Here is a 111075-nt window from a genome sequence, read left to right as displayed (position 1 = left end):
GCGCGATGGCGCTGAGGGCATTGCCGACGGCGAACAGGGCCATAAAGCCAATCAGCAGCAGCCAGCGCGGCGCGCGTGCGCCCATAACCGCCAGGATCGGCGCCCCCACGACCACGCCGGCGGCATAGGCGCTGATGACGTGGCCGGCGGTCGGCTCATCGACGCCCAGACCTGCCGCGAAGTCGGGCAGGACGCTCATGGCTGCGAACTCGGTGACCCCGATGGCGAAACCGCCCATGGCCAGGGCCAGCAGCACCAGCGCCACCTTGCCGGGGGCGGCCAGCGCCGCCGAGACGACGGCTGGAGAACCCCCGTCGACATCGTCGAGACAGGGGGCGGCGTCGGTGGGGGGCATGAACTATCGCAATGCAACAAATTTTACGCTGCGTCGCAAAATAGGGAGCGAGACCCAAGGCGCAACCTTGGCCGGGCGATCAGCCTCATCACGCTTTGTATGCGGCGGCGGCCCCATTCAGGCCAGGCTGGCGCGAACCCTGGGGTGCGACATCGACAGGCCCAGGGTCTGGGCGGCGTAAAGCTCCAGCAGCAACCGGTCCTGATCATCGGGCAGAGGCAGCCAGCGCGCCGCGATCGGCTCGCGGCGGCCGTGGCGAGGCGGAGGTTCGCTGACGCTGATCCGGAGGACGCCGCCGCCGACAGGTCGGTGCACCCTGGCCGCCAGCGACAGCCGCACCGACGGCGCCAGCATCCGCCGTTCCTCCAGATGCGGCGGGCTGCCGACGTGAATCGGCTCGTCCCCGTGATAAAAGACATAGACCGCGGCGCGGGTCGGCAGCCGCGCGCGGGTAAGCGGGTGCAGCGGCTGCTCCATCAGGCTGCGGAACAGGTCAGGGACCGCCGCCAAGCGCTGGTCGTGATCCTTGAGCGCGAGCGTCACCCGCCGGTGTTTTCGTAGGTGGCGGTGATCGAGGCCTTGGCCAGGGTGTGGAAGTGCAGGTTGAAGCCGAAGACGGCGCCGGAATCGGCGTTGCTTACGTTCAGCCTGTCCGTGTCCACGGCGAAGACAGTGAAGACATAGCGGTGCGGCCCATGACCCGGCGGCGGAGCGGCGCCGCCGAAGCCCGGCTCGCCAAAGTCCGTGCGGCCCTGAACCGCGCCCCTGGGCAGATCGGCGCCCGCGGCCAGTTCGGTCACGTCGGCGGGAATATTCGCCACCGTCCAGTGCCAGAAGCCCGAACCGGTCGGGGCGTCCGGGTCGAAACAGGTGATGGCGAAGCTTTTCGTGCCGGCCGGCACGCCGGACCAGGACAACTGGGGCGAGGTATTGCCCTGCGCCATCACCTGGGCGTCGGGCAGGACGTCGCCGTCGCGAAAATCGGCGGAGGTGAGGGTGAAGGTCATCGGCGGGGCTCCCTTGTTCTTTGGCAGTGAACGGAACGGTCGGGGTTTGACACCGTTGCGTTGCGACAGTCTGTTCCTAAGCTAAGCTTCATCGACGTTCAAAGCGCGGAGAGCCGGATGCTGCAGTCCCTTCTCGACCGAACCTTCCGCACGCGCGCCATCCGGGTGCGGCTACCCGACGGACGCGAGTTGACGGCGGGACCGGGCGAGCCCGAACTCACGGCGGTGATCACGGACGGGAAGGCGGCGCTGGCCATTGCGGCCAATCCCGACCTGGCGATGGGCGAGGCCTTCATGGACGGCGCCTTTCGGGTCGAAGGCGGCGACATCTACGACTTCCTGCAACTGGCCGCCTCGCAGATGGCGCTCCGTCCCCGCGTGCCGAAGCTGGGCCTGCTGGAGCGCATTCGCCGAGGCGCAGAACAGGCCAACGATCGGCGGCATGCGCGTCAGAACGTGCATCATCACTATGACCTGACGGTCGACTTCTATCGGCTGTTTCTGGACGAGGACCTGCAATACTCCTGCGCCTTCTTCGAAGCGCCGGATGCGACGCTGGAGCAGGCCCAGGTCGCCAAGAAGCGCCGTCTGATCGACAAGCTGCTGTTGTCGCCGGGGCAAACGGCGCTGGACATCGGTTGCGGCTGGGGCGGACTGGGCCTGTCGCTGGCTGATCGCGGCGCGCGCGTCACGGGCGTGACCCTGTCCACTGAACAGCACCGTACGGCCAATGATCGGGCCGCCGCGCGCGGCCTGTCGGCGCAGGCGGAGTTCCGGCTTCAGGACTATCGCGACCTGAACCAGACCTTCGACCGCATCGTTTCGGTCGGCATGTTCGAACATGTCGGCGTGCCGAACTACGACGAGTATTTCCAGACCGTCGCACGTCTCCTGGACGACGACGGCGTGGCCGTGATCCACTCCATCGGACGCAAGAATCCGCCGATGCGCACCCAGCCGTGGATTCGGAAATACATCTTCCCCGGCGGCTATATCCCGCCTTTGTCCGAGGTCTTGCCGGCCATCGAGCGGTCGGGCCTGTGGGTCACGGACATGGAGGTGCTGCGGCTGCACTATGCCGAGACGCTGAAGAACTGGCGCGCCCGTTTCCTCGCCCGCCGCGACGAGGCGCTGACCATGTATGACGAGCGCTTCTGCCGGATGTGGGAATACTACCTCGCCTCCAGCGAAGTCGCCTTCCGTGAGTTGGGGCACATGGTCTTCCAGCTGCAGCTGACGAAGAAGCAGACGGCTGTGCCGCTAAGCCGGGATTATCTCTGCGAATGAGCTCCTCCCCCCCCCCCCCCCCCCATGAAATGGGGAGGTGGCGCGGGGGCGAAGCCGGCGTGACGGAGGGGCTTGATTTGCGAGGGGCTGGTCCCTCCACCACTTCGTGGTGAAAACAAAAAAGGCCGCCCCGAAGGGCGGCCTTGATCGTCTGATGTGTTCTCGCCGTCAGGCGACTTCGATCCGGTAGCTTTCGATGACCGTGTTGGCCAGCAGGGTGTCGCACATGCGCTTCACCTCGGCTTCCTTGTCGGCGACGCTGTCGTCGAGGTCGAACTCGATCATCTTGCCGACGCGGGCGTTGGCGACGCCGGTCCAGCCCAGACCCTGCAGGGCGCCTTCGACGGCCTTGCCCTGAACGTCCAGCACGCCGGGTTTCAGGAAGACGTGAATCTTGACCTTGGCCATTAGTGCAGTCCTCCTTGGATCACGGTCGGCATGTCCTTCATGATGCCGAGGCGGCGGGCCACCTCGGTGTAGCTTTCGATCACGTCGCCCAGGTCGCGACGGAAGCGGTCCTTGTCCAGCTTCTCGCCGGTGTTGCTGTCCCACAGGCGGCAGGAGTCCGGGCTGATCTCGTCGGCCAGGATGACGCGGGCGAAGTCGTTTTCCCACACCCGGCCGAACTCGATCTTGAAGTCCACCAGGGTGATGCCGACGGCGCCGAACATGCCGCACAGATAGTCGTTGACGCGGACCGTCATGGCCAGGATGTCGTCCAGTTCCTGGGTCGTGGCCCAGTTGAACGCGGTGATGTGCTCTTCCGTCACCATCGGGTCGTTCAACTCATCCTTCTTGTAATAGAATTCGATGATCGAACGGGGCAGGGGCGTGCCCTCTTCCTGGCCCAGGCGGGTGGCGAGCGAGCCAGCGACGATGTTGCGGCAGACGACTTCCAGCGGAATGATCTCGACTTCGCGGATCAGTTGCTCGCGCAGGTTCAGGCGCTTGATGAAGTGGTTGGTCACGCCGATGCCGTTCAGGCGCGACATGATGAACTCGCTGATGCGGTTGTTGATCACGCCCTTGCCTTCCAGCACGGCCTTCTTCTGGGCGTTGAACGCGGTCGCGTCGTCCTTGAAATACTGGATCAGCGTACCCGGCTCGGGACCCTCGTAAAGGATCTTGGCCTTGCCCTCGTAGAGCTTCTTGCGCTTGGAATTCATGGTCGTGTCCCGGAAGGGAAGAAAACAGACTGTCCTCAAGACGAAAAACGCGCGGCCCGACGGCTATGGGCGGCGCGATCCTGAATCGACGACGGTATATAAGATCGCACGCCCTTTAACCGAAGGGCGTCTGTGACACAAATATCCTCCCGCGACGCGGCGTCGGAACCGCGACCGCAAGTCCGGTTGCGTTCGGACGGAAGGGGGCTATAGACGGGCCATGCGGACCTCGCTTCGTCCGCCACTGGAGTGACGACCGCATGACGACCTTCGACGATCGGGAAAAGGGCTACGAGTCCAAATACGCCCTCGATCAGGAACAAGAGTTCAAGGCCATCGCGCGTCGCAACAAGATGCTGGGCCTGTGGGCGGCCGAGAAGATGGGCCTGTCGCCGGACAGCGCCGACCAATACGCCCAAGCCGTGGTCCGCGCCGATTTCGAGCAGCCGGGCGAGGAAGACGTCTTCCGCAAGGTCGCCGGCGACTTCAAGGGCTCGGGCCTGACCGTGTCCGAAGGCGAGCTGCGCTCCAAGATGGACGAACTGGCCTCGATCGCCCGCGAACAGATCCGCGCCGGCGAATAAGCCTTCGAACGAGAAGCGTCCTTGGCTGAGCTTCTCGTTCAATCAACGCATTGGCAGTTCGCCGCCCCCACCGCCGTGCCTACCACGAGTGAATGGACACTGTGGGGTCTGACGGGCCTGCTGCTGATCGGCGGCGGCGTCTTCGCCTCGCGCCGGTTCCGCGCGACGGCGGTCTGATCTTCGGATCAGCAAGAAACAAGGCCGCTGCCGTTCTCCGGCAGCGGCCTTTTGCATTGAGCAACGCGGATACGGCTACTTCGGCATCAGCACCGTGTCGATGACGTGGACCACGCCGTTCGACTGGCCGACGTCGGCCTGGGTGATGGTCGCTTTCCCGCCCTTGGCGTCGGTGATCTCCCACCTGCCGCCGCCGGCGTCCTTGACCATCAGCTTCTCACCCTCGACGGTGGTCAGGGTGGCCGTGCCGCCGCCCTTCTGGGCCTCGGCGGCGATATCGGCGGCGGTCAGACGGCCGGGCACGACGTGATAGGTCAGGATCTTGGTCAGGGCCGCCTTTTCAGCCGGCTTCATCAGGTTGTCGCGCGTAGCTGCCGGGATCTTGTCGAAGGCGGCGTTGTCCGGCGCGAAGACGGTGAAGGGGCCGGCGCCTTCCAGGGTGCCGGTCAGGCCTGCGGCCTTGAGAGCGCTGACCAGGGTGCTCAGGTTCGGGGCCTTGGAGGCGTTGGCGACGATGGTTTCCGTCGGGCTCATGGCCACGCCGCCGACCATGGGTTCGGTTGAGGCCGGCTCCATCGCCGTCGGTTCCGGGGGCATGGCTTCGACCGGCGCCTGTTCCTTCTTGGGCTGGTTGTTGCAGGCGGCCACCGCCAGCAGGGCGGCGGCGGACACGGTGACGAGGGTGGCGGTGCGGATCATCTTCATGGCGTCTCTCTCCATCGACAGCCGCTCATGGGGCGGCGGCTTCGGGGAGAACTACGGTTCAGGACCGCAAAAGGATGCGTCCTACTTCAAATTATCCGGCGCGGCCCGTGATCGACCGGTCCCAACCGTTCAGGACAGAAAGCGCGCAAGCGTCGACCATTGCCGGCGTTTTTCCTCGAACGGGCGCGCATGGGCGGGGCTGGAGGAGGGCAGGTCGACCAGGGCGGCCGTGATCGCCGACCCCGCCAGAATACGCCGCCCCAACTGCGCCGCCTTGCCGCCGTTGAAGGCGATGGCCTCAAGCTTCGGCAAAGCAGCAGCTAGACCGGGCAGGTCGGCGTGGACCGGCAGGCGAATGGCCGTGTCCAGACTGCCGATCCGCTCGGCCTCGGCCACCGTGTCCCACAGGCCGACGCCGCGTGCCCGGAGTACTGCCAGACGGTCGGCGTAGGCGCGCTGATGCAGGTCCGGCTGATCCAGCAGGTCGCCCATCAGCCGCCAGAAGGCGTTTCGGGGATGGGCGTAATACTGGCCGACCGCCAGCGAGGCCTCGCCAGGCAGGCTGCCGAGGATCAGCAGTCGGGTGTTCGCATCGACAACCGGATCGAAGGCGCGCTTTCGCATGGTCACGCGCCTCCGCTGTTCCGGGGTGGAGGGCTCAGCCCTCGCCGAAGACGCGCTTGAACACCACGTCGACGTTCTTGGTGTGATAGTCGAGGTCGAACAGGGCTTCCAGTTGGTCGGCGGGCAGGGTGACGCGGGCGTCGGCCTTGAGGAAGTCGAGGAAGGCGCCTTCGCCGCGCCAGACCTTCATGGCGTTCTCCTGAACCGCCGCATAGGCGTCTTCGCGCGACACGCCGGCCTGCGTCAGGGCCAGCATGACCCGCTGCGAGTGCACCAGACCGCCCAGGCGGTCGATGTTCTTCTGCATGTTCTCGGGATAGATGTTCAGGCGTTCGATCACGCCCGCCAGACGGTGCAGGGCGAAGTCCAGGTGGACCGTGGCGTCGGGGCCGATGCCGCGCTCGACCGACGAGTGGCTGATGTCGCGCTCGTGCCACAGGGCGACGTTTTCCATGGCCGGGACCACAGCCGAGCGGACCAGACGAGCCAGGCCGGTCAGGTTCTCGGTCAGGATGGGGTTGCGCTTGTGCGGCATGGCCGACGAGCCTTTTTGGCCCTTGCCGAAGAATTCTTCGGCTTCCAGCACCTCGGTGCGCTGCAGGTGACGGATTTCGACGGCCAGGCGCTCGATCGACGAGGCGACGACGCCCAGGGCGGCGAAATAGGCGGCGTGACGGTCGCGCGGGATGACCTGGGTCGAGACGGGCTCGACGGCCAGACCCATCTGGTCGGCGACGTATTGTTCAACGGCCGGATCGACGTTGGCGAAGGTGCCGACGGCGCCCGAGATGGCGCAGGTGGCGATTTCCTCGCGCGCCGTGATCAGGCGGCGCTTGGCGCGCTGGAACTCGGCGTGATAGCCGGCCAGCTTCAGGCCGAAGGTCACGGGCTCGGCGTGAATGCCGTGCGAACGGCCGACGGTCGGGGTGTATTTGTGTTCCTTGGCGCGGACTTCCAGCGCGGCCAAGACGCGGTCGACGCCGCCCAGCAGCAGGTCGGTCGAGCGCGCCAGCTGCACCGCAAAACAGGTGTCCAGCACGTCCGAGGAGGTCATGCCCTGGTGCAGGAAGCGGGCTTCCTCGCCGACGATTTCCGACACATGGGTCAGGAAGGCGATGACGTCATGCTTGGTGGTGCGTTCGATCTCGTCGATGCGGTCGGCATCGAAGACCGCGTCCTTGCCCTTGGCCCAGATGGCGTCGGCGGCGTCCTGCGGGATCACCCCCAGCTCAGCCATCTTGGTGGCGGCGTGGGCCTCGATCTCGAACCAGATCTTGTACTTGGTCTCTTGCGACCAGATGGCGACGGCGTCGGGGCGGGTATAGCGCGTGATCATGGACCGGTCGTGTCGGTCCAGAGGGGCAGGGAGTCAAGGCGGCTAGGACTTTCCAGCTTCAAGAATCCTTCTCCCCTTGCGGGAGAAGGTGGCCCGTCAGGGCCGGATGAGGGGTTGCGCGACGTCGGCAGCACCCATTGCAGGACAGCGTGAGAGACCCCTCATCCGTCAGGCTTCGCCTGCCACCTTCTCCCGCAAGGGGAGAAGGAGGGTTGGTCTTGACTTCCACCCGCCCTGTCCCAGATAGCGGCCTCAGAGGACGACCTCTCCCTTCTAGGGCATGACCGCCGGGACGACCCGGCTCGCCATGCAAGGGAGCCTCGTCATGGCCTGGATTTTCCTTCTTCTCGCCGGCGGCCTCGAAGTCGTCTGGGCCTTTCTGATGAAGGCGTCCGACGGGTTCACCAAGCCCTGGCCCACGGTCGGGACCATCGCCTTCATGGTCGTCAGCTTCGGCCTGCTGTCGATGGCGATGAAGACCCTGCCGCTGGGCACGGCCTACGCCATTTGGACCGGCATCGGCGCGGTGGGCGCCTTCGTCGTCGGCGTCATGGTGCTGGGCGAGGCGCTGACGCCCATGCGCATCGGCGGGGTGGCGCTGATCGTCTCGGGCCTGGTTGTGCTGAAGCTCGCGTCCAGCCATTGATAGGCGACAGCCTGACAGGGAAAGACGGCCATGGAACTGGTGATCGGCGACAAGCTCTATTCCACATGGTCCTTGCGGCCGTGGCTGGTGCTGAAGCGCTGCGGCGCGGACTTCGTCGAGACGGTGGTGCGCCTGAACCGGCCCGACACCGCCGAACAGATCGCCCGTCATTCCCCCGCCGGTCGCGTGCCGGTGCTGAAGGTCGACGGCGAGACCATCTGGGACAGTCTGTCGATCTCGGTCTGGTGCGCCGAACGCTTCCCCGAGGCCCGGCTGTGGCCCGCCGACGCCCATGCGCGCTGGCAGGCCCGGTCGGTGACGTGCGAGATGCATTCCGGCTTCATGGCCTTGCGCACCGAGTGCGGCATGGCGCCCGATCATTCCATGGTCGGTCCCGACCGCTGCCCGGCCCCGACTAGCGAGGCGGTCGCCGCCGACATCCGCCGCCTGGTGCAGATCTTCCGCGAGGCGCGCGCCCGGTTCGGCGCCGACGGGGAATACCTCTATGGCGAATGGTCGATCGCCGACGCCTTCTTCACGCCGGTGGCGGCGCGCTTCCGTCATTTCCAGATCGACCTGGCGGCCCATGGCGACACGGACGGCGTGGCGCGCGCCTATGTCGACGCCCTGCTGGCTCAGCCCGACTTCATCGCCTGGGGCGAGGACGCCGTGGCTAACGCGGCTTAACCTCGGCCGAAAACCGACGATTAACGAGTGATGTTGCAGGCTGTTCTCACGGCGGGAGGCCGTGGGGGACGGGCGATGCGGACGATCAGCAGAAACACGGACTGGGGCCGGACGGCGCGCGGTTATTTCTTCGCGGCCCTGGCCTTCGCCTTCGTCTGGGCCATGCTGCTGTCCAGCGTGGTCTGACGACCTAACGCGTACCGCCGACCGTCGTGGCCTCGGCCACCTGCAGAGGGACGGGCGGCGGCGCGACATAGTCCAGGCGGATCGGCACGGCCTTGGCGCCTGACGCCACGGCGTCCAGCGTGTTCAGCGGCGCGCCTAGCATCCGCTGATAGATCCAGTAGGCCGCCACGACCTTCTCTACGTATTCGCGGGCCTGGGGCACGTCGATCGTCTCGATCAGCAGCAGGGGATCGGCGTCCGGCCCCAGCTTGCGGATCGCCGCCAGCATCGGTCCCGGTCCGGCGTTGTAGGAGGCCACGGCCTTGAGCAGATCGCCCTGGAAGGACTCGATCTGGAACAGGCGGTTCACGTAGTCCTGACCCAGCTTCAGGTTGGTCGCGGGCGTGAACAGCCGCTCGGGATTGCGGACGTAGCCCTGATCCCCGGTCATGTAGGCGGCGGTCGCCGGCATCACCTGCATCATGCCATAGGCGCCGGCCCCGGACCGGGCGCTGGCGTTGAAGTCGGTTTCCTTGCGCGCGATGGCGTAGACCAGCGCCTTTTCGACGGTGAAGCCGCCCTCGGGCGAGAGCTCCGGCATGGGATAGCGGGTCGCGTCGATGCGGCTGGCCTCGGCCTGGGCCGCGCGGTTGGGAGCGACGGTGCGGTAAAGACCGGCCCACAGGCGGCGCGCGCCGTCGTCGCCGGCCGACCGCATGCCGTCGCGCGCGGCCTGTTCGGCGTCGCTGCGGCGGCCCACTTCGTACAGGGCCACCGTGCGGCGCGCCGTCTCGTCGGTCTGGATGAAGGCGTTCAGTTCGCGCGTCTCCACGCCCGTCGGCTCGGGCGTGAAGCCGGCGCGTTGCAGCGTCGCCGTATAGGCGCGCGGCCCCAGGTTCTCGATGACCGGCTCTTCGCCCAACTGGCGCAGGGCGACCTGGCCGTAGAAGGTGGCGGGCCAGCGCGCCGCCTGGCGCAGATATTCGACGACGCGGTCCTGACGGCCCGACTGACCGGCGGCGCGGGCAGTCCAGAAGGCGGCGCCGGCGCGCACCCAGGGATCCTCGGTCGGGTCCTGGCTCACGCGCTCGAAGGCGCGGAAGGCGTTGGAAAATTCGTGCAGCCGCCAGGCGGCCAGACCGGCGCTCCACCAGTCGCCCATCTCGACGCCGGTGCGATAGGCGCCCGCGAGGTCGTCGTTGTTCAGCGCCACGCGCGCGGCCTTGGCCGGATCGGTCACGCCGCCGTCGTTCGAGGCGGCCCCCGTCACGCCGGCCCCCGTCACGCTGGCCCAGGTCCGCTCCAGCAGGTTGCCGGGGCGTTTCGGTTCGGGCGCGCCGTCGGGGATGCGGCGCATGGCCAGCGTATAGACGCGCTGGGCCATGGGCAGGTCGGCATAGGTCTCGAGCCAGGCCGTCAGTTCGTCATAGGTAGCGACGTGGGTGGGGTGGAACAGGCGTTCGAACTCGACCTGACCCAGCAGGACGCGGTCGCGAGCCTGACGCGCCGAGGTGCGGGCCAGCTCCAGATCGCCGCGCCGCAGGGCGTCGAAGGCGGTGGTGTAGCTGAGGCGATCTTCGCTGCTCAGGGCCGTGGGCGTCCGATCCGAATCGTTGGCGATATAGGCGGTCCCGCCGCTGTCAGCCCCTCCGTCAGCCGCCCGCCCGTCATTAGCCAGAGCGGCGGGCGCAACCGTGGCGCAGAGCGCAGCGGCGAGCAGAGGCGCGAGGCTCGCGCGGCGGAAAAGGTACATACGCGGCGGCCCCCTTCGTCGGCGCCGCTCCCGTCTCGACTCGGGATTGTCAGCGCTCTGTGGACTGGTCGACAGCCGCCGACCATGCCTGAATCAGCGGTTGGGCTCAACCTGAGCCGTATCCAGACGCGCCGCCAGCGACAGCATGTCGGCCCAGGCGACCCGTTTCGCCTGCGGCTGTCGCAGCAGGAAGGCGGGGTGCAGGGTGGCGAGAACGGGGGCCGAAACCCCGCCTTCGGCCAGGCGCCATTCGCGCCACTGGCCGCGAATCTTCATCAGACCCTCGTCGGTGTTCAGCACCGATTTCGCCGCCGCCGCTCCGACCAGCAGCACGGCCTTGGGCCGCATCAGGGCGAAGGCGCGCTCCAGGAAGGGGGCGCAAACGGCCTGTTCATGCGGCGTGGGCAGGCGATTGCCGGGCGGCTTCCAGAAGACGGTGTTGGTCATGAAGGCCTGATCCGCCAGACCCGCCGCCGCCAGCATCCGGTCCATCAACTGCCCGGCCTGTCCGACGAAGGGCTCGCCGCGCAAGTCCTCGGTCTCGCCCGGCGCCTCGCCGATCAGCAGGATGGAGCCGCTCGGATTGCCGCGCGCGAACACCGCCTGTTTCGCGCCCATGGCCCTTAACGGGCAGCCCTCGAAGGCGGCCACGGCGTCGGCCAATTCGTCCATCGTCGTCGCGGCCGCAGCCAGACGGCGCGCCTCGTTCACTGCGTCCGCGCCGGACAGAGCGCCATGGATGGCGGTGATCGACGCGGTCGCCCGCTGCACCGTCTGGGCCACGGGCGGCGCCACGAAGACCGTGCGATCGACCGGCGCGTCCAGATAGCAGGCGTCCACCCCCGCATCGCGCCAGAAGGCGAGCAGGGCTTCGGTCGCGGCGGTGTCGAGGGGCTGGGGCGTCATTCCGCGACAGGGATAAGCCTTGACCGCCGCCGCGTCACCTCACGATAAGACGGATAACCACGAAGATAACGAGGATTGAGGGGATCATGGGCGAGCAAGCGATCGAAGGCGGCGCGACGAACGCCTGGCAGGAAGCCGTTATCGACAAGCTGCCGCCGCTGGAGGCCCTGGCCGGCGTCGTGCGCGAGGTCATGGAATATGACGTCGTCATCGTCGGCGGCGGCCCTGCCGGCCTGTCCGCCGCCATCCGCCTGAAGCAGCGCGCCGAGAAGGACGGGAAAGAGATTTCCGTCGCCGTTCTGGAAAAGTCGGCCGAGATCGGCGGCCATATCCTGTCGGGCGCCGTGATCGACCCCAAGGCGCTGAACGAGCTGTTCCCCGACTGGAAGGAACGCGGCGCGCCGCTGGAGACCCTGGTCAAGACGGACAAGTTCCTGGTGCTCGGCCCGCAGGGGCAGGCCTCGCTGCCGATGTTCGCCATGCCGCCCTTCATGCACAACCACGGCTGCTACATCGCCTCCCTGGGCAATGTCGCCCGCTGGCTGGCCGAGCAGGCCGAGGCGCTGGGCGTCGAGGTCTATCCCGGCATGGCCGCCAGCCACGTCGTCTGGGAAGAAGAGACGGGGCGGGTCAAGGGCGTGGTTGCCGGCGTCTTCGGCATCGACCGCGAGGGCAAGCCGACCGGCGACTTCCAGCCGGGTCTGGAACTGCACGGCAAGTACGTCTTCATCGCCGAGGGCGTGCGCGGCTCGCTGGCCAAGACCATCATGGCCCGCCACGACCTGACGGCGAACTCGGACCCGCAGAAGTTCGGCATCGGCCTGAAGGAGCTGTGGCAGGTCCCGGCCGAGAAGCACCAGCCGGGCCTAGTCCAGCACACGACCGGCTGGCCGCTGGACGACAAGACCGGCGGCGGGTCCTTCCTGTACCACTTCGGCGACCGCTACGTGTCGGTCGGGTTCGTGGTGCACCTGAACTATCAGAACCCCTTCCTGTCGCCGTTCGACGAGTTCCAGCAGTTCAAGCATCACCCGGCCATCGCCGAGCATCTGGAGGGCGGCACCCGCGTCTCCTATGGCGCCCGCGCCATCACCGAGGGCGGTTTCCAGTCGGTGCCCAAGCTGGCCTTCCCCGGCGGCGCCCTGATCGGCTGCTCGGCGGGCTTCGTGAACGTGCCCCGCATCAAGGGCAGCCACAACGCCATGAAGACCGGCATGCTGGCCGCCGACGCCGCCTATGAGGCTGTCATCGCGGGCCGCGAGGGCGACGTGCTGGAGGCCTATGAGGCGGCCTACAAGGCGTCCTGGGTCTACAAGGAACTGAAGGTCGTCCGCAACGCCAAGCCCCTGCTGTCCAAGCTGGGCACCATGATGGGCGGGGCGGTCGGCATGTTCGACCTGTGGATCAACCACCTGACGGGGGGCTTCTCGGTCTTCGGCACGATGAGGCACGCCAAGACCGACGCGGCCTCGACCGGTCTGGCCAAGGACTTCAAGCCGATCGTCTATCCCAAACCGGACGGCAAGCTGTCGTTCGACAAGCTGTCCAGCGTCTTCATCTCGAACACCAACCACGCCGAGGACCAGCCGGCCCATCTGAAACTGCTGGACCCGTCCGTGCCGATCAACGTCAACCTGCCCCGGTACGGCGAACCGGCGCGGCTCTACTGCCCGGCGGGAGTCTATGAGGTGCTGTACGACGCGGACGGCCAGTCGAACCCGCGTTTCCAGATCAACGCCCAGAACTGCGTCCACTGCAAAACCTGCGACATCAAGGACCCGTCGCAGAACATCGTCTGGACCACGCCGGAGGGCGGCGGGGGCCCCAACTATCCGAACATGTAAGGGCCAGAGGTTTCAGCCTCTTGCGGGCGGAAGGGAAAGCGTGAAGGGTCGGTTCATGCGCTTCGCCTTCCGCCGTTCCGCCCTGTTCGCCGCCGCCTCGCTGATCGCGTTGGGCTTCGCCGCGCCGTCCCTGGCCCAGGAGGCGCCCAAGACGCCGCCGGCTCAGGACGCGCCGGCCCAGCCCGCGCCGGCAGCCGAGCCGGAACCGACGCCGGAACCGGACGTCGACGTCCCGGCCGATGAAACGACCGAAGAAGCCGCCGAACCGACGGTCGCGCCGATTCCTCCGGTCTGGGCGCCGATCCCGACCGACGCGGCGCAGCACAGCGCCTATGGCCTCTATCTGGCGGGCCGCAACGCCCTGGTTAGCGGCGAGAGCGCGGCGGGCGCCGCCTATCTGGCGCGGGTCGAGGCCCTGACGCCTGAACAGCCGCGCGTGCGCGAACAGGCCTTCACCGCCGCCCTTCTGGCCGGCGACCTCGACGTCGCGGGCCGGATCGCGCCGGAAGGCGAGGGGGTCTCGCCCGTCATCGTCCAGGCCGGACGTCTGGTCTCGGCGGTTCAGACCTTCGTCGGCGGCGACGCCCGCCGCGCGAACGCCCTGTTCAAGGCCGCGCCCATCGGCGCGCCGCATGATCGCGCCGGCCTCTATGTTCAGGTCTGGGTCGCGGCCGCCGCCGGCGATTGGGACCGGGCGCTGGCCGCCCCGCCGACGACGCTGGATCCGATCAGCACCCTGGTGGCGCGCGGCAACCGCGCCCAGCTGTTGGAGCTTCGTCGTCGCTACGACGAGGCCGACGCCGAATGGCGCGACCTGACCAGCCACGCCATCGCTTCGTCCCTGTTCCGGCTGCCCTACGGCGAGTTCCTGGAACGGCGGGGCAAGCGCGACCTGGCTCTGGCCCAATATGACGCCGCCATCACCGCTGGCGCGACCGATCGCGCCACGCGTCGGGCGCGCGAACGCGTCCTGGCCAAGGGACGTCCGCCGGCCGCCCCGACCTGGCGTCAGGGCGCGGCCCTGGCGCTGAAGACCGCCGCCGATCAGGCCGTCGCCCAGGGCGCGCTGGAGTTCGGCGTGGTCTATCTGCGTCTGGCCCTGAACCTGGACCCCGACGACCAGACCCGGCTGATGATCGGCCAGACCTTGCAGCAGGCCGGGCTGGAGCCGGCGGCCCGCGCCGCCCTGTCGCAGGTCACCGAGAAGGATCCTGAGCTCTACGCCGCCGCCCGGGTGCAGAGCGGCCTCAGTCTGGAAAAGGACGACCAGTCCGAGGCCGCGCTGGCCGAACTGAAGCGCGCCGCCGCCGCCCGCCCGAACGAGGCGACCATCGCCTATATGCTGGCCGGTCAACTGGTGCAGATGAAGCGGTACGAAGAGGCGCTGGCCCTGCTGAACGGCCCCTTGCTGAACGCCGCCGATCAGGGGTTCGAGGTCCATTTCCTGCGCGGCGCCGCCTATGAGGCGCTGAACCGCAAGCCCGAGGCCGAGGCCGAACTGTGGGTCGCCCTGCAGCAGCAACCCAACAGTCCGACGGTGCTGAACTACCTCGGCTATCTGTGGGTCGACAACGGTACGCGGGTCGAGCAGGGGGCGGCGATGATCGCCCGCGCCTTCGCCGCCGATCCGTCGGACGGCAACATCCAGGATTCGCTCGGCTGGGCCCAGTATCGCCAGGGCCAGTTCGAGGCGGCGGTCGATACGCTGGAGCGGGCGGTGGCCAAGGAGCCGGCCAACGCCGAGATCAACGACCACCTCGGCGACGCCTACTGGGCCGTGGGCCGCCAGCGCGAGGCGGGTTTCCAGTGGAACCGCGTCCTGACCCTGGACGTCGATGCGGAACGCAAGGCCGAGGTCGAAGCCAAGCTGCGCGACAAGCTGGGCCAGGAACCGACCGGCGACAAGGGCGCGGGCGTCGGCGCAGGGACGGGCGCGGAGAGCTGACGTCGTGACGCTGACCGGGCTTGCGCCCGCCAAGATCAATCTGTTTCTGCATGTCGGGCGCGTGGCGGCCGACGGCTATCACCCGCTGGCCAGTCTGGCGGCCTTCGCCGACGTGGGAGACGTCGTGAGCGTGACGCGCGCCGAGCGCCTGTCGCTGAGCGTGACCGGCCCGTTCGGCGGGGCTCTGGCGGGCGAGGGCGACAATCTGATCCTCAAGGGGCTGCGCGCGCTGGGCGACGCCGCCGGGATCGGCGCGCCCCCGGTCGCCGTGACGCTGGACAAGCAGTTGCCCATCGCGGCGGGGCTGGGCGGCGGTTCGGCCGACGCCGGGACGGCCATCCGCCTGACGGCGCGGCTGCTGGACCTCGATCTGGACGAGGCGGCGCTGGAAGACATCGCGGGCGTGGTGGGGGCGGACGGGCCGATGTGCCTGCGCGCGCGCCCGGCCTGGGCGACGGGCAGGGGAGACGCCCTGACCGACGAGCCGCGCCTGCCGCCGCTGCACGCCGTGCTGCTGAACCCCGGCCTGCCGTCGCCGACGGGGGCCGTCTATCGCGCTTATGACGATGCGCCCCAAGGCGGGGCGGACTGCCCTGAAGCCCCCGCCGACTGGTCGCCCGTCGCCGTGATCGACTGGCTGGGGGCGCTGCGCAACGATCTGGAGGCGCCCGCCCTGCGCGCTGCGCCGGGCATCGGCGAGGCGTTGACGGCCATGCGCGCGGTGCCGGGCTGCCGCCTGACGCGGATGTCGGGATCGGGCGCGACGGTGTTTGGTCTGTTCGACGACGCGGCGGCGGCTGAAGCGGCCGCGGGCGCGCTGCAACGCCCCGGCTGGTGGGTGCGGTCGTGCGTCCTCGCTGGCGGCTAGCTTTTTCGTCGTCCCGGAAAGCGCGCAGCGCTTATCCGGGACCGCAGGAAGCGGCGGCGTCTGTTGCGGTCCCGGCTCTGCGCGGCTGCGCCGCTTGGCCGGGATGACGGAATGGAGGGCTCGCCTCCGGTTGAACTCGACTGCGCCGCCCTCTAGGGTCCGCGCTCAAATTTGCGCTGCGAAAACGAGCCGCCGTGACGACCGAACCACTCGCCTTCCAGGACCTGATCCTGACCCTGCATAAATATTGGGGCGACCAGGGGTGCGCCATTCTGCAGCCCTATGACATCGAGGTCGGGGCCGGCACCCTGCACCCGGCGACGGTGCTGCGCGCGCTCGGCCCCAAGCCGTGGAAGGCCGCCTATGTCCAGCCGTCGCGCCGTCCCGGCGACGGCCGCTATGGCGAGAACCCCAACCGGCTGCAGCACTATTATCAGTATCAGGTCGTCCTGAAGCCGAACCCGGACAACCTGCAGGAGCTGTATCTCGGCTCGCTGGCGGCCATCGGCATCAACCCGAAACTGCACGACATCCGCTTTGTCGAGGACGACTGGGAAAACCCCACCGTCGGGGCCTGGGGCCTGGGCTGGGAGGTCTGGTGCGACGGCATGGAGGTGACGCAGTTCACCTATTTCCAGGGCGTCGGCGGCATCGAGGTCGACGTGGTCTCGGGCGAGCTGACCTACGGGCTGGAGCGTCTGGCCATGTATGTTCAGGGCGTCGACAACGTCTATGACCTGAAGTTCAACAAGGAAGGCCTGACCTACGGCGAGGTCTTCCTCGAGAACGAGCGCCAGCAGTCCGAAGCCAACTTCCACGGCTATGACGTCGCCGCGCTGAAGCGCCGCTTCGAGGACATGGAGCGCGAGGCCGCCCACTTCCTGACCATGAAGGGGCCGCAGGGCCAGCCGCTGGTGCTGGCGGCCTATGACCAGGTGCTGAAGGCCTCGCACCTGTTCAACCTGATGGACGCCCGCGGCGCCATCGCCGTCGCCGAACGCCAGAGCTACATCGGCCGCATCCGCGACCTGTGCAAAGCCTGCGCTCTCGCTCAAGTCGAACACGAACGGGCGACCGCATGACCACTGTCTCTGGAATACTCTCCTTCGATCTGGCCGACACCAATCTGGAACAGCACCCGGGCGAGCCGATCTCGCTCTTCTCCAGCGGCCGCGTGGAAATCGAAGGCCAGGAATCGTGGGCCGAGGTGCGCATCGTGCGCCACGCCAATGATCTGAGCAGCCACCTGACGGCGCAGCCGGGCGGGTGGCGCGGCGTGGTCGTGGTCAGCGAGGAGTGGTTCGGCATCCTGCAGAACGCCTTCCTGACGCCGCAGACCTTCCTGCTGAACATCTCTTTCAGCGGCGAGCCGAGCGCGACTGACGCGCCCCTGGCCCTGCGGGACATCGCCCTAACCCTGATGCGGTCTGCCGCCACGACCGAAGAGTCCGCCGCCTGATGCCCCAGCTTCTCCTCGAAATCTTCTCCGAAGAAATCCCCGCCCGCATGCAGCAGGGCGCCGCGCGCGACCTGGAACGCATGGTCTCCGAGCGTCTGAAGGCGGCGGGCCTGACCTGGGACGCGCTGGACGCCTTTGCTGGGCCGCGCCGTCTGACGCTGGTGATCGACGGCTTGCCGACCGCCGCCGAAGACCGCAACGAAGAGGTCAAGGGACCCAAGACTTCGGCACCCGCTCAGGCGCTGGAAGGCTTCCTGCGCAAGACCGGCCTGACGCAGGACCAACTGACGATGCGCGACGGCGTCTGGTTCGCCGAGATCAGCAGCAAGGGCCGCCAGACGACCGAGGTCTTCGCCGAGGCCGTCGATCAGATCGTCCGCAGCTTCCCCTGGCCCAAGTCGATGCGCTGGGGCACGGGAACCCTGCGCTGGGTGCGCCCGATCAAGCGTATCATCGCCCTGTTTGACGGGGCGGTGGTGCCGTTCGAGATCGACGGCATCCACAGCGGCGACGTGACCGAGGGGCACCGCTTCCTTGGCTCGGGCCAGCCGTTCGCGGTCAAGGACTTCGCCGACTATCGCGCCAAGCTGGAACGCGATTTCGTCCTGATCGACGTGGCCGACCGCAAGCTGCGTATCCTCGACGGGGCCAAGGCCGCCTGCGCCGCGCGCGGTCTGGTGCTGGTCGATGACGACGGCCTGCTGGACGAGGTCGCGGGTCTGGCTGAATGGCCGACGCCGATCCTGGGCGACATGGACCCGCAGTTCCTGTCGCTGCCGCCAGAAGTGGTCCGCCTGTCGATGAAGGTGCACCAGAAGTATTTCGCCGTGCGCGATCCGTCGAAAGACGGCCTGGCCCCGAACTTCCTCGTGGTCTCCAATATCGAGGCGACCGACGGCGGCAAGGCCCTGGCCGCCGGCAACTCCAGAGTCCTGTCGGCCCGTCTGAACGACGCCCGCTTCTTCTGGGACGAGGATCAGAAGGTCGGCTTCGACGCCTGGAACGACAAGCTGAAGGGCGTCACATTCCACGCCAAGCTCGGCACGCTGGCCGAGCGGGTCGAGCGCATTGCGGTGCTGGCGCGCGAGATCGCCCAAGTCATGAAGGACCAAGGCTTCGATATTGAGCCGGAACAGGCTTTCGAGGCTGCGCGCATTTCCAAGGCCGATCTGGCCTCGGGGATGGTGAGCGAATTCCCGGAACTGCAGGGGATCATGGGCGGCTACTACGCCCGTCTGGCCGGCTATCCCGACGCCGTCGCCGACGCCGTGCGCGACCACTACAAGCCGCAGGGTCCGGGCGACACGGTCCCGACCGCCCCGGTCACCGTCGCCGTCGCCATCGCCGAGAAGCTGGACACCCTGGTCGGCTTCTTCGCCATCGACGAAAAACCTACCGGCTCGCGCGATCCCTACGCCCTGCGCCGCGCCGCGCTGGGCGTGATCCGGCTGGTGCTGGAGAACGGGGTTCGGATGTCGTTGTCCGAGCCATTCGCTCGAGGCTACGTGCGCGCACTGATTTCTATGCTCCGCTGGGCAGGCGATACCTTGGGGGAGCAGACCGTTAAACAGATTCAGCGGGCTGGTTTTGAATCCATTCTGAGTCTCGACGGTCATATCCAAAATACGATCATTGAGTTTAATCGCCGCTTAGAAGCGGGGATGTATCCCCCGGCGACTAGCGCCGAACTGCTCTCCTTCTTCGCCGACCGCCTGACCGTCCTGCTGCGTGACCAAGGCCAGCGTCACGATCTCGTGGCTGCCGTCTTTGCTCTGGGCGACGACGATCTGGTGCGGATCGTGCGTCGGGTGGAGGCGCTGGCCGCCTTCCTCGCCACGGACGACGGGGCCAATCTGCTGGCCGGCTACAAGCGGGCCTCCAACATCCTCAAGGCCGAGGAGAAGAAGGGGGCTCTGCCCGAGGGCGCCGTCGCCACCGGCCTGGCCAATCAGCCAGCGGAAGAAACCGCGCTTGCGTTTGCCGCCGCTGCTGCCGCAACGGCGGTGGACGCCGCGCTGGAGACGGAAGACTTCGCCGCCGCCATGACGGCGCTCGCGCTCTTGCGCGGCCCGGTGGACGCCTTCTTCACCGGCGTCATGGTCAACTCCGACGTGGCCGAGGAGCGTGAGAACCGCCTGAAGCTGCTGGGTCAGGTGCGCGGCGTCATGGGCCGGGTCGCGGACTTCGGGCAGATCGCGGGCTAAACTCTGACCCTTCTCCCCTTGCGGGACAAGGTGGCTGGCGCAGCCAGACGGATGAGGGGTTGCGGGACGTCAAAGTCTTGCGGCCCCTTTTTGCGTCGAGAGACCCCTCATCCGGCCCTGACGGGCCACCTTCTCCCGCAAGGGGAGAAGGGCAGGGGTGTGAAACGACACATCCTCACACGCATTGTTACACCCGCGGCCTCGCCTTCGCGCCTGCAGCACGCTAGTCAGGGCCACCGTAAGCGGGACTCAAAGCACCCGCGCGGCAAGACCACGGCTCAGGGACTGCAAGATGACCAAGTGGGTGTACGGCTTTGGCGGCGGATCCGCTGACGGCGATGCGTCGATGAAGAACCTTCTCGGCGGCAAGGGTGCGAACCTGGCCGAGATGTCGTCCCTCGGCCTTCCGGTGCCGCCCGGCTTCACCATCACGACGGAAGCCTGCGTCCATTATTACTCCAACGGCGAAACCTATCCCGCTGAGCTGGCCGAGCAGGCCGCCGCCGGTCTGAAGGCTGTCGAGGGCATTGTCGGCAAGACCTTCGGCGATGCGTCCAACCCTCTGCTGGTCTCGGTGCGCTCGGGCGCGCGGGCCTCGATGCCGGGCATGATGGACACGGTGCTGAACCTGGGTCTGAACGACCAGACGGTCGAGGGTCTGGCTGCGCTGTCGGGCGACCGCCGCTTCGCCTTCGACTCCTACCGCCGCTTCATCACCATGTATTCCAATGTGGTCCTGGGCATCGGCCATGATCAGTTCGAGGAGGTTCTGGACGACCACAAGGATCGTCTGGGCGTCTCGATCGACACGGCCCTGACCGCCGCCGACTGGGAAAAGGTCGTCGGCGACTACAAGATTCTGGTCGAGCGCGAACTGGGGCAACCCTTCCCGCAGGACCCGCATGACCAGCTGTGGGGCGCCGTCTCGGCCGTCTTCGCCAGCTGGATGAACGACCGCGCGAAATTCTATCGTCGGATGCACGACATCCCGGAAAGCTGGGGAACCGCCGTCAACATCCAGTCGATGGTGTTCGGCAACATGGGCGAGACCTCGGCGACGGGCGTGGCCTTCACCCGCAACCCCTCGACCGGCGAAGCCAAGCTGTACGGCGAGTTCCTGATCAACGCCCAGGGCGAGGACGTGGTCGCGGGCATCCGCACGCCGCAGTCGCTTACGAAAGCCGGGCGCGAGGAAATGGGCGAGACGGCCCCCTCGATGGAGGAGGCCATGCCGGCCGTCTTCGCCGAGTTCGTCGACGTGGTCGGGCGGCTGGAAAGCCACTACCGCGACATGCAGGACATCGAGTTCACGGTCGAGCAGGGCCGTCTGTGGATGCTGCAGACCCGCAACGGCAAGCGCACCGCCAAGTCGGCGCTGAAGATCGCCGTCGATCTGGCCTCCGAGGGCGTGATCTCGCAGGAAGAAGCCGTGTCGCGGGTCGAACCCGCTGCGCTGGACCAACTGCTGCACCCGACCCTGGACCCCAACGCCGCCCGCACCGTGGTGGCGGCGGGCCTGCCGGCTTCGCCCGGCGCGGCGACCGGCAAGATCGTCTTCGACGCCGACGAGGCCGAGCGCCTGTCGCAGGTCGGCGACGCCGTCATCCTGGTGCGCGAGGAAACCTCGCCTGAGGACATCCACGGCATGCACGCGGCGCGCGGCATCGTCACGGCGCGCGGCGGCATGACCAGCCACGCGGCCGTGGTGGCGCGCGGCATGGGCCGGCCTTGCGTCTCCGGCGCGGGTGAAATCTCGATCAATGAGAAGGCCGGGACCTTCATGGCGCGCGGCCGCACCTTCAAGGCCGGCGAGATCATCACCATCGACGGCGGCAAGGGCGAGGTGCTGGACGGCGCCGTGGCCATGATCGAGCCGGAACTGACGGGCGACTTCCAGACGCTGATGGCCTGGGCCGACGGCGTGCGTCGCCTGAAGGTCCGCGCCAACGCCGAGACCCCGCTGGACGCCAAGACCGCGCGCGGCTTCGGGGCCGAGGGCATCGGCCTGTCGCGCACCGAGCACATGTTCTTCGACGAGGCCCGCATCGCCGCCGTGCGCGAGATGATCCTGGCCGACGACGAGCAGGGCCGCCGCGTCGCCCTGGCCAAGATCGCGCCCTTCCAGAAGGCCGACTTCGCCGACCTGTTCACCATCATGGCCGGCCTGCCGGTGACGATCCGCCTGCTGGACCCGCCGCTGCACGAGTTCATCCCGCACACGGACGCCGACATCGACGCCCTGGCCGCGGCCTCGGGTCTGGACGCCGCCAAGCTGAAGCGTCGCGCGCGTGAACTGCACGAAACCAACCCCATGCTCGGCCACCGCGGCTGCCGCCTGGGCGTGGCCTATCCCGAGATCTACGAGATGCAGGTCCGCGCCATCCTCGAGGCGGCGCTGGAGGTGAAGAAGGCGTCCGGCGTCGCCCCGATCCCGGAGATCATGCACCCGCTGGTCGCCCTGGGTCTGGAGATGAAATACCTGCGCGAACTGACCGACCGCACGGCCAGGGCTGTGTTCGCGGATGCGGGCGACAGCGTCGAATATCTGGTCGGCACCATGATCGAACTACCGCGCGCGGCGCTTCGCGCCGCCGATCTGGCCGAATACGCCGAGTTCTTCAGCTTCGGCACCAACGATCTGACCCAGACGACCTTCGGCATCAGCCGCGACGACTCCGGCCACTTCCTGCAGGCCTATCTGGACAAGGGCATCTTCGAGACCGATCCCTTCGTCCGTCTGGATCAGGACGGCGTGGGCGACCTGATCCGTATCGCCGCCGAGCGCGGGCGTGCGGTCAAGCCGGACATGAAGATGGGCATCTGCGGCGAACACGGCGGCGACCCGTCGTCGATCGCCTTCTGCGAGAGCGTGGGTCTCGACTACGTCTCGTGCTCGCCCTACCGCGTGCCGATCGCCCGTCTGGCGGCGGCCCAGGCCGCGCTGTCGGCCCGTTCCGGCGAAGAGCGCGAGAAGGACCGCTGAGGCCTGTTTCAGGTCTGAGCGTGCAAGGGCGGTCCTTCGGGGCCGCCTTTTTCGTGCCGGATAAAGGTCGTGATCGACGTAACGACGTATGTGTCTGGTGGCGCACGGTAACGTCTATGTATTCGTCAGTCTATGGAACGTCTCGGCGGAGCGCCCATTTACTCCCTCACTGGATGGGGCCGGTGACCGCAGAAGTCACCACATCTAGTTTTGCTAGGAGTTATAGAAACAATGCGTAACATTCTTCTCGCCGCCGCCGCCATTTCTGTTTTTGCCGCTCCGGCTTTTGCTCAATCGGGACCTGACGCCCGCGGTTACGGCTCGCTGGGCTACACGCATCTTGAAGGCGACTCCGCCACGACCGGCGCCGTGACCGGCCGCCTGGGCGTGAACCTGAACCGCTACCTGGCCGTCGAAACCGAGGCCTCGGTCGGCGTCAAGAACGACGACTTCTCCGTCGCCGGGGTGGACGGCAAGATCAAGCACGAGTGGGACGCCGCCGGCTATGTGGTCGGCAAGTACCCGGTCAGCGACAAGCTCGAGTTGTTCGCTCGTGGCGGTTACGGCCACACCGAACTGAAGCAGGAGTTCCCCGGCGCCAACACCGACGTGGGCGGCGACAGCTGGAACTACGGCGTCGGCGCCAACTACTACCTGGACGGTAAAAACGGCGTCCGCGCCGACTGGACCCGTCGCGACTTCCGCGACAACGGCGGCGAGGCTGACGCCTATTCGGTCAGCTACGTCCGTCGCTTCTAAGGCCTGACGTTCACAGTTTGGCGCTGAATACGACGAAGGCCCGCTCCGGAAGGAGCGGGCCTTTTCGTTCGTTTGAGAGGCTGTCTAGGCCAGACCCGGGGCCAGGGCCCAGCGCAGCGAGTTCTCGCCGAACGGCTTGATGAAGAAGTCGCGGTAGCGTTCGAACACTTCGATGATCTTCATCTTCAGGTCCTGGGTCACGGATTCGCCGCGCTGGCGTTTCAGCGCCGCGACGCAGTTGACCACGATGTCCTGATGGGCTGAACCGCCCATATGTTTCAGCACCGTCGCCACATCATGGGCCAACGGGTCGCTGAGCTTCTCCGCCCACGGTGAAACTGTCTGAGTCATTCGGGCGCCATCCCCCCACGTTCTCGACACCCGTAACGGTTTGCAAAATTTTGCGAACAGTGCAAGCGGCGCCGGAAATAATGATTCCTGTTATGCGGCATTAGGGGCGCTTTTGCACAAAAACCGTGCCTGCCGAATAGCCCGCCCCGAAACTGCAGATCAGCCCGACATCACCGGGCGCGAACCCGTCCTGTTTCAAATGGAAGGCGATGATCGACCCGGCCGACGAGGTGTTGGCGTAGTCGTCGAGAATGATGACGTTCTCTTCGGCCTCGGGCTCGCGGCCCAGCACCTTCTTGCCGATCAACTGGTTCATGTTGATGTTGGCCTGGTGCAGCCACAACCGCTTCAGGCCGTGCGGGTCCAGGTTCAGTTCGGCGGCGTGGTCCAGGATCATCTCCGAGACCATGGGCACCACCTCCTTGAAGACCTTGCGGCCCTGCTGGACGAACATCTTGTCGGTCAGACCGTCGGACGAGACCGGTTCATGCGCGTCGTTCGGCAGGGCGGCGCGGTTCAGGAAGCCGAAATTATTGCGGATATTGTTCGAGAAGCGGGTCTGAAGCCGCGTGCCGACGATGTCCCAGCCGCCCGATCCGGCCTGATTCTCGGCCTCGACGATGACGGCGGTGGCCACGTCGCCGAAGATGAAGTGGCTGTCGCGGTCCTTGAAGTTCAGGTGCGCCGAGCAGATTTCCGGGTTCACCATCAGCACGGCCTTGACCGAGCCCGAGGCGACGAAGTCCGCCGCCGTCTTGATGCCGAAGGTGGCTGAGGAGCAGGCCACGTTCATGTCGAAGGCGAAGCCCTCGATCCCCAGCGCCTGCTGCACCTCGATGGCCATGGCGGGGTAGGGGCGCTGCATGTTGGACGCGGCGCAGATGACGGCGCCGATCTCGCTGACCGGCTTGCCCCAGGCCTTGATGGCGTCCTGCGCCGCCTTCACGGCCATTTCCGCCAGCAGCGACAGTTCGTCGTCGCCGCGTGCGGGCAGGTGCGGCAGCATCCGCTCGGGATCGATGATGCCGCTCTTGTCCATGACGAAGCGCGACTTGATGCCCGAGGCCTTCTCGATGAAGCCTTCCGACGACGGCGTCTTCAGCTCCAGCTCGCCGGCCGCGATGGCCTCGGCGTTCTCGGCGTTCCAGCTGTCGGCCCAGGCGTTGTAGGCGGCGACCAGTTCGGCGTTCGAGACGGACTGCGCCGGCGTGAACAGGCCGGTGGCGGAAATGACGGCATTATGCACTGGAGTGGTTCCCTGACGCTCGGCGCGCGGCGCCTCGCTCCGTGAGGGAACATGGAGTCCCCCGCGCTCGACAAGCGGATAATGTCTGCGCCTCGCGGCGAAGTTCGGGCGACATCGCGACCGGACGAGTCCGTAGCGATAACGAACCTTCTCAATAGGCCGGTGGCGCGCTCCGGTCGAGGCTGGCCTTGATGCCGCGCCACCATCGATTGATCCGCCCGCGCGGCGGAGCGGGCAGGGGATGGTCGCGCGCCGCGATCAGGGCCTCGACCAGGTCCTCGGCCTCGCACGGCCAGCCCTCGGGCGTGACATAGACGGGATAGCCGATCAGGGCGGCGTGGATGACGCTTTGCAGCGAGGCGCGGCGAGTGCGGCGCTCGAACGTCAGCTGATCGTCGGTCAGGCCCCAGCCCGCATAGAAGGGCCGGCCATAGACGCTGACCGGCTTGCCCCGCATCAGGGCTTCGAACCCGGTCAGGGAGGTCAGGGTCGCCAGGCGGTCGCAGGCGTTCAGGCAGTCGATGATGTCCAGGTCGTCGGCCGAGGCGTCGACCTCCTCCATCGCCGCATGATCCAGCAGGCCCGGTCGATTGCCCGCCGTTACGTCTGGGTGGTTGCGATAGATCAGGAAGGCGTCGGGATGATCCGCTCGCGCCGCCTTCACCAGCCCCGAGTTGGTGCGCAGGTCGCCGCAGCCCATCATGATGGACCGGTCGTTCTCGACCTGACCCACGACCAGCAGGATCGGCCTGTCGGTGGGCCAGTGCGCCGGAACGCCCGCGCCTTTCAGATTGTATTTCGACAGGCCCGCCTCGACCACGCGGGCGCGCAAGGCTTCGGCCCGCGCCGTCTGATCCGGCGACGGTTCGTCCGCCTCGATCAGGCTTTCCAGACGGCTGGGCCGGGTCGGGTCGTAGTAGACGCCCTGATCGTCCAGGGCGACGGACAGGGCGCCGAAGAAGTCGGACCCCAGCCCGCGTGAGCGAATGAAGCCGTCCTCCATCCGCACGACCGGGCCCTCGAAGGCGTCGGCGGCGGCGCGGATTTTCGGCGTCTCCTTGCCGGCCCACCAGATCAGCTTGCCGCCCGTCGCCCGCGCGTGGGCGACGGCGGCGGATGAGCGCCAGAAGTAGCGGACGCGGCCCTTGGGCGAATTCAGCAGGCGGCGCACCGGCGGCCGCTTGGCCGGGGCGAAGCCGACGGCGGCCCAGTCGCCCGCCAGCCGGTCGGCCCGGTCGCGAAGCGCAATCAGCCGTTCGAGGGCCTGTTCGGCTTCGCAGCGCTGACCAGTCACCGGGTCGACGTAGCGGGTGTAGGCGATCAGGGCCGCCGCCGCGACCTGCTCCAGATCACGCGCCACGCCGCGCCGCCCGGTCTGGACCGCATCCGTCGTCAGCCCCCAGCCCGAATAGAAGGGCGCGCCGAAGCAACGCACGGGCAGGCCGCGCAACAGGGCCTCGAACCCCAGGGCGGAGGTCACGACATAGACGGCGTCCACGGCCGCCAGCAGGTCGGCGGGCCGCACGTCGGTGTCGATCAGGGTGACGCCTTCCAACTCGCTCGCCGGGATGCAGCCCTGCTTGCGTCCCGCCGCCACCGCCGGGTGGCGTTTGACGATCAACTGGGCGCCCGGCTCCGCGCGCCGCGCGGTCGCCAGCATGTCGGAGAAGCTGGCCTCGCTCGCCAGCCCATAGCCGATGGAGGCGTCACCCGCCGTCTGATCCACGATCAGCACCCGGCGCCCCGGCTTCAGCACGGCGGGGTCCAGGGGGGCACCCATATTGGTCTTGGTTATGCCGGCGGCGACGATGCGGCCGATCAGGCCGCGGGCGCGGGTCCGCAGGGCGGCGTCGCACCAGTCGGGCGCGGTCTCGATCAGCCGCTCCAGTCGGCTGGGCCGCGTGGCGTCGTAATAGACCCCCAGGTCGTCGACGATCAGGCTGAGGCTGGTCGCCCCGCTCTCGCCCAGGCCCACCGAGCGCAGGAAACCGTCTTCCAGCGCCACATAGGGTCTGCCGTTCTTCTCGGCCCAGCGCCGGCCCGCCGCCGCCGTCGGCTTCATGCCCCAGCCCAGCACCGCCTCGGTCTGCGGTCCTGGCAGGGCGGTCGGCGCATAGTCGGGCAGGAAGGCTTTCAGGAACGGGACCTGCAGCACGCCCGGCGCGCAGGCCCAGGCGCGGGTTTTATGGAGCGTCGGCTGCGGTGCGATCATGAGGTGTGTCTAGGGGCAACGCGGGCAGGACGCCACTCTCCAGCTTCCTTCTCCCCTTGCGGGAGAAGGTGGCGGCCGAAGGTCGACGGATGAGGGGTCTCGTGACGTTTGCCGGTGCAGAGAGATGCCAGCACAGGGAGACCCCCTCATCCGACCTCGCTCCGCTCGGCCACCTTCTCCCGCAAGGGGAGAAGGGATTGTCTTAAGAGCCGGCCAGCAAATCCTGCGCCTGAGCCAGATGCAGCCGCTCCACCATCTCGCCTTCGACGCGGATGACCCCCAGCCCCTCGGCTTCGGGGGCGGCGAAGGCGGCGACGACGGTGCGGGCCCATTCGATCTCTTCCGCCGACGCACCGAACGCCGCATGGGCGGCCTCGATCTGCGACGGGTGGACCAGGCTCTTGCCGTCAAAGCCGTAGAGCCGCCCTTGCGCGCATTCGACCGCAAAGCCTGCTTCGTCCTTGATCCGGTTGAACACGCCGTCGACGGCTAGCAACCCGTTGGCCCGAGCATGGGCCACGACCGCCGCCAGCCAAGGCTTCAGCGGTTCGCGATCGGGCGAGGCGCGGGTCTTCAGCGCCTTGGCCAGATCGTTGACGCCCAGCATCAGGCCGGCCAACGCCCCGCCCGCCTCGGCTATGGGTTTCAGATCGACCAGGGCGCGCGGGGTCTCGATCATGGCCCACAGATCGGCGCCGGGGCGCATCCTGTCCGACAGGGCGCGCACGGTCGCGGCGCTCTCGACCTTGGGCGCGACGATCAGATCGACCGGCGCGTCGCGCAGCGCCTTCAGGTCGTCGGCGCCCCAGGGCGTGTCCAACCCGTTGATCCGCACGCCCAGGCGCGGGCCGAAACCGCCTTCGCGCGCCGCCGCGACCGCCGCCGCCCGCGCATCAAGCTTCATCTCGGGCGCGACCGCGTCCTCGAGGTCCAGCACGGCGACGTCACAGGTCAGGCCGCGGGCCTTCTCGATCGCGCGCGGGTTGGAGGCGGGCAGGTAGAGGACGCTGCGCGTCCGCATCAGACGCGGCCCGTGATCGGCAGCAATGCCCCGGTGATGGCCCGCGCCTCGGGCGAGGCCAGGAAGAGGATGGCGGCGGCCAGATCGGCGGGCGCGACCCACTTTTTCGGATCGGCGTCGGGCATGTCGGCGCGGTTGGCCGGGGTGTCGATGATGGAGGGCAGGACGGCGTTGACCGTGACCGAGGTCGCCTTCAACTCGTCGGCCAGGGCTTCGGTCAGCCGATGCACCGCCGACTTGGACGCGGCGTAGGCGCCCATGCCGTGCGCGGCCTTCAGCGCACCATGGGCCCCGACGTTGACGATCCGGCCTTCGTCGGACGCCTTCAGATGGGGCAGGGCGGCGCGGCTGGCGTTTAGGGCGGTGGTCAGGTTCAGGGCGAACATGCGGCCCCATTCGTCGTCGCCGCCCTCGACCGCCTGCCAGACAAAGCCGCCGGCGATGTTCAGCAGGACGTCCAGACGACCGAAATGCGCCGCGACCGCCTCGATGGCCGCTCCTGCCGCCGTCGCGTCGGTCAGGTCGACGCCGCCGACCTCCAGCACGCCTTCGGGCACGGCATGGCCGCTGGCGTGGTCCATGACCGCCACCTTCAGACCCCGCGCCAGCGCGGCCTCGACCACCGCCTTGCCCAGCACGCCATGTCCGCCGGTGATCGCCACGACCCGTTCGCCCATTGTCCCGCTCCCTGATGGTTCGGCGCGGACCATAGCGGGGCCTGTCAGCGGATCAATCGGTCCAGAGGCGCGCCGCGCCGCGCACGCCCGAGGAATCGCCCCATTTCGCCGGAACGATCCGCCCTTCCCAGTGATCGGAGAAGACGTAGCGCCCCACGATCTCGGGCAGGCGGGCGTACAACGCCGCCACGTTGGACATTCCGCCGCCCAGGACGAAGACCTCGGGATCGGCCAGGTTGACGACCATGGCCAGCGCCCGGCCCAGCCGGTCGATATAGCGGTCCAGCGCGGCGCTGGCGCCCGCCTCGTCCCGACGCGCGGCCTCGACGATGACCTGCGCCTTCCAGGCCCGCCCGGTGGTCGCTTCATGATCGCGCTGAAAGCCCGAACCCGACACCCAGGTCTCCAGGCAGCCGTTCAGTCCGCACCAGCAGGCCGGGCCGGGCGCCTCATCGGCCGAGGGCCAGGGCAGAGAGATGTGGCCGATCTCGGCGGCGACGCCGTGTGCCCCCTCGACCAGTTTGCCGTCGATCACCAGTCCGCCGCCGCAGCCGGTGCCCAGGATGACGCCGAAGACGCCGGCTGCGTCCCGGCCCGCGCCGTCTGCGGCCTCGGACAGGGCCAGGCAGTTGGCGTCGTTGGCCAGCCGCACCGGGCGGCCCAGCGTCGCTTCCAGATCCTCGGCGAAGCTGCGGCCGTTCAGATAGGTCGAGTTGGCGTTGCGGATCAGGCCGGTGCGCGGGGAGGGCGAACCCGGAATGGCCAGGCCGACCGAGCGCGCCGGACCCGCCTCGGCCTCGACCCGCGCGATCAGGTCCGCAACCAGGGCCAGGGCGGCGTCATAGGTTCCGGGGTTCGGTTCGCGGATCCGAGCGGCGAAGGCGCCAGCGTCATCCAGCGCCGCCGCCTCGATCTTGGTGCCGCCGAAATCGACGCCGATCCGCATCAACCGGCGAACACCTTGGCCATCAGCCGCTCCAGCGCTGCCGCGTCCACGGCGTCGAAGGCGGCTTTCTCGGTCGCGTCCACGTCCAGCACGGCGATCAGGTCGCCGCTCGCGTCCAGCACCGGCACGACGATCTCGCTGGCCGAGCGGCTGTCGCAGGCGATGTGGCCGGGGAAGGCGTGGACGTCCTCGACCACCTGGGTCTGGCGGTCGCGCGCCGCCGCGCCGCAGACGCCGCGCCCGAAGGGGATGCGCAGGCAGCCCAGCGTGCCCTGATAGGGGCCGACCACCAGTTCCTGCGGCTTGGCCTCGTCCACGACGTAGAAGCCGGTCCAGAAGAAGACAGGGAAGGCGTCCGCCAGCATCGACGCCACGGTCGCCATCCGCGCCGTCCGGTTCGGCTCGCCGTCCAGCACCGCCAGAATCTCGGCCTCGACCTCGGCATAGCGTTCAGCCTTGTCGGCGGGGCGGTCGTCGCGGGCGACATAGGACATGGCGGCTCTCCGAATGGCTCATGGCCATATAGGCGAAACCTCGGCGGACGATAGGGTTGCGGATGCTCACGGCCGATAGCGGCGCCGCAGAGGGCGCAGCAGGTCTTGTGTTCGGTTGAGAAACGCGCACGAAAAAGGCCCGCCGTTTCCGGAAGGCCTCGTGATTACTTCGACTTCTTCGACCCGGGCGGAGCCTTGTCGATCAGGTCTTTCATGCTCGGATTGGAAGCATTCGTCTTTGGCTGGACCTTTTTGGTCTTCCCCTTCGATTCTCTCACGTCGTCTTGCCTTTCATGTGCGGGGAGAAGACTAGCAGCTAAACTTCCGGCAATTGAGGCGGCATTGTCCCGACAAAAAATAAGTTCTTGAGCGCGGCGGCAGAAATCTGAGGAGGCGAAAAGGCTTCCGCCGAAGCAGGCCTGCCCATCGAATGACATCACGCGTTAGGATGGTGGAGTAGGGCGCTCGTTCCATGACGGCGTCGGTCCCTGCGCGCGATGAGGCAGGAAATTGGTAGGCCTGGAGGGACTCGAACCCCCAACCAGACCGTTATGAGCGGTCGGCTCTAACCATTGAGCTACAGGCCCCCAAGGGGAGCGCTGTGCCTAGCAGGCGTCGCGGCCGCTGCAAAGACGCCCGGAACCTGTCTTGCTTTTCATGCCGATGAACGGAACCTGCACAGGGGGCTTGAGCGTTTGTTCAGGCTGAAACGGCCAAGGTAGGTCGTGGCTGGCGAACACGCCCGCCCATTGGATTTTGACGGAGACGATGATGACCCGCACTGCACGCGCCATGATGCTGGGCACGGCCCTGATGACCTTGGCCGTTCCCGCCGTCGCCTCCGCACAGGCTCAACCCGGTTCCGCGCCAATGCAGATGCAGATGCACGCCATGGCCCAGCAGCCCGCCCTCAACCTGTCCGCCTATGGCGAAGTCCGCGTCGCGCCGGATCAGGCGACGATCAATTTCGGCGTGGTGACGGAGGCTGTCACGGCTCAGGAAGCCATGGCCCGGAACGCCCAGCAGATGACCCGCGTCGTCGCCGCCCTGCGCCGCGCCGGCATCGCCGAACGCGACATCCAGACCTCGGGTCTGAATCTGTCGGCGCAATACGACTATCAGCAGAACGAGCCGCCCAAGCTGCGCGGCTATCAGGCGTCGAATCGCGTCACCGTCGTCATCAACGACCTGGCCAAGGTCGGCACGACCGCGGACGCCGTGGTCGCGGCGGGCGTCAACCAGATCGACGGCATTTCCTTCGGCCTGAAGAACGCCAAGGCGGCCGAGGATCAGGCTCGCCTGCTGGCCGTGCGCGCCCTGCAGGACAAGGCGCGGCTCTACGCCCAGGCCCTGGGCGTTCAACTGGGCGGGGTGCGCACCCTGACCGAGGGCGGCGGCTATGCCCCCGAACCGCCGCGTCCGATGTACGCCCGCGCCATGGCGATGGACGCCGGAAACGCCTCGACCCCGGTGTCGGCGGGCGAACTGACCGTCCGCATTGACATCAGCGGGACCTACGACATCGGCCGCTGATCGGCTGAATTGAGCGCAAGGGGAGGGGCTGCCGGCGACGGCGGGCCCTTTCTGCCTTTCATTACCGCGCCTTCATTTGACGGTGATCGCGCGCGCCCTATGCTCGCGCTCGGCCGCGCGTGGCCATCTGACTGGACGGCCGCCTTTTTCATGAAACAGTTCTTCCTGACCATGCTCGGCGTCTTTGCCGGGCTTGTGGCCTTCTTCATCGTGCTGCCGATCGCGGCCCTGCTGTTCTTCGCCGCGGCGGCCGGCGCGTCCAAGCCGGCGACGCCCGCCCATACGGTGCTGGAACTGGACCTGCGCGAGGGGCTGACCGACCAGCAGCCGACCAACCCCTTCGCGGTCTTCGGCGGTTCGGGCCTGTCGGTGGTGCATATCGTCGACACCCTGGCCCAGGCCGAGAAGGATTCCAGCGTCAAGGTTCTGCTGGTCCGCGCGCCGGAAGGCGGCATGACGCCCGCCGCCGCCGACGAAGTGCGTCAGGCGATCAACCGCTTCCGCGCCTCGGGCAAGACCGTCATCGCCCACAGCCAGGGCTTCATGCCCGTCGGTGCGGTAGTTTCCAGCTATATGGTCGCGGCCAGCGCCGACCAGTTGTGGATGCAGAATACCGCCAGCTTCCAGGCCGCGGGTCTGTCGACCGACAACATCTTCCTGGGACGCGCCTTCCAGAAATACGGCGTCAAACCCGAGTTCGAGCAGCGCTACGAATACAAGAACGCCGTCAACGAGTTCACGCAGAGCGACTTCACCGCCCCGCACCGGGAGGCGATGACGGCGTGGATGACCTCCATCTACGATGGCGCTCTGGCCAATGTCGCGCGCGACCGCAAGACCACGCCCGAGGCGCTGAAAGCCGTCGTCGAGGCCGGTCCCTATTCGGCCGAACAGGCCCTGTCGCTGAAACTGGTCGACAAGATCGGCCAGGTCGAAGAGGCCGAGGCCGCCGCCAAGGCCAAGGCCGGCAAGGACGCCAAGATCGTCAAGTTCGGCGACTACGCCTCGATGCAGGGCGCGCGCACCGGCTCGGGCAAGTCGGCCATCGCCATCGTCGGCGGCGAGGGCGCGATCATGACCGGGCGCGGCCAGAGCGCCTCGCCCTTCGGCTCGGGCTCGGACATCCGTTCGGACGACACGGCCAAGGCCATCTATGACGCCATCGAGGACAAGAGCGTAAAGGCCATCGTCTTCCGCGTCTCCTCGCCGGGCGGTTCGCCGGAAGCCTCGGAGCAGATCCTGGCCGCCGTGCGTGCGGCCAAGGCGGCGGGCAAGCCGGTGGTGGTGTCCATGGGCGCCTATGCGGCCTCGGGCGGCTATTGGGTCAGTTCGGAAGCGAACTGGATCGTGGCCCAGCCCTCGACCCTGACCGGCTCCATCGGCGTCTTCGGCGGCAAGTTCGTTCTGGCCGACGCCCTGGGCCGCTTCGGCGTCGACATGCGCGGCCTGTCGGTCGGCGGCGACTACGCCTCGGCCTTCTCGCCGTCGCAGAGCTTCGACCAGGGACAGCGCGCCGCCTTCGCCGCCTCGATGGACCGGGTCTATGAGGAGTTCGTGGCCCGCGTCGCGACGGGCCGGAAACTGCCGGTCGAACGGGTGCGCGAGATCGCCCGCGGCCGGGTCTGGACCGGGGCGCAGGGCAAGGCCCTGGGTCTGGTCGACGAACTGGGGGGGCTGAACGAGGCCGTCATCAAGGCCCGCCAACTCGCCAATATCCCGACCAGCGAGTCGGTGCGGTTCAAGCGCTTCCCCACGCCGCAATCGCCGTGGGAAGCCCTGGCCTCGGCGTTCGGCGCCTCGGGCCAGGCGGCCGAGGCCATGATCTCGGTCGGTCGCGTCATGGGCGATCCGGCGGCCCAGGCCATGCTGAACCGGGTCGAGGCCGACCGGATGCGCAGCCGCGGCGCGCTGGTGCTGGCCGATCAACCGGCTTTTTGAAGGGCCCATCCTTCAGAGCCAAGACCCTGACTGATGCGTGATGTCGCAGTCCATTGACCGTTCATGTCGATGGACCGACATTGCGTTTCAGGCGTTCCTTCATCGGCGCGCCACGAAAGGCCGTTCCATGATCCAGTCTGACCCCTTCGCCCAGATCGACTTCAACGCCCGTCGCCGCTCGGGCGGCCTGCTGGCGCCGATCGTCTGGTTCGGCGGTTTGATCGCCACGGCCCTGGCCGTGACGGTGGGTGCGGTTCTGGCTGTGCTGACCGCCGCCGCCGTCGCCGTGATCGCCCTGATCGCCGGCGTGGTCGTCTTCCTGGCCGGCTTCGCCTTCCGCGCCCGCCGCGCGTCCGCCGCTCGCGCCCGTCAGGGCGAGGGCGTAATCGACGCGCACAAGGTCGGCGACACCTGGGTCGCCTACGGCTGGGAACGCGAAGGGCGCTGATCGGGCGTCATGCTGAGCTTCACCGACGCGCCGTCTCCTAATTTCAACGCCCGGCGCGCCCCGCCGGACATGCTGGTGCTGCACTATACCGGCATGCAGACCGCCGAGGGCGCGGTCGCCCGGTTGTGTGATCCCTCGGCCGAGGTCTCGGCCCACTATGTCGTCGACGAGGACGGCTCGGTCCTGCGTCTGGTGCCCGAGGAACGCCGCGCCTGGCACGCCGGTCGCGGGATCTGGCAAGGCGAGACGGATGTCAACGGCGCCTCCATCGGCGTCGAGATCGTCAATCCGGGTCATGAGTTCGGCTATCGCGATTTTCCCGACGTGCAGATCGCGGCGGTGGTCGAACTGATCGCCGACATCCGTTCGCGCTGGACCATCGCCGACGCCCGCATCGTCGGCCATTCCGACACCGCCCCCGACCGCAAGCAGGATCCGGGCGAACTGTTCCCGTGGAAGCGCTTGGCCGAAGCCGGGCACGGCCTGTGGTTCGATCCCGCGCCCGAACGCATCGCCGCCCTGGGGGCCGACCTGTCGCCGGGCGACGAGGGGCTGGGCGTCATCGTCCTGCGCTCGGGCCTGCACCGGTTGGGCTATGGAGTTAAGCCGGGCGGCGAATACGACGACGAGACCCGCCTGACGATCGAGGCCTTCCAACGCCACTGGCGGCCCGACCGCATCGACGGGATCGCCGACGGCGAGACCCGGGCGCGTCTGGTCGGCCTGCTGCAACTGGCTTCGGCGGGCAGCGTCACGGGCGTTCTGGATTGACGCGCGCGCCCAAGACGCGCACTTAGCCCCCGCCAGACGGCCGGGCGGTCGCGGCGAGAGCTTGCTCTTGTCGAGGAAAGTCCGGGCTCCACGGTGAAGAGGCGGCGGGTAACTCCCGCCCGGGGTGACCCGAGGGATAGCGCCACAGAAAGCAAACCGCCTGGGCTTCGGCCCGGGGAAGGGTGAAAGGGTGGGGTAAGAGCCCACCGCGTCGGCGGCAACGTCGGCGGCATGGCAAGCCCCGCCTGGAGCAAGACCGAATAGGGACGTCGCGCGGTTTCGGCCGCAGGGTTCACCGCCCGAGGCGTCCGGGTAGGTCGCGAGAACCGCTCAGCAATGGGCGGTCCAGAGGAATGATCGTCGCCGCCTTTCGGGGCGGAACAGAACCCGGCTTACAGGCCGTCTGGCATATTTTCTTGGGGCCTATCGCCCTTCGGGCTGCTTGAGGCCGTGTTTTAGGCCTACCGGCCTTCGGCCTGCTTGAGGCCGCGTTTGGGCCTACCGGCCTTCGGCTTACTTGAGGCCGTTTTCAGCACCTTTCTGACGCCGTCATCCTCGGGCTTGACCCGAGGATCCAGCGTGGATGCGCGCTCATCCTTGTCAGGGTTCGCGGCGGCGACGTCATTAACCTCTGCGTTGAAAACATGGCGAAAAAAGCGGTCCACAGGCTGTGAATACTCTTGATGTTGCTTGTATGTTCCTGTTTTTGACTTGCTGAAGCGTTCGTCGAACTGCAAATTTGGTTAAAGGGTGTCAACTAATCCCATTGAGGCCCATCTGATCCCATGCTATCCCAAAGCCTCATGAGTAGGGGCTGCGGCCCGACGCATGGTGTTTTCAACGGATTTCAGGGGCGGGCCGAAGGGCTCGATTGGGCAAAGCGTGTTTCTCTCGACCTACGAGAAGCAGCTGGACGGCAAGCGCCGTCTCTTGATCCCCCAGGAATTCCGCACGGCTGAAAACGGCGCTGAACACGGCGTCTTCTGCTTCCCCTCCATCGAAGCCGACTGCCTGGAGGCCGGTGGCGACAAGCTGTTCGCCGAATACCGCGCCGTTATCGAAAGCCTCCCCTTCGGCGACCCCTACCGCTCGGCGCTGGAAGCCTCGATCTTCGGCGAGCAGAAGCCGCTGGCCTATGACTCGGGCGGCCGCATCACTCTGCCGGAGCATCTGTGCGCCGAGGTCGAGCTGTCGGACACGGTCGTCATCTACGGCGTCGGCGAGCGCTTCCAGATCTGGAACAAGGACAAGTGGGCCGCGCACCGCGCCGAGCAGCGCCGCATGGCGCGCGAGGGCCTGAAGCAGTTCGGTGAAATGCGCCGTCAGGCTTCGGCGGCGAAGATCGGGGGCGCGGCATGACCTCTCCGCACGCTCCCGTCCTGCTGGCTGAAGTCCTCGAGGCGCTGAACCCGCAGCCCGGCGATGTCATCATCGACGCCACCTTCGGCGCCGGCGGCTATACCCGCGCCATCCTAGAGCGCGGCGCCCAGGTCATCGGTCTGGATCGCGACCCGACGGTTCAGCCGCATGCCGACGCCGTCGCCGCCGCCTATCCGGGCCAGTTCCAGCTGATCCGCACGCCCTTCTCGGGTCTGGCTGAGGCCTTCGCCGAGAGCGGCAAGGCGAAGCTGGACGGCGCCGTCTTCGACATCGGCGTTTCGTCGATGCAGCTGGATCAGGCCGAGCGCGGCTTCTCCTTCATGCGCGACGGGCCGCTGGACATGCGCATGGGCGACACGGGGCCGACCGCCGCCGACATCGTCAACACCTGGGAACACGGGCCGCTGGCCCATATCTTCAAGCAGTACGGCGACGAACGTCAGTCGGGCCGCGCGGCGACCGCCATCCTGCGTCGCCGTCTGGAGCAGCCGTTCAGCCGCACGCTGGATCTGGCCGCCGTGGTCGAAAAGGCCCTGGGCGGTCGTCGCGGCGCGCCGATCCATCCTGCGACCCGCGTCTTCCAGGCCCTGCGCATCGCCGTCAACGACGAGTTGGGCGAGCTGGAGCGCGGTCTGGAAGCGGCCGAGGCGACGCTGGCGCCTGGCGGGCGTCTGGTCGTGGTCACCTTCCATTCGCTGGAAGACCGCATCGTCAAAGCCTTCCTGACCGAACGCTCCGGTAACGCGCCGGGCGGTTCGCGTCACGCGCCGGTCGCGGTGGAAACCCGCAAGCCCAGCTTCGACCTGATGTTCAAGGGCGCGCGCGAGGCGGGCGAGGCCGAACTGGCCGACAATCCCCGCGCCCGTTCGGCCAAGCTGCGCGCCGCCGTCCGCACTGCGGCGCCGGCCTGGGGCGCGATCGAAGGCATGCGCCGATGATCGCCGTGCCCGTTCCGGTCAAACGCCTGTTCGACTGGAAGGTCCGCGGCGTGCGCTGCGTCGAGATCATCGGCGTGGTCTGCGTCGCCGCCCTGGTCTTCTCCGTCTATATCGCCAAGGCCGCTGCGGCCCGCGAGAGCGCCGAGATCACCCGCATCGAAGGCGACATCGTGGAGAGCCGCCAGCGCGTCCGCCTGCTGCGCGCCGAGGCGACCCGGCTGGAGCAGCCTGCCCGGCTGGAGGCCCTGTCGCGCGAAATCGGCCTGGGACCCGTCGATGTTCGCCGTCAGGCTGTCGAAGCCGGTCTGCCTGCCATCGCCCCCCCCGTCGCTGTCGCCTCCGCGCCGGTCGTCGCTGCGCCCGCTGCACCGGTCGCGCCGGCCGCAGCGCCTGTCGCCGTTCCCGCGCCTGTGGTCGGGGAGGCTCTGCATTGAGCGTTCACCATCATCACGGCATGGACTATCGCCGTCCCGCGCCGGGCCGTCCGCAGCCGCGCGCCCAGGGGCCGTCGGTCGGCGGTCTGTTCGCCGCCTGGGGGCGCTGGGTCGCCTCCTGTGTCTGGTGGATGGAGCATTCGTTCGAGCGCGCCCGCGCCGACGGCCGTCCGGAAGAAGACACCCGCGTCCGCATCTTCCTGATCCTGGCGGTGTTCTCGGCGGTCTTCGCCTGTCTGGCGCTGGGCGCGGCGCACGCCGCCCTGTTCGCGCCGCGCGGCGGATCGGGCGTGGGCTTCAACCCGAACGCCCTGACACGCGCCGATCTGGTGGATCGCAACGGCCAACTGCTGGCCACCAACATCACCCACTACGGCCTCTATATCGATCCGCGCGAAATCTGGGACCCGGCCGCCGCCAAGGTCGAGCTGCGCCGCGCCCTGCCGCGCGTCTCGGCCAAGCGTCTGGATCGCGTGCTGGACGGCGAGCGTCGCCTGGTCGTGCTGAACGGCCTGACCCCGTCCGAGCGTCGCGCGGTTCACGCCCTGGCGCTGGGCGGCGTTTCGTTCGAGCCCGAGGACCGCCGCGTCTATCCGCTGGGGAGTTCCGCGGTTCACCTGATCGGCCGCTCCGATACGGGCGGCGAGGGCGTGTCCGGTTCGGAACTGGCCTTCGACAAGGAAATCCGCGCGGCGGGCGCCGCCGGCGAGGACTTCCAGCTGTCGATCGACCTGCGGGTGCAGGGCGTGGTTGAGAACGAGCTGGCCGCCGCCGCCGAGGCCGCCGGGGCCAAGGGCGCCGTCGCCGTCGTCACCGACGTCCAGACCGGCGAGGTCCTGGCCATGGCCAGCTGGCCGACCTACGACGCTAACCGCCGCAACGCCGCGCCCGAGGAGGCGTTGCTGAACCGCGTCACCTCGGCCCACTATGAAATGGGCTCGGTGTTCAAGAGCTTCACCGTCGCCGCCGGCATCGACACCGGGCGGGCCGACATGAACACCCTATTCGACGCCTCGCAGGCGCTGCAGATCGGCAAGCGCCGCATCAAGGACTTCCACGCCACCAACAAGGTGCTGACGCTGGAAGAAGTCTATCTGCACTCGTCCAACATCGGCACCTCGCGTCTGGCCGTCGAAATGGGCGGCGACGTGATGCGCGACTACTTCCAGCGACTGGGTCTGCTGGACGCCGCGCCGATCGAGCTGAAGGAATCGGCCCGACCCTCGCACGTCCGCAAGTGGGACGACTCGACCCTGGCCTCGCTGTCCTTCGGTTACGGCATCATGGTCACGCCGATCCAGTATGTGGCCGCCTATGGCGCCCTGGCCAACGGCGGGCGCTACATCCCCCTGACCCTGCGCAAGGGCGGCCTGCCCAACGCCCAGGCGCGTCGGGTCGTCTCGCCCGAGACCTCGGCCACCATGCTGGACCTGATGCGCCGCAATGTGACGCGCGGTTCGGGCCGGTTCGCCGAAGCGGCGGGCCTGCGGGTCGGCGGCAAGACCGGCTCGGCCAACAAACTGGTCAACGGCCGCTATGACCCGACCCACGCCGTCGGCTCCTTCGCCGCCGTCTTCCCCGCCGACGGCCCGGTGACGGCCAAGCGCTATACGATCTTCGTTCTGGTGGACGAGCCCTCCTCCTATCCGCGCACCGGCGGCTATGTCGCCGCGCCCGCTGTCGGCCGCATCGCCGACCGCATCGCCCCCTTCCTGGGCGTCGAGCGCAAGGCCGACCGCTGGTCCACCGCGCTCGGCGAAAAGATCCCCGAGTTCCAGGACGTCGAGGGCGACGGCCGATGAGCGTGCCCCAATCCTCCCTGCGCCTGTCCGAACTCCTGCGCCGCGACCTGAGCTCGGACCCCGAGATCACCGCCATCACCGCCGACAGCCGCAAGGTCGTGCCGGGGGCCCTGTTCGTGGCCCTGCCGGGGTCGGCCGCCGACGGCCGCGCCTTTATTCCGCAAGCCCTGGCCAAGGGCGCCGCCGCCATCCTGGCGCCGACCGACACCCCCGCCGGCGCGGCGCCCCTGCTGGTCGCCTCGGGCGACGTGCACCGGGCCTATGCCCTGGCCGCGCGCAGCTTCTACGGCGCCCAGCCCAAGACCTGCGTCGCCGTCACCGGCACCAACGGCAAGACCTCGGTCGCCAACTTCTGCCGCCAGATCTGGGCCGGCCTGGGCCTCAAGTCGGCCAGCATGGGCACGTTGGGCGTGGTCGGTCAGAAGGGCGACAGGACCTACGCCCTGACCGGCCCCGGCCTGACCAGCCCCGACGCCGCCGAGGCCGCGCGCCTGCTGGCCGAACTGGCCGCCAAGGAGGTGACCCACCTGGCGCTGGAAGCCTCGTCGCACGGCATCGACCAGCGCCGTCTGGACGGGGTGGCCATCCGCGCCGCCGGCTTCACCAACCTGACCCAGGACCACCTCGACTATCACGGCACCATGGCCGAATACCGCGCCGCCAAATTGCGCCTGTTCGAGGCCCTGCTGCCGCGCGGCCGCACCGCCGTCCTGAACGCCGATTCCGACGCCTATTCGGCCTTCGCCTCGGCCTCGATCATGGCCGGGCTCGGCGTCATGGGCGTGGGCGAGCGCGGGCGCGACCTGTCCCTGATCGCGCGCCGGGCGACGCCGGAAGGCCAGCGCCTGACCATCGACGCGCGCGGCCGCATCTACGACATCCTGCTGCCGCTGGCCGGCGCCTTCCAGGCCTCGAACGCCCTGGTGGCGGCGGGCTTGTGCATCGCCGGCGGCGAAGACCCTGATCGCGTCATACCGGCGATGGAGTTCATCCAGGGCGCGCAAGGCCGCCTGCAGCGCATTCCGGGCGAAGGCTCGCGCGGCGGCGAGGTCTATGTCGACTACGCCCACACGCCCGATGGTCTGGAGACGGTGCTGAAAGCCCTGCGGCCCCACGCGACGGGCCGTCTGATCGTCGTCTTCGGCGCCGGCGGCGACCGCGACCGCGCCAAGCGTCCGATGATGGGCGAGATCGCCGGTCGTCTGGCCGACGTGGCCATCGTCACCGACGACAATCCGCGCTCGGAAGACCCCGCCGCCATCCGCGCCCAGGTCCGCGTCGGCTGCCCCGACGCGCTGGAGATCGGCGACCGCCGCGAGGCCATTCATCACGCTGTATCGCTGATGCGCGAAGGAGATGTGGTGGTGATCGCCGGAAAAGGGCATGAACAGGGACAGATCGTCGCCGGGGTGATCCATCCCTTCGACGACGCCACCGAAGCGACCGAAGCCCTGCGCGATCATGCCTGACACCCAAACGCCGCTCTGGACCGCCGAAGCCATCGCCTCGGCGACCGGGGGCCAGCTTCACGGACCCGATGCAGACGTCTCGGGCCTGACCTACAACAGCCGCGAGATCGCGCCCGGGGACCTGTTCCTGGCCCTGCACGGCGCGCGCGACGGGCATGAGTTCGCCGCCGCCGCCTTCGCCGCCGGGGCCGCCGTCGCCCTGGTCGACCGGCCGGTCGAGGGCGGGCCTTACGTTCTGGTGCCCGACACCCTGAAGGGGCTGGAAGCCCTGGGCGTCGCCGCCCGCGAGCGCGCGCGCCTGCGCGGCGCCGTCACCGGCAGCGTCGGCAAGACCAGCGTGACCCAGGCGATCAAGGCGGGCCTCGACCTTGCCGGTTCCGCGCACGCCTCGATCAAGAGCTACAACAACCATATCGGCGTGCCGCTGACCCTGGCGCGGATGCCGCATGGCACCCAGCGCGCCGTGTTCGAGATCGGCATGAACGCGCCCGGCGAGATCGGGCCGCTGTCGAAGCTCGTCCGTCCCCACGCCGCCTGCGTCACCACGGTCGGCCCGGTCCATATCGAGGCCTTCGCCGACGGCGAGGCGGGCGTGGCGCGCGAGAAGGCTGCCATCTTCGAGGGGCTGGTCCCCGGCGGCGTCGCCGTGGTCAACGCCGACAACGCCTATTCCGATCTGGTGCGTCAGGCGGCGGTCGATGCCGGGGCCGTGGTGCAGACGTTTGGCTCGGGCGCGGGCGCCGACGCCCGCCTGCTGGGCTTCAAGGCCGACGCCGAGGGCGCGCGCGTCACCGCCGAGATCGATGGTCATCGCCTCGAATACCGTCTGGCCCAGTCGGGCGTGCATTGGGGGCTGAACAGCCTGTGCGTCATCCTGATGCTGCGGGCGCTGGACGTGTCGCTGGACACGGCCTTGCAGGCCCTGGCCGGGTTCCAGCCGCTGGCGGGACGCGGCCAGATGAAGACCGTCGCCATCCCCGGCGGCGCCTTCACCCTGATCGACGAGAGTTACAACGCCAATCCGCTGTCGATGAAGGCGGGCTTCCTCAGCCTGGGGGCCAGGCCGGTGCCCGAGGGCGGTCGCCGCATCGTCGTCCTGACCGACATGCTCGAACTGGGCGAACACAGCCGCGGCCTGCACGAAGGCCTGATCCAGCCCATCGCCGCCGCCGGCTTGGACCTGGTCCACGCGGCGGGCATGGAGATGCGCCGCCTGCATGACGCCCTGCCGCCCTCGCGGCGCGGCCTGTGGCGCGCCACCGCCGCCGAACTGGCCGCCGAAGCCGGCAAGCTGGTCGCGCCCGGCGACATCGTCATGGTCAAGGGCTCGAACGGGTCGAAGGCGTCGTTGGTCGCGGCCGCGCTTGCGAACCTGGCGATTGACGGCGAAGGCAATAACCCCTCAAGCAGCGTCGCGCCGCGCGCGACGCGATAGGGTCACTCAAGAATGTTCTACCTGCTCTACCTCTACTACGCCGACGTCGCGCAGGAATATCCGCTGCTGCACCTGATCCAGTATCAGACGGTGCGCGTCGCCCTGGCCATGGCCACGGCCATGATCGTCGCGGTGGCCATGGGCAGCCGCTTCATCAACTGGATGCGCGCGCGGCAGGGCAAGGGCCAGCCGATCCGCGACGACGGCCCGATCTCTCACCTGTCCAAGGTCGGCACCCCCACCATGGGCGGGCTGATGATCCTGGCGGGCATCGGCGTGGCGGTCTTCCTGTGGGGCGATCTGACCAACCCCTATATCTGGATCGTCTCGGCCGTGACCGCCGCCTTCGGGGTGTTGGGCTTCGTTGACGACTACGCCAAGGTGTCCAAGCAGACCTCGGCCGGCCTGACTTCGAAACAGAAGCTGGCGGCCCAGACGGTCATTTCCGTCATTGCGGGCGTCCTAACCGTACTGTGGATGACCCATTCGCCGACCTCGCCGGGGCTCGAGACCTCGATCGCCTTCCCCTTCCTGAAGGCGGTCCTGCTGAACATCGGCTGGTTCTATGTGATCTTCGCCGCCTTCACGATCGTCGGCTTCTCCAACGCCGTGAACCTGACCGACGGTCTGGACGGCCTGGCCATCGTGCCGGTGATGATGGCGGCGGGCGCCTTCGGCATCATCAGCTATCTGGTCGGCAACTTCGTCTTTGCCGAGTATCTGCAGGTCCACCACGTGCCCGGTTCGGGCGAGTTGGCCGTCTTCTGTGCCGCCATGATCGGCGGGGGCATGGGCTTCCTCTGGTACAACGCCCCCCCGGCCAAGATCTTCATGGGCGACACCGGTTCGCTGGCTCTGGGCGGCGCGCTCGGCTCGATCGCCGTGGCCACCAAGCACGAGCTGGTGCTGGGCATCGTCGGCGGCCTGTTCGTGGTCGAGGCGGCCTCGGTCATGATCCAGGTCGGCTACTTCAAGCTGACCGGAAAGCGCATCTTCCTGATGGCGCCGATCCACCACCATTTCGAGAAGATGGGCTGGCCGGAATCGACCGTGGTCATCCGCTTCTGGATCGTCGCCGCCATGCTGGCGCTGCTCGGTCTGGCCACGCTGAAGCTGCGATGACGGCCTTCTCCTCTGCGTCATCCTCGCCCCTGTGGCGAGGATCCAGACCCTCGACGTTCGACGTTGAGACAGGACGGCTGACGTCGGTGTCTCTGGATTCTCGGGACAAGCCCGAGGATGACGGAGGTCAGGGGTGATCCCGGTTCCCGGTTTCGAGGGGCGTCGTGTTGCGGTCTTCGGCCTGGGCCGTTCCGGGATCACCGCCGCACGCGCGCTTCAGGCTGGCGGCGCCGTCCCTGTCCTGTGGGACGACGGCGTCTCGGGCCGGATGCAGGCCGAGGCCGAGGGCTTCGTGGTCGAGGACCTGACCCGCGCCGACTGGTCCAGCTTCGCCGCCCTGGTCCTGTCGCCCGGCGCGCCCCTGACCCACCCCAGGCCGCACTGGACCGTCGAGCGCGCCCATGCGGCGGGCGTGCCGGTCATCGGCGACATCGAACTGTTCGCTCGCGCCCTAGCCGCCTTGCCGAGTGAGGCGCGCCCCCGCGTCGTCGCCATCACCGGCACCAACGGCAAGTCGACCACGACGGCCCTGATCGGCTGGGTGCTGAAGTCCGCGGGCCTGACCGTGCATATCGGCGGCAATATCGGCATCGGGGTTTTGGCGCTGCCGCAGCCGACGCCAGAGGCCGTCTATGTCATCGAGGTCTCGTCCTATCAGCTAGACCTGACCACCAGTTTCGCGCCCGACGTGGCCATCCTGACCAACATCAGCCCTGACCATCTGGATCGTCACGGCGGCATGGAAGGCTATGTCGCCGCCAAGCGCCGCATCTTCCAGGCGCAGGGCGACGAGGCGCTGGCGCTGGTTGGCGTGGACGAGGCCTGGGGGCGGGGGATTGCAGCGGACCTGCGGGCGCAGGGGCGGCGGGTCGAAACCGTCGCAACCGGTCCTTCTCCCCTTGCGGGAGAAGGTGGCAGGCGAAGCCTGACGGATGAGGGGTCTCTCTCCCGATCCGAAAGCGTGCTTGAATCTTCTGTCGGCGCAACCCCTCATCCGGCCCCTTCGGGCCCACCTTCTCCCGCAAGGGGAGAAGGGTATGTGGCCGCGCCCGGTTCTCTCTCCTGCAAAGGCCAGCCCGTCGCCGACCTCTCCGCCGCCCGCTCTCTGCCCGGCCGTCACAACGCCCAGAACGCCGCCTTCGCCTATGCCGCCGCCCGCGCGCTCGGCGGGTCGCATGACGCGGCGGTCCAAGGCCTGCTCACCTTCCCCGGTCTGGCGCACCGGATGGAGGCCGTGGGCCGTTTGGGTTCGGTGCGCTTCATCAACGACTCCAAGGGCACCAACGCCGACGCCGCGCGTCAGGCCCTGGCCTCCTATCCCTCCGTCTTCTGGATCGCGGGCGGCAAGGCCAAGGAGGGCGGCATCGACAGTCTGCGCGACCTCTTCCCCCACGTCGCCAAGGCCTATCTGATCGGCGAGGCCGCCGACGCCTTTTCTGTCACCCTGTCTGACACGCCGCACGTCGTCGCCCACACCATGGAACGCGCGGTCGAATTGGCCGCCGCCGACGCCGCCAAGGCCGGCGGCGACCAGGTCGTCCTCCTGTCCCCCGCCTGCGCCAGCTTCGATCAGTTTCCCGATTTCGAGGTGCGGGGCGAAGCCTTCCGCGCCGCCGTGCTGGCGCTCGGCGCCCAGCCTGAGCCCGCCGCATGAGCCAGAGCTACAGCCACCCGTTTTCGCGCAATGATCAGAGCCTGATCGCGCGCTGGTTCTGGACCGTGGATCGCGGCCTGCTGGGCGCGGCCCTGACGCTGGTGGCCCTGGGCGTGTCGCTCAGCTTCGCCTCCAGCCCCGCCGCCATTCTGGCCGACGAGTCGATCACCGATCCCTTCCACTATTCCTGGCGGATGATCGTCTGGGCCTCGATGGGCACGACCTTGATGCTGACCACGTCGCTGCTGTCGCCGCGCGGGGTGCGGCGCATCGCGGTGCTGGCCCTGTTCGGGGCCATTGTGGTCATGGCGGCGCTGCCCTTCATCGGCGACACGGTGAAGGGCGCCGCGCGCTGGGTGAACCTGGGGCCGTTCAGCCTGCAGCCGTCCGAGTTCGCCAAACCGGGCCTGATCATCTTCGCCGCCTGGATGTTCGCCGAGGCCCAGAAGGGGCAGGGGGTTCCCGGCGTCAGCATCGCCTTTGGCCTTTGGGCCCTGACCGTCGGTCTGCTGCTGATCCAGCCCGACATCGGCCAGACCCTACTGATCACCACCACCTTCATGGCCGTCTTCTTCATGGCCGGGGTGCCGCTGAAATGGGTCGCCGTCATCGCCGCCATGGGCGCGGGCGGGGTGGTGTCGCTGTATTTCATGTTCAGCCACATGCGCGACCGCCTCAGCCGCTTCATGTCGCCCGAGACGACGGACACCCACCAGATCGACAAGGCGTCCGAAGCCATCCGTGCCGGCGGTCTGGTCGGGCGTGGCATCGGCGAGGGGGTGATGAAACGTTCGGTCCCCGACCTGCACACCGACTTCATCTATTCGGTCGGCGCCGAGGAGTTCGGCCTGGTTCTCAGCCTGATCCTGATCGGCCTCTACGCCTTCATCGTCATTCGCGGCATGCGCCGGGCGATGAAGCTGAACGACCCGTTCGAGCAGACGGCCGCAGCGGGCCTGTTCATGCTGATCGGGCTGCAGGCCTGCATCAATGTCGCGGTGAACCTGAATCTGATCCCGACCAAGGGCATGACGCTGCCCTTCATCAGCTATGGCGGCTCGTCCATGATGGCCATGGGGCTGACCATGGGGTTCGCCCTGGCCCTGACCCGACGCCGTCCTGGGGCCTATGAGCCAGGCTCCAACATTTCGCCGCCGCGCCGTCGCCTGCTGCCGTAAGAGAGTGCCTGCCATGAACAAGGTCTGCGTCGTCGCCGCCGGAGGCACTGGGGGCCACATGTTCCCCGCCGAGGCTCTGGCCCGCGAACTGGCGTCGCGCGGCTGGCGCGTGGTGCTGGCGACCGACCGCCGGGGCGAGCAGTACGCCCACGCCTTTCCGGCCGAGGAGCGTCTGGCGCTGGACGCGGCCACCGGCTCCGGCCCCGTCGGCCTGTTGAAGGCGGGTCTGGCCATCCTGCGCGGGGTGGGGCAGGCCAAGTCGGCGTTCAACCGGCTGGACGCCGACGTGGTGGTGGGCTTCGGCGGCTATCCGTCCGCCCCGGCCCTGGTCGCGGCCATTCTGCAAAAGCGCCCGACCCTGATCCACGAACAGAACGCGGTCCTGGGCCGCACCAACCGGATGCTGGCCCCCCGCGTGGGCGGCGTGGCCTCGGCCTTTCCGACGCTCGGCCGCGCGCCCGAGCCGGTGAAGGCCCGCGCCCAGGTCGTCGGCAACCCGGTGCGTCCCGACATCCGCGCCCTGTTCGACCGCGCCTATGCGGCCCCCGCCGACGGCGGCCCGATCCACGTCCTGGTGACCGGCGGCAGCCAAGGCGCCCGCATCCTGTCCGAGACCGCGCCCCGCGCCCTGGCGGCCCTGCCCGAGGCGATCCGCGATCGGCTGAAGGTGCAGCAGCAGTCGCGCCCCGAGACGCTGGAGAGCGCCCGTCAGATCTATCTCGACGCCGGCATTCAGGCCGAGGTCGCCCCCTTCTTCCGCGACATGGCCGACCGCCTGTCGAAGGCGCATCTGGTCATCGGCCGCGCCGGGGCCTCGACCTGTTCGGAGCTGGCGGTCGCGGCCCTGCCGTCCGTGCTGATCCCGCTCAAGATCGCCATGGACGACCACCAGACCCTGAACGCTCGCGCCCTGTCCGAAGCGGGCGCTGCCCGCGTCATCGCCGAGGACGATCTGACGGTCGCCGGTCTGACCGCAGCCCTGACAGACATCTTGTCGGACCCGGCGAAGCTGGCCGCCATGTCCGCCGCCGCGCGCTCCGTCGCCATTCCCGACGCCGCCGCTCGTCTGGCCGATCTGGTCGAGGCGGCGGCCTGAATTTCCCCCTTCCCCCTCGAGGGGGGAAGGGCCGGGGATGGGGGTGAGGGCTCAATGCTCACCGGAGGGACGCGTGAGACTCTGTCGCAGCGTCTCTCGCGCCAAAACTTAGGAAATGGCTCGCCTCCACCCCCACCCAACCCTCCCCCCTCGAGGGGGAGGGCTTTGTCCGGGATGACGTAGCCTTACGCCCCAGCTAGGCTGCATCCATGCCCCAGTTCGTCATCGACCTGACCCACTCCGTTTTCGCCCTGTGGAATCAGTTCCACTGGCTGCCCGAATGGGCCGTGATCTCGATTATCACCGTCGTCTTCGTCTTCATCGGCTGGGCCGCGAACCAGGTGGTCTTCGCCCTGCTGAAGCTGGCCGTGCGCAACCGCGACGTCTTCTGGAAGGGGATGCTGGGTCGAGCCCGGCTCAAGGTCCGGATCGCCGTGATGATCATCGCCCTGGCCCTGGCGGTGACGGTCTCGCCCCTGGACCCCGAGCCGTCGCTGTTCATCCGGCGCACCCTGCTGTTCGGCTTCATCCTGGTGTGCGGCTGGATGCTGGCGGGCGCGGTGGACATGGGGGCCATCGTCCATCTGAAGAAGTTCAACATGGACACGGAGGACAACCTCCTGGCCCGCAAGCACGTCACCCAGACGCGCATCCTGCAGCGGGTCGCGGCCATTCTGATCGGTCTGATCACCCTGGGTCTGGCGCTTCTGACCATTCCAGGGGTGAAGCAGTGGGGTCTGTCGTTGCTGGCCTCGGCGGGCGTGGTGGGCATCGTCGCCGGTCTGGCGCTGCAACCCTTCCTGACCAATCTGCTGGCTGGCATCCAGATCGCCACGGCCCAGCCGATCCGCCTGGACGACGCCGTCATCGTCGAAGGGGAGTGGGGCCGGGTCGAGGAGATCACCTCGACCTACGTCGTGGTCAAGCTGTGGGACTGGCGGCGGATGATCCTGCCGCTAACCTATTTCATCCAGAAGCCGTTCCAGAACTGGACCCGCGACAATTCCAGCCTGATCGGCGTCGCTTTCCTCTATGTCGACTACGAGGCGCCCATAGACCGGCTGCGGGTCAAGCTGGAGGCCATCGCCCACGCCTCGCCCCACTGGGACGGCGACGTGGTGGCCCTGCAGGTGACGGACATCACCGAACGGGTCGCCCAGGTCCGCTGCCTGACCAGCGCCAGGAACGCCTCGCTGGCCTTCGACTTGCGCTGCGAGGTGCGCGAGAAGATGCTGGCCTTCATGCGAGATGAATGTCCGCAAGCCCTGCCGAGGGACCGGGTGGACCTGGATCGGAATGACCGCGGAATTCTCCCTCCCCGAAACGGGGAGGGTGGCTGAGCTATCTTCTTTCACGCCGTCATCCTCGGGCTTGACCCGAGGATCGGGTTGTCCGCCTACGCAACGTCGGCAAGGTCGAGCACGCGCCTACGCTCGACCCTCGGGTCAAGCCCGAGGATGACGGCGGTGGGGTGCGGGGAGGGAGAAACTCAGTCCTTCATCCGTTCGCGCCCGATCCGCACTGCGTCGCCCGTGCTGACTGCATCGGTCGGACCAGCCTCCGTCCCACAGGCCACGGCCGCCAGTTCCGCCGCGTCCCCGCCGGGCGCAATGGCGTAGGGCGGGGCGTTTTCCGGCGTGATGGGCCCCTCCGTCCCGTCAACCTTCAGCGAGGCGAAGTCCAGCCGGTCCGCCGTCTGCGCCGCGCAGTCGAACCGCCACCAGGACCAGCCGCCGGAATAGGCGACGCCGCCGATGACCATGTCTTCTTCGCTGATTTGCAGCGAGCGCATCCGCACGCTTGAGTTCCCGGGGGCGCCGTCCGGCGTGATCGAGGCCGCGTCGGCGAAGATCACGAACCGGCCCACGCCGGTCAGGACCAGGGCGTGGTCCTGACCGACCGCCGCTGTCGCCAGCAGGGTCGAGGCGGCGATTGTCGCCGCCGTAAGGGCTCGCTTCATCCGGGCATCCCGTGTTTCGTTAACCGCGTCCGCCAACCGCCCGTTGAGGCGGCGCGTGTACAGACAAGCCATGTATCAGGAGCCGCTCGGAGTCGATCTCGCCACCGCCTCGCCCGACCGGCGTCGGCGCGAACGTCGCCCGTTCCGCCAGACGCGCCGACCGGAAGAGCGCGTCCGCATCCTGGGCGAAACTGTCGACCTGATGCGGCCCGAGGAGGTGCTGCTGCACGTCGAGTCCTGCATTGAGGCGGGCCAGCGCAGCATCATCGCCAACCACAATCTGCACAGCCTGTATCTCTTGCCCCGCACGCCGGGGATGCGCCGGCTGTACGACATGGCCGAGGTGGTGGAGCTGGATTCCGCGCCCCTGATCCACTTCACCCGGCTGCTGGGGCTGCACAGCCGACCCTTCCACCGCTGCACCTATCTGGACTGGCGCGACCAGTTCTGGAGCCTGGCCAACCGCAAGAGCTGGCGCGTCCTCTATGTCGGCGGCGCCGAAGGGGTGGCGACCACGGCGGCGGAACGTCTGGGCGGGCGCTATCCGGGGGCGGTGATCAGCGGCCTGTCCGGCTATTTCGACGCTGCGCCGGGATCGCTGGGCAATACCGCCGTTTTGGCCGCCATCGTCGAGTTCCAGCCGGACATCCTGTTCGTCGGCATGGGCATGCCGCGTCAGGAGCTGTGGATCGCCGACAACATCGAGGCCCTCCCTCAGGCCGTCATCCTGCCGGTCGGCGCGGCCTTCGATTATGAGGCCGGGGTTCAGAAGGCGGCGCCCCGCTGGATGGGACGGCTGGGCGTTGAATGGCTGTTCCGCCTGTTTGCCGACCCAAAACGCCTGTTCGCCCGCTACTGCGTCGAGCCCTGGTTCCTGATCGGCCCGGCCCTGGGCGACGTGCGCGCGGCGATGCAGCGCAAGAAGCGCTGAATTCTGGGCGCCTCGCTCAGCCGTCGCAATGACGCTGGCTGAGGCCCTGAATTCCCACGACTTCGTCTGAAACCGACGGGATCGACCTGACGCGTCTCCCTATGCCCCCATACTGGTCAAGGCGTCGGGTTCGTGGCGCGCTGACACGGAGACCGCCGCGCTGATTTCAGACTATTCAGACGAATTGGACTCTGTTTTTTGCGCCCGCATCGAACAGACGCTTCCGACTAAGCCGCCACGATCTGTTCGGCCTGGTTCAGGTTGACGCTGACCAGCTGACTCATGCCGCGCTCGGGCATGGTGACGCCGTAGAGGCGGTCCATCCGGCTCATGGTCACCGGGTTGTGGGTGATGACGATGAAGCGGGTGTCGGTGCGCGAGCGCATTTCGTGCAGCATCCGGCAGAAGCGGTCGACGTTGGCGTCGTCCAGCGGCGCGTCCACCTCGTCCAGCACGCAGACGGGCGCCGGATTGGCCAGGAAGACGCCGAAGATCAGCGCCGCCGCCGTCAGGGCCTGTTCGCCGCCGCTCATCAGGCTCATCACCGACAGCCGCTTGCCGGGCGGGCAGGCGTAGATTTCCAGACCGGCTTCCAGCGGATCGTCGCTCTCGACCAGCTTCAGTTCCGCCTGACCGCCGCCGAACAGGGCCTCGAACAGGGCCTTGAAGTTGGCGTTGATGACGTCGAAGGCCGCCACCAGCCGTTCGCGGCCCTCGGCGTTCAGTTCGTCGATGCCGTCGCGCAGCTTGGCGATCGCCTGGGTCAGGTCGATGCGTTCCGACTTCATGGCGCCCAGACGCTCGCCGTATTCGGCGGCCTCTTCCTCGGCGCGCAGGTTGACGGCGCCCAGGGCCTCGCGCTCGCGCTCCAGCCCGGACAGCAGGCTTTCGGCGCCGGCCGTGTCCGGCGGGCGGGCGATGGCGTCGTCGAGCAGCTTCTGGCCCAGTTCGTCCGGCGACATCTGCGCCGTCTCGCGCAGGGTGGCTTCAGCCTCGACGAGACGTTCAGAAGCGGCCTCGGCGCGGACGGCCAGACCGGCGCGGGCCTCGCGCGCGGCTCCGGCGGCGGCCTCAGCGGCGCGGCTGGCGCGGTCGCTTTCGCCCGCCGTGGTTTCGGCCAGGCTGAGGGCCTCAGCTGAGGCGCTCTTGCGCGTCTCGGCGGCGATCAGGGCGTCCATCAATGTGCCGCGCTGTTCGGCGAAACCTTGCGGCGCGATCTCGGCCTGCTTCAACTGGGCGGCGGTCTTGTCGGCGTCCTTGCCCAGGGCGGCGACGCGGGCGGCGCTTTCCTTGGACCGTCCGGCCCAGCCCTCCTGGGCGCGGCTCAGGCTGCCCAGACGCTGTTCGCGCCCGGCGCGGTCTCTAGCTTCCTCGTCGCGGGTCGAGCGGGCGGTCTGGGCCGCTTGCCGGGCCGCGTCGGCATTGAGGCGGGCGGCGGCCAGTTCGTCGCGCAGCCCGGCGATCGTCTCGGACGGGGCATCGACGCTCTGAGCGGCCTCCAGCGCGGCCTTGGCCTCGGCCACTTCGCCGTCCAGGCGGGCGACGGTTTCGTCCAGCGCCTGGGCGCGGGCTTCGCGGCGGGTCTGGTCGCGCATCAGGCTTTCGACCCGGTCGCGACCGGCGGTCACGGCCTTGTCGGCGGCGAAGGGCTTGAGGCGAGCGGTCTTCACCGTCTCTTCCGCCGCGCGGAAGGCCTCGGTGGCGGCCTTCTGAGCCGTCTGGGCCGCTTCCAGCGCGGGCTTGCCGGTGTCGATCTCGGCTTCCAGCTCGGCCAGCCGCGTGCGCTGCGCCAGTCGCACGGCGGCCGGACGCGGGGCCTCGGCGCGGCTGACGAAGCCGTCCCAGCGATAGAGGTCGCCTTCCACCGTCACCAGGCGTGCGCCTGGAGGCAATTGTTTGGCCAGGCGCGGCGCATCGGACTGGCTGGCGACGACGCACAGGGCCAGACGGGCGGACAGTTCGCCGGGCGCGGTCACATGAGCGGCCAGCGGGGCCACCCCCTCGGGCCAGACGGACGAGGGCGCGTCGGCGCCCGCCCAGTGGGCGGCGGCGCGGGCGTCCAGCGCCGCGTCCAGATCGTCGCCGAGGGCAGCGGCCAACGCGGCCTCATAGCCCTTGGCCGCTGACACCTTGTCCAGCGCGGGCGGATGGTCGCGCTTGCCGGTGACCAGCAGCTGGGCAAGGCCCCGCGCCTCGGTCTGCAACCGACCCAGACGGTCCTCGGCGGCGCGAGCATTGGTGCGGGCCTCGGCCTCGACGCGGGCCAGATCGCCACGCGCAGCCTCGGCGGCCTCGACGGCTTCTCGGGCGGCGGTCAGTTCGGCCTGCGCTGTCTCCAAGGCGGTGCGAGCGGTCGCCAGTTCCGGCGTTTCCAGCGGGCCGAGGGCCTCGCGCTCGCGCTTGGCCTGTTCGAACTGGCCGACGACGCGGGCCAGACGGGTCTCGGCGTCGCGCTTGCGAGCGGTTTCGGCGTTGGCGCGGGCCTCGACGGCGGCCAGGGTTCCGGCCAGGCGTTCGACCTCGCCGTCGGCGGCCTTGCGGGCGTCCTCGGCGGTCAGCAGCGCCTTTTCCAGCTCCGGCCCGCGCTCGGGGGCGGCGGCGATCTCGGCCTTCAGTTTCGTCAGTTCGTGGTCCAGCCGGTCCAGTTCGCGCTGAGCGTCGGCGGCCATGCGTTCTTCGCGCTCGACGTCGGCGGCGATCCGCGCCGCCTCGGCCTTCAGCCGGTCGACCTCGGCGCGGGCGGCCTGTTCGGCCATGTCGAGGCGGTCGCGTTCCAGCGTGGCGCGGTGCAGCAGGGCGCCGGCCACGGCGTCTTCCTCGCGCGCGGGCTTCATCGCGTCTTGCGCCTTCAGGGCGTCGGCCTCGGCCTTGGTCGCGGCGGCGGTCGCCTCGGCCACGGCGCGGTCGGCGTCGCGCAGCTCCTGCGCCGCCGTCTCGGCCGCCGCCTTGGCGTCGTTCCAGCGCACGAACAGCAGGGCGGCCTGCAGGGCGCGGATCTCGGCCGAGATCTTCTTGTACTTCTCGGCCTGACGCGCCTCGCGCTTCAGCCGGTTCAGCGCCGTCTCCAACTCGCGGCCGATGTCGTCCAGCCGGTCGAGGTTGGTCTCGGCGGCCTTGAGCCGCAGTTCGGCCTCGTGGCGGCGGGTGTGCAGACCGGCCACGCCGCCGGCCTCTTCCAGAATCCGCCGCCGGTTCTGCGGCTTGGCGGCGATCAGTTCGGAGATCTGGCCCTGACGCACCAGGGCGGGTGAGTTGGCCCCGGTCGAGGCGTCGGCGAACAGCAGTTGGACGTCGCGGGCGCGGACCTCCTTGCCGTTGATGCGATAGGTCGAGCCCTGGCCCCGGTCGATGCGGCGCGAAACCTCGAGCACCGGACTGTCGGTAAAGGGCTGGGGCGCGCGCTTCTGGGCGTTGTCGATGGTCAGGACGACTTCGGCGTGGCTGCGCGGCGGTCGGCCCGCGGCGCCGGCGAAGATGACGTCGTCCATGCCCTGGCCGCGCATGGCCTTGGCCGAGTTGGCGCCCATGACCCAGCGCAGGCTTTCCAGCACGTTGGACTTGCCGCAGCCGTTCGGCCCGACCACGCCGGTCAGGCCGGACTCGATCTGAACTTCCGCCGCGTCGACGAAGGATTTGAAGCCGACGAGCTTCAGTCGCTGGAATTGCATGGGCGGTCGATTAGCGTCCCTTGATCAGCGGGTCGATGGCCGCCGACAGGGTTTCGATCGAATGGTCGATGGCGCGCTTGCCGTTGACGAAGAAGGTCGGGGTGCCGTCCACGCCCGCCGCGACAGCGGCTTCCACGTCGCGCTGCAGCGTCTGGCCCGTCGCCGGGTCGGCCAGGCAGGCCTCGATCTGAGCCTGGGTGCGGCCGCTGACGGCGATGGCGCCCATGTACCAGTCGCGGGCGTCGCCGCTGGCGAAGGCGGCGGCCTGACCGGCCATGAAGTGATGGGCCACGTCGAAGAACTTGTCCGGCGCGGCGCAGCGGCCGATGGCGGCGGCGGTGGCCGCCACCTGGGCCGGCTGGGTCGGCAGGTCGCGGAAGACCAGCTTGACCTTGCCCGTGTCGATATAGCGGGCCTTGAAGTCCGGCAGAACCTCATTGGTCCAGGCGGCGCAATGGCTGCAGGTGAAGGAGGCGTATTCGATCACCGTCACCGGGGCGTCGGCGCGGCCCAGCACCCGGTCGGCGGCGGTCACCGGCGGCACGGGCGTCGGGGCCGGATCGGCGGCCAGGGCGGGCGCGGCGGTCATCAGCGCCGCCGCCAGAGGCAGGGCGCACCACAGGGTCTTCATGTTCATTTCGTCACCAGAAGGGAATCGATGCGTTGCGACAGGCTGTCCAGCGAAGGGTCGCGGACAGTTTCGCCGTTGATCATGAAGGTGGGGGTGCCGGTCACACCAGCGTCCTGAGCCATCTTGATGCGTTTTCCATCGCGGCGACGCTTGCCGGGTCGGCCACGCAGGTCTGAAACTGGGTTTCGCTTAGGCCAGCCTCACGTGCAGTGCGCAGCAGGATGTCGCGCGCCGGGGTCCCGGAATGCAGTTCGGGCAGGGACCGCATCATCTGGTCGATCACATGGAAGTACTTGTCCTCGCCCGCGCAGCGCGCCAGCAGGAATCCGGCCACCGCCACGTCCTGGGGCGGGGTGGGGAATTCGCGGAAGACGTAGCGGACCTTGTTGGTGTCCACGTACTTGGCCTTGAACTCAGGCCAGACTTCCTCGTTCCAGGCGGCGCAGACGCCGCAGGTGACGGAGGCGTATTCGACCACCGTCACCGTGGCGCCCTCGGGCGCGCCCAGAGCCATGTCGCCTTCGGCGGGGGCCGCATTCTTGCCGCCGCAAGCGGCCAGCGCCAGCGCGACAGTCAGGGCCGCGGCCCCTGCCAGTTTCCTCAACATCGCCACGCCCCCGCCCGTTTGAGATTATTTCTTGGCCAGTTCCGCGTCGATGGCTTCCGACAGGCTCGACAGGCTGCTGTCGAGCACCTTGGTGCCGTTGACCAGGAAGGTCGGCGTGCCGGTCACGCCGGCGTCGATGCCCGCCTTGATGCGCTTGCTCATCTCTTCGATGGCGGCCTTGTCGCGGATGCAGTCCTCGGTCTGCTGTTGGCTCAGACCCGCTGCGGCGGCGGCACGGAACAGGGTGCTGCGCGGGGCGACGCCCGCCATCCATTCCTTCTGGCTGGCCATGATGTCGTGGACGACGTCGAAATACTTGTCCGGTCCGGCGCAGCGCGCGATCAGGAAGCCGGCGACGGCGATGTCCTGCGGCGGGGTCGGGAATTCGCGGAAGACGTAGCGGACCTTCTTGGTGTCCACATACTTGGTCTTGAATTCCGGCCACACTTCCTCGTTCCAGGCGGCGCAGTGGCCGCAGGTGACCGAGGCATATTCGACGACCGTGACCTTGGCGTCTTCGCCCGCGCCAATCGCCATGTCGCCCTGGGCGGCGCCGCCGGTCTTGGCGGTGCAGCCGGCGACGGTGGCCATGGCGGCCAGAGCGGCGGCGGTCAGGGCCGCGCGGCGGCTCATCGAAGCGTAACGGAACGTAGCCATGGGTCGTCCTTGGGCGAGAGTGTGACTCTGAAGGATGGCGCGATTCCCTAAGACGCGCGCGATCCGCTTATTTGTCGAGAACAGGTGCGGCGAAGGTTTGTCAACGGCGCTCATTTTCGGGGGGCTGCGACAGCACGGCGCGACCCAGTTTGCGCAGGGCGGCCTTGAGCCCGTCGGGGGCGTCCTCGACGGCGGCGGCCAGGTCGGCTTCGACCGAGGCAGGCAGGGGCGGCAGGACCGCCTGGCCGCGCGGCCGCGGCTTGGCGCCGCCTTCGGGCAGGGGCTTCACCGGCCCCTGGGCGATGCGCAGCTTCTCGACCGATCCGGCGCCGAGGAACAGGTTCACCCGCTGGAGGATGTCCTCGGACTGATGCTGGACCAGCAGGGCGGCGGGGCCGGCCACACGCAGCTCCAGCGTCCCCCCGGCGCCGCCGCGGCCCTTGGTCAGTTTCTGGGGGCGGGTGACGCGGGCCAGGCGCTCGCCGACGATCTCGCGCCAGCGCGGCTCCAGCGCGCCGGCGCCGCGCCCGAACTGGGCGTCCAGCTTCTTGATCAGCGGAGCCAGCGACCGGCCGGCCGGGGGAGGCGGGCGCAACGGAGGGCGCGTCCGGCGTCGGGCCAGGATTTCGCGGGCTTCGCTTTCGGTGGGCAGAGGACGACGCATCGACGCACCATAGCGTCATCCCGGTCGAAGCCGAAGGGCCTAGAGCCGGGACGGCTTCGTCGGATTATTAAACCGCAGCGGCGCGCTTATCCGTGCATAGACATGTAATGAACTTTAAATTAAAAAGTACTCTTCAATTAATGGAGAGCGAGATGTCCCGCTTCACCGCCGCCTTCGCCGTCCTGTGTCTGATGGGACCGCCCGTGTCCGCTCACGCTCAAAGCCCGGCTCCGATCTCGGCGTCAGCTCCCACAGTCGTCCGCGACGACGGCCTGGCCGCCGAATATTATCCCGCCGATCCGGCCAAGGCGGCGCGAGGCGCGGTGGTGGTGCTGGGCGGGTCCGAAGGGGGACTTGGGGGCGCCCGCGCCGTGGCGCGCAGGCTGGCGGCCGACGGGCTGGACGCCCTGGCCGTGTCCTATTTCGGGGAGCCGGGCCAGCCTCCCAAGTTGGACCTTGTCCCGATCGAACCGGTGGGTCGCGCGATCGCTTGGCTGAAAGCCGGCCCCAACGCCGGCGAGCCCGTCGCCGTCGTCGGCGTGTCGAAGGGCGCAGAACTGGCGCTGCTGGTCGCCAGTCGGGACAACCGGATCAAGGCCGTCGTCGCGGCGGTTCCGACTCATGTGCTGTGGCAAGGCATCGACCAGACCGGCGGCCCGACGGGTGCGTCCTGGACCGCCGAGGGCCGTTCCTTGCCCTACGTGCCCTATAATATGTCGAATGGATTTCAAGGCGTTTACCGCCTCTATGCCGACAGTCTGCCGACAGCCTCGCCGGAGGCCGAGATCGCGGTAGAGCGGATCGCCGGTCCGATCCTGCTGGTGTCGAGCGATGACGACGGCCTGTGGCCGTCCGCAGACATGGCCGAACGGATCGTCGCGCGCCTGAAGGCGCGAGGCTTCCGACACGGCGTCACTCATCTGAACTATGTCGGTGCGGGCCATGCGGTGTTCGGGCCGCCGCTTGGCGCCATGGCTCCGCAACAGGCCGCCCGTCTGGTGTCCTTGGGGGGAACCGCCGAAGGCGTAAGCGCGGCCCGCGCCGACGTCTGGCCCAAGACGGTCGCATTCCTGAAGCAGGTCCTGGCTGACTGACGGGCGCGGGGCGTTGCGGGTTTCGGGCGGCATATTTTCCTGACCTTCATGTCCTGCGGTCCCGGATAGGCGCTGCGCGCTTTCCGGGATGACGCTAAGAAGGCGGCGATGCTCGACGTCCCCTCCCTCCGCGCCGCCCTGCTTGATTGGTACGACGCCCATGCGCGGGCCCTGCCGTGGCGCGCGCCGCCAGGGTCGGGCGAGCGCACGCAGCCTTACCGAGTCTGGCTGTCCGAGGTCATGCTGCAGCAGACGACGGTGCCGCACGCCGCACCCTATTTCGAGCGTTTCACCGCCCGCTGGCCGACGGTCAGCGATCTGGCCGCCGTCGAGGATGCGGACCTGATGGCCGCCTGGGCGGGGCTGGGCTACTACGCCCGCGCCCGCAACCTGCTAGCCTGCGCGCGGGCCGTGGCCAGCGACCACGGCGGCGTCTTCCCGGACAGCGAGGCGGCCCTGCTAGCCCTGCCGGGCGTGGGCGCCTATACCGCCGCCGCCGTCGCCGCCATCGCCTTCGAGCGGCCCGCCAATGTCGTGGACGGCAATGTCGAACGGGTCATGAGCCGGCTGTTCGCGGTCGAGACGCCGCTGCCCGCCGCCCGGCCCGAGCTGAAGCGGCTGGCCGCCCTCTTCGTCAGCGACGACCGGCCCGGCGACTGGCCTCAGGCCCTGATGGACCTCGGCTCCGGCGTCTGCCGGCCCAAGTCGCCGTCGTGCGAAGTCTGCCCGCTGGCTTTCGGCTGCGAGGGGCTGAGCACGGGTTCGCCCGACCGCTATCCGCTGAAGACCAAGAAGGCCGCGCGGCCGCACCGGCTGGGTCACGCCTTCGTGCTGCGCGACGCCGACGGTCGGGTCGCCCTGGTGCGGCGGCCGGACAAGGGGCTGCTGGGCGGGATGGTCGGCCTGCCGACCTCGGACTGGAGCGCGGCGCCCGCCTTTGATCCGCCGGCCTTGTCGGATTGGCGCGAAGCGGGGGCGGTCGAACACGTCTTCACCCACTTCAGCCTGACCCTGACCGTCCATGTCGGCGAGGCGGGCGAAGGCGACTTCCTGTGGACCGAGGCGGACCCGGCGCTGGCCTCGCTGCCGACGGTGTTCCGCAAGGCGCTGGAGCGGGGGCTGGCGGCCTAGCCCGTCGCGCGCAGGCTGACCGTCCCGCGCCGTTCGCGCGGCATGACGACGACGTGCTTGTCCAGCCGCTGGAAGTTCAGGTCGATGGCGCCGTCGCCGACCGCGAGATCGATGATCGACAGCCGGTCGAGGCCGACGGGCAGGGCGGGGTTGGACACCTCGACCAGACCCTCCGCCGCATTGATCGACACGCCCAGCACCGATTGCAGCATCAGGAAGACCGATCCCGCCGCCCAGGCCTGGGGCAGGCAGGCGACCGGATAGGCGATGGGCGGCTCGCCGGTCTCGCGGATGAAGCCGCAGAACAGTTCGGGCAGGCGAAGCTCGAAATGCGCCGCCGCGCCGAAGATCTCGCCCAGCAGCATGGCCACCGCGCGCCGCTCGCCATAGCGCGCCATGCCGGCCGCCGCCATGGCCGTGTCGTGCGGCCAGACCGAGCCGTTGTGATAGCTCATCGGATTGAAGCGCGTCTGGCCCTTGCCCAGGGTCCGCAGGCCCCAGCCCGAGCGGAACTCGGCCGTCAGCATCCGCCGCGTCACCCGCCGCGCCCTCTCGTGCGAGGGCAGGCCGCTGAACAGCAGGTGGCCGGCGTTCGATCCGATGGCGCGGCACTGCTCGCCGTCGCCATCCAGAGCGATGGCGTAGAAGCCTTCGTCCTCCATCCAGTAGCGCTCCTCGACCGCAGCGCGCACACGCTCGGCCTGGGCCCGCCATTCCTCCACGCGCCCGTCGCCCAGCAGTTCGCCCATTCTGGCCAGCGCCTTCCACGCGGCATAGGCGTAGCCCTGCACCTCCAGCAGGGCGATCGGCCCCTTGGGAAAGCGTCCGTCGCTGTAGAAGATGGAGTCCTCGGAATCCTTCCAGCCCTGATTGGACAGTCCGGTGTCCGCCCCCCGCGCATAGTCGATCAGGCCGTCGCCGTTACTGTCGCCGTAGTCGGTCATCCAGCCGGCCGCCGCGATCAGGTTCGGCCACATGGCGCGGATGGTCGCCAGATCGCCCGTGCGATGGGCGTAGGCGCCGGCCAGGGCGATGAACAGGCAGGTGGTGTCGACCCCTCCGTAATAGAGGCCGAACGGCACCTCGCCGAGCGCGGACATCTCGCCGCCGCGCGTCTCGTGCATGATCTTGCCGGGCGCGGAATCCATGAAGGCGTTGACCTCGGTCGCCTGGCGCGCCGCCAGATAGGTCAGCACCCCCTTGGCCAGGCTGGGATCGATCCACAGCATCTGCCAGGCGGTGATGATCCCGTCTCGCCCGAACGGGGTCGAGAACCACGGCACGCCGGCGTAGGGGTAGGGGCCGGTCGGCAGGTCGGTGGTCAGCAGGGCCACGTCCGTGCGCGACTGCCTCAGCCAGTCGTTGACGCGCGGATTGCGCGGAGCCAGCACGCCCGCGCCTCGCCGCAGCCGTTTGCGCATGGCCAGACGCGCCTGGATGGAGTTCCAGCGCCAGCGCTCCTGGTCCGGCGCGTCGCAGACGTCCAGACCGCATTCGATGAACAGATCCAGTTGCTTGCCCTTGGGCAGGCTGAACATGAACTCGGCCCGGTTCGGGCTCAGCCGCGCGGGCGGCTCGGAAAAGGCCAGGCAACTGGTCCGCGTGACCTGATCCAGTCCGGTGTAGCTGAAGGTCACCCTGCGTCCGTCCATGACGGGCGGATGAAATTCGCCGCGCGCCGCTCGCGCCGTGCCCCGCACCTGGAAGATGTCGGCGAAGTCGGCCCCGAATTCGAAGGCCAGCGGCAACAGGATGTCCTCGATGCCGTGGTTGACCATCCGCACCCGCTCGAACAGCCTCTTGTCCCAGAGGTAGCGCCGTCGCTCCAGATGCAGCACCCCCGCCGGGGCCGAGCGCCCGCCCATGGGCGGCAGGGGGCGGTTGGTCGAGTGGCAGGTGAAGAAGACGTTGTCCTCGGTCACGCCGGAACTGAGCCGCGACGGCCGAGTCCGCCCCACCGTCAGGACGAAATGCGACAGCATCCGCGTGTCCTGATCGAACAGGCCGTCGGCGCCGCTCTTCACATCGCCCCAATGGTCCGCGACCAGGAAGGTGTCGCAGTCCTTCAGCGCCATCAGGGTCTCTAGCCCGTCCTGATCGCTGTTGTCGGCGGCGGTGGTCTGGACCGAATAGGCGTCGTCCATGCTCTACCTAATGGCCAGAGGGGCGAAAGGGTTCAGACGCGGCCGGCGAAACTGCGCGCTTCGCGAAAGGGTCGCGCCGGGCTGTCGTCCAGAACATCGACCGCGAAAGGGCGTCGGGCCAGCAGGTCGCCGTAAACGTCGAGATAGCGCCGGGCCATGGCCGTGGCCGAGAAGCGCAGATCGAACCGCGCCCGGATCGCGTCGCGGTCCAGTCTGTGCGCCCGGCCGGCGGCGGCCACGGCCTGTTCCAGCGTGTCCACCAGAAAGCCGGTGGCGCCGTCCTCGATGATTTCCGGCGTCGACCCGCAGCGGAATGCCACGACCGGCGTGCCGCAGGCCATGGCCTCGATCATCACCAGTCCGAACGGCTCAGGCCAGTCGATGGGGAAGAGCAGGGCTTCAGCCCCACCGAGGAAGGCGGACTTCCGCGCGTCGCCGATTTCGCCGATGAATTCGATCAGGGGATTGCCGTCGATCATGGGCCGGATGACGGTTTCCCAATAGGTCTTGTCCGCCGCATCGACCTTGGCCGCGATCTTCAGCGGCTTGCCCAGGCGCATGGCGATATCGATCGCGCGGTCGGGACGCTTCTCGGGCGAGATGCGCCCCAGGAAGGCCAGATAGCCCTCGGTCTTCGGCGAGAAGCGATAGAGGTCCCCCGACATTCCGTGGTGCACGGTCGCCTTCCAGTTGGCGCCGGGCAGGGGGCGGCGTTGATCGTCGGAGATGGAGACCAGGCCGAACTCGGGCCAGCGCTCATAGACCTCCGCCAGGTCCTTCAGGTCGAGCCGCCCGTGCAGGGTGGTGACCGTCTTGTCCGCCAGAGCGCGGAAGAAGGGGAAATGCGCCATGTCGGTGTGAAAATGGATCACGTCGAAGTCGTCGGCGCGATCCAGCACCTCGGCCAGCATGGTCATATGCGCGGCCATGTCGGATTTCAGCGGCTCCGGGTCCAGCCGGATGGCCTGATCGCGCACCGGCACCAGCCGCGCGCGTGTCTCAGCGTCGGCGCTGGCGAACAGGGTGACGTCGTGCCCCAGATCGACCAGGGCGTCCGTCAGATGGGCCACGACCCGTTCCGTGCCGCCGTAAAGCCGGGGCGGCACCGCCTCGTAGAGGGGCGTGACCTGAGCAATCTTCATGATCCGACTCCAGCGCCCCCGATGGCGCTAGAATCCTCAACACAGGCCGATGAAGGGGGGTTCCAGCTTGGCTGGAGCGATATTTGTCAGTCCCGCCCGGCGCTTACCGGAACCCTTCCATCCTCGGCCTACTGCATCCCGGCGCGGATCTCGGCGCGCAGGGCGTCGATGGGGCGCAGGCCCGTATCGGTCTTGAACCGCCAGTAGGTCCAACCGTTGCACGCCGGGGCGTTTTCTAGCAGGGCGCCCAGCTTGTGGATCGAGCCGCTCATGGAGCCGGATACCAGCGAACCGTCGGCCCGCACGCGGGCCTCATGGTCGCCCTTGGGGCAGTAGAGCTTGTCGCCGGGGGCCAGCAGACCCGCTTCGACCAGGGCGCCGAACGGCACCTTGACCTCGGCCCGCTTGGAGCCGGTGACGACCAGATCCTCAGGCGCGGTCGGGATGACGGCCTTGATGCGCTTCTCGGCGACCTTGGCGTAGCCCTCGTCGCGTTCGATGCCGATGAAACGACGGCCCAGACGCTTGGCCGCGGCTCCGGTGGTGCCGGTGCCGAAGAAGGGATCTAGGATGACGTCGCCGGGACGCGAGGCCGACAGGATGACCCGGTGCAGCAGGCCCTCGGGCTTCTGGGTCGGGTGGGCCTTGTCGCCGTTCTCGTCCTTGATCCGCTCGGCGCCGGTGCACAGGGCCAGGGTCCAGTCCGAACGCATCTGGGTGTCTTCGTTGAAGACCTTCATGGCGTCGTAGTTGAAGGTGTAGCGCTTCTGCTCGCGCGACTTGGCGGCCCAGATCAGGGTCTCATGGGCGTTGGTGAAGCGCGTGCCCTTGAAGTTCGGCATCGGGTTGGACTTGCGCCAGATGATGTCGTTCAGCACCCAGAAGCCCAGGTCCTGCATCGCCGAGCCCAGCCGGAAGATGTTGTGATAACTGCCGATGACCCAGAGCGAGCCCTCGTCCTTCAGCACCCGGCGGCATTCGCCCAGCCAGGCACGGGTGAAGGCGTCATAGGCGGCGAAGCTGTCGAACTTGTCCCAGTCGTCGTCGACCGCGTCGACCTTGGAATTGTCGGGTCGCAGCAGGTCGCCGCCCAACTGCAGATTATAGGGCGGGTCGGCGAAGACCATGTCCACCGACTTGTCCGGCAGGCCCTTCAGCACCTCGATGCAATCGCCCCGCAGGATGACGTCGGTCTTCAACTCGGACATGGAATAAGCGGCCCCGGACAGATGAGACGCTTATGGTGAATCCTTACGGTTAAGGCGGAGTAACCAAACTTAAGATCCCGGCAAATCGAGAGAACCCTTCTCCCCTTGCGGGAGAAGGTGGCCGAGCGGAGCGAGGTCGGATGAGGGGTTGCGGGGCATTGACCCCGCTCGCTCATCCCAACCTCTGCGAAACCCTTCATCCGTCGGCCAGCGGCCGCCACCTTCCCTGCAAGGGGAGGAGGAAACAGGGTCGTGCAATCGGGCGCGCGGCTTGCTAATGCGCTGGGATGATCGCACGCCTTCGTCCCGTCCCGTTCGCCCTTGGGCCTGTCCACTTCGTCGGTATCGGCGGCATCGGCATGAGCGGCATCGCCGAGATCATGCTGAAGATCGGCTATCAGGTGCAGGGCTCGGACGCCAAGGCCAGCGCCAACACCGAGCGGCTGGAGCGCCTGGGCGCCCGCATCTACATCGGCCATGACGCGGCGCACGTGACCGAGGGCGTCTCGGCAGTGGTCTATTCGACCGCAGTCAAGGCGACGAACCCGGAACTGGTCGCCGCGCGCGAACGCCGCATTCCTCTGGTCCGCCGGGCCGAGATGCTGGCCGAGCTGATGCGTCTGCAATTCTCGATCGGCGTCGGGGGCACCCACGGCAAAACCACGACGACCTCGATGGTCGCCTGTCTGCTGGATGCTGCGGGCATGGACCCGACGGTGGTCAACGGCGGCATCATCAACGCCTACGGCACCAACGCCAAGGTCGGCGAGGGCGACTGGATCGTGGTCGAGGCCGACGAGAGCGACGGCAGCTTCCTGCGCCTGAAATGCACCGTGGCGATCATCACCAACATCGACCCGGAACACCTGGACCACTACGGCGACTTCGATGCGGTGAAGAAGGCCTTCTGCGACTTCATCGAGGACATTCCCTTCTACGGCTTCGGCGTGGTCTGCCTGGACCATCCGGAAGTGCAGAAGCTGGCGGCCAAGATCGATAACCGCCGCCTGGTCACCTACGGCCTGAACCCGCAGGCCATGGTCCGCGCCGAGAACGTGCAGATGGCGCCTGACGGCGCCCGCTTCGACGTGGTGGTGCAGGGTCAGGGTCTGGCCGCTCTGGACGAGCCGACGCGGATCGAGGGCCTCTATCTGCCCATGGCCGGCTGGCACAACGTCTCCAACTCGCTGGCGGCCATCGCCGTGGCCCGCGAACTGGGCGTGGACGACGACGCCCTGCGCGCCGGTCTGGCCGGCTTCGGCGGGGTCAAGCGGCGCTTCACCACCACGGGCGTGGTCGGCGGCGTGCGCATCATCGACGACTACGGCCACCACCCTGTGGAGATCGCCGCCGTGCTGAAGGCCGCCCGTCAGGTCGTCCAAAACGCCGAGGCCCCGGGGCGCGTCATCGCCGTGGTCCAGCCGCATCGCTACACCCGCCTGCGCGACCTGATGGCCGACTTCTCCACCTGTTTCTCGGATGCCGACAGCGTTCTGGTCGCCGACGTCTATCCGGCGGGCGAGCAGCCGATCGAAGGCGTCGACAAGCATGCTCTGGTCGACGGCATCCGCCGCTATGGCCACCGTCAGGTCGCCGCCCTCGAAAACGCCGCCGTCCTGCCGCGCGTCATCAAGGACGAAGCCAGGCCGGGCGATCTGGTCGTCCTGCTCGGCGCCGGCGACATCACCAGTTGGGCCTACGCCCTGCCGGCGCAGCTTGAAGCCCTCGCCTAGATCATTGGCTCCCGCTCATCCCGGCGGACGCCGGGATCCAGTGAGAGCTTCACGACGCGCCTTTGCCGCCCTACATCGGTCGGAACGCCAAACGGCTGGATGCAGCCAAAGAACTGGATCCCGGCGTCTGCCGGGATGAGCGGATTAATAGATGTCCTGGACTGACACCCTCCCCGCCGTGCGCGGCAAGCTGCTGCTGAACGAGCCGCTGGGGCCCTACACCTGGTTCCGCGTGGGCGGGGCGGCGGACGCCCTGTTCATTCCGGCGGACGCCGAGGATTTGGCCGACTTCCTGAAGGCTCTGCCCGACGCCGTGCCCGTCACCGTCATCGGCGTCGGCTCCAACCTGATCGTGCGCGACGGCGGGGTCGAGGGCGTGGTGATCCGTCTGGCGGGTCGCGCCTTCGCCGCCATCACGACCGAGGGCGAGACCCTGACCGTCGGCGCGGGCGCGCTGGACTCCATGGTGGCCAAGGCCTCGGCCAAGGCGGGCATCGCCGGGCTGGAGTTCTATGCGGGCATTCCGGGCACCATCGGCGGCGCCCTGACCATGAACGCGGGCTGCTACGGCGCGGAAACCAAGGACGTTCTGGTCTCGGCCTGGGGCCTGACCCGTCGGGGGCAGCGCATCGAGTTGGTGCTGGCCGACTTCGGCTACACCTATCGCCATTCCAACGCCCCCGCCGACATCATCTGGATGGAGGCGACCTATCGCGGCGCGCCCGACGCTCCCGAGGCTGTTTCCGCCCGTATCGGCGAGATCACCAGCCGTCGCGAGACGACCCAGCCGATCCGCGAAAAGACCGGCGGCTCGACCTTCAAGAACCCTGAGGGCCATTCGTCGTGGAAGCTGGTCGATGACGCGGGCTGGCGCGGCAAGCTGCACGCCGAGACCGGGGGAGGGGCCAGGTTCAGCGAACTGCACTCCAACTTCATTATCAACCCGGGCGACGCCACCGCCGCCGACATCGAAGCTCTGGGCGAGGCGGTTCGGGCGGATGTCCTGGCCAAGACCGGCGTTCAGCTGGACTGGGAAATCAAGCGGATCGGGCGCTCTCGTTGAGGCGCTAGTGGGGAATGCGCGTTAACTAATTCTGGTCGCCGTCTGAGCCATTGATACTGTCGCTACAGCCTTGCTGAGGGGACAAGTATGACCGACGAGAATGGGCACCGCCATGAAGCAGACGTCAACCTGTTCATCGAGCGGGCTGGGCGCCTAGTCGATGATTGGCACAAGCGAACCATCGTCTGGTTGGCCCTCGCAAATGCAGCTGGCCTAGCTGCTGTTGCGCAGCGCATTGCGTCTAATCCGACAAGAGAAACGTGGCTTGTCCCCTCGGCATGGCTGTTTCTCTTGGGCTTAATTTTGTGTGGCTGGGTTGGCCGCGTTTGGCACATTCATTTTGGTGTTGCAGCCAGCCACCTACTGAATTTTAGAACGAACCCGAGCCTTCCTGTTGATCCGGCAGCCATGCAGCGAATGAAAATGGCGAACCGGATTATGTTGAGCGCCGCCCTATCCTTTCTGGCTGGTGTGCTGCTCCCGCTTATCGGTGTGACGCTTTTGGCCTTTGGGATAAAAATCTGCACGATCTGACCCTCGGTGGAGAAAGCAGCGCGGTCGTGCCTCGATTTTCGCCACCGGGTCGCTGCGCGGCTGCATTCCCGGCTGCGTAAATTCGCCCCCGCTCCGCTATCGTTTCCAGCTGGTTAACCGTATTCAGGCGATAGGGGCGGGCTAGTAGTCGGATCGTCCCATGCGCGCGCCCCTGAACACCCTCCACGTCGCTGTCCTGATGGGCGGCCTGTCGTCGGAACGCGAGGTTTCGCTGTCGTCCGGTCGCGGCTGCGCCGACGCCCTGGAAGGGCAGGCGGCCAAGGTCACGCGCGTCGACGCCGGTCGCGATCTGGCCCAGGTGCTGACGGTCCTGAAACCTGACGTCGTCTTCAACGCCCTGCACGGCGAATGGGGAGAGGACGGTTGCGTCCAGGGCGTGCTGGAAACGCTGAAGATCCCCTACACCCACTCCGGCGTCCTGGCCTCGGCCCTGGCGATGGACAAGGACAAGTCCAAGGCCGTGCTGCGCGCGGCGGGCGTCATCGTTCCTGGCGGCGGTCTGTTCGACCGTATGGCGGTGGCGGCGGACCACGTGATTGCGCCCCCCTATGTCATCAAGCCGAACGCCGAAGGCTCCTCCGTCGGCGTCTATGTCATCCAGCCGGGCGACGCGCCCTGCGCCATCGTCGGCGACGACAGCTGGACCTATGGCGATCTGGTCATGGTCGAGCCCTTCATCGCGGGCAAGGAACTGGCCGTCACGGTTCTGGGCGAGGCCGCCGGCCCGCGCGCCCTGACCGTTACCGACATCACCCCAACCAAGGGCTTCTACGACTACGAAGCCAAATATGCGCCGGGCGGCTCCAAGCACGTCCTGCCCGCCGAAGGCCTGCCCGCCCACGTCTTCGAGGCGGCTTTGCGCCAGTCGGAGCTGGCCCACACGGCCATGGGCTGCCGCGGCGTGTCGCGATCCGACTTCCGTTATGACGATGTTAACGACGTTCTCGTTCTTCTGGAGGTCAACACCCAGCCCGGCATGACGCCGACCTCGCTCAGTCCCGAGCAGGCGGCCTATGTCGGGATGGCGTATCGTGATCTGGTTCGGTGGATGGTGGAGGACGCCTCATGCCCGCGGTAGTGCGTGGCGGTCGGCGACAGGGTTCGACGAAGGGTAAGGGGCCACAAAAGGGCTCCCGTAACGCTCCGGCTACGCCGGGCAAGGTCGCCGCCATCGGTCGGCTGGACCTGTCTCCGCGCGCCGTTGTCATCTCCATCGTGGCGGGCGTCGTGGTGCTGGGCGGGGTCCTGGCCACCGGGGCGCGGGCCGAGCGCATCTCCAATTCGGTTTCCAACCGGTTTGACAGCGTCACCTCCGGCATGGGTCTGAAGGTGAAGAAGGTCCACGTCACCGGCGCCTCGCCCGAGGCCAAGGCGGCGATCCAGCAGGCCGTCGGCGTCAGCGCCGACCAGCCCATCGTCAGCCTGGACCTCAACGCCGTGCGCGACCGGGTTCAGGCTGTGGGCTGGGTCAAGGAGGCGCGCGTGGTGCGTCTGCTGCCCGACACCCTGATCGTCGACGTCAAGGAACACGACCGCCTGGCCGTCTGGCAGATCGCCGGCCAGGCCTATGTCATCGACAGCCGGGGCCAGGTGATCCAGGGCGCCGACGCCGGCCGTTATCCCAGGCTGCCGCTGGTCGTCGGCAAGGGCGCCGATCAGACCGCGTCTGAAATCCTGCCGCTTCTGGCCCAGCGTCCGCGCCTGATGGCGCGCATCGAGGCTCTGGTCCGGGTGGACGAGCGCCGCTGGGACCTGCGCCTCAAGGACGGCAGCCTGATCCAGCTGCCCGCCGTCGATCAGGACTCCGCCCTGATCCGTCTCGACGCCCTGGATCAGCGCGAACGCCTTCTCGACCTGGGCTTCGCCCGGGTCGATCTCCGCACGCCCGAGGAGGTCGCCGTCCGGCCCTCCGAAGGCGCCGTCTGACACGAATACCCAGGACACACGCATCATGGCCGGACGCAGCCGAGACACGAACACGGACCAGACCAAGGGCGCCCCGCGCGCACCGGCCGTGGCCGCGCTCGACCTGGGCCAGTCCAAGGTCGCCTGCTTCATCATGAAGCCCGAGGGCGTGCGCCACGCCGACCGCACCATCCGCGTCGCGGGGGCCAGCCACGTCCAGTCGCGCGGGGTGCGCGGCGGGGCCATCGTCAACATGGACGAGGCCGCCCAGGCTATCGGCCATGCGGTCGAGCGCGCCGAACGCGCCGCCGGCTCGCCCGTCTCCGGCGTCATCGTCACCACGGCCATCGGCCAGATGGCCAGCCACCGGGTCCAGGCCCGCGTCTCGCTGGGCGCCCATCCGATCAGCGACGGCGACCTGGCCCGCGCCATCGGTATGGCCCTGGCCCAGATCCGCCTGCCCAATCGCCGCCCGATCCACGTCTTGCCCATCGCCTGGTCGGTGGACGGGGCGCGCGGCGTCCACGATCCGCGCTCGATGCGCGGCGGCTCGCTGGGGCTGGACCTGCTGGTCGTCTCCATGTCCGAAGGCTCCTTCGGCGCCCTCAGCCACTGCCTCGAACTGGCCCACCTTGACCTGCAAGGCGTGGCCGCCGCCCCCGTCGTCTCCTCGCTCGCCGCGCTGGAAGAGGACGAGATGGAGCTGGGCAGCGTCTGCATCGACATGGGCGGGGGTTCGACCTCGGCGGCCGTATGGGGCGGACGCAGCCTGCTGCATATCGAAAGCCTCAACGTCGGCGGCGATCACGTCACCGCCGACATCGCGCGCGGCCTGTCGACCTCCAAGGTCGGCGCCGAACGCCTGAAAACCTTGCACGGCTCGGCCATGGCGTCGGCGAACGAGGACCGCGAGATGCTGGAGGCTCCGCCGCGCGGCGAGGACCCGTCCGCCGGTCCCGTCATTGTCCCGCGCGCCATGCTCAAGACCGTCATAGCCCCGCGCGTCGAGGAGACGCTGGAGCTGCTGCGCGACCGCCTGAAACACGCCGGCGTCGGCATGGACCCGGGCGCGGGCATCGTCCTGACCGGCGGCGCCAGCCAGCTGAACGGCGTGCGCGAACTGGCCGTGCGCGTGTTCGACCGCCCGGTCCGCCTGGGCAAGCCGCAGCGTGCGCCCCACCTGGCCGACGCGGCCTCCGGCCCGGCCTTCTGCTCGGCCTCGGGCGTCCTGCTGCGCGCCGCCTACGGCCCGCGCGAGGCCGTCTCCGCCCGCAAGCTGATGTCCCGTCAGATCACCGCCGCCGACGCCCCCAAGGTGCACCGCGGCGGCATGGTGGCCCGCGCCGCCGGCTGGCTGCGCGACAACCTCTAGTCGCGACGCGGCTGCACCCCTCGACGAAACTCGCCCTACTACGGTCCTATTTGATCGCACGCCGTCTGGTTGCGAGATGCGCCCAAATGTTTGAGTGCGAAAAATCGTGCATCATTCGTGCAGCTTTTCTCGAAACTGAAGAATGATCTACGCTCAAGGAACGATCATCGGTCATGTATGACCAGACTGTGTCCTCATTGTTACACGTTTGACGCCCTATGGCCTGATTTGGGTCACAAAGCTTGTCCGTGCGGCATTTTCGATTAGACGGGACGATCTGACATGTGGGTCGCCTTGCGTGATTCCGCTGTGCTGCAGTTCAATCAAGGTTGGGGCCAAATACAAATGCACCTGAAGCGCAACTATCTATTCGGGACGACCGTCCTGGCCGGCGTCATCGCCATTTCGGCTCCGGCCTTCGCTCAGACGGCGCCTGCCGCACAGCGCGAAGAGAGCACGACGGTCGATGAAATCGTCGTCACCGGTTCGCGCATCCGTCGCGACCCAACCACCTCCCCGACGCCGCTGATCCAGGTCTCGCGCGAGACGCTGCTGACTACCGGTCAGAACACCATGATCGACTATCTGGCCACGATTCCGGCCCTGTCGAACTCGGTCGTGCCGTCCGACACCACGGGTTCGGGTCTGGGGGATGGTGGTCTGTCGTTCGCCAACCTGCGCTCGCTGGGTTCGGGCCGCACGCTGACGCTAGTTGATGGACGCCGTCACGTCGGCTCCAACGGCGGCACGCTGTCCGTCGATGTCGACGCCATTCCGCGCCTGCTGATCCAGAATGTGGAAATCGTCACCGGCGGCGCCTCCTCGATCTATGGCGCCGACGCTGTGTCGGGCGTGCTGAACTTCGTCCTGCGCAAGGATTTCGAAGGTCTCGAGATCGACGGCAACTACGGCCAGAAGAACCAGGGTGGGCAAAGCAACAAGCGTATCTCCGCGCTGCTCGGCAAGAATTTCTTTGACGACCGCCTGAACCTGTACGGGTTCGCCGAATACGAGAAGCTGGACGAAGTTCGCACCAACCAGGTCGACTGGCTGGCGCGCTCGACCAGCCTGGTGACCACCGACGCGGATACGGTAGCCAATCCCTATGACGGGATTATCGACACCACCCTGTTCAGCAATCTGAGGACGATGCAACGTCTGCGCTGGGGCATTGTCAACCTGGCGAACAACCAGCCCGGCAGCCCCCTCAACGACCCGGATCTCCCGTACAGCAGCTGCGGCACGGTCGGCGCTAACCCGGCTACGGCCAACTACACCAACACCAACTGTACGGCTCTGAACCCCGGATACTCCTACGTCTTTGACGGAACGGGCGCGCGCCTTGCTGATTTCGGCACGCGGGTCGGCACCGGTATTCAACGCGTTCTGAACGTCGGCGGGGACGGTGAGCTGGCCTCGGAGTACGGCCAGTATTCGCAGGTTCCGCGTTCGGAATCGCAGCGCTACCAGGTCGGCTCCCACTACAAGATCACCGATTCGATCAACGCGCACCTTGAAGCCAAGTATGTGACCGAGAAGACCTTCGACGAAGGTCAGCCGACCTTCTTCGACATCTTCATCTCGGACCGTGCTGCCGCGACCTCGATCTCGCAGATCCGGGGCAGCAGCGCCTATGATATCCGCCTCAGCGACAACGCCTATATGCCGGCGAACCTGAAGACGGCGATCCAGAACAACCGGATCAACATCTACAGCCAGCCGACGGCGGACCTGCCGGGGCAACTGCTCGGCACGGCTGCTGCTCCCTATGCCCGCTCGGCGCTGCGCGGTCCTGACCGTAGCCAGTTGAACACCCGCGATCTGTGGCGCGGCGTCATCTCGTTCGACGGTAATCATGATCGCGTCGGCTTCGTGAAGAACGTCTCGTGGGACATCGGCTACACCTATGGTCAGGTCGAGGTCGTCAACCGTGAGAACGGCGTCGATGTCGAGCGCATGGCATTCGCGTCGGACGCGGTCGTGGATACCGCTGGCATCGTCGCTGGCCGCGCAGGCCAGATCGTTTGCCGCGCGCAACTGCTCCAGGCCCAAGGACGTCCGATTACGGACTACATCCGCGGCGGCGACGTGCGCGATTCGGCCGTCGGCAAGGCGGCGATCAATGAGTGCCAGCCGCTGAACATCTTCGGCGCCGGCAACCAAAGCGCCGAGGCTCTGAAGTACCTCTACGCCGAAGTCGGCGTGACGGAACGGAACGAGCAGGAGCAAGCCCTGGCTTCGGTCTCCGGCCAGCTGTGGGACTTCTGGGGCGCCGGCGCTCTGGGCATCGCCGTGGGCGCGGAATATCGTCGCGAGTACACGGAAGCCACGGGACGCGATCGCGAAACTGGCGACCGCTTCCTGTTCCTGAACACCGGCGCTGACATGCCGGGCGTCCAGTACGAGTCGAACGAAGTGTTCGCTGAGCTGTCGGTGCCGCTGTTCCGCGACAACTTCCTCGGTGAGTACGCTGAGCTGAGCGGCTCGTACCGCTACTTCGACTACACCACGACCGGTTCGGGCGACGTCTACGGCGTCAACCTGATCTATCGTCCGATCCAGGACATCACGTTCAAGACCAGCTTCAACACCTCGCTGCGCTCGCCGAACCTCTTCGAAAGCTTCCGGCCGTATAGCCAGACCTTCACCTTCTTCGGTTCGGGCGATCCCTGCACCACGGCCAACATCAACGCGGCGGCCAACGTTCAGTATCGCGATAACCGAATCAAAAACTGTACCGCTCTGGCGGCTCAGCAAGGCCTGACCTTCGACTTCGCCGGCGCCACGCCGACGAACACCGATGACTTTGGTCTGCTCTACAGCACGTCCAGCATCGCTGGCGTGAGCGGCGGCAACCCCTTCCTCAAGCCGGAAGAGTCGGAAAGCTTCACCTTCTCGACGGTGCTGCAACCGCGCTTCATCCCGAACTTCAGCCTGGTGCTCGACTACTTTGAAATCGAGCTGACGAACGTCATCGCGGCGGTCACGTCGACGGTTGCGGCAGAGAACTGCGTCAACGGCTCGACCCTGAACACGGCGGCTTGCGCCACCGTCTTCCGCAACAACCCGAACGTGCCGTTTGGTGTCGGCGCCCCGACCGGCGACCCGATCGGGGGTTACATCCAGGGTTCGATCAACTATGCCAAGCGCTCCACGCGCGGCCTGGACTTCAACGCCCGCTACTCGATGGATCTGGAGGAAACTCTGGGCCTTCAGCTGGGCCGCCTGAATTACAGCCTGAACGGCACCTGGCTGATCGAGCAGAAGAACTTCAACAACGCCCAAAACCCGAACGACTACACGGAATCGGCAAGTCTATTGACCTATCCGCGGGTTCGTATGACGTCTTCGCTGACCTGGACGCCGAACGACAAGTGGAGTGTGAATTGGTCGATGGACTGGCAGACCGCTCAGAACATCACTTTTGCTCGCACCTTGGTCAACAACGCCGACTCGCGCCTGCCCCAGTACATGGACACGGGTAACTTCGCCCGTCACGACTTTACGGTGCGCTGGAACGTTCGTGAGGACCTGTCGGTTCGCGCCGGCGTGGTCAACGCCTTCGACGCCGAGCCGGCGCCGCAGCTCGGATTTACCCTGTATCCGAACTTCGACCCCTACGGCACGCGCTACTTCATCGGCCTGAACTACCGTCCCTGGTAAGTTCGGTTCGATCTGAAACGGAAAGGGCGGCTCGCAAGAGCCGCCCTTTTTCCTTTTGGACGCCAACAGCCTAAAAAATGAAGGAAATCTGCGGCCAAGCTGCGGAAGCGGGCTGTCAAATCAGCCGACTCATATTACCGGAGTAACTCTTCGTTAACGCAGACAGGGTTTTGCTTAACGCGCTCATAACCAATGCGATTCGGCGGGGATTTCGCACTGGGGTTAACGGGCAAGGGTCGGAAGGTCGGAACAACAATCATGTCTCTCTCGCTGGTGAAGCCGCAACACACGGAACTGAAGCCCCGGATCGTCGTCTTCGGCGTCGGCGGCGCGGGCGGAAACGCCGTGAACAACATGATCGACGCCGGCCTTGAAGGGGTCGAGTTCGTCGTCGCCAACACCGACGCCCAGCACCTCAGCTTCGCCAAGACCGACCGCCGCATCCAGTTGGGCGAGACCATCACCCAGGGCCTCGGCGCCGGCGCCCACCCCGAAGTCGGCATGAACGCCGCCGAGGAGAGCGCTGACGAAATCCACGCGCACCTGGACGGCGCGCACATGGTCTTCATCACCTGCGGCATGGGCGGCGGCACCGGCACCGGCGCGGCCCCGGTCATCGCCAAGTGCGCTCGTGACCGCGGCATCCTGACCGTCGGCGTCGTCACCAAGCCCTTCACCTTCGAAGGCCGTCACCGCATGCGTCTGGCGGACTCGGGCGTCGCCGAGCTGCAACGCTACGTCGACACCCTGATCGTCATTCCGAACCAGAACCTGTTCCGCGTCGCCAACGAGCGCACCACCTTCGCCGACGCCTTCGGCATGGCCGACCAGGTGCTGCACTCGGGCGTGCGTTCGATCACCGACCTGATGATCCTGCCCGGCCTGATCAACCTCGACTTCGCCGACGTGCGCGCCGTCATGTCCGAAATGGGCAAGGCGATGATGGGCACGGGCGAGGCCACGGGCGACGACCGCGCCCTGCTGGCGGCTCAGAACGCCATTGCCAACCCGCTGCTGGACGAGACCAGCCTCAAGGGCGCCAAGGCCGTGCTGGTGAACATCACCGGCGGTCTGGACATGACCCTGCTGGAAGTGGACGAGGCCGCCAACGCCATCGCCGCCGAAGTGGACGGCGACGCCAACATCATCTTCGGCGCCGCCTTCGACCCCGCTCTGGACGGCAAGATCCGCGTCTCGGTCGTCGCCACCGGCATGGACGAGGCCGTCATCCAGAAGATCGAGCCGCAAGGTTCGGCCTTCTCGGACCGTCGCCCGACCACCCACGCCGCCGCGCCGCGCCAGCCCGAAGTCCGCATCGAGCCGGTGCGCGAACCGGTCCGCGCGCCCGAGCCGGCCTCCGCCTATGAAGCCTCGGCCGCCCGTGCGCCCGAGCCGCGCCCTGAGCCGGTGATCCACGACGCGCCCCGCAATCTGGAGCCGATCGTCGACCCCTGGGTCGAGGAATACGAATCCGGCGCCGTCCGCGCCCAGCCTGTCGCCGCCTCGCAAGGCGACCTCTATTTCGATCGCGGCCAGCCGCAACAGCCGCAAGCCCGTCCGGCCCCGCGCCGCGAAGAGCAGCAGCCGGTCGCCGAAGAAGAATACTACGACGACCGTGATCATCGTCGCAGCGGCTGGAGCCTGTTCGGCAAGAAGCGCCAGCAGCCGCAACAGCAGCAGCAGCCGTCCTATGCGCCGCAGCCGTCGTCGAACCGCACGACCCAGCAACTGCGTCAGTCCCAGTCGGCCCAGCCGACGCAGGACTATCAGGCAGGTCACGCCGAAGACGACGACCTCGAGATTCCGTCCTTCCTTCGCCGCCTGGCGAACTGAGCGGAAGAGACGCTGATCGAACGCCCCGGAGCCAGGCTCCGGGGCGTTTTTCTTTGTTTCAGCCATGAAACTGGGTCGCGCCGGACCGAAACAATCCGAAACCCATCTTTCATTTCGTGCTTGAGCGGTCGTGGGTAAACGACAGGTGAGGCGAACTCCGCACGTCAGAGGCGGGGGCGCGCAGCCCAGAGAGTTTCCAGCTTGCCGGTCCGTCACGACCATCACGAACAGACCATCGTCGCCCCGGCCATCTGCGCCGGCGTCGGCGTCCATACTGGCCAGCGCGTCAAGCTGGTCGTGCGCCCGGCCGCGCCCGGTGCAGGCATCGTCTTCGTCCGCACCGACGTGACCGACCGCGACAATCGCATCCCTGTCTCGGGCGAGGCCGTCGTCGACGCGCGCCTGAACACGATGATCGAGAATGCGGCGGGCGTGCGCCTGTCGACCATCGAGCATCTGATGGCCGCGCTGTGCGCGCTGGGCGTGTCCAACGCCGTGATCGAGGTCGACGGTCCCGAGCTGCCGATCCTGGACGGTTCGGCTCTTCAGTTCGTGCAACTGCTGGACCGCGCCGGCTTCCGCCGTCAGGAAGCCCCCATCCGCTATATCGAGATCCTGAAACCGATCCGGGTGGAGGAGGGCGACAAGTCCGCCGTCCTGCTGCCCTGCGACCGCTATGAGATGCGCTTCGAGATCGACTTCCCGACGCCGGTCATCGGCAATCAGGTGGTGGACTTCGTCGTGGACGAGGCGACCTTCCGCTCGGATATCATGGCCGCCCGCACCTTCGGTTTCGCCCATGAGGTCGAGGCCCTGCGTCAGGCCGGTCTGGCCCGCGGCGGTTCGCTGGAAAACGCCGTGGTCATCGACGGCGACGAGATCCTGAACCCCGGCGGCCTGCGCATGGAAGGCGAGTTCGTGCGCCACAAGGCCCTGGACGCCATCGGCGACCTCTACGTCCTGGGCGCGCCCCTGCTGGGCCGCTACGAAGGCGTCAAGGCGGGCCACGCCCTGAACAACAAGCTGGTCCGCGCCCTGCTGGCCCAGCCCGACGCCTGGCGCGAAACGACACGCGTCTTCGACCTGGCGATGGCGGGCTGAACCAAGCCTTCCTTCTCCCCTTGAGGGAGAAGGTGTCGTGCGCAGCATGACGAGGGGTGTCGGCGGCGCCCTTCGATGCTCAGGCCCGGCTTCAGTGCTTTTCGTACTCGATCATCGCGCTCACACCCCTCATCCGAGCGCCTTCGGCGCCCACCTTCTCCCTCAAGGGGAGAAGGATCAGGTGAGCGTGATCGCGCTCATCAACCGCCCGAAGTCCGGCTCTCCCGCCAGAAACGCCCGACGGTTCGAATAGAACCGCGCCGCGTCCGCGCGCGTGTCCTCGCCGGTCCAGGCGGCCTCGCCGACGCCGGATTGCTCCAGTCGCCACAGAACAAAGCCGGGCAGGTCGAACAGGCGTTTGTCGGGCGCAGGCCCGAGGGCGAAGAAGCGTTCGCTGCCGGGGTCGTGGTGGGCGAACCGCTCCTGATAGTCCGCGCCGACTTCATAGGAGCCTTGGGCGATGCAGGGGCCGACCACGGCGACCATGCGTGCAGGGCTCGCGCCCAGGGCCTCCATGGACGCGACGGTCGAGTGGATGATCCCGCCCAGCGCGCCCTTCCAGCCCGCGTGGGCCGCGCCGACCACGCCGGCCTCGGCGTCGGCCAGCAGCACCGGCGCGCAGTCGGCGGTCAGGACGGCGCAGATCGGACCGCGCACGGCCGTGACCACGGCGTCGCCTTCGGGGCGCTCGCCCTTCCAGCCGGCGTCGGTCACGCGGGCGACGGCGGAGTGGATCTGATAGCAGCCGCACAGGTCGTCGGCGCCGCCGCCCATCCATTCGGCCACGCGACGGCGGTTCTCGGCCACGCGCGCCGGATCGTCGTTGGAGCCGACGCCTGTGTTCAGCCCGGCGTAGAGGCCTTCCGACACGCCGCCCTCGCGGGTGAAGAAGCCATGGCGCACCCCGGCCTTGTCCAGCAGAGGATGGGTAATGGGCTTCAAGCTCATCCTTCAAATCCCGGGCAAAGCCAGCGAGCGGGGCGAGAAGATCGCCGCCGCCTTGAACAACTCGCCCATCTGGTCCGGCGCGGTCAGCCGGTCCAACTGGCGCTGGATGACCGGCGCGGCGTCGGGGCGCGCCTGCATCAACCGCTGGGCGCGGGCTTCGATCCCCAGGGCCTTGAGGAAGGCGCCCTGGCCGACGCAGCCGGTCACGTCGGCGCCGCTGCGCACGGCCGCCTCCAGCACCAGCGGATAGTCGGCCCATTGCGTCAGGTCGGCTTCGCCCGGAGTCTCTAGCGGATCGACCTTCTGGTGCCGTCGCAGGGCCTGCAGGGTGTCGCCCGCGCCGGGTCTGCTGCGGCCATAGTCGATCAGCAGGGCTGCGCCCGAGGCTGTCTTGACCAGGGTCGCCAGATCGCGGGCGAAGGCGGCTTGCTGTTCCGAAATCTCGACGACCTGGCCCGGCTCCACGTCATACTCGGGCCGCTCGAAACCGCCGGAAATGGCGACCAGGCCGAAGGTCAGCTCATTATCGTCGGTGACGCCGATGCGGCGCTCGGCCCAGCCGCCCTCGGTCTTCATGAACTGGCGGGCGGGCAGGCAGTCCAGCACCTCGTTGGCGATCAGGATGACCGGGGCGTCGGTCTCGATCTGATGCAGGGCGCTGAGCCAGCGGGGATGGACGTCCGCGTCGGCCAGCCGCCGCGCCTGCTCGGCCCGCAGCGGCGCGCTCGGCTCGATCAGGATCAGGTCCACGGCCTCGAGAAAGCCGGGAACCAGCCGGGCGGCGCGCAACATGTCGGACATCAGCGTCCCGTCGCCGGGTCCGACCTCGACCAGCCGCACCCGCTCGGGCGCGCCGAGGCGGCTCCAGACCTCGATGGCCCACAGGCCGATCAGTTCGCCGAACATCTGGCTGACCAGAGGGGCGGTGATGAAGTCGCCGCCTTCCCCCAGCGCGGGGCGGGTGGCGTAGTAGCCGCCCTTGGGGTCGTGCAGGCAGCGGGTGACATAGTCCGCCACCGTCATCGGCCCGGTCAGCACGATCTCGCGGACCAGCCGGTCCTTGAGGGTCTCCGCCATGATGGTCTTATGCCTCCGCGACGACCGGCTTCTTCAGCGCTCGCCAGATCAGCCAGACGCCGACCAGCATCATCGGCGTCGACAGGATCATGCCCATGGTCAGGCCCAGCGGCAGATGCTCCAGACCGGCGTCGGGCTGGCGCACGTTCTCCAGCGCAGCGCGGCAGACGCCGTAGCCCAGCAGGAAGAGGCCGGTGACGAAGCCTGGACGCTTCAGCATCCGCCATTTCCACACGGCCAGCGACAGGATGACCAGCAGTAGCAGGCCTTCCAGCCCGGCTTCATACAGCTGGCTGGGGTGGCGCGGTTCGTTACCGGCGGGGCAGAAGCCGTACATCTGTTCGATGCGGGCGTTGCAGAAGCGGATGGCCCAGGGAACCGTCGTCTCGCGGCCCCACAGCTCGCCGTTGATGAAGTTGGCGATGCGGCCGAAGAAGAGGCCGAGCGGCGCGACCGGGGCGATCAGGTCGCCCAGGCTCAGCGGATTGATCTTCTGGCGGTTGGCGTAAAGCGTCAGCGCGACGACGACGCCCAGGAAGCCGCCGTGGAAGCTCATGCCCCCGGTCCACAGCTGCAGCAGCTCCAGCCGCTCGCCCAGGTTCTGACCCGTGAACAACTGGGCGAACATGGCCGGCTTGTAGAAGAGGGCGTAGCCCAGACGCCCGCCCAGGATGACGCCGAACGTGATCCACAGCACCAGGTCGTCCAACTGCGGCCCCGTCACCGGCGGCCTGCCCGGCGACCACAGCCGCTCCGTCTTGGCCAGACGCGAGGCGTACCACCAGCCCAGCACGATCCCGGCGACATAGGCCAGGGCGTACCAGCGGATGGGCAGGGGGCCGAGATGGATCAGGACAGGGTCGAATTCGGGGAAGGGCACAGGGCCTCCGTCAGCGCCGTTTTGAACCCTTCGTCGTCTAGCAAGCGAGACTGCATTCGTCGCGCGCTTTTCCAGCGAAGCAGTTTATAGCCGGTTCGGACGGAAAGGTTTCGTTCACCCAATTTACGACGCCATTAACCATATACTGGTGTGGCAGAGACGCGAGATTTCATCATGCAGACGCGCAATCCGATCCTCGACGAGTTCGCCAAGCTGACCACGGGCGCCATGGGCCTGGCCCAGGCGGCCGGCGACGAGGCCAAGGCCGCCTGGCGCGCCCAGACCGACCGCTTCGTGGCCGAGATGGATTTGGTCCGTCGCGATGAGTTCGATGTGCTGAAGGACGAGATCGCCGCCCTTCGCGCCGAAATCGCCGAGCTTAAGGCTCAGAAAACGCCCGGGAAAAACTCTTCGGCCGGAACGTCCACAGGCGCGGCGCCCGACGCCGACACAGCCGGTTGAGCCGAATCTCCGAACACGTTTACCGTTCGTTTGCAGGTCGTGAGTCGCGGCCCCCGAGTAAGAATGTGAATCCCTGATGGATGCAGCCCGACCCGAAGAGGTCGACGTTCCCTACGACCCCCTGGATGTCGTGGAGCATGTCCTCAACGCGGAGAACCTGCCGTTCGACCGCACGGACGACGGCGACCTCGCCTTCGCCCTGGCCGGCGATTGGAAGGACTATGAGCTGTGGTTCGCCTGGCGGCCCGAGGGCGACTGCCTTCAGCTGTGCTGCGCCCTGGACCTGCGGGTCATGAAGACGCGCCGCGCCGCCGCCTATGAACTGGTGTCGATGATCAACCAGCGCACCTGGCTGGGCCATTTCGAGGTCTGGCCGGACGAGGGCGAGATCGTCTTCCGTCATTCGCTGGCCCTGCCGCACAGCGAGCGCCCGACCCTGGCCCAGGCCGCGTCCATGATCGACGCCGCCATCGAGGCCGCCGACCGCTACTATCCTGCCTTCGACTTCATGGTGCGCGGCTCCAAGAAGGCGCAGGAGGCCATCGACGCCTGCCTGTTCGAGACCGTCGGCACCGCCTGATGAGCAAAGTCGGGAAGATCGGGCCGGTCGTCCTGCAAGGCGTGGGGCGGCTGGGCTCGGCCATCCTTGAAGGTTGGCTCAAGACCGGCGCCGTCGATCCCGCCGACCTGATCATCCTGACGCCCTCCGAAAAGCCCGCTGCCGAAGCGGCGCGGGCTTTGGGCGCGCGGATCAATCCGCCGCTGGAGGCCCTGGCCGAGGCCCGCGCCTTCGTCATCGGGGTCAAACCCGCCAAATGGTTCGAGGCCTCGCGCCCGATCCTGCCGCATCTGGCCCCCGACGCCGTCATCGTCTCGGTCATGGCCGGGGTGAAGGGCGAGACCATTTCCGCGGGCTTCGGCGGCCGTTCTGTGGTCCGCATCATGCCGACGACGGGCGTGGCCCAGGCTCAGGGGGTGGCGACCATCTGGGCCGCCCACGACGCGGCCCGCGCCGTGGGCGAGGCCCTGTTCGCGCCCATCGCCGAGACCGTCCATCTGGACGAGGAAGCCGTCATGCACGCCGCGACCGCCGTGTCCGGCTGCGGGCCCGCCTATTTCTTCGCCTTCACCCGCGCCCTGGCCCAGGCCGGGATCGAGGAAGGCCTGTCCCCCGAGGCCGCCGTGCGGTTGGCCCGCGCCACCCTGCGGTCCGCCGCGGCGGGCGTCGAGGGGACCGAGGCGCTGGACGCCCTGATCGACCGCGTGGCCTCGCCCGGCGGGGTGACGCAGGCCGGTCTGGTGGCCCTGAACGCAAACGGCGCCCTCGACCGGGCGGTCGAGAGCGCCGTTCAGGCGGCTGTGGCCAAGTCGACCGAGCTCAGCGGCTGATCGTCAGCGCCTCACTCCTCAGCGTTTGACGTAGCGTCCGTCGGCCAGGTTGCGCGCCAGCCGGTCATAGGCCGTGTGCGCGTCCTGCCAGGTGGTGAAGCCCTGAACCTCGGCCAGGGTGTTGGAATAATAGTCATACTTGACCGGCTGCACCTCGCCGTTGGCCATGGTGACGGCGCCTTCGACTGCGGCCCCGCCGATCGAGATGCTGCGCATGGCGTCCAGACCGGGCTTGTCCACCAGTTGCTGCATGGTCGGCCGGTTCGGCTTGAGGTCGGTGATGACCAGTTCGATCCGGGCGCCGTCCAGCGCGTGACGCGCGGTCAGGGTGCGCTCGATGGTCCGGGTCAGATCCTCGACCTGTTGCTGCACGTCGCGCTGGCCCAGTTCCTGAACCTGTTTGGCCATGTCGGGACTGACGGTGACGACGACGGCGGAGGGTTGGGCGGCGGCCGCGCCGGCGAGAGCCGCGACGGCGGCGAGCGGTGCGAGGAATGCGAAATTACGCATCATACGGACTCCTGATCCAGGCCCCCCTAGAACTGTCCCAAGATGGCGCTGATTTTACAGTCACGCCAGAGGGCGCGTCGCGATTTATGCGGGCAGGCGGATCAGCGCTTTCAGCCCGCCCATGTCGCTGCGGTCCAGGGTGATGTCGCCGCCGTGGCCGCGGGCCACGTCGCGGGCGATGGCCAGGCCCAGGCCCACGCCCTTGCGGTTCTGATTGCGCGAGGCGTCCAGCCGCGAGAAGGGCCGGAAGGCTTCTTCGTGCATGTCTTCGGGAATGCCGGGCCCGTCGTCCTCGACCGCGATCTCCAGCCCGCCGGAGGGCAGGGGGCGGGCCGACAGCCGCACGTGCTCGCCGTGCGAGGCGGCGTTGCCGGCCAGATTGCTCAACGCGCGCCGGAAGGCCAGGGGGCGCACCTGGGCGTCCAGTTCATCGGGGGTCTCGACCGTGACCTCGGCGCCGGCGCGGCGAACGTCTTCGGCGGCGCGGCGCAGCATTTCGGGGACTGAGATCGACTGGATCGCTTCGCCCGCCTCGCCGCGCGCGAAGGCCAGGTATTCGTCGATCATATGCTCCATCTCGTCCAGATCGCCCTTCATCGCCTCGGCGCGCTTGAACGGCGGGGCCAGGGCCAGTTCGAGCCGCAGCCGGGTCAGGGGTGTGCGCAGGTCATGGCTGACCGAGGCCAGCAGGGCCGTACGCTGCTCGATATGGCGCTGGATGCGAGCGCGCATGTCCAGGAAGGCGCTGGCGGCGGCCCGCACCTCGCGCGCGCCGTGCGGTTTGAAGCGCGGTACGCTCTCGCCCCGGCCGAAGGCCTCGGCGGCGTCGGCCAGCCGTTCGATGGCGCGCACCTGATTGCGGATGAACAGCACCGCCACGCTGAGCAGCAGGACGGTGGCGATCATCAGCCACAGGACGAAGATGTGGGCCTGGGTCGCCACGGCCCGTTCGCGCGGTGCGATGACGCGGAGCACCCCGCCGGGCTCCTCCACCCGGATGTCGACATAGGCGGGGTAGCGGGTCGTATCGAACCAGAAGGGCTGATCCAGCCGCGAGGCCAGGGCCTTCTCCAGCGTGCGGTCGACCACGCCGATCGGCCCGCGCCTTTGCTCGGCGGGCAGTTTCGCCCCCTCCTGGAAGGCGACCGACAACTGCATGGACCGCTCGGCCCGGTCGGCGATGAGGGTCAGGTTCTGCGGCGTCGGTTCGTCGCGATAGCTTTCAGCCGCCCAGGCCACGTCTCCGGCCAGCCCTTCGGACAGGCGGGCCGTCACGGCCTGCCAGTGGGCGTCGAAGAAGGCCCAGGTCACGGCCCCCTGCATGATCAGCACGGGCAGGACGATGATCAGCAGCGACCGCCCCCACAACGAGGTCGGCAGGCGGCGCTTGATCACTCGCGCCCAGACGTTGAACGGCAGCAGCCTCATCGGAGGGGCCTAGGTAGGGGAGGTGTTGTTAGTCTTGCGTCATTCTCGGGCCTGTCCCGAGAATCCAGAAACATGCCGCTCGATAGCGAAGATCGTCGCTTCGATCCGTCGACGTCGAGGGTCTGGATCCCCGGCACAAGGCCGGGGATGACGGCGGAGGAGGGGGCGTGAGCAAGACGCAAGACCCTAGTCCGGCGCCAGCATATAGCCGACGCCGCGCACGGTCTGGAGATAACGCGGGTTCTTGGGGTCGGCTTCCAGCTTGCGGCGCAGGCGCGTCACCTGAACGTCCACGGCGCGGCCGGTGATGTCGGCGGTGTCGGGCGACAGGTTCATGCGCTCGACGGGGGAATGGGAGTGGATGGCCAGGGTCTTCAGCAGTTGCGCCTCGGCCTCGGTCAAGCGTTGCAGCGTCCCGTCGCGGGTCAGTTCCAGCCGCTCCATGTCGAACACCGCCGGTCCCATGCGGATTTCACGCGGGGTCATGGGCTTGCCGCCGGTGCGGCGCAGGATGGCCTCGATCCGCAGCGCCAGTTCGCGCGGGTCGAAGGGCTTGGACATATAGTCGTCGGCGCCGCGCGACAGGCCCTCGATTCGGTCGTCGGGATCGCCCTTGGCCGTCAGCAGCAGGACCGGCGTCCTGGACAGGGAGGCTTGGCTGCGGATCCAGGTCGTCAGGTCGAAGCCGCTCTCGCCCGGCATCATCACGTCCAGCACGATCAAGTCGAACTCGATCAATTCCACCAGGCGTCGGGCGGCGCCCGCGTGCGCGGCGCCGGTGACGCGATAGCCTTCGCGCGCCAGGAACTCTTTCAGCAGTTCGCGGATTCTGTCGTCGTCATCGACGATCAGCAGGTGGCGGCCCGTGCCGGGGGCTGCGACGGGGCCGGAACGGCTGGAAGAACGGGTATCGGTCATGCTTTGGGCGATCCTGCCGAACGCGAGGCGTTGACGGCGGCGGGCGAGAAGAGTGTAACCCGATCATATCCCCGGGAGACGTTATTCAATGGCCTTCGTTCCTTTCGACGATCGTGACGGCTGGATCTGGTTTGACGGCGCATTCGTGCCCTGGCGGGAAGCGAAAACGCACGTTCTGACCCATGGCCTTCACTACGGCTCGTCGGTGTTCGAGGGTGAGCGTATGTACGGCGGCGAAATCTTCAAGCTGACGGCGCACAGCGAGCGGCTGAAACGATCGGCGGAGCTGCTGGACTTCGAGATTCCTTACAGCGTGGCCGAGATCGACGCGGCCTGCAAGGAAACCTGCGAAAAGAACGGCATGACGGACTGCTACATCCGTCCGGTGGCCTATCTGGGCGCCGAACAGCTCAGCGTCTCCTCGCTGAACAGCAAGGTTCACATGGCCATCGCTGCCTGGGAATGGCCCAGCTACTTCGACCCCGAGGTCAAGAAGCGCGGCATCCGGCTGGAGTGGGCCAAATGGCGCCGCCCCGACCCGGCCACCGCCCCTTCGACGGCCAAGGCCGGCGGCCTCTACATGATCTGCACCATGTCCAAGACGGCAGCCGAGAAGCGCGGCTATGCCGACGCCATGATGCTGGACTGGCGCGGCTATGTCGCCGAAGCGACCGGCGCCAACGTCTTCTTCGTCCAGGGCGGCGTCCTGCATACCCCGCGCGTCGATCACATTCTGGACGGCATCACCCGCCAGACGGTGATCGAGATGGCCCAGGCCAAGGGGATCGAGGTCCTCGTCCGCGACATCCTGCCGGAAGAGCTGTCGAACTTCTCGGAATGCTTCCTCACCGGTTCGGCGGCCGAGGTCACCCCGGTCAGCGAGATCGGCGACTACTGCTTCACGCCCGGCGACCTGTCGCTGACCCTGATGGACGACTACGGCAAGCTGGTGCGCGGCCAACTCTGACCCTGGTCGGACAAGGAGCCAAGGCGGAGGATTCATCCTCCGCCTTTTTCATGCGCCTCTTGCCAGCCGCGCGCGGCTGTCGTTCATGCGCAAATAAGAAGCCGGCTCCCGTAGTGCCGGTCGCGGAGCCGCCTTTCCCATGTTCAGTTTCCTGAACCTCCAGAGCCTGTTCGGCCTGGCCGTCATCGTCGCCGTCTGCTGGGCGATGTCCGAGAACCGCCGGGTCTTCCCGTGGCGGCTGGCGCTGGGCGCTATCGCGGTGCAGGCGGCCCTGGTGCTGGCGACCTTCGCCATCCCTGGGTCTCAGGTGGTGCTGGACGGCATCAACAACGCGGTTCAGGGCTTGGAACTGGCCACGGAGGAGGGGACCAAGTTCGTCTTCGGCTTCCTCGCGGGGGGCGATCAGCCCTACGCCGTGGCCAATGAGGGCGCCCTGTTCACCTTCGCCTTCAAGGTTCTGCCGCTGATCCTGGTCATCTCGGCCCTGTCGGCCCTGCTGTGGCACTGGAAGATCCTGAAATGGATCACGCTCGGCTTCGGCTTCCTGTTCCAGCGGACCATGGGTCTCGGCGGCGCCTCGGCCCTGGCGGTGGCGGCCAATGTCTTCCTGGGCATGATCGAAAGCCCCATCGTCATCCGCGCCTATCTGGACAAGCTGACCCGGTCGGAGCTGTTCCTGATGATGGTGGTCGGTCTGGCCACCGTAGCCGGTTCGACCATGGTGGCCTATGCGACCATCCTGGCGCCGGTGCTGTCGAACGCGGCGGGCCACGTCCTGGTCGCCTCCATCGTCTCGGCTCCGGCGGGCGTGCTGCTGGCCCGCGTCATCATCCCCGAAAAGCCGGGCCAGGGCGGGGCGGTGGCCGACTACAACTCGGCGCTGAAGTACGACAGCTCCATCGACGCCATCGTCAAGGGCACGTCGGACGGCCTGATGGTGGTGCTGAACATCTCGGCGGTGCTGATCGTCTTCGTGGCCCTGGTCGCCCTGGCCAACGTCATTCTGAGCGGCTTCGTCATCGGCGGCGATCCGCTGACGGTCGAGCGCATCCTGGGCGTGGTCTTCGCGCCGGTCGCCTGGTTGATCGGCGTGGAATGGGCCGACGCCCACACCGCCGGCTGGCTGCTGGGCGTGAAGCTGACGCTGACCGAGTTCGTCGCCTTCATCAAACTGGGCCATATCCCCGCCGGCGACATGACCGAACGCACCCGGATGCTGATGACCTACGCCCTCTGCGGCTTCGCCAACATCGGCTCGGTGGGCATCACCGTCACCGGCCTGTCGGTCCTGATGCCGGAACGCCGCGAGGAGGTTCTGGGTCTGGTGTGGAAGGCGTTGTTCGCCGGCTTCCTGGCCACGCTGATGACCGCCTGCATCGTCGGGGCCATGCCGGCTTCGGTGTTCGGACAGTAGGTTTTTTAAGACGCTGGAGGACGGCTTGAAGCTCTACACCTCGCATCGCGCCCCCAATCCGCGCCGGGTCCGCTGGGTCATGGCCGAGAAGGGCGTCGAGAACGTCGACTTCGTCGAGATCGACCTGCTGGCCGGTCAGCACCGCACGGCGGACTACCGCGCCAAGGTGGGCGTGCCGCACGTCCCGGCACTGGAGCTGGACGACGGCGCCTGCATCTCTGAGTCCATCGCCATCTGCCGCTATCTGGAGGCGCTGTACCCGGAGCCGAACCTGTTCGGCCACGATGCGCGCGAGCAGGCGATCATCGAGATGTGGACCCGTCGCTGCGAGATCTACCTGGCCAATCCGATGATGCTGAACGTGCGCTTCAGCCACCCGGCGCTGGCCGCTCTCGAACCGCCTCAGCCGCAGGTCGCCGAGTACAGCCGCGTCGGCGCCGAGAAGTTCATGAAGTCGCTGGACCGCCACCTCGCCGAGCACGCCTTCATCGCCGCCGACCGCTTCACCATCGCCGACATCGTCGCGGCGGTCGGCCTCGACTTCGCTCGTCTGGTCAAATACCGCCCGCCGGAAGAGTTCACCCATCTGGCGCGCTGGATGGAGGATTGCCGGGCGCGTCCGACGGCCAAGGCGGGGGCCTAGGCGTCATGCGGACGCTGGCCCCGCCTGAGCGGGGGATGGCGGTGCTGCTGGCGGGCCTGGCGGGCTATGTCGACAGCCTGGGCTTTCTTCAGCTGGGCGGGCTGTTCGTCTCCTTCATGAGCGGGAATTCGACCCGGATGGCGGTCGGCGTGTCGCTGGGCGACTGGCGCACCGTCGGGGTGGCCGCGACCATTCTGATCCTGTTCGTTCTCGGGGCGGCGCTGGGGGCTCTGGTCGCCGGCGGCGAAGGCATGCGGTCGCGCAGCCGGGTTCTGGCGCTGGAGGCGGGCCTGCTGGCCGGCGCGGCGCTCGCCGTCCCGGTCGGGCTGACGCCGCTGGCCGTCGGCCTGATGGTGCTGGCCATGGGGGTCGAGAACGCCGTCTTCCTGCGCGACGGCGAGGTCGGCGTCGGCCTGACCTATATGACCGGTGCCCTGGTCAAGCTGGGGCAGGCGCTGGCCGGCGCCCTGCGGGGCGGGCAGCGCGCGGCCTTCGCGCCCTATCTGCTGCTGTGGGCGGGCCTGTTCGGCGGGGCCGTGGTGGGCGCATTCAGCTACGGCGCGCTGGGCCTGAACGCCTTGTGGCCGGCGGCGGGGCTGGCGACCGGCCTGGCAGTCCTCGTCCGCTTCAGCCGCGTGGCGTGAATTTCCGGATCACGCCCGAGAAGGTCATCAGCAGCCGGTCGCCCGTGTTGATCTGGCCGCGCACGAAGATCAGGCTCTTGCCCGCCTTGGTGACCTGGCCGGTCGCCTCGATCAGTTCCCCGACATAGGCGCCGTCGATGAAGGTGGAATCCAGTTGCACCGTGACGCCCGAGGCCCCCTCCATCTCCTGATAGGCGATCTGGAACATGGCGATGTCGGCGAAGGTCATCAGGCAGCCGCCGTGCATGCGGCCGCCGAAATTCATATGCTTCTGTTCGGCCCGGAAGGCGCAGCGCATCGACCCGTCGGGGTCCGGCTTGCGATAGAAGGGACCGACAGTGGAGTCGAAGGTGGCGCCGCTCACCTCGTAGGTTTCCCAACCCGAAAACTCGCCTTCCGATACCGTGATCCTGCCGACCATGCCGATTACGCCTTCTTTCTGATCTCGCGCTGCAGCATATAGGCGCAATGAGCGATCCTATCGAAGCGGCCATTTTTGAAAAACTGGCCAAGGCCGACCCCAAGAGCGTCGGCGGCAAGAGCATTGAACCGTCGGATGTGGCCAAGGAGCTGCAGCCCGAGCAGTGGCAGCGGATGCTGCCCAAGGTGCGCAGCGCGGCCCTGGGCCTGATGCGTCAGGGCAAGCTGACCATCACCAAGAAGGGCAAGGCGGTCGATCCCAACAGCTTCAAGGGCGTGATCCGTCTGCGCCTGCCGACCGAGGCCGAGACGGCCGCGGCCCTGGCGGCCCTGCCGCCGGTCGAGCCTTCGGATGACGGCGACTTCGACTGATCCTGAAAAGGGCCCTGAAAAGGGCGCGGAGGACGGCGGCCTGGACGCGGTCCTGGCCGACATCCGGGCCTGCCGGGCCTGCCTGGGCCACCTTCCGCACACGCCGCGGCCGGTGGTCATGGTCACGGCCCAGACGCGCCTGCTGATCTGCGGCCAGGCGCCGGGGCGGCGGGTGCATGAAAGCGGTCTGCCCTTCACCGATCCGTCCGGCGTCCGTCTGCGCGACTGGCTGGGCGTGGACGAGGCCGCCTTCTACGGCGACCCGCGTCTGGGCGTCGCGGCCCAGGCCTTCTGTTTTCCGGGCACCGATCCGAAGGGCGGCGACTATCCGCCGCCGCGCCGCTGCGCCGAGCTGTGGCGGCCCCGGCTGCTGGCCGAACTGCCCAAGGTCGAACTGACCCTGCTGGTCGGCGGCTACGCCCAGGCCTGGGCTTTGAGCGATCGCGCCAAGACCAACATGACCGAAACGGTCCGGGCCTGGCGCGATTACGCGCCCGCCATCCTGCCGCTGCCGCACCCGTCGTGGCGCAATACGGCCTGGCTGCGGAAAAATCCGTGGTTCGAGGCCGAGCTTCTGCCCTACCTTCGCGAACGGGTTCGAGTCATTCTCGGGTGACGATCTTTCCAATCCGCTCATCCCGGCGGACGCCGGATCCAGTGCTTTGGGCATCATGAAGCAGAGTTCGGACTTGATCGCAGCCCTGTTGGCCAGCCTGGCGCGCGCGGCCAAATCACTGGGCCCCGGCGTCCGCCTGGGTGAGCGGTTGCTGGGGGCGGCCTTGCTCGCCCTCGCCCTGTCCGCCTGCGCCACGCCGCATCTTCAGGCGCCGCAGAGCCCGCCCGCCGGTTTCGCCGGGCCGCGTATCGAGACGGGGACCGAAGGGCGCGGCGCCTTCGTGGTTCAGGACGGGGCGCGGCTGCCCTATCTGCGCTGGAGCCCCCAGGGGCAGCAGCCCTGGGCCGTCATCGTCGCCCTGCACGGGTTCAACGACCATTACGCCTCCTTCCGGCTGGCCGGGCCGTGGTGGGCGACGCGCGGCATCGAGACCTGGGCCTATGACCAGCGCGGCTTCGGCCTGGCGCCTCATCGCGGCGAGTTCGCGCCCGAAAGCCTGACCAGCGCCGACCTGCGCACCGTCGTCGCCCTGGTCCGCGCCGAGCGGCCCCACGCCCTGATCGTGGTTGCGGGGGAAAGCATGGGCGGGTCCTCGACCATCGCCGCCTTCGGGGCCGAGACGCCGCCCGACGCCGACCGGGTCGTCCTGCTGGCCCCCGGCGTCTGGGGCTGGTCCAGCCAGAGTCCGTTCAACAGCGCGGGATTGTGGGCCGCCGCCAGATTGATGGGCGATGTCGCGGTCGAGCCGCCGTCCTTCGCGGTCAGCAAGATCCGTGCGTCCGACAATACGCTGGAACTGGTCCGCAACGGCCGCGATCCGCTCAGCATCATCGCCACCCGCTTCGATTCCCTGCACGGGCTGGTCGATCTTATGGAGACGGCGACGACCCGGCTGGGTGCGGTCGAGAAGCCGACCCTGCTGCTCTACGGCGCCCACGATCAGATCATCGAGAAGCGCCCGATGCGGCTGGCGCTGGAGCGAGCCGGCGAACGGTCCAACCTGCGTACGGCCTATTACCGCGACGGCTGGCATATCCTGAACCGGGACCTGCAGGGCGAGGTCGTCTATCGCGACATCGAGGCCTGGCTGCGCGACCCGGCCGCCGCCCTGCCGTCCGGCGCCCCCTCGGTCCTGCCGGCGTTGAAGGCCGAGGCTGATCGCGGGCGCTGAGCTTAAGAGCCGCTCGTCCTGGCTTGATCTTCTCCGCTCATCCCGGCGGACGCCGGGATCCAGTGCTTTGGCCGCAAGCGCGTGGTTGGAGGAAGGTGCATTCTCACCGTACCGCTTTGAGCTCTTACTGGATCCCGGCGTCCGCCGGGATGAGCGGGACTAAGTGTGGGGGCTTACACGCCAGATGAAGTCAGTCCCGATCTCTCGGCGTGCGAAACCGTCATGCTTGCCGTTTAGGCGGACGCGGCGTATCTCCTCGCGCAATAAAAAATACCCCAGGAAAGGCCTGTCATGGGCAAGACGCTGTTTGATTCCCCTTCTTTCGCGAACCATGAGGGCGTCCACGCCTTCCATGACGAGAAAACCGGCCTGAAGGCCATCGTCGCGGTTCACTCCACCGCGCGCGGCCCCGCCGTCGGCGGCACCCGCATGTGGAACTACGCCACCGCCGAAGAGGCGCTGGAAGACGTGCTGCGCCTGTCGAAGGGCATGAGCTACAAGAACGCCATCGCCGACCTGGAAATGGGCGGCGGCAAGTCGGTCATCATCGGCGATAGCCGCACGCAGAAGAGCCCCGAGCTGTTCCGCGCCTTCGGTCGCTTCCTGAACGGCCTGGGCGGCAACTATTACGCGGCCGAAGACGTCGGCACTTCGGTCGAGGACATCGCCGAGGCCCGCAAGGTCACCGAATACGTCCTGGGCCTGAAGGACGGCCCGGAAGCCTCGGGCGACCCCAGCCCGGTCACCGCCGAGGGCGTGTTCCGCTCGAACCTGGTCGTGGCGCGTCGCCTGTTCAATCAGGACGACATGACCGGCCTGACCGTGGCCATCCAGGGCGTGGGCCACGTCGGCGCCTATCTGGCCGAGAAGCTGCACAAGGCTGGCGCCAAGCTGATCATCACCGACGTCAACCAGGCCAACCTGGACGCCGTCGCCGCCAAGACCGGCGCCGAGATCGTCGCTCCCGACGCCATCTATGACGTCGCCGCCGACATCTATGCGCCCTGCGCCCTGGGCGCGACGCTGAACCTGCAGACGCTGGAGCGTCTGAAGGTCCGGGCGATCTGCGGCGCCGCCAATAACCAGCTGGCCACCCCGGACATCGGCGACCAGCTGTTCGCGCGCGGAATCCTCTATTCGCCGGACTATGTCGTCAACGGCGGCGGCATTATCAACGTGGCCTCGGAGATGAACGCGCGCCAGTCGGGCGGCGCCTATGACCCGTCGTGGGTCGAGGGCAAGCTGTCGCGCCTGATGGAGACCTTCGAGGAGATCCTCGAGCGCTCGGTGGTCGAGAACAAACCGACCCACTTGATCGCCGACGCCATCGCCGAAGCCCGCATCCACGCAGCCGCAGACAAGAAGGCGGAACTGCTGAAGGCGGCGTAACGATCTTCCTTCTCCCCTTGAGGGAGAAGGTGGGCGCCGCAGGCGCTCGGATGAGGGGTGTGTGCGCTGCCGTTTCCGGCAGGGCCGCACCCCTTTTTCGTGTCTGGTGTTCGCCTGACGGTAGCCGGTTGCGCCGTCACCCCTCATCCGTCTCGCTGCGCGAGCCACCTTCTCCCTCAAGGGGAGAAGGGAAGCGCTCCCCGATTCCTTCAATCTTTAACGCATCTTAACGCCGCGTTTACCATCCACACGGCAGTTTCTGCCTAGCGGGGCGGTTTGGTCCTCCCGCCAGTATGAGGCGGGGACGCGTGGGCGGCTTCACGGCGGCGTTGCAGAAGTTCGGGATCGGCCGTCTGGCCGCAGTGCTTGGCGTCGCCGCGGGCGTCGCGGCCGTGCTGGTCGCCGTCATGTTGCGTGTGGGCCAGGCGCCCGACGCGCTGCTCTATTCCAACCTCGACCTGCGCGAAGCCTCCGAGATCAGCGCGGCCCTGGATCAGGCCAGCATCAAATACAGTTCCAAGGGCGACGGCTCGACCATCTTCGTCAGCCGCGACGAAGTCGGTACGGCGCGCCTGATGCTGGCGGGCAAGGGGCTCGTGACCTCGGGCAGCGTCGGCTACGAAATCTTCGACAACCAGTCGGTTCTGGGCCAGACCGAGTTCCAGCAGAACCTGAACGAGCAGCGCGCCCTGCAGGGCGAGCTGTCGCGCACCATCATGTCGATGCGCGGCATCACCTCGGCCCGCGTCCACATCACCATGCCGCGCCGCGAGATGTTCCAGGCCGCCGCCATCGACCCGACCGCCGCCGTGGTCGTGGGCCTGGGCGGGCGCGACCTCAGCGCCGATCAGGTGCGCGCCATCCGCAACGTCGTCGCCTCCTCGGTGCCGAACCTGAAGCCGGACAAGGTGACGGTGACCGATCAGGCCAACCGCACCCTGGCCGCGGGGTCCGAGGACAGCGGCTTCACCTCGGCCAACGCCGAGGCCGCCAAGGCCACGACCGAGGCTCAGTTGCAGACCCGGATCAAGGACATCGTCGAGGGCGTCGTCGGCCCCGGCGCGGCGCGCGTCCAGGTCACGGCCGACATCGACCACAGCCGCTCGACCACCCAGGAGCAGAAGTTCGACCCCGACGGCCAGGTCGTCCGCTCGACCTCGACCAATGGCTCGCAGTCGCAGGACACGACGGGCCAGGCCGACGGCGGCGTCACCGCCACCAACAACATTCCCGGCGGCGCGGCCCCGAACACCACGCCCCTCGGCTCGACCAACTCGGAAAACACCGAGACCACCAACTACGAGATCTCCAACACCACCACCACGACGGTGAAGGAGCCCGGCGAGGTCAAGAAGCTGTCGGTTTCGGTCGCCGTGGACGGCAAATACACCCCCGCCGCCGGCGGCAAAGGCGAGCCGACCTACGCCCCGCGCACCGCAGAAGAAGTCCAGCAGATCAAGACCCTGGTCGCCGCCGCCGTCGGCATCGACGAGACGCGCGGCGACAAGATCGAGGTGGTCAACGTCCGCTTCAGCCGCGAGCCTTCGGCGGCGCCGGGCGAAGACACCGGCTCGTCGATGTTCAACTTCGACAAGAACGACATCATGCGCGGGGTCGAGCTGCTGGTGCTGCTGGTGACCGGCCTGCTGCTGATCTTCTTCGTCGTGCGGCCGCTGCTGAAGACCGCCTCGGGCGCGACGGGCCTCCCGGCCCTGGTCGGGGCCAACGGCATGCCGGTGACGGCGCTGGACGCCCAGATTGTCGGCGGAACCTTGCCGGGCGGGGCGCCCATGCTGACCGGTCCGAGCGACATGGAACAGCGGCTCGACATCGCCCGCATCGAGGGACAGGTGAAGGCTTCCTCGATCAAGAAGGTGGCCGACTTCGTGGACTCCCACCCGGAGGAATCCACCGCGATCCTCCGGTCGTGGGTGCATGAAAGCTAGTGACCCGTCTCGTGAGCAAGAAACCTGCAGTCGATGACATCCGCAAGCTGACGGGGCCCGAGAAGGCCGCCGTGGTCCTGCTGTCGCTGGGCGAGGAGCACACGATCCTGTGGCAGCAGCTCGACGACGAAGAGATCAAGGAAGTTTCCCAGGCCATGGCCTCGCTGGGCACGGTGGCCGCCCAGGTGGTCGAGGAAGTCCTGGTCGAGTTCGTGTCCGGCATCGGCGGCTCTGGTTCGCTGATGGGCAGCTACGAGCAAACCCAGCGTCTGCTGGCCTCCTTCATGCCGGGCGAGCGCGTCGACGCCCTGATGGAGGAAATCCGCGGTCCCGCCGGCCGGACCATGTGGGACAAGCTCGGCAATGTGAACGAGGCCGTCCTCGCCAACTATCTGAAGAACGAATACCCGCAGACCGTCGCGGTGGTCCTGTCCAAGATCAAGCCTGAGCACGCCTCGCGCGTGCTGACGGCCCTGCCCGAGGACTTCGCCCTGGAGTGCGTCCAGCGCATGCTGCGCATGGAGCCGGTGCAGCGCGACATCTTGGACAAGATCGAACAGACCCTGCGCACCGAGTTCATGTCCAATCTGGCGCGCACCTCCAAGCGCGACAGCCATGAACTGATGGCCGACATCTTCAACAGCTTCGACCGCCAGACCGAGGCCCGCTTCATCGGCGCCCTGGAGGAACGCAGCCGCGATTCCGCCGAGCGGATCCGCGCGCTGATGTTCGTCTTCGAGGACCTGTCGCGCCTCGATCCGGGCGGCGTCCAGACCCTGCTGCGCGCGGTCGAGAAGGATCAACTGGCCCTGGCGCTGAAGGGCGCCTCGGACGCGTTGCGCGAAATGTTCTTCTCCAACATGTCCGAGCGGGCCTCGAAGATCATGCGCGAGGACATGGAGTCCATGGGGCCTGTCCGCCTCAAGGACGTCGACGCCGCCCAGATGACCATGGTCCAGGTGGCCAAGGATCTGGCCGCGCGGGGCGACATCATGCTGGCGGGCCAGAGCGGCGACGACGAGTTGATCTACTGACATGACCGCCATCCTTTCCACCGCTCGCCCCTTCATTTTCGACACCGAGTTCGACGCGGCCGGCGACGTCGTGCGCCCCTCGACCTGGCAGCCGATGAAGCGCTCCTTCGCGCCGGCCGAGGTCGAGGCCCTGGTCGCCCAGGCGCGGCTGGAGGCCCGGCAGCAGGCCCTGGCCGAGGTCGAGGCTCTGCGCGCCGACGCCCTGTCCGCCCTGGCCCAGTCGGTGGCCCATTCGGCCGGGACCCTCAGCATGGTCGTCGAGGCGCACCGGCGCCAGTCGGCCGAACTGTCGGTCGCCGCCGCCCGCGTCCTGGCCTCCGCCGCCTTCGACCGCTTCCCGCGCCGTCCTCTGGAAGCCGCCATCGAGCAATTGGCGCAAGAGATCGACGCTTCGCCCCGGTTGCAGGTCCGCGCCGCCGGTCTGGACGAAGCCGCCCGCGCCCACGTCGAGGCCCTGTGCGCCGACGCGGGTTTTAGCGGCCTGATCGCCTTCCGCGAGGACGCCGGGGCGCCCGCATCCGCCTTCACACTGGAATGGGCCGACGGCCGCGCCGAGTTTGATCCCGAGGGCGTCGCCGCCCGTGTTTCCGCCGCGCTGGAGGCCGCACTCGCGGCCGAGGCCGGCCATGCTGAACCCCTCGACAGGAGCGCCTTCTGATGGCCACCGACGACCTTGCCCTGGAAGAGTTCGGCGATTCCACCGCGCTCAACGTCGCCGACGAGGGCGGCGACAAGTCCGCCGCCGATCTGGCCACCGTCTTCGACGTGCCGGTCAACATCTCGGCCGTGCTGGGCAAGGCCCACATGTCCGTCGCCCAGTTGCTGAAGCTGAACCGGGGATCGGTGCTCGAACTGGACCGCAAGGTCGGCGAGGCCATCGACATCTTCGTCAACAACCGCCTGGTCGCCCGCGGGGAGGTCGTCGTCGTCGAGGACCGCCTGGGCGTGACCATGACGGAAATCATCAAGACCGAGGACAAGGGCGCCTGATCGGCCGCCCTGTTTTCGGAATAGCGCTCTAGAGGAGAAGACCCATGCGGCTTCTGGTGGTTGGCAGGCTCAGCGGACAGCTGGCGACGGCGGTGAAGATGGCCATGGCGCACGGCGCCAAGGTCCAGCACGTCGAACGCGCCGATCAGGCGACCGAGCAACTGCGGCGCGGGCAGGGGGCCGACCTGATGATGGTCGACTACCGCATCGACATCGCCGCCCTGATCGCCGCCAATGACGCTGAGCGCATCTTCGTGCCGATCGTGGCCTGCGGCGTGGACGCCGACGCCAAGGAAGCCGCCGACGCCATCCGCGCCGGGGCCAAGGAGTTCATCCCCCTGCCGCCCGAGGCGGATCTGATCGCCGCCGTCCTGTCGGCCGTGGCCGACGACGAACGGCCGATGATCTCGGCCGATCCGGCGATGAAGGCGGTCGTGGCCCTGGCCGATCAGGTGGCGCGTTCGGACGCCTCCATCCTGATCACCGGCGAAAGCGGCGTCGGCAAGGAGGTGATGGCCCGTCACCTGCACAACGGCTCCAAGCGCGCCGATCGCGCCTTCATCAGCGTCAACTGCGCCGCCATTCCCGACAACCTGCTGGAATCCGAGCTGTTCGGCCACGAGAAGGGGGCCTTTACCGGCGCCGTGGCCCGCCGCATCGGCAAGTTCGAAGAGGCCGACGGCGGCACCCTGCTGCTGGACGAAATCAGCGAGATGGACGCCCGGTTGCAGGCCAAACTGCTGCGCGCCATTCAGGAGCGGGTCATCGACCGCGTCGGCGGCTCCAAGCCCGTGCCGGTCAACATTCGCATCATCGCCACCTCGAACCGCGACCTGGCCAAGGCCGTGGCCGAAGGCACGTTCCGCGAGGACCTGCTGTACCGCCTGAACGTCGTCAACCTGCGTCTGCCGTCCTTGCGCGAACGGCCGGGCGACATCGCCGTCCTGTCGGATCACTTCATCCGCAAATACGCCGTCGCCAACGGCGTGCCGCCGCGTCCCATTTCGTCTGACGCTCGCCGCGCCCTGGTCGGCCACCGCTGGCCCGGCAACGTGCGCGAGTTGGAAAACGCCATGCACCGCGCCGTCCTGCTGGCGACGGGCTCCGAGATCGACGTCGACGCGCTCCGCCTGCCCGACGGCCGGCCGCTGCTGGAAGGCGGCTCGACCGCGCCGTCGCCCGCCGCCTCGACCTATGACGCCGGGGTCGCCGGCCATGCGGCCCAGATGGCCGACGCCATGACCCGCGGCTTCGTCGGTCAGACCGTGGCCGAGATGGAGAAGACGCTGATCCTCGACACCCTGTCGCACTGCCTGGGCAACCGCACCCATGCGGCGACCATCCTGGGCATCTCGATCCGCACCCTGCGCAATAAGCTGAACGAATACGCCGACGAGGGCACGCCGATCCCGGCCCCGCAATCGGGCGTCGCCGCCGCCTACGGCGCCGTGGGCTGACCATGCGCGCCGTCCGCAGGACCGTCCTGCTGGGCGCCGGGGCGCTGGCGCTGACGGGTTGCGTGCGCGAGGCCGACGCCGACGCCGGAGCCCTGGATCTGGACCTTTCAGCGCTTGAGGCGCGGCACGGCGGTCGTCTGGGCGTCGCGGTCGCCTCGGCGGGAATGAACGCCGCCTGGCGCGGCGACGAACGGTTCGTCTATTGCTCGACCTTCAAGATGTATCTGGCCGCCGCCATGCTGCTGCGCGTGCAGGCGGGGCAGGAGCGGCTGGATCGCGCCATCCCGATCACCCGCGCCGACATGGTCAACCACGCCCCGACCACGGAACCGGCCATCGGCTCGACCCTGACTGTCGAACAGTTGATGAAGGCGACGGTCGAACTGAGCGACAACCCCGCCGCCAACATCCTGATCCGGGAAATGGGCGGGCTGGACGCGCTTCGCGCCTTCTATCGCGGCATCGGCGACGCCAGCACCCGCGTCGACCGGCTCGAGCCCGAGATGAACCGTCTCGACGGCGACAAGGACACCATCACCCCGATCCAGTCGGTGCAGAACATCAGCCGCCTGCTGGTCTCGCCGGACACCCCGCTGAACGCCGCCTCCAAGGCCCTGCTGATGCGCTGGATGACCGACACCCCGACCGGGCAGGGCCGTATCAAGGCGGGCGTCCCAGACGGCTGGACCGTGGCGCACAAGATCGGCACCGGCGGCTATGGCCCGACCAACGACATCGGCCTGATCCAGCCGCCCAGCGACGTCGGGAGCGGCGCGCCCATCGTCATCGCCGTCTATTTCCACGCCACGCGGGAGTCGACCGACGCCCAACGCGAAGCCGTCATCGCCGACGCGACCCGTCTGGCGCTCAAGGCGCTGGGGCATGGCTGACACCCTGCGAATCCTGTCATCAGGCGGGATGATCTTCGTCCGCCGCCATGGTTGATGCGCCGATCCTGATGAAGGACGGCTATGCGCGCCCGACCGGGCGTGACGCGCTCGGCTGGGTGATGCGCGGCGAAGTGCTGATGTCGGTCGGCGTGATCGGCGTGATCATGCTGCTGATCGTGCCCATCCCGAAGATGCTGCTGGACCTGCTGCTGGCGATCTCGATCGTCTCCAGCGTGCTGATCCTGATGACGGCCGTGATGATGAAGCGGCCGCTGGACTTCGCCATCTTCCCCACGGTGCTGCTGGTCTCGACGCTTTACCGGCTGGGCCTCAACCTGGCCTCAACGCGGCTGATCCTGAGCCACGGCCAGGAAGGCCACGCCGCCGCCGGCCAGGTCATCAACGCCTTCGGCGAACTGATGATGGGCGGCAACTTCATCATCGGGGTGATCATCTTCGCCATCGTCCTGGTGGTGAACTTCGTCGTCATCACCAAGGGGTCGACCCGGATCGCCGAGGTCTCGGCCCGCTTCACCCTGGACTCCATGCCGGGCAAGCAGATGGCCATCGACGCCGACCTGTCGTCGGGCCTGATCACCGAGGAACAGGCCAAGCTGCGCCGCAAGGAACTGGAGCAGGAATCGACCTTCTTCGGGGCCATGGACGGCGCCTCGAAATTCGTGCGCGGCGACGCCGTGGCCGGCCTGATCATCACCTTCATCAACGCCATTGGCGGGCTGTTGATCGGCGTGCTGCAACACAAGATGCCGGTCGGCGAGGCCGCCAACACCTATGTCCTGCTGACCATCGGCGATGGTCTGGTGACCCAGGTTCCGGCCATCATCGTCTCCATCGCCGCCGGTTTCCTGGTGTCCAAGGCGGGCGTCGAGGGCACGGCGGACAAGGCCCTGGTGGCGCAACTGGCGACCAACCCGGTCAGCCTGGGCGTGGTGTCCGGCGCGGCGGGCCTGATCGGCCTGATCCCCGGGATGCCGCTGGTCCCGTTTGCGGCCCTGGCCATCGGCTCGGGCTTCATGGCCTGGAGGCTGGGCCGCAACCGGCTGAAGCCGGCGCCGGTCGAAACCGTCGATCTGAAGCCCAAGGAAGACGTCGAGGAGCCCATCGCCACGGCCCTGACCATCGACGAGGTCAAGATCGAACTGGGCTACGCCCTGCTGTCGCTGATCAACGATCTGGAGGGCCGTCGCCTGACCGATCAGATCCGCGCCCTGCGCCGTTCGCTGGCCCAGGAATACGGCTTCGTCATGCCGAGCGTGCGCATCCTCGACAACATGCGCCTGTCCAATCAGGGCTACGCCATCCGCATCAAGGAGATGGAGGCCGGGGCTGGCGAGGTGCGTCTGTCCCAGCTGATGGCCATGGATCCGGCGGGTCGTCAGGTCGAGCTGCCGGGCGAGCACACGCGCGAGCCTGCCTTCGGCCTGCCCGCCACCTGGATCGACGAATCCCTGCGCGAAGAGGCCACCTTCCGCGGCTACACCCTGGTCGATCCCTCGACGGTGCTGACCACGCACCTGACCGAGATCCTCAAGGAGAACATGGCCGACCTGCTGTCCTACGCCGAGGTTCAGAAGCTGCTGAAAGAGCTGCAGGGCGAGGAGAAGAAGCTGGTCGAGGAACTGATCCCGACCGTCGTCACCGTCACCACCCTGCAACGCGTGCTGCAGACCCTACTGCGCGAAAAGGTCTCGATCCGCGACCTCGCCGCCATTCTGGAAGGTCTGGCCGAGGCGGCGCCGCACACCACCAGCGTCACCACCCTGGTCGAGCACGTCCGCACCCGTCTGGCGCGTCAGCTGTGCTGGGCCAACCGGGGCGACGACGGCGCCTTGCCGATCGTCAGCCTGTCGCTGGACTGGGAGCAGGCCTTCGCCGATGCCCTGATCGGTCCGGGCGAGGACAAACAACTGGCCATGGCCCCGAGCCGGCTTCAGGACTTTATCCGCGCAGTCCGCGACGTGTTCGAGCGCGCCGCCATGTCAGGCGAGAACCCGGTCCTGCTGACCGGGCCGCAGGTCCGCCCCTATGTCCGGTCGATCATCGAGCGGTTCCGCGGCCAGACGGTGGTGATGAGCCAGAACGAGGTCCACCCCAAGGCCCGGTTGCGGACCATCGGCACGGTCTGACCGGCGTCGAGTTAACGGCTGGACTCAAGGGGTTCGGTCGCGGATGCTCGAATCATGAATCGCATCCGGCCGGCCCTGCGCAGCTTCAGCCTCTTTCTGCGCACGCCGACCCTCAGTCGTTCCATCATCGCCCTGCTGGCGCTGGCCATCCTGCTGCTGCTGGCGGTGAATGCCGCCACCTTCGTCATGATCCAGCGGACGACGGCCTATAACGACACCGTCGACCACGGACAGCAGGTGCGGCTGGCGTCCAAGGACATGCTCGGTCTGCTGGTCGATGCCGAGACCGGGCAGCGCGGCTACATGCTGACCGCCCGCCCTGACTATCTGAGCGTCCACGATCAGGCGGTCGCGGCTCTGCCCGCGGCGTTGGGCCGGCTGGAGGCCCTGGTCGGCGCGGACGACGAACTGGCCCCCCGGCTTGGGCGGGTGCGATCGCTGTATGAACAACGTCTCGCCCTGATGGAGCATACCATCGACCTGACGCGCACCGGGCGGATCGGCGAGGCCGTGTCCCTGATCCGCAGCGGTCAGGGCAAGTCCATGATGGACGCGATGCGGGTCGAACTGACCGCCATCGACGAGGTCGAGGCGCGGCGCCTGGTCGAACGCACCAATCAATCCGAGCGCGCCTCTCAGGTGACGGTGGCGGTCAACGCCCTGGCCGCCCTGCTGATCCTGATCCTGGCCGGCATCAGCGTCTGGCTGGTGCGGCGTTACGTCGAGGAGATCGAGGCGGCGCATATGGAACTGGACCGGGTCAACGCCGGGCTGGAAAACCAGGTCCGCGACCGCACCGCCGAACTGACCCGCGCCAACGAAGAGATCCAGCGTTTCGCCTATATCGTCAGCCACGACCTGCGCGCGCCCCTGGTTAACGTCATGGGCTACACCTCCGAGCTGGAGCAGGTCGGCAAGATCTTCGATCATCAGCTGACGGCGCTGGAGAAGACCCACCCCGACGCCGTGGAGGCCGAGGCGCTCCGGGCCGTGCGCGAGGACGTGCCGGAAGCCGTCGGCTTCATCCGCGCCTCCACCGCCAAGATGGACCGGCTGATCAACGCCATTCTCAAGCTGTCGCGGGAGGGACGTCGGACGCTGGTTCCCGAGGTTCTGCCGATGACCGCCGTGGTCAAGGCCATCGCCGACAGCGTCCATCATCAGGCCATCGAGTCCGGCGGCGAGATCGTCGTGCGCGACTTGCCGGTGCTGGAAAGCGACCGGCTGTCGATCGAGCAGATCTTCGGCAACCTGCTCGACAACGCCGTCAAATATCAGCAGCCCGGCCGCCCCGTCCGCATCGTGGTCGAGGGCGAGACGACCGACGACGGCCGCGTCCACTACCGCGTCGTCGACAACGGGCGCGGCGTGTCGGCGCGCGACCACGAGCGTATCTTCGAACTGTTCCGTCGCGCCGGGAAACAGGACCAGCCGGGCGAGGGCCTGGGCCTGGCCTTCGTCCGCAACAACGTGCGCCGCCTCGGCGGGGTCATGGAACTGGAGTCCGAGCTGGGACAAGGCTCGACATTCCATTTGAAATTCCCCACACGATTGATCGTGCCGGGGGATGCAGGAGACCGTCTATGAGCCACTCCGTGAAGATCGTCATGGTCGAGGACGACCTGGGTCACGCCAAGCTCATCGAGAAGAATATCCGGCGCGCCAATATCGCCAACGACATCGTCCATTTCGCCGAGGGCGGGGCGGCGCTCGACTATCTGTTCAGCGACGAGGTGCGCGCCGAAGGGCCGCTGCTGATCCTGCTGGACCTCAACCTGCCGGACATGTCGGGCACCGATATTCTGGAACGGGTGAAGTCCGACGAGCGTCTGCGCCGCGCCCCGGTGGTGATCCTGACCACCACCGACGACAAGGTCGAGATCGAGCGCTGCTACGACCTGGGCTGCAACGTCTACATCACCAAGCCGGTGGATTACGAAGCCTTCGCCGGCGCCATCCAGCAGTTGGGCCTGTTCCTGTCTGTCATGCAGGCCCCGGAAATCTGAGCCGCGTGATCCACATGGGGGCCGCCATCCGTCTGCTGTACATCGACGACGACCGGGGCCTGTCCCGGCTCGTCCAGAAGGAGTTGGGGCGACACGGCTATGAGGTGACCTGCGCGCCGGACGCCGACGCCGGCTATGCGGCGCTGCAGACTGGCGAGTTCGACGTCTGCGCTCTGGACCACTACATGCCCGGCCGCGAGGGGCTGGACGTCCTGCCGGACATCCTGGCCCTGCCGAGCCCGCCGCCGGTGGTCTATGTCACCGGGGCTCAGGACGGGCGCATCGCCGTGGCCGCCCTGCGCGCCGGCGCCGCCGACTACGTCATCAAGGACGTGTCCGAGGACTTCACCGCCCTGCTGCGCTCCGCGATCGAGGACGCCCTGCTGCGCCGCCGTCTGGAACGCGAGAACGACGAGGCTCACGAAGAGGTCCGTCTGGCCCGCGACCGCGCCGAGGCCATGCTGCGCGAGGTCAATCACCGGGTTGGCAACTCACTGCAACTGGTGTCCAGCTTCATCTCCCTGCAGCTGCGCCAGCTGGCGGACGAAGGCGCCCGTTCGGCCCTGCGCGAGGCCCAGGTGCGGATCGAGGCGGTCGCCCAGGTCCATCGCCGCCTCTACACCTCTGCGGACATGGCCACGGTGGCGATGGACGAATACCTGACGGGCCTGGTCGAGGAACTGGGCAAGTCGGTCGGTCCCGACGACGGTTCGCCTCGCCTGACCCTTCGCGCCGAGCCGATGCGGGTGACTACAGATCAGGCGGTGTCGCTGGGCGTCATCGTCACCGAACTGGTCACCAACGCCGTCAAATACGCCTATGCCCCGGGCGAGGACGGCGAGATCCGCGTGGTGCTGGAAGGCGCAACCGAGGGCCGGGCGGTCCTGACCGTCGAGGACGACGGGCCGGGCCTGGGCGACGGCGCCCCCAAGGGCACCGGCCTGGGGGCCAAGATCGTTTCAGCCATGGCTGGCGGCCTGCGCTCGGCGGTCGAGTTCGACGCCGACCACCCCGGCGTGCGGGCGCGGCTGGTCTTCGATCTTTAGGCCCTTTCGCATCGGCTTCGCCGCGCGTTAGTCTGCCGTCATGAAGCTTCAGTTTGGAACGGCCCGACCGGGTCTCGACTACCTCCACCGCCCCGCCGCCTTTGGTCTGGCCGAACGGGACGGCAAGCTGGCCTGCGTGCGCGTGGATCGGGGCGAGGGCTGCTATTTCGATCTGCCGGGCGGCGCCGTCGACGGCGAGGAAAGCGAGCAGCAGGCCCTGATCCGCGAGTTCGCCGAGGAAACCGGCCTGATCGTCCAGCCCGAGGATCGTCTGACCGAGGCGGCGCAGTATTTCCTTCGCACCGACGGCTCGGCGGTCAACAACGCCGGGGGATTCTGGACCGTGCGTCTGGCCGGTTTCGACGCCGGGACCAAATGCGAGGACGACCACGAACTGGTCTGGCTGGATCCGCTGGAAGCCGTGTCCCGCCTGCGCCACGAGGCCCACGCCTGGGCCGTGGCCAAATGGCTGCGGTCACGAATTTAGGGAACCGGCGCGACGCCGAACGGTTGTTTCTGTCGAAGCGTCGTCACTCTGGCGGCGTCAGTACAGGGACGTATCATGCCCGATCGTGACCGTATGGAAGGCGCCGCCAAGAATATGGGCGGCAAGATCAAGGAAGCCGCCGGCAAGCTGACCGGCGACGAGAAGCTGAAAGCCGAGGGCCGCGCCGATCAGGTGGCCGGCAAGGTCCAGAACGCCGTCGGTGGGATCAAGGACACCCTGCGGGGCGACCGCCACTAAAGTCAGCACCGATCGGGCCGCCGCTCCCGCGGGAACGGCGGCCTTTTCATGCCTGGGTCAGTCACCGCCCAGACGGATGCGCAAGCCGTCCTGTGCGCGCGCCTCGCCCGCCGCCGGGCGGCACTCGCTGTTGAAGGCGATGGCGCCGCTGGTCGTGCGCTGGGGGCGGTTGTCGCAGACCTTTTCGAGCGGCGTCGGCGCGCCGAGCGCCGCGACGGGTCGCGGCCCGCACTGCATGGCATAGCCGTTCGCCGCCGTGCCGGGGGTGCAGTTCTCCAGCGCCGCCGAGGGCCGCAGGCCGTCAGGCAGTCGGTCGCCCATGACGGCGGCCAGCGTCACCCGCACCCGAGCCTGACAATGCGCCAGCGGCTCGTCCTTGCGGATGAAGGGGCTGCATTGCGACCGCTCCCAGCCATAGGGATCGGCCAGGGCGAGGGCGGGCAGGGCGCGAACCGGCGCCGCGACGGCGACCTCCTCGACCGGGGCGGGCGGTTCGTCGGACCAGACCACGCCGGGCGACGCGGCCTGTTGCAGCATGAAGGCGAAGAGCAGAGCCGTCGTCATCGCATCTCTCCCGAAGCTGGGCCTCCCGGATCAGGCGCCTACCGTGTCAGCGCCCGCATGGCCTTGTCCAGTCCGTCCAGCGTCAGGGCATACATCCGCTGGTCCATGACCTCGCGGATCAGGCCGACCGACTGGGTGTAGCTCCAGTAGCGTTCGGTGACGGGGTTCAACCAGACCGACTTGTCCCACTGCTGCCGGGCGCGTTTCAGCCAGACGGCGCCGGCCTCCTCGTTCCAGTGCTCGACCGAACCGCCCGGCATGGTGATCTCATAGGGGCTCATCGTGGCGTCGCCGACGAAGATGGCGCGCCAGTCGCCGGGGTATTTGTTCAGCACATCCCAGGTCGGAATCTTCTCGTTGTGCCGGCGCCGGTTGTCCTTCCACACCCCTTCGTAGAGGCAGTTGTGGAAGTAGAAGAACTCCAGGTTCTTGAACTCGGTCTTGGCCGCCGAGAACAGCTCCTCGCACAGCTTGATATGGCCATCCATCGACCCGCCGATGTCGAGGAACAGCAGGACCTTGATCGTATTGCGCCGCTCGGGCCGCATGCGGATGTCCAGCCAGCCCTGACGCGCCGTGCCGTCGATGGTGCCGTCCATGTCCAGTTCTTCGGCCGCGCCTTCGCGGGCGAAGCGGCGCAGGCGGCGCAGGGCGATCTTGATGTTGCGAGTGCCCAGTTCGACGCCGTCGTCCAGATTCCGGTATTCGCGCTTCTCCCAGACCTTGACCGCGCGGCCCTGCTTGCCGGGGCCGCCGATGCGCACGCCTTCGGGATTATAACCGCCGTGGCCGAAGGGGCTGGTTCCGCCGGTGCCGATCCAGCGGTTGCCGCCCTCGTGGCGCTCCTTCTGCTCGTCCAGACGCTGCTTCAGCGTCTCCATAAGCTTGTCGAAGCCGCCGAGGGCCTCGATCTGGGCCTTCTCCTCGTCGGTCAGGAACTTCTCGGTCAGCAGCCGCAGCCAGTCCTCGGGAATGTCGGTGGTCAGGTCCTCGCCCGCGCCGACCGTCTCCAGCCCCTTGAACACCTTGGCGAACACCTGATCGAACCGGTCATAGTGCTTCTCGTCCTTGACCAGCACCGCCCGCGACAGATGGTAAAAGGCCTCGACCTCCCGCCCCGCCACGTCCTTGTCCATGGCCTCCATCAGATGGAGCCATTCCTTCAGCGAAACCGGCACACGGGCTTCGCGCAGGGCGGTGAAGAAGGGCAGGAGCATGGGATCAGACTGGGCCGCGATCAGCCGCGCCGCAAGATGAACTCGTGGTCGTTCCAGGCGCCGACCGGATAGTCGTATTCCCCGGCCTTCTCGAAGCCGTAGGCGGCGTAGAGTTTCTGGGCCTTTTCGTTGCCGCTCCACACGCCGATCCACAGGGGGCCGTCGGTGTTGGCCTCCATCCACTCCAGGGCGAGCTTCAGAAGTCGGGTGCCCAGACCCAGGCCTTGCGCGTCACGGCTGATGTAGAGGCGGCGCAGTTCGGCGTGGCTGGCGCGGGCGTCGGGATGGGGCAGGGTGTTCGGCCCGGTATTGGCGAAGCCCAGGATCTCGCCCTCGCGGTCGGCCACCCACCAGGCGGCGCCGGGCTCGGCCAGTTTCGACAGAATGGTCTCGACGCTGAAGCTCTTGTCGAGGAAGGCGGCCAGGTCGTCGGCGGGGTAGGGGATGCCGAAGCCCGTGACGAAGGTGTCGATGAAGGTCTGGCGGCCGAGCACGCCCAGGGCGGCGGCGTCGTCGGGTCGGGCGGGGCGGATCGCGGGTTCGGTCATGGCTTCGGCCATAGACCATTTTTGTTTCAGGTCGAATCGACCCGAACCCAAAAAATGGTCCAGCATCCATGCTGGAGCGAAATCTGAGTTGAGTTGGACTCGTCCAACAACCGATTTCGCTCTAGCGCCGCAACGCGTGTCGGTCGAGGCTGCAGCGCTCGCTCGCGAGGCTGTCATCGCTTGGTGGTTGCAGGGGCGCGCCTCGGGGGCTACCACCGTCTTCCAAGGGGCGACGAAACGCCTGCCCCGTCAACCGCATTCGGGGGAGATTGAGGGACGCCAAAGCCTTGATTCCACAGGCCGCTCCCCATGCTATGACTTCTCCCGCACTCATGACTCACACCGAATCCGCCGCATCGACGCCTTCAGAGGCGAGTCGCGCCCTTCAGGCGGCGACGGCGTTTGGCGCGATCATTCTGGCGCGCCACGGCGAACCGGCCCTGTCACGCAAATGTCTGATCACCTCGGACGAATACCGCGACTGGTGGGGCCGCTACGAGGTCGGCGGCCTGCGCGCCGGCCAGACGCCGCCCCAGACCCTGCTGACCGCCGCCGAGGGCGCGGGCGCCATCTACGCCTCGTCGCGTCCGCGCGCCCAGGAAACGGCCCGCGCCGTGGCCCGCGACCGCGAGGTCCTGGTCGACGCCCTGTTCATCGAGGCGCCCCTGCCGCCGCCGGCCGCGCCGAACTGGCTCAAGCTGTCGCCGCGCCTGTGGGGCGTGATCTCGCGCTTCTGGTGGCACGTCTTCAATCACCACGAAGGCCAGGAGACCCGCGCGGAGGCCGAGGTTCGCGCCGATCAGGCCGCCCGTATCCTGATCGCCCGTGCGTCCGAAGGCCACGACGTCCTGGTTTTGGCTCACGGCTATTTCAACCACATGGTCGGCCAGAAGCTGAAGGCCCACGGCTGGCGTCTGGCCGAGAACCAGGGCTTCAAATACTGGTCGCAACGTCGCTACGAGCGGCGCTGAGCCCTTTCGTCGTTGATGCGCCGGGCGGGCGTCTCTAGGTTGCCCGCATCATGACCGACGCATCCGTTTCCCCCGCCGTCTCCGCCGATCTCAGCTTCGAGGACGCCCTGTCGCGTCTGGAAGGCATCGTCTCGCGTCTGGAGTCCGGGCAGGCCCCGCTGGAAGAATCCATCGCCCTGTACGAAGAGGGCGCGCGCCTGAAGGCCCACTGCGAGGCCCGGCTCAAGGCCGCTCAACTGCGGGTCGAGAAGATCGTGGTCGGCGCCGATGGTCAGGCCAAGGGCGTCGAACCGGCCGAGTTCGGCTGACGCACGCCTGTGACTGTGCTCGCCGCCAATTCCCCTGAACAGGCCGTCATCGACCGGGTGGCCGAGATCGCCGATCTGGTCACCGTCGCCCTCGACGAGCTGCTGCCGCGCGCCGACGGCCCCGAATCCCGTCTGACCGAGGCCATGCGCTATGCCGCGCTCGGCCCCGGCAAGCGGTTGCGGCCCTTCTTCGCCATCGAGGCGGGGCGGCTGTTCAATGTCGACGAGCGGGCCGTGCTGCGCGCCGCCTGCGCCCTGGAATGCGTCCACGCCTATTCCCTGGTGCATGACGACCTGCCGGCCATGGACGACGACGACATGCGGCGTGGGCGTCCGACCCTGCACATCGCCTATGACGAGGCGACCGCCATCCTGGCCGGCGACGCGCTGCAGACCGCCGCCTTCGACATCATCCTCGACGAAGACACCCACGAGGACCCGGCCATCCGCTGCGAGCTGGCCCGGCGTCTGTCCTTTGCGTCGGGCGCGCGCGGCATGGCCGGCGGCCAGATGATCGACCTGCTGGGCGTTCGCGACGACCTCGGCGGCGTCGCCCGGATGCAGCGGCTCAAGACCGGCGCCCTGTTCGCCTACGCCTTCGAGATTCCCCTGATCATCGCCAAGGCGCGCGACAGCCACCGTCACGCGCTGATCAGCTTCGCCCACGACATCGGTCTGGCCTATCAGATCGTCGACGATCTGCTGGACGTCGAAGGCGACGCCGCCGAACTGGGCAAGGCCGCCGGCGGCAAGGACGCCGCCCTGGGCAAGACCAATTTCGTCACCCTGCTGGGCGTCGACGCGGCGCGGCACAGGGTCGCGCACCTGGCCGATCAGGCCCGCTCCCACCTGGATCCGTTCGGCCACGACGGAGAAATCCTCAAGGCCAGCGTGGACTTTGTGCTCAAGCGCAGGTCCTGATAGGAAACGCCCCCGCTGTCCGCGGGTTAACTGACTGACGATCCGCGTCAAAGGCCCCCCTTTACGATGCCTGATACTCCCGTTCTCGACACCGTCACTGTTCCTGCCGATATGCGCGGGTTCGATATCGCGCGGCTGAAACAGTTGGCCGACGACGTGCGGGCTGAAACCATCGACGCGGTTTCGGTCACCGGCGGCCATCTGGGATCGGCGCTCGGCGTGGTCGAGCTGACGGTCGCCCTGCACCATGTGTTCGAGACGCCCAAGGACATCCTGATCTGGGACGTCGGCCATCAGTGCTATCCGCACAAGATTCTGACCGGGCGCCGCGACCGCATCCGCACCCTGCGTCAGGCCGGCGGCCTGTCGGGCTTCACCAAGCGCACCGAGAGCGAATACGACCCCTTCGGCGCGGCCCACGCCTCGACCTCGATCAGCGCGGCGCTCGGTTTCGCCGCCGCCCGCGACGCCAAGGGCGAGAAGAACAAGGTCGTGGCCGTCATCGGCGACGGCTCCATGTCGGCGGGCATGGCCTATGAGGCGATGAACAACGCCGCCGAGGCCACCAACGGTCAGCTGATGGTCGTCCTGAACGACAACGACATGTCGATCGCCCCGCCCGTCGGCGGCATGAGCGCCTATCTGGCCAAACAGGTTTCGGGCGGCGCCTATCAGAACATCCGCAAGGTCGGAAAGAAGTTCGTCGACCACATGCCGCGCCCCTTCCGCGACGCGGCGCGCAAGGCCGAGGAATATGCTCGCGGCATGATCGTCGGCGGCACCTTCTTCGAGGAACTGGGCTTCTACTACATCGGGCCGATCGACGGTCACGACATGGAGAACCTGGTCCCCATCCTGAAAAACGCCGCCGCCATCACCGACCGTCCGGTGCTGGTCCACGTCGTGACGCAGAAGGGCAAGGGCTACGCCCCGGCCGAGGACAGCGCCGACAAGTATCATGGCGTGGTCAAGTTCGACGTCGTCTCGGGCAAGCAGGCCAAGGCCGTCTCCAACGCCCCCAGCTACACCAAGGTCTTCGGGACCGAGCTGATCAAGCACGCCCGCAACGACCCCAGCATCGTGGCCATCACCGCCGCCATGCCGACCGGCACGGGGCTGGACCTGTTCGGTCAGGCCTTCCCCGACCGGACCTTCGACGTCGGCATCGCCGAGCAGCACGCCGTCACCTTCGCTGCCGGTCTGGCGGCGGACGGGATGAAGCCGGTCTGCGCCATCTATTCGACCTTCCTGCAGCGCGGCTATGATCAGGTCGTCCACGATGTGGCGATCCAGTCCCTGCCGGTGCGCTTCGCCATGGACCGCGCGGGTCTGGTCGGCGCCGATGGCGCGACCCACGCGGGCAGCTTCGACATCGGCTTCATGGGGGCTCTGCCCGGCATGGTCCTGATGGCCGCCGCCGACGAGGCCGAACTGGCCGCCATGATCTCGACCTCGCTGGCCATCGACGACCGCCCCAGCGCCTTCCGCTATCCGCGCGGCGACGGCGTGGGCGTCGAGATTCCCGAACTGGCCGCCCCGCTGGAGATCGGCAAGGGCCGCATCGTCCGCGAGGGGACCTCGGTCGCCATCCTGTCGCTGGGCACCCGCCTGCAGGAATCGCTCAAGGCCGCCGATCTGCTGGCCGCGCGCGGCGTCTCGGCCACCGTCGCCGACGCCCGCTTCGCCAAGCCGCTGGACGCCGACATGATCCTGCGTCTGGCGCGCGAGCATGAATGCCTGATCACGGTGGAAGAGGGCGCCATGGGCGGCTTCGGCGCCTTCGTCCTGCAACTGCTGGCCGAGAAGGGCGCGCTGGACGCAGGCCTCAAGATCCGCACCCTGACCCTGCCCGACGTCTTCCAGGAGCAGGACAAGCCCGAGGCCATGTACGCCCAGGCCGGTCTCGACGCCGACCACATCGCGGCGACCGCCCTGTCGGCCCTGGGCGTCGACGCCAGCCGGGCGGTAAGAGCTTAAATCCTTCTCCCCTTGCGGGAGAAGGTGGCCCGTCAGGGCCGGATGAGGGGTCTCGCGACGCTAGATGACGGCCGCGAGTTGAACGTCGCGCAACCCCTCATCCGTCCGGCTTCGCCGTCCACCTTCTCCCGCAAGGGGAGAAGGATAAGACGCCTGGCATCGGAACCCCGAACCGCAATCCCTGACATTTCCTGCCCTCGCCCGCCGCTCACGCCAAACAGCTCGCCTCACCCCCAACCTGCCTCATGCTCCACCTGTCCCGTCGCAAGGGAGGGCTCGCTCGGCCGGCGAACCGAAGCGGCGGCGGGAGCGGAGAGAACGGGGGTCTTGTCGGACCGTTCGCCTCTCGTCGCGCGCACCGGGCAAGGGAGCACCCAGCGGAAGGCGGCGATG

At 67.9% G+C, this 111075-nt stretch carries 106 protein-coding genes, 1 tRNA gene and 1 other RNA gene (1 of these 108 only partly in view); 68 read left to right on the top strand and 40 right to left on the bottom strand.

The window, feature by feature from the left end; translation table 11 throughout:
- From AC1DJ5_RS00540 to AC1DJ5_RS00530, 3 genes are all read right to left on the bottom strand, one after another.
- Positions 1 to 355 carry the beginning of an MFS transporter gene (locus tag AC1DJ5_RS00540; protein WP_477019319.1) on the bottom strand. The gene continues 893 nt to the left of window position 1, outside the view, so the window shows 355 of its 1248 coding nt (coding positions 1-355); it begins with the start codon at positions 353 to 355; the stop codon falls past the left edge of the window.
- A gap of 117 nt (positions 356 to 472) precedes the next feature.
- Positions 473 to 898, bottom strand: coding sequence for a hypothetical protein (locus tag AC1DJ5_RS00535; protein WP_477019318.1), 426 nt, complete (start codon positions 896 to 898; stop codon positions 473 to 475).
- Positions 895 to 1362: a YbhB/YbcL family Raf kinase inhibitor-like protein gene (locus AC1DJ5_RS00530; protein WP_477019317.1), complete on the bottom strand. Its 468-nt coding sequence runs from the start codon at positions 1360 to 1362 to the stop codon at positions 895 to 897. Before AC1DJ5_RS00530 ends, AC1DJ5_RS00535 begins: the two co-directional genes overlap by 4 nt.
- 117 nt (positions 1363 to 1479) lie before the next feature.
- Here AC1DJ5_RS00530 and AC1DJ5_RS00525 point away from each other — a divergent pair, with 117 nt between their 5' ends.
- Positions 1480 to 2649 carry a class I SAM-dependent methyltransferase gene (locus AC1DJ5_RS00525; RefSeq protein WP_477019316.1) on the top strand — a complete coding sequence of 390 codons (1170 nt, stop codon included), beginning with the start codon at positions 1480 to 1482 and terminating at the stop codon, positions 2647 to 2649.
- A 168-nt stretch (positions 2650 to 2817) separates the two neighbouring features.
- Here the strand turns inward: AC1DJ5_RS00525 and purS are convergent, their stop codons facing one another.
- On the bottom strand, positions 2818 to 3057 hold the full coding sequence (gene purS / locus AC1DJ5_RS00520; protein WP_441455775.1) for a phosphoribosylformylglycinamidine synthase subunit PurS: 240 nt from the start codon (positions 3055 to 3057) through the stop codon (positions 2818 to 2820).
- Complete coding sequence (gene purC / locus AC1DJ5_RS00515) at positions 3057 to 3815, bottom strand: phosphoribosylaminoimidazolesuccinocarboxamide synthase (protein ID WP_441455773.1); 759 nt, start codon at positions 3813 to 3815, stop codon at positions 3057 to 3059. Before purC ends, purS begins: the two co-directional genes overlap by 1 nt.
- A 260-nt stretch (positions 3816 to 4075) precedes the next feature.
- Between purC and AC1DJ5_RS00510 the strand changes: the two genes are divergently transcribed.
- Together AC1DJ5_RS00510 and AC1DJ5_RS00505 are read left to right on the top strand one after the other, a co-directional pair.
- The gene (locus AC1DJ5_RS00510) at positions 4076 to 4399 is read left to right on the top strand and encodes a DUF1476 domain-containing protein (protein WP_441455771.1); all 324 of its coding nucleotides are present in this window, start codon (positions 4076 to 4078) and stop codon (positions 4397 to 4399) included.
- A gap of 21 nt (positions 4400 to 4420) precedes the next feature.
- Positions 4421 to 4576: an IPTL-CTERM sorting domain-containing protein gene (locus AC1DJ5_RS00505; RefSeq protein WP_441455770.1), complete on the top strand. Its 156-nt coding sequence runs from the start codon at positions 4421 to 4423 to the stop codon at positions 4574 to 4576.
- Between the two features lie 75 nt (positions 4577 to 4651).
- Here the strand turns inward: AC1DJ5_RS00505 and AC1DJ5_RS00500 are convergent, their stop codons facing one another.
- From AC1DJ5_RS00500 to purB, 3 genes are all read right to left on the bottom strand, one after another.
- On the bottom strand, positions 4652 to 5281 hold the full coding sequence (locus tag AC1DJ5_RS00500; protein WP_477019315.1) for a fasciclin domain-containing protein: 630 nt from the start codon (positions 5279 to 5281) through the stop codon (positions 4652 to 4654).
- Positions 5282 to 5410: 129 nt separating this feature from the next.
- Complete coding sequence (locus AC1DJ5_RS00495; protein WP_477019314.1) at positions 5411 to 5905, bottom strand: DNA-deoxyinosine glycosylase; 495 nt, start codon at positions 5903 to 5905, stop codon at positions 5411 to 5413.
- Positions 5906 to 5939: 34 nt separating this feature from the next.
- The gene (gene purB, locus AC1DJ5_RS00490) at positions 5940 to 7241 is read right to left on the bottom strand and encodes an adenylosuccinate lyase (RefSeq protein ID WP_477019313.1); all 1302 of its coding nucleotides are present in this window, start codon (positions 7239 to 7241) and stop codon (positions 5940 to 5942) included.
- Between the two features lie 325 nt (positions 7242 to 7566).
- On the opposite strand from purB, the gene AC1DJ5_RS00485 reads away from it, so the two are divergent.
- Positions 7567 to 7887, top strand: coding sequence for a DMT family transporter (locus AC1DJ5_RS00485; protein ID WP_477019312.1), 321 nt, complete (start codon positions 7567 to 7569; stop codon positions 7885 to 7887).
- Between the two features lie 30 nt (positions 7888 to 7917).
- Positions 7918 to 8574 carry a glutathione S-transferase family protein gene (locus AC1DJ5_RS00480; RefSeq protein ID WP_477019311.1) on the top strand — a complete coding sequence of 219 codons (657 nt, stop codon included), beginning with the start codon at positions 7918 to 7920 and terminating at the stop codon, positions 8572 to 8574.
- 190 nt (positions 8575 to 8764) lie between these two features.
- Here the strand turns inward: AC1DJ5_RS00480 and AC1DJ5_RS00475 are convergent, their stop codons facing one another.
- Positions 8765 to 10492 (bottom strand): lytic transglycosylase domain-containing protein, encoded by a 1728-nt coding sequence (locus AC1DJ5_RS00475; protein ID WP_477019310.1) that lies wholly within the window; start codon positions 10490 to 10492, stop codon positions 8765 to 8767.
- 93 nt (positions 10493 to 10585) lie between these two features.
- Complete coding sequence (locus AC1DJ5_RS00470; RefSeq protein ID WP_477019309.1) at positions 10586 to 11398, bottom strand: uracil-DNA glycosylase; 813 nt, start codon at positions 11396 to 11398, stop codon at positions 10586 to 10588.
- Positions 11399 to 11589: 191 nt separating this feature from the next.
- Here AC1DJ5_RS00470 and AC1DJ5_RS00465 point away from each other — a divergent pair, with 191 nt between their 5' ends.
- The 8 genes from AC1DJ5_RS00465 (at position 11590) to AC1DJ5_RS00430 (ending at position 23460) form a co-directional block, all read left to right on the top strand.
- Positions 11590 to 13242: an electron transfer flavoprotein-ubiquinone oxidoreductase gene (locus AC1DJ5_RS00465; protein WP_477019475.1), complete on the top strand. Its 1653-nt coding sequence runs from the start codon at positions 11590 to 11592 to the stop codon at positions 13240 to 13242.
- Positions 13243 to 13297: 55 nt separating this feature from the next.
- Positions 13298 to 15187, top strand: a complete 1890-nt coding sequence (locus AC1DJ5_RS00460; RefSeq protein ID WP_477019308.1) for a tetratricopeptide repeat protein — start codon at positions 13298 to 13300, stop codon at positions 15185 to 15187.
- 4 nt (positions 15188 to 15191) lie between these two features.
- The gene (locus tag AC1DJ5_RS00455; RefSeq protein ID WP_477019307.1) at positions 15192 to 16055 is read left to right on the top strand and encodes a 4-(cytidine 5'-diphospho)-2-C-methyl-D-erythritol kinase; all 864 of its coding nucleotides are present in this window, start codon (positions 15192 to 15194) and stop codon (positions 16053 to 16055) included.
- A gap of 194 nt (positions 16056 to 16249) precedes the next feature.
- Positions 16250 to 17137 (top strand): glycine--tRNA ligase subunit alpha, encoded by an 888-nt coding sequence (locus AC1DJ5_RS00450; protein ID WP_477019306.1) that lies wholly within the window; start codon positions 16250 to 16252, stop codon positions 17135 to 17137.
- Positions 17134 to 17514, top strand: a complete 381-nt coding sequence (locus AC1DJ5_RS00445) for a hypothetical protein (RefSeq protein ID WP_477019305.1) — start codon at positions 17134 to 17136, stop codon at positions 17512 to 17514. The genes AC1DJ5_RS00450 and AC1DJ5_RS00445 overlap by 4 nt, the downstream gene beginning before the upstream one ends.
- On the top strand, positions 17514 to 19718 hold the full coding sequence (gene glyS, locus AC1DJ5_RS00440) for a glycine--tRNA ligase subunit beta (protein ID WP_477019304.1): 2205 nt from the start codon (positions 17514 to 17516) through the stop codon (positions 19716 to 19718). The genes AC1DJ5_RS00445 and glyS overlap by 1 nt, the downstream gene beginning before the upstream one ends.
- 292 nt (positions 19719 to 20010) lie before the next feature.
- Positions 20011 to 22701 carry a pyruvate, phosphate dikinase gene (gene ppdK, locus AC1DJ5_RS00435; RefSeq protein WP_477019303.1) on the top strand — a complete coding sequence of 897 codons (2691 nt, stop codon included), beginning with the start codon at positions 20011 to 20013 and terminating at the stop codon, positions 22699 to 22701.
- 231 nt (positions 22702 to 22932) lie between these two features.
- Positions 22933 to 23460, top strand: coding sequence for a porin family protein (locus tag AC1DJ5_RS00430; RefSeq protein WP_477019302.1), 528 nt, complete (start codon positions 22933 to 22935; stop codon positions 23458 to 23460).
- A gap of 84 nt (positions 23461 to 23544) precedes the next feature.
- On the opposite strand, the gene AC1DJ5_RS00425 is transcribed toward AC1DJ5_RS00430, so the two are convergent.
- From AC1DJ5_RS00425 to AC1DJ5_RS00385, 9 genes are all read right to left on the bottom strand, one after another.
- Positions 23545 to 23811, bottom strand: a complete 267-nt coding sequence (locus AC1DJ5_RS00425; protein WP_477019301.1) for a hypothetical protein — start codon at positions 23809 to 23811, stop codon at positions 23545 to 23547.
- Positions 23812 to 23911: 100 nt separating this feature from the next.
- Positions 23912 to 25057: a beta-ketoacyl-ACP synthase III gene (locus tag AC1DJ5_RS00420; RefSeq protein ID WP_477019300.1), complete on the bottom strand. Its 1146-nt coding sequence runs from the start codon at positions 25055 to 25057 to the stop codon at positions 23912 to 23914.
- A gap of 151 nt (positions 25058 to 25208) precedes the next feature.
- Entirely contained in the window at positions 25209 to 27269 is a 2061-nt protein-coding gene (locus AC1DJ5_RS00415; protein ID WP_441455749.1) for a capsular polysaccharide biosynthesis protein, read from the bottom strand.
- A 202-nt stretch (positions 27270 to 27471) separates the two neighbouring features.
- Entirely contained in the window at positions 27472 to 28290 is an 819-nt protein-coding gene (locus tag AC1DJ5_RS00410) for an HpcH/HpaI aldolase/citrate lyase family protein (protein WP_477019299.1), read from the bottom strand.
- Positions 28290 to 28967 (bottom strand): SDR family NAD(P)-dependent oxidoreductase, encoded by a 678-nt coding sequence (locus tag AC1DJ5_RS00405; RefSeq protein WP_477019298.1) that lies wholly within the window; start codon positions 28965 to 28967, stop codon positions 28290 to 28292. The genes AC1DJ5_RS00410 and AC1DJ5_RS00405 overlap by 1 nt, the downstream gene beginning before the upstream one ends.
- A 52-nt stretch (positions 28968 to 29019) precedes the next feature.
- On the bottom strand, positions 29020 to 29916 hold the full coding sequence (locus AC1DJ5_RS00400) for an ROK family protein (RefSeq protein WP_477019297.1): 897 nt from the start codon (positions 29914 to 29916) through the stop codon (positions 29020 to 29022).
- Positions 29913 to 30407, bottom strand: coding sequence for a GAF domain-containing protein (locus tag AC1DJ5_RS00395; RefSeq protein WP_477019296.1), 495 nt, complete (start codon positions 30405 to 30407; stop codon positions 29913 to 29915). Before AC1DJ5_RS00395 ends, AC1DJ5_RS00400 begins: the two co-directional genes overlap by 4 nt.
- A 511-nt stretch (positions 30408 to 30918) precedes the next feature.
- Positions 30919 to 30994, bottom strand: a tRNA-Ile gene (locus tag AC1DJ5_RS00390).
- An 18-nt stretch (positions 30995 to 31012) separates the two neighbouring features.
- Positions 31013 to 31189, bottom strand: coding sequence for a hypothetical protein (locus AC1DJ5_RS00385; protein WP_477019295.1), 177 nt, complete (start codon positions 31187 to 31189; stop codon positions 31013 to 31015).
- Here AC1DJ5_RS00385 and AC1DJ5_RS00380 point away from each other — a divergent pair.
- The 5 genes from AC1DJ5_RS00380 to rnpB all read left to right on the top strand — a co-directional run bounded on the left by AC1DJ5_RS00380 (position 31179) and on the right by rnpB (position 35508).
- Entirely contained in the window at positions 31179 to 31940 is a 762-nt protein-coding gene (locus AC1DJ5_RS00380) for an SIMPL domain-containing protein (RefSeq protein ID WP_441455740.1), read from the top strand. The genes AC1DJ5_RS00385 and AC1DJ5_RS00380 overlap by 11 nt on opposite strands.
- Before the next feature lie 150 nt (positions 31941 to 32090).
- The gene (gene sppA, locus AC1DJ5_RS00375) at positions 32091 to 33878 is read left to right on the top strand and encodes a signal peptide peptidase SppA (protein ID WP_441455739.1); all 1788 of its coding nucleotides are present in this window, start codon (positions 32091 to 32093) and stop codon (positions 33876 to 33878) included.
- Between the two features lie 127 nt (positions 33879 to 34005).
- Positions 34006 to 34326, top strand: coding sequence for a hypothetical protein (locus tag AC1DJ5_RS00370; RefSeq protein ID WP_441455738.1), 321 nt, complete (start codon positions 34006 to 34008; stop codon positions 34324 to 34326).
- Between the two features lie 9 nt (positions 34327 to 34335).
- On the top strand, positions 34336 to 35097 hold the full coding sequence (locus AC1DJ5_RS00365) for an N-acetylmuramoyl-L-alanine amidase (protein WP_441455736.1): 762 nt from the start codon (positions 34336 to 34338) through the stop codon (positions 35095 to 35097).
- 32 nt (positions 35098 to 35129) lie between these two features.
- Positions 35130 to 35508: RNase P RNA component class A (gene rnpB / locus AC1DJ5_RS00360), an RNA gene on the top strand.
- Between the two features lie 50 nt (positions 35509 to 35558).
- Here the strand turns inward: rnpB and AC1DJ5_RS00355 are convergent.
- Entirely contained in the window at positions 35559 to 35834 is a 276-nt protein-coding gene (locus tag AC1DJ5_RS00355) for a hypothetical protein (protein WP_477019294.1), read from the bottom strand.
- A 145-nt stretch (positions 35835 to 35979) separates the two neighbouring features.
- Here AC1DJ5_RS00355 and AC1DJ5_RS00350 point away from each other — a divergent pair, with 145 nt between their 5' ends.
- The 11 genes from AC1DJ5_RS00350 to AC1DJ5_RS00300 all read left to right on the top strand — a co-directional run bounded on the left by AC1DJ5_RS00350 (position 35980) and on the right by AC1DJ5_RS00300 (position 48945).
- Positions 35980 to 36456, top strand: coding sequence for a division/cell wall cluster transcriptional repressor MraZ (locus tag AC1DJ5_RS00350; RefSeq protein ID WP_441455733.1), 477 nt, complete (start codon positions 35980 to 35982; stop codon positions 36454 to 36456).
- Positions 36453 to 37415 (top strand): 16S rRNA (cytosine(1402)-N(4))-methyltransferase RsmH, encoded by a 963-nt coding sequence (gene rsmH / locus AC1DJ5_RS00345; protein ID WP_477019293.1) that lies wholly within the window; start codon positions 36453 to 36455, stop codon positions 37413 to 37415. Before AC1DJ5_RS00350 ends, rsmH begins: the two co-directional genes overlap by 4 nt.
- Positions 37412 to 37849: a cell division protein FtsL gene (gene ftsL, locus AC1DJ5_RS00340; protein WP_477019292.1), complete on the top strand. Its 438-nt coding sequence runs from the start codon at positions 37412 to 37414 to the stop codon at positions 37847 to 37849. Before rsmH ends, ftsL begins: the two co-directional genes overlap by 4 nt.
- 20 nt (positions 37850 to 37869) lie before the next feature.
- Positions 37870 to 39651 (top strand): peptidoglycan D,D-transpeptidase FtsI family protein, encoded by a 1782-nt coding sequence (locus AC1DJ5_RS00335; protein ID WP_441455863.1) that lies wholly within the window; start codon positions 37870 to 37872, stop codon positions 39649 to 39651.
- The gene (locus AC1DJ5_RS00330; RefSeq protein ID WP_477019291.1) at positions 39648 to 41120 is read left to right on the top strand and encodes a UDP-N-acetylmuramoyl-L-alanyl-D-glutamate--2,6-diaminopimelate ligase; all 1473 of its coding nucleotides are present in this window, start codon (positions 39648 to 39650) and stop codon (positions 41118 to 41120) included. Before AC1DJ5_RS00335 ends, AC1DJ5_RS00330 begins: the two co-directional genes overlap by 4 nt.
- Positions 41113 to 42555, top strand: coding sequence for a UDP-N-acetylmuramoyl-tripeptide--D-alanyl-D-alanine ligase (locus AC1DJ5_RS00325; protein ID WP_477019290.1), 1443 nt, complete (start codon positions 41113 to 41115; stop codon positions 42553 to 42555). The genes AC1DJ5_RS00330 and AC1DJ5_RS00325 overlap by 8 nt, the downstream gene beginning before the upstream one ends.
- A gap of 12 nt (positions 42556 to 42567) precedes the next feature.
- Entirely contained in the window at positions 42568 to 43677 is a 1110-nt protein-coding gene (gene mraY / locus AC1DJ5_RS00320; RefSeq protein ID WP_477019289.1) for a phospho-N-acetylmuramoyl-pentapeptide-transferase, read from the top strand.
- Between the two features lie 133 nt (positions 43678 to 43810).
- On the top strand, positions 43811 to 45331 hold the full coding sequence (locus AC1DJ5_RS00315) for a Mur ligase family protein (protein ID WP_477019288.1): 1521 nt from the start codon (positions 43811 to 43813) through the stop codon (positions 45329 to 45331).
- Positions 45328 to 46509 (top strand): putative lipid II flippase FtsW, encoded by a 1182-nt coding sequence (ftsW, locus tag AC1DJ5_RS00310; protein ID WP_477019287.1) that lies wholly within the window; start codon positions 45328 to 45330, stop codon positions 46507 to 46509. Before AC1DJ5_RS00315 ends, ftsW begins: the two co-directional genes overlap by 4 nt.
- 13 nt (positions 46510 to 46522) lie before the next feature.
- Positions 46523 to 47605, top strand: coding sequence for an undecaprenyldiphospho-muramoylpentapeptide beta-N-acetylglucosaminyltransferase (murG, locus tag AC1DJ5_RS00305; protein ID WP_477019286.1), 1083 nt, complete (start codon positions 46523 to 46525; stop codon positions 47603 to 47605).
- Positions 47606 to 47814: 209 nt separating this feature from the next.
- Positions 47815 to 48945, top strand: a complete 1131-nt coding sequence (locus AC1DJ5_RS00300; protein ID WP_477019285.1) for a mechanosensitive ion channel family protein — start codon at positions 47815 to 47817, stop codon at positions 48943 to 48945.
- Between the two features lie 149 nt (positions 48946 to 49094).
- Here the strand turns inward: AC1DJ5_RS00300 and AC1DJ5_RS00295 are convergent, their stop codons facing one another.
- Entirely contained in the window at positions 49095 to 49565 is a 471-nt protein-coding gene (locus AC1DJ5_RS00295; RefSeq protein ID WP_477019284.1) for a hypothetical protein, read from the bottom strand.
- A 55-nt stretch (positions 49566 to 49620) separates the two neighbouring features.
- On the opposite strand from AC1DJ5_RS00295, the gene AC1DJ5_RS00290 reads away from it, so the two are divergent.
- Positions 49621 to 50496 carry a WecB/TagA/CpsF family glycosyltransferase gene (locus AC1DJ5_RS00290; RefSeq protein ID WP_477019283.1) on the top strand — a complete coding sequence of 292 codons (876 nt, stop codon included), beginning with the start codon at positions 49621 to 49623 and terminating at the stop codon, positions 50494 to 50496.
- 227 nt (positions 50497 to 50723) lie between these two features.
- On the opposite strand, the gene smc is transcribed toward AC1DJ5_RS00290, so the two are convergent.
- From smc to AC1DJ5_RS00260, 6 genes are all read right to left on the bottom strand, one after another.
- On the bottom strand, positions 50724 to 54164 hold the full coding sequence (gene smc, locus AC1DJ5_RS00285) for a chromosome segregation protein SMC (protein ID WP_477019282.1): 3441 nt from the start codon (positions 54162 to 54164) through the stop codon (positions 50724 to 50726).
- 10 nt (positions 54165 to 54174) lie between these two features.
- The gene (locus AC1DJ5_RS00280; protein ID WP_477019281.1) at positions 54175 to 54801 is read right to left on the bottom strand and encodes a DsbA family protein; all 627 of its coding nucleotides are present in this window, start codon (positions 54799 to 54801) and stop codon (positions 54175 to 54177) included.
- The gene (locus AC1DJ5_RS00275; protein WP_477019280.1) at positions 54798 to 54899 is read right to left on the bottom strand and encodes a hypothetical protein; all 102 of its coding nucleotides are present in this window, start codon (positions 54897 to 54899) and stop codon (positions 54798 to 54800) included. Before AC1DJ5_RS00275 ends, AC1DJ5_RS00280 begins: the two co-directional genes overlap by 4 nt.
- Positions 54896 to 55402 carry a thioredoxin domain-containing protein gene (locus AC1DJ5_RS00270; protein ID WP_477019279.1) on the bottom strand — a complete coding sequence of 169 codons (507 nt, stop codon included), beginning with the start codon at positions 55400 to 55402 and terminating at the stop codon, positions 54896 to 54898. Before AC1DJ5_RS00270 ends, AC1DJ5_RS00275 begins: the two co-directional genes overlap by 4 nt.
- 24 nt (positions 55403 to 55426) lie before the next feature.
- Positions 55427 to 56059: a DsbA family protein gene (locus AC1DJ5_RS00265; RefSeq protein WP_441455712.1), complete on the bottom strand. Its 633-nt coding sequence runs from the start codon at positions 56057 to 56059 to the stop codon at positions 55427 to 55429.
- A 100-nt stretch (positions 56060 to 56159) separates the two neighbouring features.
- Positions 56160 to 56723 carry a DUF721 domain-containing protein gene (locus AC1DJ5_RS00260; RefSeq protein WP_441455711.1) on the bottom strand — a complete coding sequence of 188 codons (564 nt, stop codon included), beginning with the start codon at positions 56721 to 56723 and terminating at the stop codon, positions 56160 to 56162.
- Between the two features lie 152 nt (positions 56724 to 56875).
- On the opposite strand from AC1DJ5_RS00260, the gene AC1DJ5_RS00255 reads away from it, so the two are divergent.
- Together AC1DJ5_RS00255 and mutY are read left to right on the top strand one after the other, a co-directional pair.
- A complete protein-coding gene (locus AC1DJ5_RS00255; protein ID WP_477019278.1) occupies positions 56876 to 57817 on the top strand; it encodes an acyl-CoA thioester hydrolase/BAAT C-terminal domain-containing protein in 942 nt (313 codons plus the stop codon).
- Positions 57818 to 57925: 108 nt separating this feature from the next.
- Positions 57926 to 58948: an A/G-specific adenine glycosylase gene (gene mutY, locus AC1DJ5_RS00250; RefSeq protein WP_477019277.1), complete on the top strand. Its 1023-nt coding sequence runs from the start codon at positions 57926 to 57928 to the stop codon at positions 58946 to 58948.
- Here mutY and AC1DJ5_RS00245 read toward each other — a convergent pair.
- The 3 genes from AC1DJ5_RS00245 to AC1DJ5_RS00235 form a co-directional block, all read right to left on the bottom strand.
- Positions 58945 to 61092 (bottom strand): amylo-alpha-1,6-glucosidase, encoded by a 2148-nt coding sequence (locus AC1DJ5_RS00245; RefSeq protein ID WP_477019276.1) that lies wholly within the window; start codon positions 61090 to 61092, stop codon positions 58945 to 58947. The genes mutY and AC1DJ5_RS00245 overlap by 4 nt on opposite strands.
- Positions 61093 to 61124: 32 nt before the next feature.
- Positions 61125 to 62234, bottom strand: coding sequence for a glycosyltransferase family 4 protein (locus AC1DJ5_RS00240; RefSeq protein WP_441455704.1), 1110 nt, complete (start codon positions 62232 to 62234; stop codon positions 61125 to 61127).
- A 128-nt stretch (positions 62235 to 62362) separates the two neighbouring features.
- Positions 62363 to 63442 (bottom strand): site-specific DNA-methyltransferase, encoded by a 1080-nt coding sequence (locus AC1DJ5_RS00235; RefSeq protein ID WP_441455702.1) that lies wholly within the window; start codon positions 63440 to 63442, stop codon positions 62363 to 62365.
- Between the two features lie 287 nt (positions 63443 to 63729).
- On the opposite strand from AC1DJ5_RS00235, the gene murC reads away from it, so the two are divergent.
- The 9 genes from murC to lpxC all read left to right on the top strand — a co-directional run bounded on the left by murC (position 63730) and on the right by lpxC (position 76667).
- The gene (gene murC, locus AC1DJ5_RS00230) at positions 63730 to 65175 is read left to right on the top strand and encodes a UDP-N-acetylmuramate--L-alanine ligase (protein ID WP_477019275.1); all 1446 of its coding nucleotides are present in this window, start codon (positions 63730 to 63732) and stop codon (positions 65173 to 65175) included.
- Positions 65176 to 65326: 151 nt separating this feature from the next.
- Positions 65327 to 66238: a UDP-N-acetylmuramate dehydrogenase gene (gene murB / locus AC1DJ5_RS00225; RefSeq protein ID WP_477019274.1), complete on the top strand. Its 912-nt coding sequence runs from the start codon at positions 65327 to 65329 to the stop codon at positions 66236 to 66238.
- Between the two features lie 87 nt (positions 66239 to 66325).
- Complete coding sequence (locus AC1DJ5_RS00220) at positions 66326 to 66772, top strand: hypothetical protein (RefSeq protein ID WP_477019273.1); 447 nt, start codon at positions 66326 to 66328, stop codon at positions 66770 to 66772.
- A 160-nt stretch (positions 66773 to 66932) separates the two neighbouring features.
- On the top strand, positions 66933 to 67871 hold the full coding sequence (locus tag AC1DJ5_RS00215; RefSeq protein ID WP_477019272.1) for a D-alanine--D-alanine ligase: 939 nt from the start codon (positions 66933 to 66935) through the stop codon (positions 67869 to 67871).
- Positions 67859 to 68719: a cell division protein FtsQ/DivIB gene (locus AC1DJ5_RS00210; RefSeq protein WP_477019271.1), complete on the top strand. Its 861-nt coding sequence runs from the start codon at positions 67859 to 67861 to the stop codon at positions 68717 to 68719. Before AC1DJ5_RS00215 ends, AC1DJ5_RS00210 begins: the two co-directional genes overlap by 13 nt.
- Positions 68720 to 68744: 25 nt before the next feature.
- Positions 68745 to 70070, top strand: coding sequence for a cell division protein FtsA (gene ftsA / locus AC1DJ5_RS00205; protein ID WP_477019270.1), 1326 nt, complete (start codon positions 68745 to 68747; stop codon positions 70068 to 70070).
- Between the two features lie 345 nt (positions 70071 to 70415).
- Complete coding sequence (locus AC1DJ5_RS00200; RefSeq protein ID WP_477019269.1) at positions 70416 to 73733, top strand: TonB-dependent receptor domain-containing protein; 3318 nt, start codon at positions 70416 to 70418, stop codon at positions 73731 to 73733.
- A 258-nt stretch (positions 73734 to 73991) separates the two neighbouring features.
- Complete coding sequence (ftsZ, locus tag AC1DJ5_RS00195; protein ID WP_441455692.1) at positions 73992 to 75566, top strand: cell division protein FtsZ; 1575 nt, start codon at positions 73992 to 73994, stop codon at positions 75564 to 75566.
- 201 nt (positions 75567 to 75767) lie between these two features.
- Positions 75768 to 76667: a UDP-3-O-acyl-N-acetylglucosamine deacetylase gene (lpxC, locus tag AC1DJ5_RS00190; protein WP_441455690.1), complete on the top strand. Its 900-nt coding sequence runs from the start codon at positions 75768 to 75770 to the stop codon at positions 76665 to 76667.
- Between the two features lie 177 nt (positions 76668 to 76844).
- Here the strand turns inward: lpxC and pgeF are convergent, their stop codons facing one another.
- From pgeF to lgt, 3 genes are read right to left on the bottom strand one after another with little or no spacing between them, the layout of a single operon-like run.
- Positions 76845 to 77615, bottom strand: a complete 771-nt coding sequence (pgeF, locus tag AC1DJ5_RS00185; RefSeq protein ID WP_477019268.1) for a peptidoglycan editing factor PgeF — start codon at positions 77613 to 77615, stop codon at positions 76845 to 76847.
- Positions 77616 to 77618: 3 nt separating this feature from the next.
- Positions 77619 to 78692 carry a class I SAM-dependent methyltransferase gene (locus tag AC1DJ5_RS00180; protein WP_477019267.1) on the bottom strand — a complete coding sequence of 358 codons (1074 nt, stop codon included), beginning with the start codon at positions 78690 to 78692 and terminating at the stop codon, positions 77619 to 77621.
- 7 nt (positions 78693 to 78699) lie between these two features.
- Positions 78700 to 79572, bottom strand: a complete 873-nt coding sequence (lgt, locus tag AC1DJ5_RS00175; protein WP_477019266.1) for a prolipoprotein diacylglyceryl transferase — start codon at positions 79570 to 79572, stop codon at positions 78700 to 78702.
- Positions 79573 to 79746: 174 nt separating this feature from the next.
- Between lgt and AC1DJ5_RS00170 the strand changes: the two genes are divergently transcribed.
- From AC1DJ5_RS00170 to AC1DJ5_RS00160, 3 genes are all read left to right on the top strand, one after another.
- Positions 79747 to 80034 (top strand): accessory factor UbiK family protein, encoded by a 288-nt coding sequence (locus tag AC1DJ5_RS00170; protein WP_441455683.1) that lies wholly within the window; start codon positions 79747 to 79749, stop codon positions 80032 to 80034.
- Between the two features lie 76 nt (positions 80035 to 80110).
- Positions 80111 to 80614 (top strand): type III secretion system chaperone family protein, encoded by a 504-nt coding sequence (locus tag AC1DJ5_RS00165; RefSeq protein WP_292032930.1) that lies wholly within the window; start codon positions 80111 to 80113, stop codon positions 80612 to 80614.
- Positions 80614 to 81423 (top strand): pyrroline-5-carboxylate reductase family protein, encoded by an 810-nt coding sequence (locus AC1DJ5_RS00160; RefSeq protein WP_441455681.1) that lies wholly within the window; start codon positions 80614 to 80616, stop codon positions 81421 to 81423. Before AC1DJ5_RS00165 ends, AC1DJ5_RS00160 begins: the two co-directional genes overlap by 1 nt.
- 18 nt (positions 81424 to 81441) lie before the next feature.
- On the opposite strand, the gene AC1DJ5_RS00155 is transcribed toward AC1DJ5_RS00160, so the two are convergent.
- From AC1DJ5_RS00155 to AC1DJ5_RS00145, 3 genes are all read right to left on the bottom strand, one after another.
- Complete coding sequence (locus AC1DJ5_RS00155; RefSeq protein WP_441455680.1) at positions 81442 to 81933, bottom strand: hypothetical protein; 492 nt, start codon at positions 81931 to 81933, stop codon at positions 81442 to 81444.
- Between the two features lie 84 nt (positions 81934 to 82017).
- Complete coding sequence (locus tag AC1DJ5_RS00150; RefSeq protein ID WP_441455679.1) at positions 82018 to 83361, bottom strand: ATP-binding protein; 1344 nt, start codon at positions 83359 to 83361, stop codon at positions 82018 to 82020.
- 186 nt (positions 83362 to 83547) lie between these two features.
- Positions 83548 to 84279, bottom strand: coding sequence for a response regulator (locus tag AC1DJ5_RS00145; RefSeq protein WP_441455677.1), 732 nt, complete (start codon positions 84277 to 84279; stop codon positions 83548 to 83550).
- Positions 84280 to 84367: 88 nt separating this feature from the next.
- Here AC1DJ5_RS00145 and AC1DJ5_RS00140 point away from each other — a divergent pair, with 88 nt between their 5' ends.
- The 4 genes from AC1DJ5_RS00140 (at position 84368) to AC1DJ5_RS00125 (ending at position 87947) form a co-directional block, all read left to right on the top strand.
- Positions 84368 to 85246, top strand: coding sequence for a branched-chain amino acid aminotransferase (locus AC1DJ5_RS00140; protein ID WP_477019265.1), 879 nt, complete (start codon positions 84368 to 84370; stop codon positions 85244 to 85246).
- A gap of 139 nt (positions 85247 to 85385) precedes the next feature.
- Entirely contained in the window at positions 85386 to 86660 is a 1275-nt protein-coding gene (locus AC1DJ5_RS00135) for a NupC/NupG family nucleoside CNT transporter (RefSeq protein WP_477019264.1), read from the top strand.
- 25 nt (positions 86661 to 86685) lie between these two features.
- Entirely contained in the window at positions 86686 to 87303 is a 618-nt protein-coding gene (locus AC1DJ5_RS00130; RefSeq protein WP_477019263.1) for a glutathione S-transferase family protein, read from the top strand.
- 5 nt (positions 87304 to 87308) lie between these two features.
- The gene (locus AC1DJ5_RS00125; protein WP_441455672.1) at positions 87309 to 87947 is read left to right on the top strand and encodes a YoaK family protein; all 639 of its coding nucleotides are present in this window, start codon (positions 87309 to 87311) and stop codon (positions 87945 to 87947) included.
- Here the strand turns inward: AC1DJ5_RS00125 and AC1DJ5_RS00120 are convergent.
- Positions 87931 to 88368 (bottom strand): PaaI family thioesterase, encoded by a 438-nt coding sequence (locus AC1DJ5_RS00120; protein WP_441455671.1) that lies wholly within the window; start codon positions 88366 to 88368, stop codon positions 87931 to 87933. The two genes, AC1DJ5_RS00125 and AC1DJ5_RS00120, sit on opposite strands and share 17 nt — an antisense overlap.
- A 47-nt stretch (positions 88369 to 88415) precedes the next feature.
- Between AC1DJ5_RS00120 and AC1DJ5_RS00115 the strand changes: the two genes are divergently transcribed.
- The 16 genes from AC1DJ5_RS00115 to AC1DJ5_RS00040 all read left to right on the top strand — a co-directional run bounded on the left by AC1DJ5_RS00115 (position 88416) and on the right by AC1DJ5_RS00040 (position 104176).
- Positions 88416 to 88739 carry a DUF3253 domain-containing protein gene (locus AC1DJ5_RS00115; RefSeq protein WP_441455670.1) on the top strand — a complete coding sequence of 108 codons (324 nt, stop codon included), beginning with the start codon at positions 88416 to 88418 and terminating at the stop codon, positions 88737 to 88739.
- Positions 88720 to 89355, top strand: coding sequence for a uracil-DNA glycosylase family protein (locus AC1DJ5_RS00110; RefSeq protein ID WP_441455669.1), 636 nt, complete (start codon positions 88720 to 88722; stop codon positions 89353 to 89355). The genes AC1DJ5_RS00115 and AC1DJ5_RS00110 overlap by 20 nt, the downstream gene beginning before the upstream one ends.
- A gap of 73 nt (positions 89356 to 89428) precedes the next feature.
- Positions 89429 to 90526 (top strand): alpha/beta fold hydrolase, encoded by a 1098-nt coding sequence (locus AC1DJ5_RS00105; RefSeq protein WP_477019262.1) that lies wholly within the window; start codon positions 89429 to 89431, stop codon positions 90524 to 90526.
- 291 nt (positions 90527 to 90817) lie between these two features.
- A complete protein-coding gene (locus AC1DJ5_RS00100; RefSeq protein WP_477019261.1) occupies positions 90818 to 91915 on the top strand; it encodes a Glu/Leu/Phe/Val family dehydrogenase in 1098 nt (365 codons plus the stop codon).
- Between the two features lie 308 nt (positions 91916 to 92223).
- Positions 92224 to 93861, top strand: a complete 1638-nt coding sequence (gene fliF, locus AC1DJ5_RS00095; RefSeq protein WP_477019260.1) for a flagellar basal-body MS-ring/collar protein FliF — start codon at positions 92224 to 92226, stop codon at positions 93859 to 93861.
- Positions 93861 to 94895: a flagellar motor switch protein FliG gene (gene fliG, locus AC1DJ5_RS00090; RefSeq protein WP_441455664.1), complete on the top strand. Its 1035-nt coding sequence runs from the start codon at positions 93861 to 93863 to the stop codon at positions 94893 to 94895. The genes fliF and fliG overlap by 1 nt, the downstream gene beginning before the upstream one ends.
- Position 94896: 1 nt before the next feature.
- Positions 94897 to 95553, top strand: coding sequence for a FliH/SctL family protein (locus tag AC1DJ5_RS00085; protein ID WP_477019259.1), 657 nt, complete (start codon positions 94897 to 94899; stop codon positions 95551 to 95553).
- A complete protein-coding gene (gene fliN / locus AC1DJ5_RS00080) occupies positions 95553 to 95885 on the top strand; it encodes a flagellar motor switch protein FliN (protein WP_441455661.1) in 333 nt (110 codons plus the stop codon). The genes AC1DJ5_RS00085 and fliN overlap by 1 nt, the downstream gene beginning before the upstream one ends.
- Before the next feature lie 44 nt (positions 95886 to 95929).
- On the top strand, positions 95930 to 97342 hold the full coding sequence (gene flbD, locus AC1DJ5_RS00075) for a sigma-54-dependent transcriptional regulator FlbD (RefSeq protein WP_441455660.1): 1413 nt from the start codon (positions 95930 to 95932) through the stop codon (positions 97340 to 97342).
- Positions 97343 to 97344: 2 nt separating this feature from the next.
- Positions 97345 to 98232, top strand: coding sequence for a class A beta-lactamase (gene bla / locus AC1DJ5_RS00070; protein WP_477019258.1), 888 nt, complete (start codon positions 97345 to 97347; stop codon positions 98230 to 98232).
- Positions 98233 to 98300: 68 nt separating this feature from the next.
- Entirely contained in the window at positions 98301 to 100379 is a 2079-nt protein-coding gene (flhA, locus tag AC1DJ5_RS00065; RefSeq protein ID WP_441455862.1) for a flagellar biosynthesis protein FlhA, read from the top strand.
- Positions 100380 to 100433: 54 nt separating this feature from the next.
- Positions 100434 to 101966: a sensor histidine kinase gene (locus tag AC1DJ5_RS00060; protein ID WP_477019257.1), complete on the top strand. Its 1533-nt coding sequence runs from the start codon at positions 100434 to 100436 to the stop codon at positions 101964 to 101966.
- Positions 101963 to 102385 (top strand): response regulator, encoded by a 423-nt coding sequence (locus AC1DJ5_RS00055; RefSeq protein ID WP_441455654.1) that lies wholly within the window; start codon positions 101963 to 101965, stop codon positions 102383 to 102385. The genes AC1DJ5_RS00060 and AC1DJ5_RS00055 overlap by 4 nt, the downstream gene beginning before the upstream one ends.
- 14 nt (positions 102386 to 102399) lie before the next feature.
- Positions 102400 to 103431: a sensor histidine kinase gene (locus tag AC1DJ5_RS00050; protein ID WP_477019474.1), complete on the top strand. Its 1032-nt coding sequence runs from the start codon at positions 102400 to 102402 to the stop codon at positions 103429 to 103431.
- A gap of 40 nt (positions 103432 to 103471) precedes the next feature.
- Positions 103472 to 103918, top strand: a complete 447-nt coding sequence (locus AC1DJ5_RS00045; protein ID WP_441455653.1) for an NUDIX domain-containing protein — start codon at positions 103472 to 103474, stop codon at positions 103916 to 103918.
- 75 nt (positions 103919 to 103993) lie between these two features.
- Positions 103994 to 104176 (top strand): CsbD family protein, encoded by a 183-nt coding sequence (locus AC1DJ5_RS00040; protein ID WP_477019256.1) that lies wholly within the window; start codon positions 103994 to 103996, stop codon positions 104174 to 104176.
- Between the two features lie 57 nt (positions 104177 to 104233).
- Here the strand turns inward: AC1DJ5_RS00040 and AC1DJ5_RS00035 are convergent, their stop codons facing one another.
- From AC1DJ5_RS00035 to AC1DJ5_RS00025, 3 genes are read right to left on the bottom strand one after another with little or no spacing between them, the layout of a single operon-like run.
- Positions 104234 to 104740, bottom strand: coding sequence for a hypothetical protein (locus AC1DJ5_RS00035; RefSeq protein WP_477019255.1), 507 nt, complete (start codon positions 104738 to 104740; stop codon positions 104234 to 104236).
- A 38-nt stretch (positions 104741 to 104778) separates the two neighbouring features.
- Positions 104779 to 105957 (bottom strand): vWA domain-containing protein, encoded by a 1179-nt coding sequence (locus tag AC1DJ5_RS00030; protein WP_477019254.1) that lies wholly within the window; start codon positions 105955 to 105957, stop codon positions 104779 to 104781.
- 20 nt (positions 105958 to 105977) lie between these two features.
- A complete protein-coding gene (locus AC1DJ5_RS00025; protein ID WP_441455648.1) occupies positions 105978 to 106505 on the bottom strand; it encodes a GNAT family N-acetyltransferase in 528 nt (175 codons plus the stop codon).
- A gap of 332 nt (positions 106506 to 106837) precedes the next feature.
- Here AC1DJ5_RS00025 and AC1DJ5_RS00020 point away from each other — a divergent pair, with 332 nt between their 5' ends.
- The 4 genes from AC1DJ5_RS00020 (at position 106838) to dxs (ending at position 110682) form a co-directional block, all read left to right on the top strand.
- Complete coding sequence (locus AC1DJ5_RS00020; RefSeq protein ID WP_441455647.1) at positions 106838 to 107476, top strand: histidine phosphatase family protein; 639 nt, start codon at positions 106838 to 106840, stop codon at positions 107474 to 107476.
- A gap of 50 nt (positions 107477 to 107526) precedes the next feature.
- Positions 107527 to 107784 (top strand): exodeoxyribonuclease VII small subunit, encoded by a 258-nt coding sequence (locus tag AC1DJ5_RS00015; protein WP_441455645.1) that lies wholly within the window; start codon positions 107527 to 107529, stop codon positions 107782 to 107784.
- Positions 107785 to 107832: 48 nt separating this feature from the next.
- Positions 107833 to 108705, top strand: a complete 873-nt coding sequence (locus tag AC1DJ5_RS00010) for a polyprenyl synthetase family protein (RefSeq protein ID WP_477019473.1) — start codon at positions 107833 to 107835, stop codon at positions 108703 to 108705.
- Positions 108706 to 108771: 66 nt separating this feature from the next.
- Entirely contained in the window at positions 108772 to 110682 is a 1911-nt protein-coding gene (gene dxs / locus AC1DJ5_RS00005; RefSeq protein ID WP_477019253.1) for a 1-deoxy-D-xylulose-5-phosphate synthase, read from the top strand.
- Positions 110683 to 111075 lie beyond the last annotated feature (393 nt).

The sequence above is a fragment of the Brevundimonas sp. 01N35 genome (assembly GCF_056399785.1).
Note: the sequence above shows the minus strand (reverse complement) of the source record. Positions and strands in the feature narration are given on the sequence as shown.

Excerpts from the sequence above, each read along its gene's own strand:
- AC1DJ5_RS00530 (WP_477019317.1), bottom strand. The coding sequence starts at position 1,362 with ATGACCTTCACCCTCACCTCCGCCGATTTTCGCGACGGCGACGTCCTG.
- AC1DJ5_RS00525 (WP_477019316.1), top strand. The coding sequence starts at position 1,480 with ATGCTGCAGTCCCTTCTCGACCGAACCTTCCGCACGCGCGCCATCCGG.
- purS (WP_441455775.1), bottom strand. The coding sequence starts at position 3,057 with ATGGCCAAGGTCAAGATTCACGTCTTCCTGAAACCCGGCGTGCTGGAC.
- purC (WP_441455773.1), bottom strand. The coding sequence starts at position 3,815 with ATGAATTCCAAGCGCAAGAAGCTCTACGAGGGCAAGGCCAAGATCCTT.
- AC1DJ5_RS00510 (WP_441455771.1), top strand. The coding sequence starts at position 4,076 with ATGACGACCTTCGACGATCGGGAAAAGGGCTACGAGTCCAAATACGCC.
- AC1DJ5_RS00500 (WP_477019315.1), bottom strand. The coding sequence starts at position 5,281 with ATGAAGATGATCCGCACCGCCACCCTCGTCACCGTGTCCGCCGCCGCC.
- AC1DJ5_RS00495 (WP_477019314.1), bottom strand. The coding sequence starts at position 5,905 with ATGCGAAAGCGCGCCTTCGATCCGGTTGTCGATGCGAACACCCGACTG.
- purB (WP_477019313.1), bottom strand. The coding sequence starts at position 7,241 with ATGATCACGCGCTATACCCGCCCCGACGCCGTCGCCATCTGGTCGCAA.
- AC1DJ5_RS00485 (WP_477019312.1), top strand. The coding sequence starts at position 7,567 with ATGGCCTGGATTTTCCTTCTTCTCGCCGGCGGCCTCGAAGTCGTCTGG.
- AC1DJ5_RS00480 (WP_477019311.1), top strand. The coding sequence starts at position 7,918 with ATGGAACTGGTGATCGGCGACAAGCTCTATTCCACATGGTCCTTGCGG.
- AC1DJ5_RS00475 (WP_477019310.1), bottom strand. The coding sequence starts at position 10,492 with ATGTACCTTTTCCGCCGCGCGAGCCTCGCGCCTCTGCTCGCCGCTGCG.
- AC1DJ5_RS00470 (WP_477019309.1), bottom strand. The coding sequence starts at position 11,398 with ATGACGCCCCAGCCCCTCGACACCGCCGCGACCGAAGCCCTGCTCGCC.
- AC1DJ5_RS00465 (WP_477019475.1), top strand. The coding sequence starts at position 11,590 with ATGGAATATGACGTCGTCATCGTCGGCGGCGGCCCTGCCGGCCTGTCC.
- AC1DJ5_RS00460 (WP_477019308.1), top strand. The coding sequence starts at position 13,298 with ATGCGCTTCGCCTTCCGCCGTTCCGCCCTGTTCGCCGCCGCCTCGCTG.
- AC1DJ5_RS00445 (WP_477019305.1), top strand. The coding sequence starts at position 17,134 with ATGACCACTGTCTCTGGAATACTCTCCTTCGATCTGGCCGACACCAAT.
- glyS (WP_477019304.1), top strand. The coding sequence starts at position 17,514 with ATGCCCCAGCTTCTCCTCGAAATCTTCTCCGAAGAAATCCCCGCCCGC.
- ppdK (WP_477019303.1), top strand. The coding sequence starts at position 20,011 with ATGACCAAGTGGGTGTACGGCTTTGGCGGCGGATCCGCTGACGGCGAT.
- AC1DJ5_RS00430 (WP_477019302.1), top strand. The coding sequence starts at position 22,933 with ATGCGTAACATTCTTCTCGCCGCCGCCGCCATTTCTGTTTTTGCCGCT.
- AC1DJ5_RS00425 (WP_477019301.1), bottom strand. The coding sequence starts at position 23,811 with ATGACTCAGACAGTTTCACCGTGGGCGGAGAAGCTCAGCGACCCGTTG.
- AC1DJ5_RS00415 (WP_441455749.1), bottom strand. The coding sequence starts at position 27,269 with ATGATCGCACCGCAGCCGACGCTCCATAAAACCCGCGCCTGGGCCTGC.
- AC1DJ5_RS00410 (WP_477019299.1), bottom strand. The coding sequence starts at position 28,290 with ATGCGGACGCGCAGCGTCCTCTACCTGCCCGCCTCCAACCCGCGCGCG.
- AC1DJ5_RS00405 (WP_477019298.1), bottom strand. The coding sequence starts at position 28,967 with ATGGGCGAACGGGTCGTGGCGATCACCGGCGGACATGGCGTGCTGGGC.
- AC1DJ5_RS00395 (WP_477019296.1), bottom strand. The coding sequence starts at position 30,407 with ATGTCCTATGTCGCCCGCGACGACCGCCCCGCCGACAAGGCTGAACGC.
- AC1DJ5_RS00380 (WP_441455740.1), top strand. The coding sequence starts at position 31,179 with ATGACCCGCACTGCACGCGCCATGATGCTGGGCACGGCCCTGATGACC.
- sppA (WP_441455739.1), top strand. The coding sequence starts at position 32,091 with ATGAAACAGTTCTTCCTGACCATGCTCGGCGTCTTTGCCGGGCTTGTG.
- AC1DJ5_RS00370 (WP_441455738.1), top strand. The coding sequence starts at position 34,006 with ATGATCCAGTCTGACCCCTTCGCCCAGATCGACTTCAACGCCCGTCGC.
- AC1DJ5_RS00365 (WP_441455736.1), top strand. The coding sequence starts at position 34,336 with ATGCTGAGCTTCACCGACGCGCCGTCTCCTAATTTCAACGCCCGGCGC.
- rsmH (WP_477019293.1), top strand. The coding sequence starts at position 36,453 with ATGACCTCTCCGCACGCTCCCGTCCTGCTGGCTGAAGTCCTCGAGGCG.
- ftsL (WP_477019292.1), top strand. The coding sequence starts at position 37,412 with ATGATCGCCGTGCCCGTTCCGGTCAAACGCCTGTTCGACTGGAAGGTC.
- AC1DJ5_RS00335 (WP_441455863.1), top strand. The coding sequence starts at position 37,870 with ATGGACTATCGCCGTCCCGCGCCGGGCCGTCCGCAGCCGCGCGCCCAG.
- AC1DJ5_RS00330 (WP_477019291.1), top strand. The coding sequence starts at position 39,648 with ATGAGCGTGCCCCAATCCTCCCTGCGCCTGTCCGAACTCCTGCGCCGC.
- AC1DJ5_RS00325 (WP_477019290.1), top strand. The coding sequence starts at position 41,113 with ATGCCTGACACCCAAACGCCGCTCTGGACCGCCGAAGCCATCGCCTCG.
- mraY (WP_477019289.1), top strand. The coding sequence starts at position 42,568 with ATGTTCTACCTGCTCTACCTCTACTACGCCGACGTCGCGCAGGAATAT.
- ftsW (WP_477019287.1), top strand. The coding sequence starts at position 45,328 with ATGAGCCAGAGCTACAGCCACCCGTTTTCGCGCAATGATCAGAGCCTG.
- murG (WP_477019286.1), top strand. The coding sequence starts at position 46,523 with ATGAACAAGGTCTGCGTCGTCGCCGCCGGAGGCACTGGGGGCCACATG.
- AC1DJ5_RS00300 (WP_477019285.1), top strand. The coding sequence starts at position 47,815 with ATGCCCCAGTTCGTCATCGACCTGACCCACTCCGTTTTCGCCCTGTGG.
- AC1DJ5_RS00295 (WP_477019284.1), bottom strand. The coding sequence starts at position 49,565 with ATGAAGCGAGCCCTTACGGCGGCGACAATCGCCGCCTCGACCCTGCTG.
- smc (WP_477019282.1), bottom strand. The coding sequence starts at position 54,164 with ATGCAATTCCAGCGACTGAAGCTCGTCGGCTTCAAATCCTTCGTCGAC.
- AC1DJ5_RS00280 (WP_477019281.1), bottom strand. The coding sequence starts at position 54,801 with ATGAACATGAAGACCCTGTGGTGCGCCCTGCCTCTGGCGGCGGCGCTG.
- AC1DJ5_RS00270 (WP_477019279.1), bottom strand. The coding sequence starts at position 55,402 with ATGTTGAGGAAACTGGCAGGGGCCGCGGCCCTGACTGTCGCGCTGGCG.
- AC1DJ5_RS00265 (WP_441455712.1), bottom strand. The coding sequence starts at position 56,059 with ATGGCTACGTTCCGTTACGCTTCGATGAGCCGCCGCGCGGCCCTGACC.
- AC1DJ5_RS00260 (WP_441455711.1), bottom strand. The coding sequence starts at position 56,723 with ATGCGTCGTCCTCTGCCCACCGAAAGCGAAGCCCGCGAAATCCTGGCC.
- AC1DJ5_RS00255 (WP_477019278.1), top strand. The coding sequence starts at position 56,876 with ATGTCCCGCTTCACCGCCGCCTTCGCCGTCCTGTGTCTGATGGGACCG.
- mutY (WP_477019277.1), top strand. The coding sequence starts at position 57,926 with ATGCTCGACGTCCCCTCCCTCCGCGCCGCCCTGCTTGATTGGTACGAC.
- AC1DJ5_RS00245 (WP_477019276.1), bottom strand. The coding sequence starts at position 61,092 with ATGGACGACGCCTATTCGGTCCAGACCACCGCCGCCGACAACAGCGAT.
- AC1DJ5_RS00240 (WP_441455704.1), bottom strand. The coding sequence starts at position 62,234 with ATGAAGATTGCTCAGGTCACGCCCCTCTACGAGGCGGTGCCGCCCCGG.
- AC1DJ5_RS00235 (WP_441455702.1), bottom strand. The coding sequence starts at position 63,442 with ATGTCCGAGTTGAAGACCGACGTCATCCTGCGGGGCGATTGCATCGAG.
- murC (WP_477019275.1), top strand. The coding sequence starts at position 63,730 with ATGATCGCACGCCTTCGTCCCGTCCCGTTCGCCCTTGGGCCTGTCCAC.
- murB (WP_477019274.1), top strand. The coding sequence starts at position 65,327 with ATGTCCTGGACTGACACCCTCCCCGCCGTGCGCGGCAAGCTGCTGCTG.
- AC1DJ5_RS00220 (WP_477019273.1), top strand. The coding sequence starts at position 66,326 with ATGACCGACGAGAATGGGCACCGCCATGAAGCAGACGTCAACCTGTTC.
- AC1DJ5_RS00215 (WP_477019272.1), top strand. The coding sequence starts at position 66,933 with ATGCGCGCGCCCCTGAACACCCTCCACGTCGCTGTCCTGATGGGCGGC.
- AC1DJ5_RS00210 (WP_477019271.1), top strand. The coding sequence starts at position 67,859 with ATGCCCGCGGTAGTGCGTGGCGGTCGGCGACAGGGTTCGACGAAGGGT.
- ftsA (WP_477019270.1), top strand. The coding sequence starts at position 68,745 with ATGGCCGGACGCAGCCGAGACACGAACACGGACCAGACCAAGGGCGCC.
- AC1DJ5_RS00200 (WP_477019269.1), top strand. The coding sequence starts at position 70,416 with ATGCACCTGAAGCGCAACTATCTATTCGGGACGACCGTCCTGGCCGGC.
- ftsZ (WP_441455692.1), top strand. The coding sequence starts at position 73,992 with ATGTCTCTCTCGCTGGTGAAGCCGCAACACACGGAACTGAAGCCCCGG.
- pgeF (WP_477019268.1), bottom strand. The coding sequence starts at position 77,615 with ATGAGCTTGAAGCCCATTACCCATCCTCTGCTGGACAAGGCCGGGGTG.
- AC1DJ5_RS00180 (WP_477019267.1), bottom strand. The coding sequence starts at position 78,692 with ATGGCGGAGACCCTCAAGGACCGGCTGGTCCGCGAGATCGTGCTGACC.
- AC1DJ5_RS00170 (WP_441455683.1), top strand. The coding sequence starts at position 79,747 with ATGCAGACGCGCAATCCGATCCTCGACGAGTTCGCCAAGCTGACCACG.
- AC1DJ5_RS00165 (WP_292032930.1), top strand. The coding sequence starts at position 80,111 with ATGGATGCAGCCCGACCCGAAGAGGTCGACGTTCCCTACGACCCCCTG.
- AC1DJ5_RS00160 (WP_441455681.1), top strand. The coding sequence starts at position 80,614 with ATGAGCAAAGTCGGGAAGATCGGGCCGGTCGTCCTGCAAGGCGTGGGG.
- AC1DJ5_RS00155 (WP_441455680.1), bottom strand. The coding sequence starts at position 81,933 with ATGCGTAATTTCGCATTCCTCGCACCGCTCGCCGCCGTCGCGGCTCTC.
- AC1DJ5_RS00150 (WP_441455679.1), bottom strand. The coding sequence starts at position 83,361 with ATGAGGCTGCTGCCGTTCAACGTCTGGGCGCGAGTGATCAAGCGCCGC.
- AC1DJ5_RS00145 (WP_441455677.1), bottom strand. The coding sequence starts at position 84,279 with ATGACCGATACCCGTTCTTCCAGCCGTTCCGGCCCCGTCGCAGCCCCC.
- AC1DJ5_RS00140 (WP_477019265.1), top strand. The coding sequence starts at position 84,368 with ATGGCCTTCGTTCCTTTCGACGATCGTGACGGCTGGATCTGGTTTGAC.
- AC1DJ5_RS00135 (WP_477019264.1), top strand. The coding sequence starts at position 85,386 with ATGTTCAGTTTCCTGAACCTCCAGAGCCTGTTCGGCCTGGCCGTCATC.
- AC1DJ5_RS00125 (WP_441455672.1), top strand. The coding sequence starts at position 87,309 with ATGCGGACGCTGGCCCCGCCTGAGCGGGGGATGGCGGTGCTGCTGGCG.
- AC1DJ5_RS00120 (WP_441455671.1), bottom strand. The coding sequence starts at position 88,368 with ATGGTCGGCAGGATCACGGTATCGGAAGGCGAGTTTTCGGGTTGGGAA.
- AC1DJ5_RS00115 (WP_441455670.1), top strand. The coding sequence starts at position 88,416 with ATGAGCGATCCTATCGAAGCGGCCATTTTTGAAAAACTGGCCAAGGCC.
- AC1DJ5_RS00110 (WP_441455669.1), top strand. The coding sequence starts at position 88,720 with ATGACGGCGACTTCGACTGATCCTGAAAAGGGCCCTGAAAAGGGCGCG.
- AC1DJ5_RS00100 (WP_477019261.1), top strand. The coding sequence starts at position 90,818 with ATGGGCAAGACGCTGTTTGATTCCCCTTCTTTCGCGAACCATGAGGGC.
- AC1DJ5_RS00085 (WP_477019259.1), top strand. The coding sequence starts at position 94,897 with ATGACCGCCATCCTTTCCACCGCTCGCCCCTTCATTTTCGACACCGAG.
- fliN (WP_441455661.1), top strand. The coding sequence starts at position 95,553 with ATGGCCACCGACGACCTTGCCCTGGAAGAGTTCGGCGATTCCACCGCG.
- flbD (WP_441455660.1), top strand. The coding sequence starts at position 95,930 with ATGCGGCTTCTGGTGGTTGGCAGGCTCAGCGGACAGCTGGCGACGGCG.
- bla (WP_477019258.1), top strand. The coding sequence starts at position 97,345 with ATGCGCGCCGTCCGCAGGACCGTCCTGCTGGGCGCCGGGGCGCTGGCG.
- flhA (WP_441455862.1), top strand. The coding sequence starts at position 98,301 with ATGAAGGACGGCTATGCGCGCCCGACCGGGCGTGACGCGCTCGGCTGG.
- AC1DJ5_RS00060 (WP_477019257.1), top strand. The coding sequence starts at position 100,434 with ATGAATCGCATCCGGCCGGCCCTGCGCAGCTTCAGCCTCTTTCTGCGC.
- AC1DJ5_RS00055 (WP_441455654.1), top strand. The coding sequence starts at position 101,963 with ATGAGCCACTCCGTGAAGATCGTCATGGTCGAGGACGACCTGGGTCAC.
- AC1DJ5_RS00050 (WP_477019474.1), top strand. The coding sequence starts at position 102,400 with ATGGGGGCCGCCATCCGTCTGCTGTACATCGACGACGACCGGGGCCTG.
- AC1DJ5_RS00045 (WP_441455653.1), top strand. The coding sequence starts at position 103,472 with ATGAAGCTTCAGTTTGGAACGGCCCGACCGGGTCTCGACTACCTCCAC.
- AC1DJ5_RS00040 (WP_477019256.1), top strand. The coding sequence starts at position 103,994 with ATGCCCGATCGTGACCGTATGGAAGGCGCCGCCAAGAATATGGGCGGC.
- AC1DJ5_RS00035 (WP_477019255.1), bottom strand. The coding sequence starts at position 104,740 with ATGACGACGGCTCTGCTCTTCGCCTTCATGCTGCAACAGGCCGCGTCG.
- AC1DJ5_RS00030 (WP_477019254.1), bottom strand. The coding sequence starts at position 105,957 with ATGCTCCTGCCCTTCTTCACCGCCCTGCGCGAAGCCCGTGTGCCGGTT.
- AC1DJ5_RS00025 (WP_441455648.1), bottom strand. The coding sequence starts at position 106,505 with ATGACCGAACCCGCGATCCGCCCCGCCCGACCCGACGACGCCGCCGCC.
- AC1DJ5_RS00020 (WP_441455647.1), top strand. The coding sequence starts at position 106,838 with ATGACTCACACCGAATCCGCCGCATCGACGCCTTCAGAGGCGAGTCGC.
- AC1DJ5_RS00015 (WP_441455645.1), top strand. The coding sequence starts at position 107,527 with ATGACCGACGCATCCGTTTCCCCCGCCGTCTCCGCCGATCTCAGCTTC.
- dxs (WP_477019253.1), top strand. The coding sequence starts at position 108,772 with ATGCCTGATACTCCCGTTCTCGACACCGTCACTGTTCCTGCCGATATG.